Source organism: Metabacillus rhizolycopersici, assembly GCF_020075705.1.
In genome coordinates this window covers 1-115,343 of the sequence record NZ_JAIQUM010000005.1, presented here as the reverse complement: position 1 = coordinate 115,343, position 115,343 = coordinate 1, and the positions used below count along the sequence as shown (strand labels likewise).

The window sequence follows — 115,343 nt, the reverse complement described above, 5'->3', positions numbered from 1 at the left end:
ATATACAGGCAGAGACAATGGAAAGTATCGAACGGAAAATGCCTAATCTAACTGATCGTGAAAGAAAAGTGCTTAGTAAGCATACAAAAAGCATTGTTAATCAATTACTTAAAGATCCAATTATGAAAGTGAAGGAACTTTCATCGGAAGCAAATGCTGATGAAGCATTGGAGCTATTTATGAAAATCTTTAATATTGAAGAAGAAGTTGATGTTCAGGTGCAAAATGAAAGAGCGGAAATACGTTCATTCCGAACAAAGGGGCACCTTTCAAATCATCGAGTAACGCTTCAATCGTAAATGAGATGTTCTTTCCTACAAAAGAAACGGGAAAGAACTCGCTTAACCTAATCTATTTTTATAAATTAAAATTGATTTGGACGTTTAAAAGTGTAACCTACTTATTTTATCCTAATTTCAGTAGGGATTGCAGTAAAACTTTATTTTTCTTTGATTGTAGATAATGGCGTAAATACGTCATAGGAGTTTTTGTATGGAGATGAGTTTAACTAGAATCAATGAGGTTGCCATTATACTTTACGCATTATGTGTACTTTTATATTTTATAGATTTTCTTCAACATAACCGGAAGGCGAAACGTGCAGCCTTCTGGTTACTTTCTATTGTTTGGTTTTTACAAACAATTTTTTTATTTACTCTTATGTTTGAAACGGGAAGATTTCCTGTTTTAAATGTATTTGAAGGTTTATATTTTTACACGTGGGTCTTAGTTACGTTATCTGTAGTAGTAAATAAATTTATCCGAGCAGAGTTCATCCTGTTTTTCACAAATGTGATTGGCTTTATCATGATGGCCTTACATACATTTGCACCAGCACACTATGTATCAGCGGCGGTCTCAAGTCAGCTTGTTTCTGAATTATTATTGATTCATATTACAATGGCAATACTGTCGTATGGTGCATTTTCACTATCGTTTGTTTTTTCGATTCTTTATACGATTCAATATAATTTATTGAAAAAGAAGAAGTGGGGAAAACGACTTCTACGCTTAGAGGATTTGGCAAAACTTGATCATATGTCATATATATTAAATATCATTGGAGTACCTATGCTCTTATTGAGCCTCATCCTTGGAATGATTTGGGCGTACATAAAAGTTGAAACATTCAATTTATATGATGCGAAGGTAATAGGCTCTTTTATGGTAATCATTACGTATAGCGTTTATTTATATATTCGAATTGTGAGAGATTTGCGAGGTAAATCAGTCGCACTATTGAATATCGCATCATTTCTTGTCTTATTAATCAATTTCTTCTTATTTGGTAGCTTATCAAGATTTCACTTTTGGGGTTCTTAATGACATCTTTAGAATATAGTAGGAGGTTAGCATGCGAAAAATTATTGTAGGCTCAAGACGAAGTAAACTTGCATTAACACAAACTAATTGGGTAATTGATCAACTTAAAGCATTTGGATTACCATTCGAATTTGAGGTCAAGGAAATTGTAACAAAGGGTGACCGAATTTTAGATGTAACGTTATCAAAAGTAGGTGGAAAGGGCCTTTTTGTAAAAGAAATAGAACAAGCGATGATTGATGGCGAAATCGACATGGCTGTACATAGTATGAAAGATATGCCAGGAATCCTCCCAGAAGGGTTAACGATTGGCTGCATTCCAAAACGTGAGGATCATCGTGATGTGTTAATTTCCAAGGATCACAAGAAGTTAGCAGAATTGCCAATAGGTGCAGTGGTCGGAACTAGTAGCTTAAGAAGAAGTGCACAACTGTTAATGGAGCGACCGGACATAGAAATAAAGTGGATTAGAGGAAATATTGACACGCGTCTTGAAAAGCTTAAAACAGAAGAGTATGATGCGATTATTTTAGCTGCAGCTGGATTATCAAGAATGGGGTGGAGTAAGGAAGTTGTCACTGAATTTTTAGAACCTGAGGTATGCTTACCTGCAGTAGGTCAAGGTGCGCTAGCGATTGAATGTCGTGAAAATGATCAGGAGTTATTAGACCTACTAGAGAAATTCACAGATGTGGCAACACAGTTGGCTGTAAAAGCAGAAAGAACCTTTCTTACAAAAATGGAGGGTGGCTGCCAAGTTCCAATTGCAGGTTTTGCGACAGTGAATGAAAAGCAAGAGATTACCTTCACAGGTTTAATTGCTTCCCCAGACGGAAAAGAAGTATATAAACAGCAATATACAGGTAAAGATCCAGTCGAACTAGGTGGGGATGTTTCAACGATATTAACTGAGCAAGGAGCGAAGGCGTTAATAGACCGAGTAAAAGCGGAGCTAAATCAATAATGATGGCCGATCGACCTTTACAGGGGAAGCGGGTATTAATCACTCGGGCAAAAGCTCAAGTCACGGAATTTATTGGAAAAATTGAAGCTGTAGGTGGTGTTGCGATTACAACGCCACTGCTCGAAATAAGGGCAAATCATGCAAATGATCATGCAATAAAGTCCACGATAGTAAACGTTAAAGAATATGATTGTATCGTTTTTACAAGTGCAAATGGTGTATCCTATTTTAAAAAATATTTAGATAAATGGAAGATTCCTTATTCGAACTTAAAGCATTTAATTGCAGCATCCGTAGGCAGTAAAACAAGCAAAAGGATGGAAACGTTAGGTTTGTCGGTTTCGATTATCCCTGAGGAATTCGTTGCAGAAAAGTTAGCAGAAAGTATGAAGGGAAAACTTCCAATTCACTCGAAGATATTGGTGATTCGCGGTAATCTTGCACGTCCTGTGCTCGTAAGTGAGTTGAAAGAATACGGATTTACTGTCACAGATTTAGTTGTATATGAAACATTGCATAACATGGAAGAAGCAAATAAACTAAGAGATTACGTTCAAAAACAAGAAATTGATTACATAACATTTACAAGTTCATCGACAGTTGATAGTTTTATGAAAGTTTTCCAGCAGGATACATTAAGCAAGCACTTAAAAAAAGTGTCTTTTATTTGTATCGGTCCTATCACAAACAAGACGTTAATGGAGTATGGGTACAAAGGTTTTATGCCGGATACTTATACAATCGAAGATATGGTAAAGTTAATGATAGAGCTGGAAGTGAAAGAGAGAGGTTGATTTGATGGATATTCAATTTGCAAGACATCGTCGTTTACGTAGTAGTGCGAATATGAGGGCAATGTTAAGGGAAAATCATCTTCGAACAGAGGATTTTATTTATCCAATCTTTGTTGTTGAAGGAGAAAATAAGAAAAACGAAGTTGTGTCAATGCCTGGTGTTTTTCAATTTTCATTAGATTTATTAAATGAGGAAATAAAAGAGGTTGTTTCTTTAGGAATCAAGTCGATTATCTTGTTTGGTGTACCAGACCAAGATCATAAGGATGAAGTAGGATCACAAGCTTATCATGATCATGGTATCGTTCAACTAGCTACAAGACAAGTGAAAGAATCTTACCCAGATCTTATCGTTGTCGCTGATACATGTTTATGTGAATTTACAGATCATGGGCATTGTGGCATCGTTGAAAATGGTCAAGTACTTAATGACCCTTCACTTGATTTATTAGCGCAGACTGCTGTAAGTCAAGCGCAAGCAGGAGCTGATATTATTGCTCCGTCAAATATGATGGATGGCTTCGTTGCGGCGATTCGCAAAGGCTTGGATGAGGCTGGCTTTGAGCATATTCCAATCATGTCATATGCAGTCAAATATGCGAGTGCGTACTACGGCCCCTTCCGTGATGCAGCCCAAAGTGCGCCACAATTCGGTGACCGTAAAACATATCAAATGGACCCTGCGAATCGTGAGGAAGCATTACGTGAAGCGCAATCTGATCTTGAAGAAGGAGCAGACTTCTTAATCGTCAAGCCTGCATTAGCTTATTTAGACATTATCCGTGACGTGAAAAATAACTTTAATGTGCCGATTGTTGCTTATAATGTTAGTGGAGAATATTCGATGATTAAAGCTGCTGCTTTGAACGGTTGGGTAGATGAACGAGCGATTGTAATGGAATCGTTAGTTGGTATGAAGCGAGCAGGTGTAGATTTAATTATCACTTACTTTGCTAAGGATGTTGCTGGCTGGTTAAAAGAATAAGAAAAGCGGAAGCGCCTGTTCAGCCTCAGGCATAGCATAAGACGCACATGAATAGAAGGTGTTCCTTACCTTCAATGCATGTGTGGCTGTAGACCCAAGAGGCAGTCAAAAACGCGACGTTAATCGCCTTGCCTGTACTTGCACGTCCTGTGCTTCGGGGCTGGACACGAAAACTAAGTTCAAATAATCCTTTTACAAGATGATGAAGTTGAGAAAGGGGAAAGCAAATGAAAAGCTTTGCAAGAAGCAAAAAAGCATTTCAAGAAGCGCAAACGTTAATGCCAGGTGGTGTAAATAGTCCTGTTCGTGCTTTTAAATCTGTTGGGATGAACCCAATTGTTATGGACCATGGGAAAGGTTCTAAAATTGTTGATATTGATGGAAATGAATATATCGATTATGTCTTATCATGGGGTCCGTTAATTCACGGTCATTCTCATGGTACGGTTGTCGAAGCTCTTAAACAGGTTGTAGAATCTGGGACAAGCTTTGGTGCCCCGACTTTGATCGAGAACGAATTGGCAAAGCTTGTTATCGAGCGAGTGCCATCAATTGAAATTATACGTATGGTAAACTCCGGTACAGAAGCTACAATGAGTGCATTGCGTTTGGCGCGTGGTTATACTGGTCGCAATAAAATTATTAAGTTTGAGGGCTGCTACCATGGGCATGGTGACTCCTTATTAATTAAAGCGGGATCTGGAGTCGCGACATTAGGACTGCCTGATAGTCCAGGTGTTCCAGAAGGTGTTGCAAAAAATACAATTACGGTTCCTTATAATGATCTTGAAAGCATTCGCTATGCGTTTGAACAATTCGGAGAAGATATCGCAGGTGTAATCGTTGAGCCAGTTGCAGGAAATATGGGTGTTGTACCACCTCAAGCAGGCTTTTTAGAAGGACTGCGTGAGGTAACAGAGCAATATGGTGCACTTCTCATTTTTGATGAAGTTATGACAGGCTTCCGTGTTGATTATGAGTGTGCCCAAGGCTACTTTGGTGTCACTCCAGATTTAACATGTTTAGGAAAAGTAATCGGTGGAGGATTACCTGTTGGTGCTTTCGGTGGTAAGCGAGAAATTATGCAACAAATCGCACCAAACGGGCCAATTTACCAAGCTGGTACATTGTCAGGTAACCCACTTGCAATGACGGCGGGATACGAAACATTAAAGCTTTTGACAAGAGAATCTTATATAGAATTTAACCGAAAAGCAGATCGCCTTGAGGAAGGTTTGTCAAAGGCTGCAATTGATTATGAAATTCCTCATACGATTAATCGTGCGGGCTCAATGATTGGTTTCTTCTTTACAAATGAACCTGTCATAAACTACGAAGCTGCAAAAACATCAAATCTTGAGTATTTTGCTAGCTATTATCGAAGTATGGCAAACGAAGGAGTATTCCTACCCCCTTCACAATTTGAAGGTTTGTTCCTGTCAACAGCCCATACTGATGAGGATATTGAATTTACAATTGAAGCAGCTAGAAAGGCATTTGCTACATTGAAATAAAAGATAAAAGCGGAGTGACCTCTCAAACTTTAGGGATGACATAAGTCGATGCAGGTAGATGCAGCATCTCAAGTTATGTCTCATTCTTACTATTTTCCAACATACACGAAAAAGGTCTAACATAGATACATGTTAGATCTTTTTTGCATTTATAGGGTACTTAGATAGAGTGAATTTAAAGAGAAACAATCATATTTTCAACCTTTTCAACATACATCTGTAGTGTCATAGTAATTTGTTAGGCTATTTGAAAGGAGGAATTCATTTGTCACAGAAACAACATTTACGTTTTTCTGTTGAAGAATCGGTATGGTTTCAAAAGGGACAGGAAGTATCTGAACTGTTATCTATCTCATTAGAACCTGATATTGCAATTCATGAGCATGAGCAGTACATTTCAATTCGAGGTGCACTCCAACTTACGGGTGAATACAAAATAGATAATGAAGCAGAAGAGCATGATCAATTTAATTTTGCAAATGTAAGGTATGTAAATGAAGTTCAAACACGTGAAGATGGTATCAGCATTATCAATCATCGCTTTCCAGTTGATATCACAATTCCAAGTAATCGAATCGAGAATTTAGATGAAGTGTATGTGTCAATTGAATCATTTGATTATGAAATGCCAGAATTAAAATGCCTAAAATTAGTAGCGGACTTATCGATAAGTGGTATCTTAAATGATCAACCCCAGTCAACTGAGGCTGAAGATGAAGAAGGTGAGAGACAGGAAGAAGCGGTTTTTGAAGCGCTTTTCAGAGGTCCACAGTCACAAACATGGGATGCGCACGAGGGATCTTCACCTATCCAAACAAATACTACACATCCTTTCTCATCATTTTATCAGGAGGAAGAGACAACTGGGGAAGACGTGGACAAATTATCACCTTTGAATATCAAGCCGGAGGAAGTTCGCGAGGAAGAGGAAGAAGTAGAATTACTATCTACAACTAGTCATGACGATTTAGAAGTAGCTGCTATTGGAAGTGAGATTGTAGAAGAAAGTCAGGAAGATGAGCAGGAAGAAGACTGGCAGGACGAAGAGCAAGAAGGCCAGCAGGATGAACAGGAAGACCTTTACAATCCATTTGTTGTTGAGGTTAGGAAAGAGGAACAAGAGACGGTTGAACCGAAAGAAGTGCAATATTCCTTTTTCTCCAAATCGGAAGATCCCGCTAGCGGCGAAAATCAAGCGGAATCAGTTGAAGTTACGACACGTGAAGAAGAGGAACCAAAAGATTCACATTATTTAACAAGTCTTTTCGCTCGTGAAGGAGAAGATGATTTCTCAAGATTGAAAATGTGTATTGTCCAACAGGGAGATACGCTCGAGCTTATTTGTGAACGATATGAATTATCGGTTCAACAAATCCTTCGTGTAAATGATTTACAAGCAAATCAAGATGTATATGAAGGACAAATTCTTTATATCCCCTCACTTTCAACAAGCAAGTAATCTTAACGATTTAGAAAATCTTGATGAAACAGCATGAGGCTATCTTTCCTCAGCTGTTTTTTTGAAACGAAAAGATAATCAATGCTTTTTTACTTAGTTCTCATTTGAGGAGTTGAGGTGTCATTTGCGTTGGCGATAAGAATTGATGAAATTAAGCCATTATTAAACAATTATGAGATTGAACCAGAATACACGGAAGAAATTAGTCGAAAAGCGATTAAAGTTTACACGGATTCTGGTGCGTATGTATTAAAAAAGCTTTCAAAAAAATTCAATCCTGCTTTTGCAGATTCCTTAACGAATTTAGACGAACAACGATTTTCAAGTTACGTACCAATCTTGAAAAATAGACATCAGCAATTCGTTTCACAATATAATGGTGAGTTCTTTTATTTAATGCCCTGGTTGCCAAATGAAACAGATGAAGAGCTCGATGCTCGCCATCAATATTTATTCAAAGAAGTTGCAAACATTCATAGTCGTACTAAGAAGGAGATAAAACTTAACGGTCAAGAAGCAACGAGTCATTTTGAAACATTAACGAAGCGCTGGGAAGAATCTAAGGCTGTTTATGAAGCATTTGTTGAGCAATGTGAACAAAGACTCTATCTTTCTCCTTTTGAATTACAAGCTGTCACTTATTTTATAGAAGTTAGTCGTGCAATTGATTTCTCAACCAAGAAATTGGGAGAATGGTCTGAAAAGATGAAAGAAAAGGAACAGACAAGAGTTGTCTTAAATCATGGGAAAATTTCTGCCCACCATTTTTTATATGATGAAAATGGAACGGGATATTTAACTAATTTTGAGCAAGCGAGATATGGAGCCCCAATTGATGACATTCTTTTATTTATGGATCGGACTGCACAGACGTATCCTACTCAATGTGCGGACTGTGTAAACTGGTTTTATACGTATCAAAAAGGCTTTCCTTTTACAGAAGAAGAAATGCTCCTATTTTTAAGTTATCTTGCATATCCAGAGAGGATTTGCCGAAATATTAAAAGGTATATTCAAAGTACTAAACCACAATCTGAGCTAGAAAGTAATAAACAATTACTTAAATCATATTGGCATTTTAAAAATATGGAATACATTGTCATGAAAGTATTTGAAATTGAAGAGAAAAAGAAATTGAAGGATGAGTCATCGGGGGAATAATATGTTCTTCAAAAGCTAAATGTCAGACCATGTAATCTTTTTAGAGGATTGGTCTGACATTTTATTTTTTGAAGTAAAAGGAACTTGAAACTCCAGGTAAACTATAACCAATCGTAGCGAAATGCAATCGCAAGTAAAATTAATATTGCTAGCAAAAGTACATCAAAAGACGTTGGAAAGAAAATTGTACGAATGCCTTGAAAAATTGTTAATGGAATAATAATTTGGATTCCGACCTCGCGAATTTGTTTCAGCCATGGCGGGAGTGTGTAAGGATTAAACCGCCGTTTCATATCACAACTCCTCCTCGTTATTTGCCTTTTCTAAGTCTAACTGACATTAGATAGTAGAGCTTTTCTCTTTAGAAAATGAATCGTTATATAACAATGTAAATCAGTAATATATTTAAGGATTTATATATGATAAAATATGCAGTATACTTGTGATGGGTGTCTGTATGAAAATAGAGAAAAATGGCGAAGATATTGACGAAAAAAAGATTTATTTAGTAATATAGAGTAATGAATGTTTAGAGGGGACGTAAAGCTACGATGGAATCCTTCTTTTCCTAAGCTGGAAATATAGAAGCTGATTTTCGACTGCAAGTTTCCACTGATTTTATGAAAACCACTAATCGATAAATTAGATAAAATAAGAAACGTTGAATGGGAAGAGTACAATCGTTATCTCTTTACAGAGAGAGAAATCATTTGCTGGAAGATTTCTTAAGTAGATACATTGGAAGGTCGCCCAGGAGTTGCTTCTTTGAATGCTAGTAGGAGAAGCCGGTGTAGACCGTTATTATGTTGAGTGCATAGACTAAGAGTTAGCGCTAAAAATATATTTTTTGAACGGAGTTTCATGTCTAGCTCCAGCGCCTAGCCATTCATGAATAGAAGATAAAAACACCTTCTATTTACGAGCATCTTATTTACCCGAAGCTGAACAAGGTGCTTTGGCATTTCTTAATTGTCTATGAAAAAAGGTGGTACCGCGAAAAATATTCTCCTTTCGTCCTTTTAGTGGATGGAAGGAGTTTTTATATTTGTACATATAAGCTTTCATTCAATAAGCAATAAAAGCTGTATTTATATTAAGGAGGAAATAAAATGGGCAATAATGAACAACAGCATGAATTACCAACAAAGTATGATCCAAATACAATTGAAAAAAACCGTTATTCTTTTTGGTTAGAAGGAAAATATTTTGAAGCAACAGGAGACGAAACAAAAAAACCTTATTCAATTGTGATTCCACCACCAAATGTAACAGGTAAGCTTCATTTGGGACATGCATGGGATACAACGTTACAAGATATTGTTACGCGTATGAAAAGAATGCAAGGTTATGATGTATTATGGCTGCCAGGAATGGACCATGCGGGAATTGCAACACAAGCGAAAGTTGAGGCAAAGCTTCGCGAAGAGGGAGTATCTCGTTATGACCTTGGCCGTGAAAAATTTGTTGAAGAAACGTGGAAATGGAAAGAGGAATATGCAGGACATATTCGTGAACAATGGGCAAAGGTTGGTCTTGGCCTAGATTATTCACGCGAGCGTTTTACTCTCGATGAAGGCTTGTCTAAAGCAGTACGCGAAGTATTCGTCACTCTTTATAACAAAGGTCTAATTTACCGTGGAGAATATATTATTAACTGGGATCCACAAACAAAAACAGCACTATCTGACATTGAGGTTATTTATAAAGATGTCCAAGGTGCCTTCTATCACATGCACTATCCTTTAGCAGATGGTTCTGGGTCAATTGATGTCGCAACAACACGTCCTGAAACAATGCTAGGTGATACTGCTGTAGCGGTGCATCCTGAGGATGAGCGCTATAAACATCTTATTGGTAAAAAGGTTGTTTTACCAATTGTTGGCCGTGAAATCCCAATTGTTGGTGATGATTATGTTGATATGGAATTTGGTTCTGGTGCTGTAAAAATTACGCCTGCACATGATCCTAATGACTTTGAAATTGGTAATCGCCATAATTTAGAGCGTATTCTAGTAATGAATGAAGATGGCACAATGAATGCAAACGCAGGTGCTTATAATGGGCTAGATCGTTTTGAATGTAGAAAGAAAATTGTAAAAGACCTACAAGATCAAGGTGTCCTGTTCAACATTGAAGAGCATATGCACTCTGTTGGTCATAGTGAACGAAGCGGTGCTGTTGTTGAGCCATACCTTTCTACACAATGGTTTGTTAAAATGCAGCCACTAGCAGATGAGGCAATCAACTTACAGAACGCTGAAGATAAAGTAAATTTTGTCCCAGATCGTTTTGAAAAGACCTATTTACGTTGGATGGAAAATATCCGTGATTGGTGTATTTCACGTCAATTATGGTGGGGACATCGCATCCCAGCTTGGTATCATAAAGAAACAGGAGAAGTGTACGTTAATCAAGAGCCACCAGCAGATACTGAAAACTGGGAACAAGATAAGGATGTACTTGATACATGGTTTAGTTCAGCGCTTTGGCCGTTCTCAACAATGGGTTGGCCTGATACAGAGTCAGCTGACTTCAAACGTTACTATCCAACAGATGTACTCGTAACGGGTTATGATATTATTTTCTTCTGGGTTTCTCGTATGATCTTCCAAGGTCTTGAGTTCACTGGCAAACGTCCATTTAAGGATGTGCTAATTCATGGTCTTGTTCGAGATGAGCAAGGACGTAAGATGAGTAAATCATTAGGTAATGGTGTCGATCCAATGGATGTGATTGAGAAGTATGGTGCTGATTCACTCCGTTTCTTCTTATCAACAGGAAGCTCACCAGGTCAGGATCTTCGTTTTAGCTATGAAAAGGTTGAATCAACTTGGAACTTTGCCAATAAAATCTGGAATGCTTCACGCTTTGCTTTAATGAACATGGATGGCTTAACATATGAAGAAATTGATTTATCAGGCGAAAAATCTGTAGCAGATAAATGGATTTTAACTCGCTTAAATGAAACAATTGAACATGTCACAAAGCTTGCTGATAAATATGAATTCGGTGAGGTTGGAAGACATCTTTACAACTTTATTTGGGATGATTTCTGTGATTGGTATATTGAAATGGCGAAGCTTCCGTTATACGGTGACGATGAGGCGGCGAAAAAGACAACACGCTCAATTCTCGCTTATGTACTAGATAACACGATGAGGTTATTACATCCGCTTATGCCGTTTATTACCGAGGAAATTTGGCAATCACTACCACATGAGGGTGAGTCAATTACAATCGCGGCTTGGCCCACTGTCAACAGTGAATTGACAGATACGAAAGCTGCTGCTGAAATGAAGCTTCTTGTTGAAGTGATTCGTGCTGTACGTAATATTCGTGCGGAAGTAAACACGCCAATGAGCAAACAAATTCAAATGCAGATAAAAGCAAAAGACGAAAATGTGCAAGCACAGCTTGAAACTAATCGGGCGTACATTGAGCGTTTCTGTAACACAAGCTCATTAATAATTGCAACTGACATGACAACTTCTGAAAAATCAATGACAGCTGTTGTCACTGGTGCAGAGATTATTCTACCAATCGAAGGCTTAATTAACATCGAAGAAGAAATTAAACGTCTTGAAAAAGAACGTGAAAAGCTTGATAAAGAAGTTGAACGCGTTCAGAAGAAACTAGGGAATGAAGGCTTCTTAAAGAAAGCTCCTGAAAATGTCATTGCAGAAGAAAAAGCAAAAGAACAAGATTATGTTGAAAAACGTGAAATTGTGATTGCAAGAATTAATGAATTAAAAGGATAAGATTATCCAATCGGGTGGTGCTGGCTAAGCCCACTCGATTTTTTCATACACCAGAATTTATAAGTTTTGGCTTCGAGAATTGTCCAGCGCAAGCGTCCGACCCTCTTGGGTCTAAGCCTGAGGCTGATCAAGGCGCTTGCGCTTTTCTTAGAGGGGGATCAAGATGTTTAAGGATGCTAAAGATGCAATTGACTGGATTCATAGTCGCTTAAAATTCGGCGTAAAGCCAGGATTAAAAAGAATGGAGTGGCTGTTAGAAGCACTCGATAATCCACACAAAAACATTCCAACCATTCATGTAGCAGGAACAAATGGAAAGGGATCAACAGTGTCATATATGTTACATATGCTGACAGAGGCTGGTTATAAAGTTGGCACCTTTACTTCGCCATACATTGAAACATTTAACGAACGAATAAGTGTGAACGGACAACCAATCTCTGATCAAGACATGCTTGAGCTTGTAAATGAACTGAAGCCATATGTTGAGGAACTTGAAAAAACAGAGCTTGATGGACCTACAGAGTTTGAAATCATCACGACAATGATGTTTCTTTATTTTGGAACATATAATAAACCAGACTTTCTGTTGCTTGAGACAGGCTTAGGTGGAAGACTAGATTCAACGAATATTGTTGAGCCGATATTATCGATTATTACGAATGTAGGGTATGATCATATGAATATACTTGGTGAGACAATTGAGGAAATTGCTAGTGAAAAGGCAGGGATAATGAAAGAGAATGTTCCTGTAATTACTGGGGTACAAGATCAAGATGCATTAGCCGTGATTCGTAAAGTGGCAAATGAAAGAAGAGCACCATTATATCGATTAGGTGAGGAAATAACGATTATTGAAAGTGCTTTAAAAGATGGGAAGGAAGTATTCTCATTGGATACGCCTTTTAAACAGCACAATTACTTGATGTTAACGATGAAGGGCGAACATCAAATTAAAAATGCAGCTTTGGCAATCACTGCACTTGATTTTTTAAAGAGTAAAAATGCCATCGAACTAAATGAGGACGATATGATAGCTGGTCTCGAAAAAACGATATGGAAAGGCCGTTTTGAGACGATTAGCAAAGACCCATTAATTATTCTAGATGGAGCACATAATCTAGAAGGTGTTGAAAGCTTAATTCAGACAGTTAAAAGACACTATGAAGGGAAAAGAATTCATATTCTCTTTAGTGCATTAGCGGATAAAGAGTTTACACCAATGATCAATCAACTTCAGGCAATCGCTACTAGTATGACATTTACATCATTTGATTTTCCGCGAGCTGCCAAAGCGGTTGAGCTTTATCATGAATGTACACTAACAAATAAAAAATATAATGACTCATGGGTAAATGCGATAGAGGAAATTGTTCAACTAGAATATAAACAAGACGATGTATTTTTGGTTACGGGGTCTCTTTATTTTATTTCGGAGGTTAGGAATTATCTTATAAATGATAAAACCGTGTATTAATGGTCAAATAAAAGCTGTTGACAAGATGGCAACAGCTTTTGTTTTTTAGTAATAATCATGAGTAACATCAAGTTCTTCTTTATAAAGAAAGTTTGATCAAATAAGTAAACTGCTTTTTGCTCCTTCACTAGTTGTACCGCCACAATATTTTTCAAAATCAATATTATTTATTTTCTTCGAATGTATTCTCACATTATTTGGTGGGAAGGCGACGCTACCATCGACACAAATTTTTGAAGTAGAGTCAACATGTTCGAAATCAACATTATATAAGTTCACTGAACCCTTAATATATATAGATGTTTCACTTAGTCCTTTTATTTTTACTTTTCCACTACCATTATCACTTTTAAAATCTAAAGCTCCAATAAAAACAAGTATTGATCTCCTTATGCCTTGGTAATGTCACCAATAGTAGTACTACCATTGATATAAATTTTTGAGTCAGCGATTCCATTAATGTGCGATTTAAAATCAGTAGCACCGGTTATATAGAGTGTTGTATTGTCTTTAATTCCTTTGTTTAGTGTTTATTAAAAATTAAGTTAGAATTTGATGCGCGAGTGCTAAGAGATTCGCGGGCATCATTAGAGCAAGGAAGTTCACTTACAAAACTCATGAAGGAGCATTGGGTTTTCCCACCACTCATCGTTCAAATGATTGCAATCGGTGAAGAAACAGGAGCACTTGATGAAATGCTAGCAAAAGTAGCTGATTTTTACGAGGGTGATGTCGAACAAGGAACAGATAGATATAAAGTCCTTAATTGAACCACTGATGATTATCTTATTAGCGGGAGCAGTTAGGATTATAGTCACTTAAGATATGATTCCAATGTTTGATTTTTTAACAAAACAGGATTGGTAATTGTCAAAAAACAGATGTTTATAGTTAAAAAGTCTTGATATAATTAATTGGGTTAAAAAACCATAGTTATATTAAACTACGAAAAAAATGGGGATGGAGATTAATGATGAAAACAATGTTGAAAAATCAACGTGGTTTAACGTTGATAGAGTTACTTGCTGTTATCGTTGCTTTGTGGATTATTGCTGCGATTGCGGTACCTAGTATTGGGAATGTGATTGATAAAACGGATAAAAAGGCTACTGTTTCAGAGGCGATTCAAATTATTAATACGGCAAAAATTGCTAGAACTGAAAATCCAGCTTCTGCGTCATTTGACCAAGGTATATTATCTTCGTATTTAGATAATGTAGATGACGATTCTTTTACCGTTAAATATAAAGATGGTGAATATTCAATTGCAGGATACAATGCTGCACCTATAATTGACAGTACCGCAACTAAAACGACTGAAACTTCAGAAAATGATTTAATTTCTTATGGAAAAATAGGTACTAAAAAATGATACTTCCATTATTATTGTTTATCTACGGTCTTCTCCTAGGCTCCTTCTACAACGTAGTCGGTCTTCGTGTCCCAATAAATCAATCAATTGTCGCACCTCGGTCAGCTTGTCCAAGGTGTCATCACACATTGACGGCAGTGGAATTAATTCCTGTTGTTTCTTTTCTCAACCAGAGGGGGAAATGTCGAAAGTGTGGCACAAGAATTTCTCCTTTGTATCCGTTTGTTGAGTTGATGACAGCGGTTTTATTTCTGGTTTCACTACTACTTGTCGGCTGGAATTTTGAATTACTAATTGCCTTGACATTAGTATCGTTATTTATGATTATTTTTGTTTCTGATATTACATATATGCTCATACCTGATCGAATCTTACTGTTCTTTCTTGGACTCTTTCTAATTGAACGAATCATCTATCCATTAGATCCTTGGTATAATTCGATCATTGGTGGAATTGTCGCTCTTGTTCTCCTATTATCGATTGCGGTTGTTAGCAAAGGAGGTATGGGGGGCGGTGATATAAAGCTATTTGGCGTACTTGGCTTTGTTTTAGGGTTGAAAATCGTTCTTCTTGCTTTCTTTTTATCAACTTTAGTCGGAACCATATTTGGAATGATTCGAATTCTACAAGGAAAGCATAAGAAACGAGAACCAATTCCATTTGGACCATCCATTATGGTCGGAACTTTAATTGCCTATTACTTTGGGGATCAGCTCATTCATCTTTATCTTTCTTTTATTGGATATACTGCTGGAGGTTAATTTGATTTATTATGAAATGAAGCTTTCTGCATACTATTATCCGACACTAACCGACGTAGAGGATGAAATGCCAACTCTTGAAGTCCCACTACCAGGCTTAAAAAACAGCCCATTACTTCCATATATAAGTGAGGATAAAGAAGAACAATCTTAGAAATTTGACGAAAACTATTAAGGATAAGACGACAAATGTCTTGTTCTTTTTTTTAACCTTTCTGTTAGCATTATAGGCAAAATGATCGCACGTGTTTTTAGCAGGGAAGGGTGGTAGACAAATGGACAAGCAAACGTCAAACACGATAAAGATAAAAATAAATGGCACGGAAAGCGCTAGGGCACAGGCTAAAGAAACGACAGAGGAAATTCCTTTTACATCTGGGGATGAAAAGCTTGAGGCTGAAAAAGAGGTGGCTTCAGCAAAACAACCGCTAGACAAAGAAGATGAATTCCCATGGTTGTTACCAGATGTAGGTGAGGATGAAGTATTTATGGATGATCCTAAGGTTGTGACACCTGCAAAGGAAAAGAAAATCCTTGCGAAGCAAACCGTCACACCATATTTTTATCCAAACAAGAATAAAAGTAATTTTAGAAAGAAAATTGTCCAGCTGCCGTTAAAGCGAGTTTTGATGATTCTTTTAATGGCGGTAGGATTAGGCTTGCTGTTTGGTTATGTGGCATTAAATTTCCTCTCAAATGAAGACATGCCAGCAGCAGGAACACCTGCTAATAATGAAACAAACGATAGTACTCAAGCTCCAGAAAACGCTGATAAAGATGATAAAGATGATAAAGGCGCAGAACCGACATCAGCAACAGGAACAACATCAACAGCAACACTTCAATTATATGCTGTCCAAGGTGGGATTTTCTCAGCGAAAGAAAGTGCGGAAATAGTTGCTTCTGAAATAAAAAATCAAGGATTTGCATCGACTGTCCTTGAGAAAGATGGTACTTATACTGTATTTGCGGGTTTAGGAAAGGAAAAAGCTGAGACAGATGGATTAAATGAACTTTATAAACAAGGGAGTTTTAGTGAATTTTGGGGTGGAAAACAATTATCCCTAACGATTGCTACTAGTAGTTCCTCCGAACAGTGGGCAAGTTCTATTGAGGAATTATCTTCGTTTGCCTCTCAAGTAGCAAACGGTAATAGTGTCACCAAAGAAGATGTGAGTAAAATCGAATCAATTGTTAACGAAATTAATGCAAGTAATGGTGAAAAGGAGTTAGTTGAAAAGCTTCTGCAAAGTTCAGAGTATATAAAAAATAATAATGGCTGGGAAGCACAACAATTGCTGTTAGACGTGATGAGTAAATTAAGTATGTAATAAGAGGCGAGAACTAGGTAAGAATTAATTCAAACTCGTTTTCAATTACGGAGTTTGAAATATGACAAACCTGTGTCAAGTCTCTTTCTTTTTACTTTTAGAAGGGAAAAATGAAATTTAGCAAATTGTCCAATTGACATTCGTTTGGTACGATGTAATCGTATCTTCTAATCCGAAACAAAGGAAGGATGAAAACACCATGAATTCAAACCTCATCTTAGCTTCAGCATCCCCCCGCAGAAAGGAACTTCTTGAACTTCTTCGCATACCATTTGAGGTGATCAAAAGTGATATTGAGGAAATTGTTGACGAAAAGCTTCATCCTGGAGAAGTGGTCCAGTCATTAGCGCAGCAAAAAGCAGCAAGTGTTGCAAGCACAAATCAGGACTCATTTGTCATTGGATCAGATACCCTCGTTGTATATGGGGACCGTATGCTAGGGAAACCATTTAATGAAGACGAGGCCATGAAGATGCTCCAAATGTTGTCAGGCAAAACACATGAAGTATACACAGGAGTATCGATCATTCGAGGCGACGATGTCCATTCCTTTTATGAAAAAACAAGTGTTACATTTTTTTCGCTTTCAAATAAGGAAATTGCGGATTATGTCTCTACAGGTGAACCAATGGATAAAGCAGGAGCCTATGGAATTCAAGGATTTGGTGCTTTATTAGTAAAAAAAATTGACGGAGATTATTATTCTGTTGTCGGTCTTCCTGTTGCTCGAATAAAACGCGAGTTGCTGAAAATGGGGTTTAAACTCTGAGAGTAACTAGCAACACCCAAAAATAATATGATGAAAGTAATATTGGAAAGCAGGCCTGTTTTTAGGAATAAAGCGGTAAAGTAGGTTTATCATATAAATACATTTAAATCAGTCGATCGTAATACTTTATGAGCAGAAAGGGAAGCGAAGGAGGAAAAATGGAAGTTTCATCTTTTAAAATTCGCGATTACCCTGAAGAAGAACGTCCGAGAGAACGATTATTAAATGAAGGGCCCGACAAACTATCGAATCAGGAGTTATTTGCAATATTACTTCGAACTGGTACAAAAAAAGAATCAGTTCTTGAGCTTTCTCAAAAGCTGCTTAAACATTTTGAAGGAATCAGAATGTTAAAGGATGCATCTGTTGAAGAGATTACAACGATTTCAGGAATTGGAAAGGCAAAGGCGGTACAAATATTGGCTGCGCTTGAACTAGGGAAAAGGATGAATCGTCTTACGTATGATGACCGTTATGTGATTCGCTCTCCACAAGATGGCGCAAACTATGTGATGGAGGAAATGCGTTTTTTAAGTCAGGAGCACTTTGTTTGTTTATATTTAAATACAAAAAATCAAGTTCTTCATAAACAAACGGTGTTCATTGGGAGCTTAAATGCATCAATCGTCCATCCACGCGAAGTAGTGCGCCCATAAGGGCATTTAGAAAATCTGCATTGGCAACGCAGTAGGGAAATATCACAATCGTTACCCTATCATCAGCCAACTTATCCGTAAGGGAAACCAAGCGGGGAGTGTAGCATGTTGGCAAAGCCATAAGTTGTCTAGTTACCAAGGCACGACGGAATGGCGAGATGAAACTCATAGACAAGGATGAAAGCTGGATTGCTTAAATGATAGCTCAAGGGGGACTACGGGGACCTTCAGCGGGAGGTAACGATAAACGCTGAACAGAATATGCATGTTCTTTAAACACTTCGAGGAACATGAAATGATACTATTCTGACCAACTTCTTTATGGAAGAAACGAGCGAAAGTCACATCCGAAACTATGAATGGCTAAGTTTCTAAATGACTAAATGGGGATTGCCTAAGTTGGAACGCCACAAAGGCTATGACAATCGTGTCTAAATATCCAATAAGGCAACGGAACTCTCGTAGTAGTCCGAGATAGGGAAAGCCTATTACATGGCGAAGGAGAGTAGTTTATCTGGTTTAATGCAAAATTGGGAAGGAGCGTGAGGCTCTATGAGAAATCCAAAAGTAGTATTAAGCAGTCTAACTTCCAAGGCGATTGAAGAAAATTACACCTTTAAGCGATTGTATCGGAATCTATATAACATTGAATTTTTCTTAGACGCATATGCCAAAATCTATCCTAATAAAGGAAGTAACACCAAAGGTATAAATGAAGATACCATAGACGGCATGAGTGTAAAAAGAATAGATGCTCTTATTGAAAAGCTTAGAAATCAAACATATCAACCTAATCCTGCAAGAAGAACCTATATTCCAAAAAAGAATGGAAAACTAAGACCTTTAGGATTACCAACTTTTGAGGATAAATTAGTTCAAGCAGTAACCAGAAGAATTCTTGAAAGTATCTATGAACCTGCATTCTCTGAAAACTCACATGCTTTCAGACCGAATAGAAGTTGTCATACGGCTCTTAAGCAAATTAAACATACCTTTACTGGCACTCGTTGGTTTATTGAAGGTGACATAAAAGGATTCTTTGATAATATTGACCATCATACTCTTATCAACATCTTGAGAAGAAGAATCAAGGATGAAAAATTTATCAACTTGATTTGGAAATTTCTACGTGCTGGTTATGTGGAAGATTGGGTATTTCATAAAACATTCAGTGGAACTCCACAAGGTGGTATTATTAGCCCAACTCTCTCTAATATCTACCTTAATGAATTGGATAAGTATGTTGAAGAATATACATCAATATTCAATAAAGGTGATAAACGCAGGCATAATCTAACCTACCATAATCTAGCGTCGAAAATAAACTATCGTAAATATAAGAATAAACGTGAGTGGTCAAATTTAAATAAAGAAACTAGAGCTGTAAGGGCCAATGAATTGAAGGCACTTTACAAAGAGCTAATCAAACATGACAGTAAGGATCTGTTTGACCCGAACTATCGTAGAATGAAATATGTGAGATATGCAGATGATTTTCTTATTGGTGTAATAGCAAGCAAAGAAGAAGTAGAGAAAATCAAGAAGGATTTAACTGTTTTTCTAGCTGATAAACTAAAACTTGAACTAAGTGCGGAAAAGACGTTGATTACGCATAGCAAAAAGAATGCAAGATTTCTTGGGTATGATATTAGAGTAGCTAGAGATTGGCAAACAATGAAAATGCCTAATGGCACGAAAAAAAGAAAGTTTAATTTCCAAGCCAAACTCTTTGTACCTCACGAAAAATACATCAAAAAACTCATTGACCTTGGTGCATTAAGCCTCGGGAAAGATAATCAATGGAAACCGACTCATAGACCGTATTTACTCCGTAATGATGACATAGAAATCATAAGACAATACAATGCCGAAATAAGAGGACTGTACAATTACTATCGACTAGCTAGTAATGTGCATGTCTTGCAATCTTTCCGCCAAACCATGAAATACAGCATGATAAAAACCTATGCTAATAAATATAAGAGTACCGTTAGCAAAATAATTAACAAATTTTCTATAAACGGAAACTTTGGTATTCGCTACAAGACGAAAGATGGGCAACGTATTGCATACTTCATAGAACAAAGAATGGAAAAGAATACAAAGATTAATAATGAAGTGGTTGATATAGAACCGATTACAGTTCAATTTGGTGGCAGAACAAGTCTCATTGAACGCCTTTTAGCTGAAAATTGCGAATGGTGTGGTATAGATAATGTTTCATTAGAAATGCACCATGTCAACAAGCTTAAGAATCTAAAAGGAAAAAAGCGATGGGAACAAATCATGATTGCAAGAAATCGAAAAACGATTGCAATGTGTGTGAAATGCCACCATGACCTACACAATGGGAAGTTAGATTGATAAATGGAAAGCCGTATACTCTGAGAGGAGTACGTACGGTTTGGAGGGGAGTTCTTGGAAACCTGCTTAGGAAACTAAACAAGGCGCCGGGTTCTTACCCTACTTCAAGGAAGCGTTTAAACGCTCAGCGGCATCATTGATTTGCTTCCATAATCATCCTAGTGGAGATCCCTCACCGAGTAGGGAAGATATAGAAGTAACAAAGCGTCTCAGTGAATGTGGTAAGATATTAGGCATAGAACTTTTGGACCATCTTATTATTGGTGAACAAAAATTTGTCAGTTTGAAAGAAAAAGGCTACGTGTAATACTTTTTTTTTTGTGTAATTAAGATATAATAAGGTTTATGAGTCTTTTTTAGTTTGGAAAAACTCAAGTGAAATCAAGGAAATAGTAATGTAGTCAGATTCGTTAAACTAACCTCATTTGATGCAAAAACATAAACAGTTCAGAACTGAAAGTAGTCAAACCCTCAAAATGAAGAAAGTTGTATTCTGTCAATTTTCCTAAAAATATTAAAAAATATATATTCGTTTCGGAAAGGAAGATACACCCTATGTTTGGTATTGGTACAAGAGACCTTGGGATAGATTTAGGGACTGCAAACACACTCGTATTTATTAAAGGAAAAGGAATTGCCGTACGTGAGCCATCTGTCGTTGCCCTGCGAACAGATACAAAACAAATTGTCGCTGTCGGTAATGATGCGCGAAACATGATTGGTCGAACACCTGGAAATATCGTTGCTTTACGTCCCATGAGGGATGGAGTTATTGCCGATTATGAAACAACTGCTACAATGATGAAGTATTTTATTAAAAATGCAATCAAAACGAAAGGTACTCTCTCAAGAAAGCCGTATGTGATGGTTTGTGTTCCGTCTGGAATAACAGCTGTTGAAGAACGCGCTGTTATTGATGCTACTAGACAAGCTGGAGCAAGAGATGCCTATACAATTGAAGAGCCATTTGCAGCAGCGATTGGTGCGAATTTACCAGTTTGGGAACCAACAGGAAGCATGGTTGTTGATATTGGCGGTGGTACAACAGAGGTTGCGATTATTTCGCTTGGTGGAATTGTAACTAGTCAATCGATTCGCGTTGCGGGTGATGAGATGGATGAGGCGATTGTTACATATATTCGAAAAACGTATAACCTAATGATTGGTGATCGTACATCTGAAGCCATTAAAGTTGAGATAGGCTCAGCAGATTCTCCTGAAGGCGTAGAGAACATGGAGATCAGAGGGCGAGACCTTTTAACAGGCTTACCAAAAACGATTGAGATTACAGCAGCAGAAATTGCCGAAGCGTTAAAGGATACAGTGTACACAATTGTAGATACCGTAAAAAATACATTAGAAAAGACTCCTCCAGAGCTTGCAGCAGATATAATGGATCGCGGTATTGTGTTAACTGGTGGTGGTGCGTTGCTTCGTAACCTTGATAAGGTAATTGGAGAAGAAACAAATATGCCGGTACTAATAGCTGAAGATCCGTTGGACTGTGTAGCAATTGGAACTGGAAAAGCACTAGAGCATATTGATTTATTTAAAAATAGAGCTAGAGAAAGCCGATAATTTAGATTTAGCCTTTGCTGTCAGGCGATGTCCGTCATATTTCTACTGTTAGTAGAGGCAAGTTTTGAAACGGAAATATGAGTTAAGAGGGTGTTCATCATGCCACAGTTTTTCCTGAATAAACGCCTTATCTTGTTGCTAGTAAGTATTATTGTTTTAGTGGCATTGATTGGTTTTTCCATAAAGAAGGATCGAGAATTGTCTTGGCCTGAGCAATTTTTACAGGATACAGTAAGTGTTTTTCAGTCTATTTTTCATAAACCGGCACTTTATGTTTCGGATTTCTTTGAAAATGTAAATGATTTAAAAAATACCTATGAAGAAAATGAGTTGCTGAAAAGTAGACTTGACGAATATATGCAGCTAGAGACAGATCTTCAAGTGTATAAATTAGAAAATGAAAAATTAATGGCTGAGTTAGGTAATGTAGCTGACTTAAGAAAATATAATCCAATCTTTTCAACTGTTATAGGTCGAAATCCTGATAGATGGTATGATTATGTAGCGATTGATAAAGGTGCACAGGATGGAGTAGAGCCGAATATGGCAGTTGTCACGGCACAAGGGCTCATTGGAAAGGTGAAATCCATTTCACAGTTTACCTCTACTGTACAATTATTAAGTGCAACAGACCTTGAAAACAGAATTTCAGCAGAAGTACTTCCCCTAGAAAATAAGGAGAACGAAACTGATACCAAAAATAATGGTGAAATGGTGATGGGATTAATCGAAGGATACGACGAAGAAAAAGGTGCGCTTTTGCTTCGTCGCATTAAATCTGATGTGAAGCTTGTGGAAGGACAAAAAGTGATAACATCAGGTAAAGGTGAAGTTTTTCCTGAAGGAATTCCTATTGGTGAAATTATTGAGATTGAGCCGGATTCATACGGATTAGAACAAATGGCTTACGTTAAACCATCGGCAAATTTTTATGATATTGACCGAGTTTGGGTTGCAGTGCGAGAAGCGGCATCAACAGATCCTGTAGGGGAGCTTGGCAAGGAGGGGGAATCGTGAGACGTTTCATTCTTCCTTTCCTTGTTTTTTTTACTTTTATCAGTGAGAGTATTTTTGCTCATCTCATACATATTCCATTTGCAACTGAAGAGCAGTTTTACATTCCCCGATTTATATTAATCGTTGTCATTTTCGTAACAGTTTACTTAAATCGGACACAAGGAATGCTTTTTGGAATTGTGTTCGGTCTATTGCATGATGTCGTTTACATAGAAGTAATTGGGATTTATCTCTTTGCCTATGGATTTCTAGCTTATCTCATTTCAAAGGCGTTGATCGTTCTTCATAGAAATGCATTTATTGTTCTCTTTCTGACGATTCTATCGATTGCTTTACTAGAGTTTTATGTATATGGAATGAATTATTTAATTGGCACGACAAAGATGTCTTTATACAATTTTACGACATTGAGATTATTACCTACGCTTGCATTAAATGCTGTTGTTGCCATTCTGATAATCTATCCGTTTAAAAAATTCTTGTCAAAAATTAAGAGCGAAGAGTCTGAAGATATACGATAGATAAAAATGAGCATTTGCACGAAATGGGAAAATAAGCTGTTCCCTAATAGAAGGTGTTTGTCACCTTTAATTAGGGAGTAGCTTATGACTAGAGTGAATAGTTGATAGAAGAAAACGATGTCAAATGGTAAAACTTTATGATCTTTTTCTTCGTTTAGGAAATTATAAAATTCTTGTAATGTCGATAAGTGCACGACATCCAGCGCAAGCGTCCGGCCTCTCTTGGGTCTAAGCCGATCATGAATTGAAGGTAAAAAACACCTTCTATTCATGATCGTCTTATGCTTGCCTTAAGCTGATCAAGGCGCTTGCACTTTTTGATCTTAGAAAAAATGTGGTTTGGAGTCTTGTCCTTAAGGCAAAAGCCTTAGTATTACTTATACTATCGATCATTCGTAGGATAGAAATTCTAAGTGTATAAAAAAAGGATTTAAAGCTTTTCTGTCGAATAGTAAAATCGTTGAGGTGAACGTCATGAAGGTCCAAAAACAACAATATGTCACGATTAAAGGCACAAAAGATGGCTTAACGTTACATCTCGATGATTCATGTTCTTTTGACCAGTTACTTCATGCACTCGAGGAAATGCTATCTTTGAAACATTATATAAAAGAAGCAGGGCCAGTTATTGGTGTGAAGGTCAAAGTAGGAGACCGTTTCGTTAATAGAGAACAACAAGAAAAGCTAGCATCAGTCATTATGAAAAATCGTAATCTTATTGTTGAGATAATTGAAAGCAATGTAATGACAAAAGATGAAGCTGTTAGACTTAAGGAAGAAACAGAAGTCGTATCTGTTGCAAAGGTCATTCGTTCCGGTCAGGTTTTAAAGGTTAAAGGTGATTTACTGTTAATAGGTGATGTAAATCCAGGTGGGACAATTATTGCTGCAGGCAATATTTTTGTACTAGGTGCGTTAAAAGGTATTGCTCATGCCGGTGCGGATGGTAATCAGAAGGCTGTAATTGCTGCTTCATTAATGAAACCAACTCAGCTTCGTATTAGTGAAATCATTAATCGTGCACCCGATCGTTTACCAATTGAAGGTAACGAGATGGAATGTGCCTATATAAATGAAAACGATGAAATGATTATTGATCGATTACAGCAACTTACTCATTTACGACCTAATCTAACGAGGTTTGAAGGAGGAATCTAACTATGGGTGAAGCGATTGTCGTTACCTCAGGTAAAGGTGGAGTTGGTAAAACAACAACATCTGCAAATTTAGGGACAGCTTTAGCTATATTAGGCAAACGTGTTTGCCTAATAGATACAGACATCGGTCTTCGAAACCTAGATGTAGTAATGGGCTTAGAAAACCGGATTATCTATGATTTGGTGGATGTTGTTGAAGGGCGTTGTAAAATACACCAAGCACTTGTAAAGGATAAACGGTTTGAGGACTTGTTGTATTTATTGCCAGCTGCTCAAACTAGTGATAAGACAGCAGTAAAGCCAGAGCAAATGAAAAAGCTCGTAGATGAATTAAAACAAGATTATGATTATATCATCATTGATTGCCCAGCTGGGATTGAACAAGGCTACAAAAATGCAGTTGCTGGGGCAGATAAAGCGGTTGTCGTGACGACACCTGAAATTTCAGCGGTTCGTGATGCGGATCGAATTATTGGACTACTTGAAAAAGAACCTATTGAACCACCAAAGTTAGTTATTAATCGTATTCGAAATCATTTAATGAAAAGTGGGGACATGCTAGATGTAGATGAAATAGTATCACATCTTTCTATTGATTTAATAGGAATTGTTGCTGATGATGACGAGGTAATAAAAGCAGCGAATAATGGTGCGCCTATTGTAATGGACCCAAATAATCGCGCATCAATTGCTTATCGAAACATTGCACGCCGTATCCTAGGCGAATCCGTTCCACTACAATCACTAGATGAGCAAAATAATGGAGTTTTCAAAAAAATAAAAAAATTCTTTGGTGTTCGCGTTTAATTTTTAATGAAATTAAAAGATTAATAGAATTGACATTTGCTGTGCGGAACAGATGTCTTTTCTTTAAGACTAGTGTTTGAAATTCGATGTTTCTTTAAGAAATACCGAATTTCTTTCATTAGTCTTTTTGTGTTATAGGAAACTGGAGAATTCTTGAATTCCGGCTAAGCGCACGACATCTAGCGCAAGCATCCAGTCCCTCTAGCGTCTAAGCCAATCAGGAATTGAAGGTAAAAAACATCTTCTATTCCTGATCGTCTTATTTGCTCGAGGCTGATTATGGCGCTTGCGCTTTTGTTCTAGTTCTTGTTCGTTAGAAAAGTATCTTGGCTTAAAGTAATTTCTAGAAGCAAATGAATGGAATGTCATAACACTATTATGCCATTTTTACCGGCGAGTAAACCTCTAATTTTAAGATTGAAGAGAGGGAAAATGAAGATAGGTGGAGAACTGCCGGCGAAGAATAAAGTAAGCTTTTCTTTATCAACTCGTAAATAAAAATTTGATCATATCCCCAGGGGACAAGGCATAAACTTGTACAAACTAGCAAAGGGATTGATGGAGATGAGTCATCGAGCGGATGAAATAAGAAAACGAATCGCAAAAAGAAAGCGCGAAAAAGGTTTGTCAAATGACAATGAAATGTCAAACCGGACATCGTTATTTTTAAGCGATGAAGAGAAATATGGCGTTTATTCTCCACCAACATTTGAAGGGGGGCCTGATAATGGAAAAGGAGAGCATCCGCTTTTTCGTACAGAAGTATTTATGTTTAAACTATTATTGTCAGCAGTAGTAGTTTTGGTCACTGCGATTATGTTTAAAAACGGTGCACCTATGTTTGATCAAGCTAAATCTGCGATCACTTATTCACTTGAAGAGGAATTTCAGTTTGCTGCCGTTTCCGATTGGTATCGAGACCAGTTTGGTGAGCCGTTAGCTCTTTTTAATCCGAAAATGAATAAAAATATTGAAGATGGAAATGGAACGCAAACCGCCCAGCTAGCTGTACCTGCTACTGGGAGAGTGCTAGAAACATTTGAGGATAATGGCCAAGGAATTATGGTAGAAACAGATCTGCCTTCTGTTGAAGCGATGAACGAAGGAATTATTATTGATGTAGGTGAAAAAAGTGAAACAGGACTAACGATTGTTCTCCAGCATGGGGATGGAACTGAATCGTGGTATGGGAATTTAGAGAAGGTTGAAGTTGCTCTCTATGATTTTGTTGAAAAAGGAAAGGAGTTAGGGAAAACAAAATTAAATGAGAAACAAAAAGGAACCTATTATTTCGCCATTAAAAAGGGTGATGATTTTATCGACCCGAATCAGGTGATACAATTTGAATAATTATTTAACACTGTTGCAGAAAATCCACATTCATCCATTATTATGGGTAATAATTGGCATTAGTGTCATTACGGCAAATTTCAAAACGGTATTATTGTTATTGTTGATTGTATTTGTACATGAAATGGGCCATGCAATGAGTGCTCATTTTTTTTCTTGGAGAATTAAATCGATCATGCTTCTTCCTTTTGGCGGGGTAGCTGAGGTTGATGAATATGGAAATCGTTCTTTAAAGCAAGAGCTAATTGTAATGGTATCTGGTCCTGTACAGCACCTTTGGCTTCAAGGTGGAGCGTATGTACTGCTCATTACAAATGTCATTGGTAGTGCTGATTATCAATTGTTCACTTTTTATAATGTATCCATTCTCCTTTTTAATTTATTACCTGTTTGGCCATTAGATGGAGGGAAGCTCTTGTTTATTCTTTTCTCGAAATATTTTCCGTATAAGAAAGCGCATTATTATATGATTGCTACATCAATCATTTTCTTATTGCTTTATGCAGTGATTTCCCTGTTTTTTTCACCGAATCTCATGAATCTGTTGATCATTATCATGTTTCTTATTTACAGTTTATATCATGAATATAAAAATCGAATGTATGGTTGTTTGCGATTTTTAATGGAGCGTTATTATGGGAAGCGAGAAATGATTTATCAATTAAAGCCTATTGTCGTTGATGAATCTGAGTTGGTATACAATGTTTTGCTGCAATTTCAAAGAGGGTGTAAGCATTTAATCATCGTGGAACGAAACGGTGCAAAGGTATCTGAGATGGATGAAAATGAATTACTTCATGCTTATTTTGCTAATAAGTTAACTGATTCAAAAGTAGGAGACTTACTATACGCATATTGACAACTGCGCCATTTCGAGCTAATGATATTTTTGTGTTATAGTAAACAAAAATATCGCAATTAAAACTAAATGTTAAGTGAACATGCAAGTCGTCTGAAGCTTGTTTCTTTGCTAGAGAAAAAGGAGAAAGAAAGTGCGTAAACTAATAATAAATGAAAAAACAAAGGAAGTGCGATGTGCTGTTCTTGAGCATGACCAACTTTGTGAAATACATCAAACGTATTCATTTGAAGATGAAGTGATTGGGAATATATATATTGGTAGGGTAGAAAAGGTGCTGCCAGGGATGCAAGCTGCTTTTGTTGATATCGGATTAAGGCAAAATGGATATATTCACAGAAATGATTTAATTTCATATCAGCTGGGTGAAAATTCTGATACATTATCATCGATATCACATTATGTCAGAGAAGGGGAGCAACTGCTCGTTCAGGTGGTGAAGGAGGGGACAGATCAAAAGGGACCCAAGCTTACGACAAATATCGAATTCGGCGGTAATCACTTAGTCTATATGCCATATGGTGATTATGTGGCTGTATCGAAAAAACTGTCAGATGAGGATGAGAGAAATAGATTATTGCAAATAGCTCATGAGCTCCGAGAAGACAAAGAGGGGCTTCTTTTTCGTACAGCGAGCAGGAATCAATCGAAGGATGAGTTGAGTAAGGAATACAGAAGACTAAAGCAGCAGTTTCAAACCTTGCCAACCATTAGTCGTAAAAAGCCTGTATGTGTATTTGAAGCAAAGAGTTTTGTTGATCGGATCGTGAATGAGCTTGCGATCCATGCTGAAGATACGATCATTTGTGATCAATTTGTGCGCGTTCAGAAGCTAAAACAGCAATTTCCAAGCTCAACGATTATTTATCATGATAAAAAGGAAGCGATTTTCTCTACCTATAAGATTGAAACAGAAATTGACAAGTTATTAAAACAAATTGTTTGGTTAAAGAATGGCTCCTATATTGTGATTGAACAAACGGAAGCGCTGACGATTATTGATATAAATACAGGGAAATTTTCTGGTAAATTATCGATGCGTGATACAGTCCTTAAAACAAACAAGCTCGCAGCAATCGAAATCGCAAAACAAATCCGCTTAAGAAATATAAGTGGCATCGTTTTAATTGATTTTATCGATATGAAGCATAAAGAAGATCAGAAAACTGTCGTTGATACGATTATGACTGAGATGAAGAAAGACCGGGTTCAACATAAGGTTATTGGTTTTACAGAGTTAAATATTTTACAAATTACGAGAAAAAAAGTTCGCCAATCACTTGAAGCAAGCATAACAGATCGTTGTCCAACTTGTCAGGGTACTGGGCGAATTCCAACACCTGAGGCGATTGCATATAAGCTAGAACGAGAGCTATGGGAGCATCAATACATGGATGAAGAAGCGATTTGGGTTGAAGCGACAGCAGATGTTATTGAACTATTGAAAGGCATAAATGAAGATCATTTGAAGCAGCTTGAAGCTGCATTAAAATTTAAAGTAATCTGTTCAGAGTTAGATAGTACTTTACCTAGTTATCGTATCAGACATATTGGAGATGTGGATCTTATTATGAAGAGATTGAAATGAGCTTGATTTTCGTATATCTCATTCTTAATGGGCAGTAAAATCACAACCTAAAATATTCAGGTGATAACAAAGAATAGGTTGCGAATAACTGACCTTAAAATCTAAGGGATACCGCGTTGTATACTAATAAAATTATAGTTGCATAATTGATTGTTTTTTGTTATTATGTTTAATGTTATGATTTGTAGCGCACCCGTGCTACAACCGCTCAAAATAAGGTTTAAAAGTAATGATTTTCATTCACCTAGTTTTGGCGAGTCTGAGTTTATAGGAGGTGCAAGGAATGTACGCAATTATTGAAACTGGTGGAAAACAAATTAAAGTTGAAGAAGGTCAAGTGATCTATATCGAGAAGCTTGGTACTGAGCAAGGTGAAACTGTTACGTTTGACAAAGTTTTATTTGTAGGTGGAGACAACGTTAAAGTTGGTAGCCCAACTGTTGACGGTGCGACTGTTACTGGTAAAGTTGAAAAACACGGTCGTCAAAAGAAAATCACTGTCTTCAAATATAAAGCTAAGAAAAACTACCGTAAAAAACAAGGTCACCGTCAGCCATACACTAAAGTTGTAATCGACAAAATCAACGCGTAAGGCGATTTGAAATGATAAATGCGAAAATTTATCGTTCAAATGAGGGGCTTATAACATCGTTCGTATTATCTGGACATGCCGAGTTCGCAGAACATGGCAAGGATCTTGTTTGCGCTGGAGCATCTGCTGTTACCTTTGGTGCTGTTAATGCAGTACTATCTCTTACAAACATTGAACCACAAATTGATCAAGGCGGAGATGGTGGTTATTTACATGTTAAATTGCCAGACAATCTCGACCGATCAACTAGTGATAAAGTTCAACTATTGTTAGAGGGTATGCTTGTTTCACTTCAAACAATTGAAAGAGATTATGGACAATATATTTCAATATCGATAATGAAATAAACAGGAGGTGAACTTCATGTTAAGATTAGATCTTCAGTTCTTCGCATCTAAGAAAGGGGTAGGATCGACTAAAAACGGTCGTGACTCTCAGTCGAAACGTCTTGGTGCAAAGCGTGCAGATGGACAATTAGTATCTGGTGGTTCAATTCTTTACCGTCAACGTGGTACAAAAATTTACCCAGGTGAAAACGTTGGCCGTGGCGGTGATGATACGCTATACGCAAAAGTTGATGGTGTCGTAAAATTCGAACGTTTCGGACGCGACCGCAAAAAAGTTAGCGTATATCCAGTAGCACAAGAAGCATAAGTTCATGTGGAAAACTCTAGCCTATCTTAGGTTAGAGTTTTTTTATGTCTAGGGCAAATGAAAAATTTGTATTGTAAATAAGCACTTTGGCATCTAACAATAAATTAGGATAGGAAATGTGCATGGAAGGTTATAAGTTGACCACTTTGTAAATGGATAGTGCGGTAACGACACAATCTAGCTCTATTTGCAAAATGGTCAATCAATTGATGTTTTCTGTGAAAATCAGCTAATTCCGGACTATAAATGTGATTTTTGAACTATAAGACATATTTAGCTTATGACAAACTACAGCGCGTACTCCTATTTTCGTTATTTTAAGAATTGCCCTTATGTTCTAACCTAATGTTTGTTATAATTCATATTACAGCTTAATTTTGTATAACTCCTTATGAAAATAATTTTTATCGAAAATAGGAGAATAAATCAGAATGAAAAATAAAATGAACGAATGGAATATTATCGATATATTAAGTCATTCACGTCACGACTGGATGAACAAACTACAATTAGTTAAGGGAAATCTTTCTTTACAAAAATATGATCGTGTGAACGAAATTATAGAAGAAATCATAATTGAGGCACAACAAGAATCAAAACTTAGTAATTTGAAAATGCCATCCTTTGCTAGTTATCTTATGACATTTAATTGGAGTAACCACCATTTTGGATTAGAGTACGAAGTTTTAGGGAATGTTCAGTCTTTAGAAGCGTATGACACTACAGTGACAAACTGGAGTAAAAGCTTTTTGGATATACTAGATAGTGCAGTTGAATTTGGTAGTGAAAACCATTTAAATATTACGATTAATGTAGGTACAGAAGGAGAAGTCCGTTTCTTTTTTGACTTTAATGGCATAATAAAAGATAAAGATCAACTAATAGATTGGTTAAAAGCTGTTAATCATTCTCAATTGGTTGTACATGAATTTCATGTAGATACATATGAATTAACGTCAGTTATTTCACTTGGCATTTAGAACGGAGGAAGACAGATGTTTGTCGATCAGGTCAAAGTTTATGTAAAAGGTGGCGATGGCGGGAACGGTATGGTTGCGTTCCGTCGCGAAAAATATGTACCGAAGGGAGGTCCAGCTGGGGGTGATGGTGGAAATGGTGCGAATGTCATTTTCGAAGTTGAGGAAGGCTTAAGGACCTTAATGGATTTCCGGTACAAACGACATTTTAAAGCTCCCCGCGGGGAACACGGTATGTCTAAAAACCAACACGGTAAAAATGCTCAGCCGATGATTGTAAAGGTTCCACCTGGGACAGTTGTATCAGATGAAGAAACAGGTCAAATTATTGCTGATTTAACTGAGCATGGACAACAAGCTGTGATTGCACAAGGCGGACGTGGTGGTCGAGGTAACTCAAGATTTGCGACACCAGCAAATCCAGCTCCGGAGCTTTCTGAGAACGGTGAACCGGGTATCGAGCGTAATGTTGTTTTAGAGTTAAAGGTATTAGCTGACGTCGGATTAGTTGGATTTCCGAGTGTTGGAAAATCAACGCTATTATCTGTGGTCTCTTCTGCAAAACCCAAAATTGCTGAATACCACTTTACAACTCTTGTACCAAATTTAGGTATGGTTGAAACAGATGACGGAAGAAGCTTTGTCATGGCCGACCTTCCAGGACTAATTGAAGGCGCACACCAAGGTGTTGGATTGGGTCATCAATTTCTTAGACACATTGAAAGAACACGTGTCATCGTTCATGTGATTGATATGTCAGGTCTAGAAGGTAGAGACCCATATGAGGACTACAAAACGATCAATGCAGAATTAAAGGAATATAATTTGCGTTTAACGGAAAGACCGCAAATTATTGTTGCAAGTAAAATGGACATGCCGGATTCGGAAGGTAACTTAGCAGAATTTAAGGAAAAACTTGAAGATGATGTGAAAATTTTTCCGATTTCCGCTATAACTCGTACTGGAGTTCGTGAGTTGTTATTTGAAATTGCGGATGTAATGGAGCACACGCCAGAGTTTCCATTATTTGAAGAAGAACCTGCAGAACATCGAGTTATGTATGAATTTAAGAAGGAAGAGCCGAACTTCTCTATTACTCGTGATGATGAAGGATCTTATATTCTTACAGGAGAAAAAATCGAGAAGCTCTTTAAGATGACAGACTTCTCACGTGAGGAATCGATTAGACGTTTTGCGAGACAACTTCGCGGCTTAGGTGTAGACGAGGCGCTACGTGAAAGAGGAGCAAAAGACGGGGATATCGTTAAATTACTCGAGTATGAATTTGAATTTGTTGAATAATGTGAAGCCTCCAGCCGTGAGCGTTTTGCTAGCCTAATTTGTGAGAGCTATTAATGAGCTCTCTTTTTTTTATAAGAAAAGCGAAATTTAATTTTGTAACTATTGAAGTTTTTCGATTGATTAGTTTCCATTTTATTTTAAAAAATCAATATTCGACATAATTTTGTCTGAAAACTCTTTTTTCTCAAGAAAAGAGAAGAAATTCAGCCAATATTATGATAAATTATCTACAATGAGTTAAAAGATGGGAGGGAGAAGATATGAAGGATGAAACGTTTTTTTTAGTTCGCGAGGATATTTTACCAGAAGTGATGAAGAAAACACTTGAAGTGAAGATGCTCATTGAGAGAGGTAAGGTTGATTCTGTTGCGGAGGCAGTTCAACGTGTTGATATGAGTCGAAGTGCTTTTTATAAATATCGTGATGCAGTATTTCCTTTTCACACAATCGTAAAAGAAAAGCTAATTACATTATTTTTTCATCTCGAAGATCGTAGCGGAACTTTATCTGACTTGTTAGCAGTAGTAGCGAATGCTGGTTGTAACATCTTAACAATACACCAAACAATTCCAATCCAAGGTCGTGCAAATGTCACACTCTCTCTTAATACGAACGGTATGACCGAGGATATTAATCTGTTGATGGCCGAGTTAAGAAGGTTGGAATTTGTTGATAAGGTAGAAATATTAGGTCAAGGAGCATAAGGAGCTGGAAGTAGTTGACAAAAAGAATAGGTTTTTTAGGACCAAGAGCAACATTTACACATTTAGCTGTACAATCCTTTTTTGGGAACGAAGTGGAAGAGGTATCCTATTCGACGATTCCGCAATGCATTGATGCAGTCGCTGAAGGAAAGATAGATTTTGCTGTCGTACCTACGGAGAATGCGCTAGAGGGTTCGGTTAATTTAACGTTTGATTATTTAATACACGAACAACCATTATACATAGTCGGAGAAATTGTGGCACCAATCGAACAGCATTTTATGGTGCACCCTTCAAGAAAGAACGATTGGGAAAAAATCACTCGCGTTTATTCTCATCCGCATGCTATCGCACAATGTCATAAATTTTTGCATCAAAATTTTAAAGGAATCCCATATGATACAGCCACTTCAACTGGTGCTGCCGCAAGACACGTTAGTCAGCATCCAGATGAGGCAGTAGCAGCGATTGCGAATGAACTTGCTGCTAAAGAGTATGGATTGGAAATTGTCAAAGAAAATATCCATGATTATCACTATAATCATACACGTTTTGCGATTTTACATCCATCAAGAAAGCTTGAATATACAAGTCCGCACTTAACACCAGAAAAAGAAAAAACAACATTGATGATTACGTTACCAGCTGATGATCAATCAGGGGCTCTTCATCAAGTATTATCTGCATTTACTTGGCGTAAACTTAATTTATCTAAAATCGAGTCAAGACCAATGAAAACAGGTTTAGGTAATTATTTTTTCATTATTGATATTGATATGCAACTTGACGATGTCCTCATCCCAGGAGCTAAGGCTGAGCTTGAAGCCTTAGGCTGTAGTGTTAAGCTATTGGGTTCTTATGAGGCTTATTCAATAAAGAAGAATATTGGGAATGGAGTATAAAATAATTTCATATTAAATGAAAACAAGTGACAATTTTTATATGTCACTTGTTTTCATTTTTATATTTTAATTAGTCTTGAACTAACATCCCTAATTTATCAAGCTCTTCACAAACACGATCTAACTTTTCCTGAGAATCCGCTTGTAATGTATGCAAATGGAGTCCTCCTGTAAGCTGTAACAAATAGGAGGCATTATTACGATCTATTTTTTTTATAAATTCATTGACATCATTTCTATTACCCACCATGATCGAAGCAGTTAAATCACCGTATACTGGGTGCTCCACAATGACGTCTTTTACAAAAACCCCATGATCAACGATGATCGATAGTTCTTCTTTCGTCAGTTCTGGGGCATGCTTGCAGGCGATGATCCGTTCGATAACTTGCGTTTGGTCATTTTGCTTGTTTAAATACACATACCCTTGGCTTGTTGCCATAATTGGGTAGTTTTTAGCCTTTAGAAGAGAAATATCTTGTACAATGACCTGTCTACTAACATTTGTTGTGCTTGCCAGCTCTCCACCAGTAATCGGTTTGTCTGCTTTAGATAGTAATTCTAACAAGTGATTCCTTCGCTCTTCACCTAATAATTTTTCAGCCTTCACTGATATCCTCCCTTTCAACTTGAATGTTTATTATACTATAATCTACCTCTAAATCTTGAGTCCATTTCTAAAAATCCCCTACGATTTTTAGAAGGGTTTTCGAAAATGATTCAATTTGCTCCATTGTTGTTTCTTCACCTAAAGATATTCTAATATATTGTTTTGCTTGTTGTTCATCCAATCCCATTGCAAGAAGGGAGCGAGAAGGTGCTTGCATTCCTACTTGGCAGGCACTCCCTGTTGAAATAGCGAAACCAAATCGATTGCATTCTAGCATTACATATTGACCCTCAATCCCATCGATAAGCAATGGAAGAATGTTTGGAAGTAGAGATGGTGTATCTTCATTTAATAGCGTTATTTTCTCCTTATAAGGTTTTAGAAGGTCAATGAATTTACGTCTTAGTTCTAGAAAATATTCAGTATTTTTATTCATTTTTGCCGAGATATCTTTTGCTGCAGTAGCGAACGCAGCGGCTCCCGGGACATCGACTGTACCAGGGCGAAACCCTGATTCATGAGTTGTCCCAGGTATAACGGGCTGCCAATAGATTGCTGGATTAATATAAGCAGCTCCAAGTCCTTTAGGTCCATAAATTTTATGGCTAGAAATTGAGATGGCATCAATTTGAGCCTTTTCTACATCAATTGGCAGCTTTCCAAATGTTTGGACACAATCACTGTGGAATAATACACCATGTTCTTTTAAAAATGGCCCAATTTCCTCAATCGGTTGAACAGTTCCAATTTCAGAATTTCCATGCTGGATAGATACCAATCCAGTATCTTCACGAAGTTCTTTATTTAATTGATCAATTGTAATCAACCCTTGTTTATCTGGGGGTATAAAGCTAATCTCATATCCCTCGTTTGAAAGCTTTTTAAAAAATGTATGAAGGGATGAATGCTCCATTTGTGTCGTAATAATATGATTTTTCTTACGATCCATACCGTTTAATAGTGACTGTATGGCGAGAATATTGCCCTCACTTCCACTACCTGTAAAGTAAAGTCCTTTCTCATTTCCATTAATGCTATCTGCTAGTATCTTTCTAGAAGCTTGTAAAGTTCGCGTGGCCATGCCGCCAATATCATGTAAACTACTGCTATTTCCGAAAGCGTTTTTGGAGGCTTTTATATATATGTTTAGTGCGTTTTCGCTTATTGGTGTCGTTGCAGCGTAATCTAAATAAATCATTGTATTCTCCTCTATGTTTTTCATATTTGAGATTGCTAAATTAGAAAAATGGCTTATCGGAATGATCTGTAGTGAAAGCGTTAGACATTCTTCTACATTGTTATAAAAAAGAAAAATCCTGATAGTGAAAAAACTCTTGTCATTATTTTAATTCTATGTAAAGATAGGTGTCAAGACAAGTGTAAATTACAGGGGGTGCTAATGCCATGCCTCAAACAGATGTGATTATTATCGGTAGTGGAATTGCGGCGCTATCTGCTGCATACCACCTGCGACATAAACAGGTCACGGTGATTACGAAATCTTCGTGGTCAAAGAGCAATTCAATGCTTGCTCAAGGAGGAATTGCAGTAGCTATTGAAAAAAGAGATTCTTGGAAAAATCATTTTGAGGATACATTAGTTGCAGGTTGTTTTCATAATCATGCAGAAAATGTGGAGCATCTCGTTCAAGCTGGACCAAGTGAAATCAGCGAATGGTGCCAAAGAGGAATGACCTTTGATTGTGATAAGGATGGGCAATTTCTTCTTGGGAAAGAAGGGGCACATCGTAGGAACCGTATTATTCATGCTGGTGGTGATGCCACTGGAAAAGCAGTTACGCATTTTTTATATCAAGCAACGAAATCTTCGGTAACGATGATTGAAAATGAAATGGTGACAGATTTAATTGTTGAAGATGGGGATTGCTTTGGAGTATATACAAAGAATGAAGAAGGAAAGATTAGGCGTTATCTAGCTAGTAAAACGATTATTGCAAGTGGTGGATGTGGAGCAGTATATGGTCATACATCTAATGCAGATGTAATAACTGGCGATGGTATTGCAATGGCTTACAGAGCAGGTGCAGAAATTACTGATATGGAATTTATTCAATTTCATCCAACGATGCTTCATATCCAAGGTAGAAGTGTTGGACTCATTTCGGAGGCTGTTAGGGGAGAAGGCGCAAGATTAATTAATCAAAAGAATGAGCCTTTCATGAAAAATCGTCATCATCAAGGTGACTTAGCTCCTAGAGATGTAGTTTCCCGAGGTATTTTTGACGAAATGAAAAAAGGAAACAAAGTGTTTCTTGATATATCGATGATCGCTAATTTTTCAACAAGATTCCCGACCATTTCTAACATGTGTAAGCAGTATGGAATTGATCTAAAGGCAGGACTGATTCCTGTTGCTCCTGGTATGCATTTTTTAATGGGTGGAATTCGGACCGATGATAAAGGTGAGACAAATATAACAAATCTTTTTGCTATAGGAGAAGCAGCGTGTACAGGTGTTCATGGTGCAAACAGACTTGCGAGTAATTCATTATTAGAAGGACTTGTATTCGGTAAAAGGGTAGCGAATCATCTTTTATCTTTACGGTTTGAACAACCCGTCATGTTTGTTGATTATCCGGAAGCTACAAAAGAAGTAGCGGAAATGACTAACTGGCCAACCAAAAATCAAATTCAAGAAATAATGACAAATTATGTTGGAATTGAAAGAACGGAAGCTGAGCTCGTTTATGCAGTAAATTGGTTTGGATCATTTCAAAAACAGAACTCTTTTTGGGACATTAATGTGAATAAATTCACAATTGAACAAATTGAAATCATTAATATATTTACGAATGGCTGGATCATCGCTTCATCGGCATTAAAAAGAACAGAGAGCAGAGGCGGGCATTTTCGCTTAGATTTTCCTGAAAGTGATGATCAAAACTGGAGACAGAAACAGTTAATTCGCACAAAAGAAGAAATGTTTGTGGGGGTGTAATGGATGAATGTAATCAAATTAAAAAAGAAATTAGAAGAATTCTTTCTTGAAGACTTAGGTGAACTAGATATTTCAAGTCAAACGATTTTTGGAACTGAGGCAAGAGGAGAGGCAATCATTCTTGCGAAAGAGGATGGGATTCTCGCTGGGGTTGATGTCATTGCAGCAGGTTATTCTTTATTTCAAGAAAAGGTTGATGTGAACTTAAAAAAGCAAGATGGAGACGAGCTTAAAAAGGGGGATATCATCGCAGAAATTGTTGGACCTGTAGCAGTGATCCTTAGCGGTGAACGGGTCATATTGAACTTGCTTCAACGCATGAGTGGGATTGCAACATTAACAAATAAAGCGGTAAAACTTCTCGATTCAGATCATACGAGAATTTGTGATACGAGAAAAACATCACCGGGATTACGTATGTTTGAAAAATACGGAGTCCGATGTGGAGGCGGCTTTAACCATCGTTTCGGCTTATATGACGGTGTGATGATAAAGGATAATCACATTGCCTTTGCAGGTTCAATTTTAAATGCTGTTAATAAGGTAAAAGCCAACACAGGTCATATGGTTAAAGTCGAAGTGGAGATTGAAACAGAAAACCAGCTTTTAGAGGCGATCGAGGCTGGTGTAGATGTGATTATGTTTGATAACCGGTCTCCAGAAGAGGTTGCGAAATTTGCTGAACTTACACCGAAGCATATTATAACAGAAGCTTCTGGTGGAATCGGTCTTCATAATTTAGCAGACTATAGTCATACGAATGTTGATTATATTTCATTAGGTATGTTAACACACTCGTACAAATCTTTAGATATAAGCTTAAATGTGAAATAGGGGGTTTATAACATGGAATTATTAGATATTCTTGACCACGAGAAAAAAGAGATGATGCCTGAATCATATAAAACACGTACAACAGAAGAAATGGAGCAACGTGTACGAGAAATTAAAGAGAAATTTGGCTCGAAGCTTTATATCCCAGGGCATCACTACCAAAAGGATGAAGTGATAAAATTTTCAGATGTTACAGGTGACTCATTACAATTAGCACAGGCTGCAGCAGCCAATAAAGAGGCTGAATTTATCGTATTTTGTGGTGTTCATTTTATGGCAGAAACTGCTGATATGTTAACGTCTGAAAGTCAGAAGGTAGTGCTACCAGATATGAGAGCTGGCTGTTCGATGGCTGATATGGCTGATATTGACCAGACTGATCGTGCTTGGGAGAAGCTACAGCAAGTATTTGGTGATACGATTCTACCTTTGACGTATGTCAACTCTACAGCAGCGATTAAAGCATTCGTTGGAAAAAATGGCGGGGCAACAGTAACTTCATCAAATGCGGAAAAAATGCTCAAGTGGGCGTTTACCCAAAAGGAAAGAATCTTATTTTTGCCTGACCAGCATTTAGGTCGAAATACAGCGTATGATTTAGGTGTTCCATTAGAAAAAATGGCTATATGGAATCCAATCACAAATGAGTTAGAGTATGATGGGAATGTTGAAGATATTATCGTTATCCTCTGGAAGGGGCATTGCTCGGTGCATGAAAACTTCACAGTGGCAAATATAGACCATTTACGAAAAACAGAGCCTGATATGAACATCATTGTTCATCCAGAATGTAGTCGAGAAGTAGTAGCCTTATCAGACTATTCTGGTTCAACAAAATACATTATTGAAACGATTGAAGCGGCCAAACCAGGAACAAAGTGGGCGATTGGAACAGAAATGAACCTTGTGAACCGTCTAATTGAGCAAAACAAAGATAAAAAAATCGTTTCATTAAATCCATACATGTGTCCATGTTTAACAATGAATCGAATTGACTTGCCACATCTTCTCTGGGCTTTAGAAGGGTTAGAACGTGGTGAAATAACAAATCAAATCATTGTACCTGAACACATTACAAAGGATGCAGTATTAGCACTGGATCGCATGCTTGAAAATGTTTGAACAGATTGACATTCAAATTGTAATATGACAACTATTCGTTCCTATCTCCGTTTTTCGGACTAACAGAAGAAATAGCGTCAACAATAAGAGACCGAATCGCATATGATTTGGTCTCTTATTGTTGATTGTAATGATTTTTATGTTGCTTCATGATTGGGTTCCATTAGATTCCCTTTATAGTAATAGGTTTCCCCCACAAAATCGGAACTACTTACAAATGATAGGTAGTTCCTTTTTCTTTTGATAAGAAAGTATAATTTTTTTGACTTAGTTTTCGTGTCCAGAGCAAGCGTCAAGCCCCTCTTGGGTCTACAGCCACTCAGGAATTGAGTAAAGAACATTCTTCTCTATTCCTGAGTGGCTTATGCTATGCCTGAGGCTACACAAGGCGCTTGCGCTTTTCTTATTTGTTTAATATTCTCTCAATTCGAAACATAAGTATGAAAGGTAAGCTAGTTTGTTAATGGGAAATTAGGTTTATCCAATTTTTAATACAAGTATTAATCATAATATCGAATTCTTCTTCATAAATTGTGATGAAGAATCATGATATTATGCTTATCGTTTATAACATCGAAAACATAATCGTTTCGGCTCGAGAATGATGAATTGATTATGGATTGTAGCCATCTAGACTCGAGGTTTTTTCTTACAGAAGATTTATTTTTATGCTTAGGAGGGAAAGCATTGAAAATTCATATTGTTCAAAAAGGCGACACGCTATGGAATATCGCAAAAAAATATGGGGTTAATTTTGAAGAATTAAAAAGTATGAATACTCAATTAAGCAATCCAGATTTAATTATGCCCGGAATGAAAATTAAAGTACCTTCAGGAAATGTGGCAGTAAAAAAAGAAGCACCAATGCAAGCCCCAAAAAAAGAAATGCCTATTGCTGAACATCCATTTGCAAAAGAAAAACCAAAAGCAGTAATTAGTGAAGAGAACAATGTTCCCAAGGCACCAGTTACTGAAAAACAATCAAAACCTTATATACCGCCTGTACCTAATGCTCAACATCCGGTATATACAGGAGTCGATCTGAATAACTATTATACGGTGAATATGGAAATGATGTCCAATCCACCACTGCCACCTAAGCCAGAAAATATTCTGCCAGAGATGAAAAAAGTTGATGAGTTAAAAAAAGGACCTGCGAAAGAGCAGCCACATTATTTACCGTTGGATCAACATGAGGAGGGGTCAGAAAATATGGCAAATATGCCGAACATGTCGAATGTACCCAATATGCAAAATGTAGCAAACATGCCAAATATGCCAATGCCGGCATATACAGCACCAGCAATGCATTATCCGCAGTATTGTGCACCACAATATATGGTGCCAGTTTCACCAATTTTACCTGGTAGCGGATTGTGTCCACCAGGACCATTTCACGCTATGCCATATGGTCATGGTCCAATGATGCCATATCCACAGGCTGTTGCACCAGCGCAATTTAATCCAGGGTTTCCAGTAAATCCATATGCTGGTGTACCTGAGTCACCGATTTTACCGGGATCTGGATTACACTACCCGCATCATGCATTAGGCTCATTTGGAGAAGATCATGATGATGACTTTGAGTACGAAAACCCAGCATATGCACCCAATATGCCAAATCAACAAGCGATGGCACCAGCTTATTTTCCACCTCAAAATGATTGTGGTTGTGGAGGACCAGCACCATATGCATATCCTTATCAGGACTATCGCTTTAACTACGGCTATCCAGTACAACAGCCTTATCCAGCATATCAAGGCTATAACCCTTATGGCTACTATCCAGGACAGGTGGCACCAGATGGCCAAATGTTTGGAATGCCTGAATATGACGATCGAGATGAAGACGAGGATTAAAAAGGTAAAACGAAACAGAGGTGAATTTTCACCTCTGTTTTATTTTTTCGCTTTTTCTCGTTGTATATGTATTCGATATCCTTTTAATAAAAAATGTCAAATATTGATTAGTGCTACCGTTAACTAACAGATTGAATTCCCTACCTATGGTGCAAGCTATTTACGAGCAAAAATAATTGCTCTTTGAAAGTACCTACAGGGGGGTTTTGTTATTGAATAGAGCTAAAAAAGCTTCAGTATTGACAGCGATTGCGCTATTAACAACAACAGGATTAGCAGCTTGTAATACGGATCAAGGTGCATTAGATACACGGTATAATGATAATGCGCGACCTATAGGCTACTATTCAAATGAAAACAGTAATGTAGATAACGAAGGTCCTATTACGGAAATGATGGACGGGATGAATAACAATAGAAACAACGATAACTTCCTAAGAGTGAATGACCGTAATTATAATCGGAACGTTAATAATCCAATAGGTCCGCTTGGTGAGGGGAATAATGCTTCTGTAGGCGATACGCTTTATAACAGAAATGATGCAAATTATCACGGACAATTAAAGAACGTAGGTTATTATAACCGTGATGATAACGAAATTCATCGAAAAGTTAAAACAGCAGTTGAAAAAATAGACAATGTCGAGGAAGCTAATGTTTTAGTTACTGAAAACAATATTTTGGTCGCGGTTGATACAAATGATCGAAATGATGCTGCGATGAAAAAGAAAATCACGAATCAGGTAGAAAAAATGGCTGGTGGAAGAAATGTTGATGTTGTTACTGACGAAGGTACTTTCACGCGCGTTCGTAACATCGACAATGATATCCAAAATGGAGTCGGTCGCAAAACGATTGATGCAGATGTCAACAATTTGATGGATGATATTGGAGATGTGATTCAACGTCCATTTACAAGAAATCGCGACTAAAAAAGCAAGGGGATTTCCCCTTGCTTCTTTTTCTTTCTTTTAAATAAAGAAGTAATAATTGACAATACTTTCACCTACCTTTTTCATTTGATAGGAAATTTCTATATAGCATTCTGACTTAGTCTAATCAAAAGAAGTGAACTAGTTGTACTTCATGATATCGATTTTATCCAATAGCAAAGTACAACTAATTCTTAAAAAGGCCTTTTTTCTAATAAATCGGCAATGCCCCGGTTAATATATAAACAGCTAGGTATATAAATACAATTGGCCAAGCATAAAATATATACTTTTTTTGAAAGTCTATAAAGTTTGTCTCCGTAGAAGCAACTAACATATATAGAGCTGGAATAACTGGTGAAATTAGACGGAATGCCTGTCCCACCATGGAAGCTACAGCCGCTTCGTTAGCGGAAATTCCGTATTGTCCCATAACATCTGACATAACGCCGGCAATCCCAAAGTAGAAAGCATCTTGCGGTAAAAATGTAATTGCAGGTACTGCAATTAACGCGTAGATTGGTGCCATATGTGAGCCTAATGAGTCTGGGATAATAGCTGTAATAGATGTTGCTAAAGCAGTTGCCATCCCACTGCCTGCTAAAACGCCAGAGAAAACCCCAGCAGCCAAAGTTGCCAAAGCTGGTGCTAAAGAATCTGCCGCTAAGTCATCAAGTCGTTCATTAATAAGACTTGATGACTTATAGTTTACTGTAAGGGCAATCGCTGCACCTATACCAAATAAAACACCGCCATGTGCAACATCCATCACAAGCATAACTAAAATAACAAGTGTTAAAATCAAATTAAAAGCATATAGTTTAGGTCTCTTTAATTCAGGATCTTTTAGACGAATTGCGTTTAACATGCTTTCCATTTGCTCTGGAGAAATATCTTTAGCAGTCTTAGGATCAAAGTTTAGGCGTTTTCTTTCTTTTATTCCGATAAAATAAGCCATAGAAATTGCAAATACTTCAGCAACTAGCATTCCTGGCAATAAATTTGCAAACAATTCGCTAATACTTACACCCATTGCTGTGCTTGCAGCAATTGTTGGGCCTCCCCATGGTAACTGATTGAAAATTCCAATAGGGGTAACAATAATTATTGCTAAATAAATTAGCTTAATGTTCATTTGTTTATAAAGATGAAGGAAAGCAGCAACACAAATAATAATAGTTGTAGTAGTATCACCATTCATAGTGACTACTGTCGCAGTTAAAACTGTTGCCATTGTAACTTTCAATGGGTCCCCTTTTGCTTTTTTGATAAAGAATTCGCATAAAGGGTCAAACAAACCGACATTAAGCATTACACCAAAATACAATACCGCAAATAAGATAACAATAGCAGGTGAAATAACCCCAGTAGAAACCGTCCCTGTTTCTTCATCTACACTAAATAAAATACCTTCTTTAATCCATTCAAAGAGATCCAAAAAGGAAGCACCCGTTACAAAGGTTGCAATTGCTCCAAAAACAAACGGAACAATTGTTAATGCCCCGAATACAGATAATTTATTTTTTGAGAGAAGTACAATGAATACAATGATCATTAATAATGCTAGGAATGTTAACATACAAACCATCTCCCGTAAAAAATTATGAAATCAAATTAGTTGTCATTTTAAATAGTTAAGTGTATTACTACATTGTTAAGCTATGGATATAGTAATCTTTTATCCAGAACCTCATCAGAAGGACCAACTTTTAATGAGGTTCTTCTTTATTTTCTTAATGAAACGAACTTGTTTGCTGATTTCTTCATAAACTTTTTCTTTTCATTCATTAGGGAGGTAAAAAAGGCTGAATGAGCTTTGTATGGTGAATACGGGCGTTATCCAAAATCATAGCAATCTTGCCATGATTTTGGATAGCGTTCCAGCACCTTTTGAAGAAAACGGAGGAATGCCTTTGCATTGTAACGTTCTTCTTCTACACAAAATAACTCACCTGTTTCATAATTGAGTGTCCCAATGAGTTTGACACCTTGGTGCTTTCCATTGAACGAATTGATTTCTAAGCTACTACTCTATTTAGAAACTATAGTCTGCATAAAAAAAGTATAAATGGTAGCGCATACAAAAACGTTCATCCTTATAATAATACGAAAATACAAAAAAATAAATCGTTTTATATAGGGGAATAAATTGGTAGGGCAATGTTGCTCAAATGATTTCTTTTGAATCTACACCTCCATTTCCTTCATTTTTGTGTGAGAAGCCTTTTTTCTACTATCCAAGTTATCCAGCTTAAGAATGATCACAGGTGAAAATATAATTTTTTGGAAGTGTATCCAATAATATCACTCCTTTATTTCTAGATTAATGGTGCAAGGGAATAAACAAGTAGAATACCATTGCCCAAATTGTACATTAACGTATGCGTTAGTGTCAATATAACTTTTAGGATATTTAGTTTATTTTTTCACATAACAATTATAAAAAAGTATGTATATATAGGTAGTTTAAATGTGGTAAAGCAATCAATCATAATTATTCAGAACTTTATTTTTAATGAAATGAATAAAAAGTATTGACTTTAATGTATACGTTATTTAATAATTAACCTATAAGATATTCACATTAAGCTGATTCACACGAAAGAGATGTGGATAGTGATAGGAGGTCAATCGATGAGTGAAAAACGTGTTTTTCATCTAGCTGTTATCCCTTATGAAGAAATTTGAAAAGAGATAAACAATATGGTTACATGTGTCAGCTCATTTAGCTTAAGCATCAGGCGGGAAACCTTCTTTTGAAAACGATTTCTTCCTTTGAGAATGTAAGTATTAATTAGAAAATGGACGCTAAAAGATTAGAAAAACTTAAACATGATTCTGTTATTTATGGGTTCACTCGCGTTAGCTAAAGCAATCGATATAGCTGGAACCGGGGCGTTAATAGCAGATTCTATCATTGGAGCTTTAGGTAGTTACCAATTTACTTCCCATTCTACACAAAAAAATTAAAGATAAAAAAGGAGAGTTATTATGAGCGTTATTATGGATAAGGTGCAGCAAAAAGAGAAAATGACTGATTTGATGTCAAAGTTTGTTTCATTGGTTAGCTACAAACTTCCTGATGATGTGGAAAATAAACTGAAAGAGCTAAGTGAAGATGAAAATAATAAGCTTGCAAAAATTATCTACAAAACTATGTTTGAAAACCAGAAGCTAGCTTATGAGTTAAAGAGACCGTCATGTCAGGATACAGGTGTTCTCCAGTTCTTTGTTAAGTGCGGACAGAACTTCCCTTTGATTGGGCAGTTAGATAGTATTCTGAAGGATTGTGTGTATAAGTCAACTCAAGAAACTCCATTGCGACATAATTCTGTAGAAACATTTGATGAATACAACACAGGAAAGAACATCGGTGACGGTTCACCAAGCATCTTCTGGGAAATTGAAGAAGACAGTGACAAAGTGGAAATCTATACTTATATGGCAGGAGGCGGTTGTACCCTTCCCGGAGTGGCGACGGTTCTAATGCCAGGTGAAGGCTATGAAGGTGTGGTAAAGTTTGTACTCGATCGGATGACTAGTTATGGAATTAACGCCTGTCCTCCACTTCTTGTAGGTGTAGGTGTCGGTACTTCTGTTGAAACAGCAGCTATGAACTCTAAAAAAGCTCTTATGAGATCTGTTGGAAGTCATAATGAAAATGAAAATGCTGCTAAGATGGAAAAGCTTCTTGAAGATGGAATTAACGCTATTGGCCTTGGACCTCAGGGACTTAAGGGATCTAAATCTGTCATGGGTGTAAATGTTGTGAATACGGCAAGACATCCTTCTACTATTGGAGTTGCAGTTAATACAGGTTGCTGGTCCCATAGACGAGGAAAGATCACCTTTGATAGTAATTTAAACTATGAAATTAGTACTCACGAGGGGGTAACACTATGAGTAAAAAAGTATTAACCACACCTATAAAAGATGAGGATCTTAAGGACATAAGAATTGGAGACATTATCTACCTAACAGGTACACTGGTTACTTGTAGGGATGTTGCTCACAGAAGACTCATTGAAGAAAAAATCCCTTTACCTGTTGATTTGAAAGGGAAAGCTATTTTCCACGCTGGTCCCATTGTGAAAGATCATGGAAATGAAAAGTATGAGATTATTTCTATTGGTCCAACAACGAGTATGAGAATGGAAAAGTTTGAAAAGGAATTTATCGAAGAAACAGGTGTTAAACTTATTGTTGGAAAAGGTGGAATGGGGAAGAACACCGAAGAAGGCTGCAAGACTCATAAAGCACTGCATCTCGTTTTTCCAGCTGGAAATGCTGTTTATGCAGCGACAAAGGTTGAACAAATCAGAGAAGTACACTGGAAAGACCTTGGAATGCCTGAATCTCTTTGGGTATGTGAAGTGAATGAGTTCGGTCCTCTTATTGTTTCCATTGATGCAGAAGGGAATAACATTTTTGAAGAAAATAAGGTGGAGTTCAATAAAAAGAAGGAAGAACAATATGAGTTAATCAGTAAGCAGGTAAGATTCATCAAATAAGTTATGGAGTTGGTGTGGTCATGCAGGTACTACAAAAAACACAAACGATAGTTCGCTATCAGCAACATAACGGAAAAGTATATTATGGAATTGTTGAAGATGATGAAATTGTACAATTGTCTAGTAATTTTACTGAAATTGTAAACGATGAACTAAAATATGATGGATCAAGAGTTAAATATAGTGATGTGAAGATTTTGGAGCCAGTAGTACCCTCGAAAATCGTTAATTTTGGCTGGACATATGTTGAACACGCAAAAGAGACTGGGGGGAAGGCCAATCTGAAAGAACCGTTTTTGTTTTTAAAACCGATGTCTTCTGTGATTCCAGATCAGGGAGAAATCATTCTCCCCTCAAGTGATTTAACCAAGCAGGTGGAAATGGAGGGGGAGGTAGCACTCGTTATTGGGAAACGTGGCAAAAATATAAGAAAAGAAGAAGCATTGGATTATGTTTTTGGCTGTACGATATTTAATGATGTAACTGCAAGAGACCTTACAAAAACTGATCCCCAGTTTACACGTGGCAAAGGTTTTGATACGTTCGGCCCTTTGGGTCCTTGTATTGTAAAAGGTGTAGATCCAACTAATTTAAGAATCGTTACAACATTAAACGGCAAAGTCGTACAAGAAGGTAATACTAATCAGATGTCACTTTCAATTCCTTTCCTTATCAGTTGGATTTCACAGGTTATGACACTGGAGCCGGGTGATGTTTTGGCTACTGGTTCTCCTTCGGGAAGTTGTCCAATGAAGTCGGGAGATGCTGTGGTTGTTGAGGTAGAGCAGATTGGTAAGCTTTGTAACTATGTCAAATAGAAAATACTATACCGAAAACTAAGGGGTACTAATTCAACACTGGGTTAGTTTATGATAATAAATATTATAATCATAACTGATTTATCAAAATTAAGAATGATTGTCTAACAAAAAAGGGCTGTAGTTGATTTCTGTGAAATCTCTACAGCCTTTCTTTTTTAAAAGGTAAGAAAGCATAAATTTTTTGACTTAATTTTTGTGTCCAGCGCAAGCGTCTAGCCCCTCGAGGTCATAAGCCGCTTGCGCTATTCTTGATTAAGATCGATTCTTATATCATGGAATAGTCGCCTTATTTACCGTTTCTCTTCCGGTAATGGAGGCATAGAACGAAGAGCCTTTAGAATTTCCTTGCGCGCTCTATAGCGATGAGACTGCAACATAGTTCGTACAGCTTCAGGTTCGCCTGCTCGCATGACTGCTAAAATTGCCTTATGTTCAATCACTGACAATGTTGGCTTTGGTCGAAGCCCAATTGTGTATAAGCGTGCGCGATAGAGTTGGTCAGACTGACTGTCTACAATCCCTCTAAGGCGTTGGTTTTGGGCTAAATCAACAATGTAATTATGAAATTGATCATCAAGGTCTGTCCATGTAAGTAGATCGTTTAGTTCTAGTGCCTTTTCTTGTTCTTCAATCAGATGCTCAAGTTGGTTTAACTCTTCGTGAGTAGCACGACTGGTAGCGAGTCTGCCTGCAACACCATCCAGCGCTTCTACTACTTCATAAATTTGTTGAAGATCATTTGCTACAAGTGGTGCAACAATAAAACCACGACGCGGTATGAGTCGTACCCATCCTTCCGTTTCCAAACGGACAAGTGATTCACGTACAGGTGTCCTGCTCATGCCTAGGATTTCTGCCATCTCCCTCTCTAGCACAGTTTGTCCAGGCGGCAATTGAAGGTGGCGAATCGCGTGTCGAACAGCTAGATAAGCACGTTGTGGCAATCGTGACTCTCCATTTACATCTAAAGTGGACAAAAATGAACGAACAGCTAGAGCAAGATCAGACTGATCTAGTCTTTTAACATTAGAATCAGGTGTTTGAGGTGTTTTTTGATTATTCATTTCATTATCACTCATCCCGAAAAGTCTCAAATTTTATGTAACAATATAACCCAAAGCTGTTGATTAGGTTATGATTAAAAAGTTATATTATGACTTTATAAGTAAAATCATAACAGAAAAACGATCACTTCCTCAATCGATAAAATTGAAAAACAGAAAATCTATGTAAAGGTCAAAAGTGATAATGAAAGAAAAATTCCATATTAGCCATTCATTCGCCCAAATGATTGTAGATGAAGCAAAAGAAGTGATTGGAAAAGACATCAACTTTATACAATTAGACGGAGAAATTATTACGAGGTCTGACCCAAATCGAATTCATTCTTTCCATTGTTGCGAACGAGTGAAATGGGGTGAAGGAAGAAAATGTTTGGGAGTATGTAGCAGGGGTAACCTTGTTTTTTTTGGCAGTATAATAATATGGGTTCTAACATAGTTTTGGTGCTGGCACAGCAGCAAGTTCTTTCCGCTCATAAAATTTTCTTTATAAGTGCTTAAGATATGCAAAAAGCTGACAAGAGGTATGCTCTTTGTCATAAAACGATGAGAGTTCTCATTTTGCTTTCATTTAAAAGAAAGCAAAATATGATATGATAGATAGAAATAAAATACGCAGGTGATCGTTATGGAAGAAAACAAACAGATAAAAGAGACAAAAGGTATTGATACTTCAATTATTTATGATTTTAAACAATACCCTGACGAAATAAGCGGCCGCTGTGATAATTGTGGTAATACGTTATTTAAAAGCTCTGTTAAGGATTTCATCTTTCTTCGAGAATGCAGAGAATGTGGAATGAAGAAGAGTATATAATCTTTAATATGGAGAAATCATTAGATCGGATATTGAAAAAAGTCGCTCAAATTTACAAATGAGCGACTTTGGTTTCATTACTTTATTTAGTAGTAAATAAATATCTTACGCCTTTATAAATTAGAATTAATGAGAAGATTAAAACAGTTAATATTCCAACTACTGTTGTAAATGGAGATAAACTTGCTAAGAAAGTATCAGTTAAAGGAACTTCAATTAAAGCAAAGCCTGATAAGATGCAAGCTAAGAATAAGAAAATCCAACTATTCATGGCAATCCCTCCTTTACAAACAATATATGTCCTAGAAGGAAAAGTAGAATGATGAAATGGTCTAGTAAGAATAATTATTTTAGACATGACTTGTCTTAGTAGCAAACTCTAAACTTATTTGAAGGTGGACATGAAAAAAGGTAAATAAAAAAGGACTTCTAATGAAGTCCCTTTTTACTACTTAAATTATTAATTAAGCTTTGTTAACGTTAACTGCTTGAAGTCCACGTTGACCTTGCTCAGTTTCGAAAGTTACTTTTTGACCTTCGTCTAAAGATTTAAAGCCTTCGCCTTGGATAGCTGAGAAATGTACGAATACGTCGTCTCCACCTTCAACTTCGATGAATCCGAAACCTTTTTCTGCGTTAAACCATTTTACTGTACCTTGTTGCATGTTTGTTGCCTCCTACGTGGATAATCCACAATTTATTACTATCCTTGCTCAATTAGATATCAAAGGCGAAAAGTTTAAACACTTATTCTTTCCTTACAGACCGAACAAAAATAATTCTTCTTTATAATAACAGAGTATCTCCGGAATAGCAAATAAGTAATAAAAATTGATAGGTAAAGAGTAAGTTAAAGAATATTATTGGTTAATACTGCTATTATTGGTCACAATATAAAGGTACATCGTCCATTCGTTCATTACATTAATAAATGAGGTGAGATAGATGAGGAAACTTCATCAAAGTCGCATCCTTACCGTTTGTAGTACAATTGCAATAATTTTAAGCTTAATGTTAACAGACGGTAATCAAGAACGTGTTAAGGCAGAGGATCAGGTTATTCAAGAACCTTTAACTTTAGAAGTTGTTTTACAGCGTATATATCTTGATGGGGAGTTAGGTGAGGAAGTTACGTATGAAACCATTTTCTCATTGGAAGATTTAAAGGCTTCTTATGAGAACTGGCAGCTAATTGATCAAAATGAAGAAAAAATTGTTTTTCAAAGAAAGGTAGATGATATCTCACCTCTTTTAAAAACAAACGGTTATTTCGGTATTACTGGTGATGGGACGTTATCGATTTTCAATGGAAAGCCTGAAACAAACGAAGTAATTCAATCTTTTTTTCAAATAGATATAAAAAAGCTTGAAAGTCGAAAACAAGATGAATTAATGCATGGAATTAAAATTCAAACGAAAGATCAATACTTGCAGGTTATTAAAACATTTGAAACATATTCGAAAGCAGAGAAAAAGTAATGGATGCTAGCTTGAAAGATGAAAATCTTTTTGGTTAGCTTTTTTAATTATATCGGAAACTATAAAATTCTTGAACTGTGGATAAGCGCACGACATCCAGCTCCAGCGCCTAGCCCCTCGAGGTCAAAAGAGTCTTATGCTATGCCTGAGGCTGATCAAGGCGCTTCCGCTTTTGTTCTTGGTAAGTTTTTTTACAATACCTAGTAGTTATTTTTAGTGATATGATAGTGAGTAGGAACAATTGTACGTTTTTATCAGACATTGTGATAAAATCCCTTCTGATTAGAAGCTTTTTTTGATACAATGGGGTACAGTCACAAAGAGGTGAAAATAAATGATTGAATTTATCAAAGGATATGTGGACGATGTAACGCCAGAGTACATAGTGATTGATCATCATGGTTTAGGTTATCAAATACATACGCCTAATCCGTTTAGTTATAGTAAAAGTAAACAAGAAGAAATCATGATCTATACATATCAGCATGTCCGTGAAGATCTAATCGCTTTATATGGCTTTCAAACAAGAGAAGAAAAAGCGTTGTTTCTGAAGCTATTAAATGTAACAGGAATTGGTCCAAAGGGTGCGTTAGCGATCTTAGCTTCAGGTAATCCATCACAGGTTATTGAAGCGATTGAAAATGAAAATGAGACATTCCTTGTGAAATTTCCTGGTGTAGGGAAAAAGACTGCACGTCAAATCATTTTAGATTTAAAGGGTAAGCTTGGCGATGTTGCTGCTTTATATGCACCAGATTTATTTACACATGAAGATATCGAAGAAAGACAGACAGCAAACCAAGCGTTGAATGAAGCAATTGAGGCTTTGAAAGTGTTAGGATATGCTGAGCGTGAAATTAAAAAAGTAGTCCCGGCTTTGCGGGAAGAGAGTTTAACAACAGATCAATATATAAAAAAAGCGTTGCAAATGCTATTGAAGTAAGGTGATAAAAATGGATGAACGCCTTGTATCAAGTGAAGTAGATTCACAGGAATCATACATTGAGCAAAGCTTGAGACCCCAGAACTTAGCACAGTACATTGGCCAAGATAAAGCAAAAGAAAATTTAAAAGTGTTTATTGAAGCGGCAAAAATGCGTGGAGAAACATTGGATCACGTGCTTTTATATGGTCCCCCAGGACTTGGAAAAACAACTCTAGCAACCATTATTGCAAATGAAATGGGTGTAAATATTAGAACAACCTCTGGTCCTGCAATTGAAAGACCAGGTGATTTAGCAGCAGTTTTAACAGCTCTTGAACCTGGAGATGTATTGTTTATTGATGAAATACATCGATTACATCGTTCGATTGAGGAAGTACTATATCCTGCGATGGAGGATTTTTGTTTGGATATTGTCATCGGAAAAGGATCTACAGCCAGATCTGTACGTTTAGATCTCCCCCCGTTTACACTTATCGGAGCAACGACCAGGGTCGGTTTGTTAACGGCTCCTCTACGTGACCGTTTCGGTGTCTTAATCAGGCTAGAATATTATAATGAAAAACAGCTTGCACACATTATTGAACGTACAGCAGATATTCTTGAAATGGGCATTGAAAATGACGGAGCAATCGAAATGGCAAGAAGATCACGAGGAACTCCTCGAATTGCAAATCGATTGCTTAGAAGGGTGAGAGATTTTGCCCAAGTCATGGGTGTTGAAACGATTAGTAATGAATTAGCAATAGACGCATTAGAAAGACTTCAGGTTGATAAATTAGGATTGGATCATATTGATCACAAACTTCTATTAGGTATAATTGAAAAATTCCGTGGAGGACCGGTTGGGATTGATACAATTTCGGCAACAATAGGTGAAGAGGCGCACACAATTGAAGATGTCTACGAGCCATATTTGTTGCAAATCGGATTTCTGCAACGAACTCCTAGAGGGAGAATTGTAACGGATCTCGTTTACCGTCATTTCCAAATGGAGGTTCCTGATATTGATAGATTTTCCTAAAGTTTTAATGATTATTGGTGGTTTACTCTTAATCGTTGGATTTTTTATGCAATTTATTGGGAAACTACCTGGTGATATTGTAGTTAAAAAAGGAAATACAACTGTCTTTTTTCCAATTGTAACCTGCATTGTCATTAGTATAGTTCTCTCAATTGTCTTATCTTTTTTTGGACGATTTAAGTAATGGTAGTATATTAAGAAACTAGGTGAACATTTTGAAGGTAGAATTATTTGATTTTCACCTTCCAGAAGAACTCATTGCACAAGTTCCGTTAAAGGAAAGAGATGCATCTCGATTAATGGTTCTTCATAAGGATACAGGTGAAATACAGCATGAGTCTTTTAAGTCAGTTATTGACTTTTTTCAACAAGGAGATTGTCTTGTATTGAATAATACAAGAGTAATGCCAGCTAGGCTTTTTGGAGTGAAAGAAGGAACTGGGGCAAGTATTGAAATTTTACTCTTAAAACAACAAGAGGCAGATATTTGGGAAACGTTAGTTAAACCGGCTAAGCGAATAAAGGAAGGTTCTGTGATCACATTTGGTTCTGGAGTATTAAAAGCAACATGTGTTGGAACAAGTGACCATGGTGGCAGATTAATGAAATTTGATTATGATGGCATTTTTTATGAGGTCCTCGATGCACTTGGAGAAATGCCACTTCCACCATATATTAAAGAACAGTTAGATGATCGTGAACGATACCAAACTGTCTTTTCACGTGAGATTGGATCAGCAGCGGCTCCAACTGCTGGATTACACTTTACGGAAGAAATTCTAGAGCACCTTAAAGAAAAAGGAGTTCATCTTGCGTTCATCACTCTTCATGTTGGTTTAGGTACATTTCGTCCAGTAAGTGCCGAAACGATAGAGGAACATGAAATGCATGCCGAGTTCTATCAAGTAACTGAAGAGACGGCTACACTTTTAAATGATGTACGTTCCAAAGGTGGTCGAATTATTTCGGTTGGGACAACGTCAACTAGAACACTTGAAACAATCGCAACAAAGTATGATGGCAAATTTGCTGCAGAAAGCGGCTGGACTGATATTTTTATTTATCCAGGCTATGAATTTAAAGGGATTGACGGAATGATTACAAACTTCCATCTTCCTAAATCTTCTTTAATAATGCTTGTTAGTGCGCTCGCGTCAAGGGAATATGTGATGGGTGCTTATGAAACAGCAGTTAAGGAAAACTATCGGTTTTTTAGCTTTGGAGATGCGATGCTTATTATCTAAATATAGTTTTATACTTAGTTTTAGTGTCTAGCGCAAGCGTCCGGCTCCTCGAGTCATAAGCCACTCAGGAATTGAAGGTAAAGAACACCTTCTATTCCTGAGCGTCTTACGCTTGTCGGAACTGATCGAGGCGCTTCCGCATTTCGAATAAGGAGGAAAAAAGGTGTCAACATCACCAATTCGTTACGAACTAATTAAAACATGTAAACAAACAGGAGCGAGGCTTGGAAGGGTTCATACACCTCATGGTAGCTTTGAAACACCTGTTTTTATGCCAGTAGGCACGCTTGCAACAGTAAAAACAATGTCGCCGGAAGATTTAAAGCAAATGGGGGCAGGCATTATTTTAAGTAACACATATCATTTATGGCTTCGTCCTGGTAATGAGATCGTAAAAGAGGCCGGGGGATTACATAAGTTTATGAACTGGGACCGTGCGATATTAACAGATTCAGGTGGATTCCAAGTCTTTAGTTTAAGCGATATGCGCAGAATTGAAGAAGAGGGAGTACATTTCCGCAACCATTTAAACGGAGATAAGCTTTTCCTTTCTCCAGAAAAAGCAATGCAGATTCAGAACGATTTAGGATCTGATATTATGATGGCCTTCGATGAATGTCCACCATATCCAGCTGAATATGAGTACATGAAAAAATCAGTTGAACGAACAAGCCGTTGGGCTGAACGTTGTCTACAAGCTCACGCAAGACCGGAGACTCAAGGATTATTTGGTATCATTCAAGGTGGAGAATTTGAGGAATTACGTAAGCAAAGTGCAAGGGATTTAGTTTCGTTAGATTTCCCTGGCTATGCGGTTGGAGGTTTATCAGTAGGAGAACCAAAAGACGTAATGAATCGTGTTCTTGATTATACGGCACCGCTTATGCCAGCAAACAAACCTCGCTATTTAATGGGAGTTGGATCACCGGATTCATTAATTGATGGAGCAATCCGTGGAATTGATATGTTTGACTGTGTACTGCCAACTCGTATAGCTCGAAATGGTACGTTAATGACAAGTGAAGGTCGATTGGTTGTGAAAAATGCTAAATACGCAAAAGATTTCGGTCCACTTGATGAAAATTGCGATTGCTACACATGTCGAAATTATTCACGTGCGTACATTCGTCATTTAATTAAATGTGATGAAACGTTCGGATTAAGATTAACATCTTATCATAATCTATATTTTCTGGTAAACTTAATGGAGAATGTAAGGCAAGCTATCCGGGAAGATCGTTTAGGTGATTTCCGTGAAGAATTTTTTGAAAAATACGGTTTTAATAAACCGAATGCGAAAAACTTCTAAGGCCTGCTTGAAAGGAGGGGAAATAAATGGATATGTTAACAACTGTTTTACCGTTAGTGCTTATGTTTGCAATTTTTTACTTCTTGCTAATTCGCCCGCAACAAAAGCAACAAAAAGCGGTACGTGAAATGCAAAACAGCTTAGAAAAAGGCAGCAAAATTGTAACTATCGGTGGACTACACGGTATTTTAGATTCTATCGACGAAGACAAGATTGTCGTTAAGGTTGGTGACGGTACTCGTATGACGTTTGATCGTCGCTCTATTCGTGAAGTCGTTAAAGACTGATAAATACATACAATTGTGCAAGAGATTTGAATAGCTTTAGGCAAATAAGACGCTCCAAAATAGAAGGTGTATTTCACCTTCAATTTTGGGGCGTTTTATTGATTTGACTTTAATTAACCTTTGTTAATAAAAAAAATTACACCAACTATGTTTCAGAAAGGAGGAATGAAAAAGTGACCTTGCAACAGCTGAAATATGTAATAGAAATCGTTCTTTGTGGCTCGATTAATGAGGCGGCACGGCGTCTATATATGTCGCAGCCTAGCTTATCAAAAGCGGTGAAAGAATTAGAGAAAGAACTGGGTATTGATATTTTTCTCCGTACCTCTAGAGGCATTACACTATCAACGGACGGGGCTGAATTTCTTGGATATGCCAGGCAGGTGGTGGAGCAGGCGGAGTTGTTGGAGCGCCGCTATTTTAACGCTGCACCTTCCCAGCAACTGTTCTCGGTTTCGACACAGCATTACGCATTCGTGGTTAATGCATTTGTGGAAATGATTAAAAAGCATGGTGCACTTGAATATCAATTCACTCTTCGTGAAACGAAAACCTATGAAATTATCGAAGATGTGAAAAATTTGCGTAGTGAAATCGGGATTTTATACCTCAGCTCGTTTAATGAAAAAGTCATGATGCAAATGATGAGGGAAGAGGGCTTGGAATTCCATCCGCTTTTTGAAGCAAAGCCGCATATTTTTGTTAGTGCTCAAAATCCACTCGCGACTAAATCTGTTGTGACGCTCGTAGATTTAGAAGAGTACCCACGTCTTTCCTTTGAGCAAGGTGAATATAATTCCTTTTATTACTCAGAAGAAATGTTCAGTACGATCCCCCATAAAAAGAGCATTCATGTTAGTGACCGGGCTACTTTGTTCAACCTGTTAATTGGTTTAAATGGTTATACGATTTCAACCGGTATATTAAGTACTGATCTAAACGGATCTGACATTGTCTCCGTGCCGCTTGATGAAGACGAAACCATTTCTGTAGGCTGGATTGTCCATAAAAAAACAAGGTTGAGTAGAATGGCCAAAATTTATTTGGAGGAATTAAAGCAAATTATTAATTATTAATTATTAATTATTATGCCGCAACATGATATAGCTTTTAGCTATATCTGACTATCGATTTTATCAGTTACGCCATATGAGATCCCTCATGCTATGATGCAAGCATATTCTACATGATGAGATTGAGAAAGCCATACCACTTATAGTCACACTGTATTCCACTATAACAGGGACAAGTAATCCCTATAGAAGAGTACTAGTTTCGATGTTTTTACTCGGTGCGATTTGTTTTATAGTACTTAGCATGACGTCCAACTTATTGCTACTGTATGTACTAATTGCCATTGGTGGCGCGTGCGCAGTTGGAACACAAAACCTGACGAATCCATATATATCTGAGTTTTATCCGAAAGAGATACGGTCAACAGGTGTTGAGGTAACCGTCGGAATTAGGCGGATTGGTTCAATTCTTGCTCCAATTTTTATTGGGCTGCTTTAGCAACTAACATAGCGCCACAAAGCTCATTTATGGCGTTTGCCATACCAAGTATTCTTGGGGCAATTGGACTTTTATTTGTTCAAGAAAAATACGGTAGTTATGATCAATTAGATGTTTCTCATAATGGAGAAAAGGAATTTGAACAAGGATTTGGTAAAAAAGCACTCTAGTCATATTGGGGTTTATTTCTAATAACAAGAATTTGTAAGTTTGAACTTCGAGAATTTTCCAGCGCCTTATGCTATGCCTGAGGCTGATCAAGGCGCTTGCGCTTTTCTGAAGAGTGGATGGAAATTCAAATTTAATAAAAACGTTAGAAAATGTTAGAGAGCTTGGTGGAAATGATCTAATCCAAGCTCTTTAATCTATTCATTGTCTACGCGCCATAATAACGAGCAGCCGAAAACATAAAAGTTGGAAGTTTCACTTTATTTATTCCTCGATGCTGCTGCATTAACTCCAAATACTCCACCGACCATTGCGACAAGTAAAAAGCCAGCGTGATACAATGTTTGTTCCATTGAAAAAATTTTACCGTGGCCTAAAAATTGAAATAGAAAAATAATCAAGGTATAGATTAGTGCTGTCATACCACCAACTAACCAGCCTTTTTCCTTTCCGTTTCCCCCTGCTACAAAACCTCCAATTAACATTGCTAATACTGATATGCCGAATAGTAACCAGGTAATGGATGATTCTGTTATACTTGTTAATTTTAACAGCAAAGTAAATACTAAGCTTGTAGCTAATGCGATGACAAAAATAGTGATAAGTCCAAAAAGGATGGCTTTTCCCCATTTTTTCGATTCCACTTAGATTACCCCCTTTCATTCGATACAAGTTCAGCTTGTTGCTGCTCGTCTAATTACAAGATATTCATAGAAGAAAAAAATAGAATGAAAATATATTTCGCAGATTAGCAGGTAGTAGCCCTCTTGTTGTTGGATTTTCCACTAAGATTGACATGGATATTGTGATGATAATGTTAAATAGCGGAACTTATGCATATACCTGTAAGAATTTGTGATGAAAGCACTACCTTCTTTTATTTGTCGTTTAGGAAATTATAAAATTCTTGTACTTGTGGATAAGCGCACGACATCCAGCGCAAGCGTCCGGCCCTCTTGGGTCTATGCCTGAGGGCTGATCAAGGCGCTTGCGCTTTTGTTCTGATTATTACTTACATAAAAGCGGGGCAAATGCCTAAACTAATGATAAGTAACTGTAGTCTGGAAGGGAGACCATTAAATGGGATTATATCTAACTATGGCGGCTCGAACGATCGTACTTTACTTCCTAATCGTGTTAATCTTTCGACTGATGGGGAAGAGAGAAATTGGCGAATTAAGTATTTTTGATTTAGTCGTTTCCCTAATGATTGCTGAAATGGCTGTAACAGCTATAGAGGAACATAATGACCCATTATTACATACCATTTTTCCGATGATCCTCCTTATGGTTATTCAAATTACATTGGCATATCTATCGATGAAAAATCAAAAAATTCGTCAATTACTTGATGGGAAACCAACAATTCTCATTAATCGTGGTAAGGTTGATGAGCACGCGATGAGAAAACAACGCTACAACTTTGATGATTTAATGGTCCAACTCCGTGAAAAAGATATTACTAGTGTCGCCGATGTCGAGTTTGCCATTTTGGAGTCTTCAGGTAGTTTGTCAATCATTCAAAAGAAAAAAGATCAAAAAGAGCAGCCAGAGCTTCAAGTTCCACTAATTATTGATGGTCGTATTCAAGAAGAAAATTTAGAAGTCATTCATAAAACTAATTTATGGCTAAGACAGCAACTTCGGAAACTTGGATATCATGATATTAAACAAATCTCCTTATGTACCTTTGGTAAGGGAATATTTTTTATTGATTTAAAGGATGAAAGAAAATAATTGGTACAGAAGTAAAAGATTCATATCTAGTTCTTGTTTATCCCCACCCTTAAGATGAAAGAAGCACCAAAGAAGATAGGTGGGGGATAACTGTCGGGCATTACAAGTCAATTTAAAATGAAAGAATATTATTTTACAGGAATAAATTTCGCAAGATGTCCTCCAATAAATGGAATGCGCTTGATTTCATCTCTTTCAACCAAATTCAACAACAAAAGAAGGAAACAGTACAGAATCGTTGTCACACTAAGTGCAGCCAATAATCGAATGACGTTTGGACTAGTAACTAGAACATATTCATAAAAGAAATACCCAGCAAAGCCGGTGATAACCATCATGAAGCCACTTTTAATATAGTCCTTTACATAGATGGTAAATGGGATGGCCTTCATGACCGTGGCAAAATGCATTGAAGTGACAAGCATCATGCCAATCACGATGGCTAAACTTGCGCCCATGATACCGAGAGAAGGTCTAGTTGCTAAAATGAAAATGAGTGCTGTTTTTACAGCAGACCCTATTAAACTATTGATCATCGCTGCTTTGGCTAAGTCTAAAGCTTGTAAAACAGCTTGTAATGGCCCTTGGATATAATGAAAAATAAAGAAGGGAGCCATCACTTGAACAAAGATTGCAGCTTGGCTGCTTCCATACATCACAACCATTAATGGTTCGGAAAACACATATAATACAACACATGCCAAGCCACCACTAACCAGTGAGAGGCGCAGCGCTTGCTGAACCCGATGTTCTACAAGGTTTAATTTTTTTTTTGCCATTGCCTCGCTAATGGCGGGTACTAAAGATGTAGATAAGGAAAATGTGATGAAAGAAGGGAGCATTAATAATGGCATGGCATATCCTGTAAGTCCACCATATTGTTTTGTTGCAACAGCGGTTGCCACTCCAGCTATCGCTAAACTATTTGCAACAACGATAGGCTCAAAAAACCAGGAGAGCGATCCGATGAATCGACTTCCTGTCGTCGGAAGCGCGATACTCATTAATTGATTAAAAGTTTCTTTCCCATTCTTAACAGACTTGAAAAATTTCCTTCGTATTTTTATTTTCTTTTTTACTTTAAACATTGCTGCTAAATAAATGAGGGAAATCAGCTCGCCAATCACAGCTGAAATCATCGCACCAGCGGCAGCATACTCTATACCATATGGTAAAAACGCAAGTGTAAAGAGAGCGACTAAAGATATTCGTACAACTTGTTCTAATACTTGAGACACCGCAGCAGGCCTCATGTTTTGCTTTCCTTGGAAATAACCCCGGATAACAGATGAGATTGCGATAATTGGGACGACAGGTGCAATCGCTAAAAGTGGGAGTAATGTTCGATCATCTGTAAAAACATTTTCAGCTAGAAACGGCGCTAGTAAAATCATGGTTGGGGTGAAAATGAGGCTTAAAGTTCCAGTAATAGATAATGAAACGACGAGAATTTTTTTAATCTTTCGATGGTCACCCTGGGCCTCTGCTTCTGCAATTAGTTTTGAAATGGCAACTGGCAAACCTAGCTGTGTAATTGTAATAACTAAACCAAGAGTAGGGACAGCCATCATATATAAGCCAACACCTTCTGTGCCAATTAATCGAGCTAAAACGATACGATTAATAAAACCTAGAACACGAGTAGTAAACCCTGCTAAAATTAAAATAAGCGTTCCTTTTAGAAACGTTTGTTTTGACATTCTTCCCCCTGCCTTCTCAAATAACGTGTAATCATTTACAATTACTATATGCACTTCGATAGGCCAAGCATGACAAGTTCTACATAGTTTGTGGATAAAGCATTTTCTTTACTTTATCCTTCATCGATTAAGAGAACCACTTTAAAAGAAATATGACTTTTCACGACCACATTTCAACCAATTAAGAAGGAGTGGATTACTATGGACAAGCAGCCTTTAGATGAATTCAAAGATCAGGTAAGACCGGCAATCGTAAGCAAGTTGGAGGAATTTGCTATATTAGGTTATGAAGAAGTATCAGCAGAAAATCTATGGGAATTCTTAAAAAATAAGAAGTGGAAAAAAACCTCAGAGCTTTCCGTACATGAAGTTGTCCAAGATGTGTTAGCACTCAAAATTGGTGATTTTATGAATTATGCAACGGTGAAATCATATAAAACAGCGAGTTGGTATGATAGTGATGAAGCGAAGAATCTTTTAAAAGGTCTTATGTAGCATCGGTTTTACACTTATTTTTCCAAAGTCATTCAAGGTGATTACATGATATGAAACAAGCAATCATTTTTTATAAATCTTCTTATAAATTTCAGCTCAAAGTAGGGAGAGGAAACCTTCTCCTATTTGACTGGTATATTCCTGAAATTGAATCCCCTCGACTACTCGAGTATAATGGATTAGTTGAGGGGTGAAGTTATGTTAAAGGCAAAAACTCGTTGGATGGTTCAGTCATCTGATGATTCGTTGATTAAAACATTTATAGATCATTTATCAATTACGCCAATTGTTGCGTCTTTACTCATAAATCGTGGGATACGTTCAATTGAAAAAGCACGTGAATTTTTACAGATTGAGGAGCAGGACTTTCACGATCCTTTCCTTTTAAAAGATATGGACAAGGCTGTCCGTCGGATAAAAACAGCGATTGAAAATGACGAAAAAATAATCATTTATGGAGATTACGACGCCGATGGGGTCAGTAGTACAACCGTTTTGTTAACTACTTTACGAAAACTGGGAGCACAGGCAGACTTTTATATACCGAATCGATTTTCCGAAGGATACGGTCCTAATGAATTAGCCTTTAGAGAAGTTTATAAAAATGGATTTTCGTTGATTATTACTGTCGATACAGGAATTGCAGCTGTCCATGAAGCAAATGTTGCAAAGGAGCTTGGTGTTGATCTGATTATTACAGATCACCATGAACCAGGACCTATTTTACCTGATGCATTCGCCATTATCCATCCAAAGCAACCGGAATGTCCTTATCCATTTAAGGAATTGGCTGGTGTAGGTGTTGCATTTAAGTTAAGCCATGCATTACTTGGTGAATTGCCATCCGACTTGTTAGAGATTGCTGCAATTGGAACAATCGCTGATCTTGTGGCTTTGCATGGTGAAAACAGACTGATTGCAAAAAATGGTATTGACCAATTAAAAACAACGAATCGTACAGGATTAAAAGCTCTGCTGAATGTTGCAAAAGTGAATAGCAATGAGATTAACGAGGATACGATCGGGTTTGCGTTAGCACCTCGAATTAACGCTGTTGGCCGTTTGCAGTCGGCAGATCCAGCTGTAGATCTACTGTTAACAGAAGATGCTGAGGAAGCATTTGACATCGCGCAGGAAATCGATTTGTTAAATAAAGAACGACAAAAGCTTGTAAGTTCCATGACTGAGGAAGCAATTGAGGAAGTAGAAACAAGATTCCCAATTGAAGATAATCCCGTTATAGTTATCGCAAAAGAGGGCTGGAATCCAGGAGTTGTCGGTATCGTTGCTTCACGGCTTGTTGAACGTTTCTATCGTCCTACCATTGTTCTATGTATTGATAAAGAAAAAGGAATTGCAAAAGGATCAGCGAGAAGTATAGTTGGATTCGATTTATTTGCAAACCTTTCTACTTGCCGTGATATTTTGCCCCATTTCGGTGGGCATCCAATGGCTGCAGGAATGACTCTTGCGCTCGAAAATGTGGATTCTTTAAGAAATCGATTGGTTGAAAATGCGAAGAGTATTTTAACTGAAGATGATTTTACACCAATTACGAAAGTGGATGTAAGCTGTAAATTAGAAGATATTACGGTTAAATCAATTGAAGAAATGCAGCGACTTGCTCCGTTTGGAATGGGCAACCCAAAGCCAATCGTGCAGATAGAGGAAGTGACGCTAGCAAACATTCGCAAAATTGGTGCAGAACAAAATCATTTAAAGCTTGTTTTTGAGCAGGAGGAACATCAATTAGATAGTGTAGGGTTTGGCTTTGGTCATATTCATGATGAATTGTCTCCCTCTGTCACATTATCGGCAATTGGGGAATTATCTATAAACGAATGGAATAATTTTAGAAAACCTCAATTAATGCTACAGGACGTTAAAGTTGATCGTTGGCAGTTATTTGATTTCCGCGGAACTCGCAATGTTGATAAGTTGTTAAAAACGTTAACTTCTACAAAGGATACAGTGATCATAACTTTTCGATCATCGTTATTTGAAAGCTTAAAAAATAAAGGTTTCGAACAAAATTCAATTTTAATTGAATCGCAAGCAGTTGCTCAGGAACTAAATATAAAAAATAAAAACCTTGTTTTATTTGATATTCCTTCGTCACTTATGCTAATTGATGCATTATTTAGCAATGGAATACCGGATAGAATTTATCCGATTTTTCTACAAGAAGCAGACCACTTTTTTGCTACGATTCCGACGAGAGAGCACTTTAAATGGTATTACGGTTTTCTTCTGAAAAAAGGTCCGTTTAAACTAAAAGAACAAGGGAAACAATTAGCTTTGTACAAAGGCTGGTCAGAAGAAACAGTTGAGTTTATGTCACAGGTGTTTTTTGAGCTGAAATTTGTTACAATAGAAAATGGTGTTGTTTCGACAAATTTCTCATCGCAAAAAAGAGACCTAACCGAATCGAAAACATATGCGCAAAAACAAATGCAAATTGAGTTAGAAAAAACGTTATTATATACATCTTACATGCAGCTTAAAGAGTGGTTTGAAGACCATTTTAGTCAGCAGATACGCATGTGAATGTATAAGGAGGACAAAAGAAAAATGGATTTAAAACAATTCATAACAGTCGTACCGGATTATCCAAAACCAGGAATCCAGTTTAAGGATATTACAACATTGATGGATAACGGTGCTGCGTATAAATATGCGACAGATCAAATCGTCGATTATGCTCGTGAAAAACAAATTGACCTAGTCGTTGGTCCTGAAGCACGCGGTTTTATCATTGGCTGCCCAGTTGCATACTCGCTTGAAGTTGGTTTTGCTCCTGTTCGTAAGGAAGGGAAATTGCCACGTGAGGTTGCACGAGTTGAATATGGACTTGAATATGGGAAAGATGTATTAACAATTCACAAAGATGCGATTAAACCAGGTCAACGCGTATTAATTACTGATGATTTGCTTGCAACTGGAGGCACAATCGAAGCAACGATTAAACTTGTTGAGGAACTAGGTGGCGTTGTTGCGGGGATTGCCTTCTTAATCGAATTATCATATTTAGATGGACGAAAATTGCTTGATGGCTACGATGTATTGACATTAATGCAATATTAAAAGAAAAGCACTCTAATTGGGTGCTTTTTTTAAAAAATTTTTTAGATAAAGGAAACCAGGCAGATCTTCGCCAATTTATCCTACTCTTAACAGGCAGTAAACCCATTAACTTAAATTTCGTGGGCTACAAAGAGGCTAGGTGGAGGATAAGCTTTAACATTGGGTTCATCGTCCATTGTAGCTACAAAACACGTACAAATTTCAACATGATTCTTCACTTCTAGAAATACTTTCATATCCAATTTTAATTTGAGATAATTCTCAATTTTTATCAAGTCAAGGTAGTAAAACTTTCATAAAATAGAATAATAAAAAGAAATCAGTAACGAGACTAGCTAAAAAGTAGGATTTTTCTTTACATCTGATCCATTTTTACTGATAATAGTTACAATATAGTATAAATTCTAACGGACTTATTAGTTACTTTTAGCAAATATTTAATTGAGTTATTAAACGAATGATTTGTTTTCTAATTAACAGTTCCTCTGCTTGGCATTATAACAATTGTTTAAAATCAGAGGTCTTATCAAAGTTTTCATTATAAAAAGGTGATTCCATGGCAAATGAACAAGTATTATCTTCAGAGCAAGTGATTGAAAAGGCCCGGCGTTATTTGTCAGCTGACGATACCGCTTTTATTCAACGTGCCTTTAACTTTGCAGAAGAAGCGCATCGAGAACAATTCCGAAAATCAGGTGAACCATATATTATCCATCCAATTCAAGTTGCGGGAATATTGGTAGAATTAGAGATGGACCCCTCTACAATAGCGGGCGGATTCTTACATGATGTTGTGGAAGATACCGATGTTACTCTCGACGATTTGCGTTCGAAGTTTAATGACGAAGTAGCAATGCTTGTTGATGGAGTAACGAAGCTAGGGAAAATTAAATATAAATCGAAAGAAGAACAGCAAGCAGAAAATCATCGAAAAATGTTTGTTGCAATGGCGCAAGATATTCGTGTGATTTTAATTAAGCTTGCTGACCGCCTTCATAACATGAGAACCTTAAAACATTTACCGCAGGAAAAACAACGACGTATTTCAAACGAAACGTTGGAAATCTTTGCACCTTTGGCACATCGTTTGGGGATTTCAAAAATAAAGTGGGAGTTAGAGGATACATCTTTACGCTATTTAAATCCACAACAATATTACAGAATTGTTAATCTCATGAAAAAGAAGCGACAGGAACGTTTGGAATATTTAGATCAAGTCATCGACGAGGTCCGCATTCAAGTGAATGAGGTAAATATTGAAGCAGAGTTTTCTGGTAGACCGAAACATATTTATAGCATTTATCGTAAAATGGCCTTGCAAAATAAACAATTTAATGAAATATATGATCTGTTAGCGGTCCGAATCGTCGTCAATAGTATAAAAGATTGTTATGCAGTGTTAGGGATCATTCATACTTGTTGGAAGCCGATGCCTGGCCGCTTCAAAGATTATATCGCGATGCCAAAGCCTAATATGTACCAATCGCTTCATACAACTGTTATCGGTCCAAAAGGTGATCCACTTGAGGTCCAAATCCGTACGTTTGAAATGCATGAGATTGCTGAATACGGAGTTGCGGCTCACTGGGCATATAAAGAAGGAAAAGAAATTGAAGAAAAGACAACATTAGAGAAGAAACTTTCCTGGTTCAGGGAAATATTAGAGTTCGAAAATGATGTAACAAATGCGGAAGAATTTATGGAATCGTTAAAAATTGACCTATTTTCAGACATGGTCTTTATTTTCACACCTAAAGGTGATGTCATTGAATTACCTGCGGGTTCCGTTCCGATTGATTTTGCTTACCGTATTCATTCAGAGATTGGGAACAAAACCATCGGCGCTAAAATAAATGGGAAAATGGTAACATTAGATTATAAGCTAAAAACGGGAGACATTATTGAAATCTTAACATCGAAGCATTCTTATGGCCCGAGTCAGGATTGGTTAAAGCTTGCTCAAACTTCACAGGCTAAAAATAAAATCCGCCAATTCTTTAAAAAGCAACGACGCGAGGAAAACGTTGAAAAAGGCAGAGAAATGGTTGAAAAGGAAATTAAAAACCTTGAATTTGATGTAAAGGAAATAATGACAATCGAAAATTTACAACGAGTAGCGGAAAAATTTAATTTTTCTAATGAAGAGGATATGTATGCTGCTGTTGGCTATAATGGTGTTACCGCTTTACAAGTTGCAAATCGATTAACCGAAAAGTGGCGGAAACTGCGTGACCAAGAGGAACAGGAAAAAAATGTCGCAGAAGTCCTTACAGAGGCAAAAAAATTCCCTTCCACATCATCTAGAAAACGTGATGCAGGTGTTCAAGTAAAAGGGATTGACAATTTACTCATTCGATTATCTAAATGCTGTAATCCTGTACCAGGGGATGATATTGTTGGCTTTATTACGAAAGGACGCGGTGTTTCCGTCCATCGTGAGGATTGTACGAATGTTCATAACGAGGATGCTAAAGAGCGTCTAATTGATGTTGAATGGGAAAACCAACCTTCGACAAGCCGTAAAGAGTACAATGTTGAAATTGAAATTTTGGCATACGATCGTCGACTTTTATTGAATGAAGTTTTACAAGTTGTAAATGAAACAAAAACAAATATTTCCTCTGTTTCTGGCAAATCAGACCGTAATAAAGTTGCGACGATTAATATGGCTATTTCAATATCGAATATAAACCATTTACAAAAAGTGGTTGAACGAATCAAGCAGATTCCAGATATTTACTCTGTTCGAAGAGTGATGAATTAAGGTAGGGTTTTTACGATGAAGATAGTTATTCAACGGGCTAAAGAAGCCAAAGTAACTGTAGAAGAAAAGGTCGTTGGAGAAATTAACGAAGGTGTGATGGTCCTAGTCGGAATCACACATGATGATACAGAAGCTGATGCTGAATATATTGCAGATAAGGTAGCCAATTTAAGAATCTTTGAAGATGATGCAGGTAAAATGAATCATTCTTTATTAGATATAAATGGACAAGTTCTCTCCGTTTCACAATTCACCTTGTACGGTGATTGCCGAAAAGGAAGACGTCCAAATTTTATGAATGCGGCAAAACCAGATTATGCAAATGATTTATATGAGTATTTTAATACGAAATTAAGGGAAAAAGGTCTACAAGTTGAAACAGGAACGTTTGGAGCAATGATGGATGTTCGATTTACAAATGTAGGACCTGTAACGTTAATCTTAGAGAGTAAATAAATAGTGAAAAGCTAGCCTCACCTATGTTTATCGGTGAGGCTAGCTTTTTTACTGACTTGTTCTTATGCCATGCCTGAGGCTGATCAAGGCGCTTCCGCTTTTGTTTTAATATTAGACTTGATAAGTTTTGGCTTCGAGAATTGTCCAGCTGCAGCGCCTAGCCCCTCGGGGTCATAAGCCACGCATGAATTGAAGGCAAAGTACGCCTTCTATTCATGCGCGTCTTATGCCATGCCTTAGGCTAATCAAGGCGCTTCCGCTTTTCTAATTCATTTAAAGTATTGTGCTAACCCATTAAAAATTCCTTGTGCCGCACGTTCTTGATAGCTTGTTGTCTGCACTGTTAATTCTTCTGCTCTATTACTTAAAAAGCCTAATTCTAAAAGAGCAGCGGGTGCATGATTTTCACGAAGTACGTGGAAGTTTCCGTATCTCGTACCTCGGTCTCTTAATTTTGTTTGTTTCACTACTTCTGAATTTAGTTTTGCCGCCAGCCTGGCATCTTTTTGTGAATTGAAGTAGTAAATCGTTGTTCCAGATGCACTTCTATCGCTCATACTATCAAAATGAAGGCTGATAAAAGCTTGAGCATTACGATAATTTGAGGTGGCAACTCTTGAGCTTAGGCTAACGTAAGAGTCGTTAGAACGGGTTAGATAAACATTTGCACCGGCTGATTTTAATTTGTTGTACAGAAGTTTAGAAGTTGCCAATGTAAGCTTTTTTTCTAAAGTGCCTCTGCTACCAACTGCCCCGCTATCCTGTCCGCCATGTCCTGGGTCAATGACAATTGTTTTGTTTTTTACATATTGCGCAGATCCGGATTTTGTCACTGGAGAAGAAACACCACTTGTTCCTGCAACCCAACCAGCAATATAGCCAATTTGCTTGCCTTTAAGTTTAATTTTATACCAGTCACCAATCGTATCAATTATTTCATAGGTCTCACCAACATTGGCTCTTTTTAAAATGGAGTGGCTTGTGGATGAGCCTGAACGTATGTTTGTTCCATCATAAAGAATGTTGACTTGCTTATTGTTATTTGAGCTTTGCGCTGTTGCGTTTTTAGTATCACTTTTTGAAATATACCAACCAGCTACCCAGCCAGTTTTGTTTGAATGATTGCTTATTTTATACCAATCATTTTTTTCCTCAACAATTGAAACCTTTGTTCCTTTGCTTATAGATCCAATGATCTTTCCATTTAAAGATCCGTTGTCCCTAATAGATAATGTAGTAGCTGTGACAGTTCCACTAGCATTTGCTACTCGGCTATTTCCAGTCGAATGATTAGAGGTTGTAAATGTTAAATAATCATTATGTACCCAGCCTTTTAGGCCTGTAGTTTCGATTTGCACCCAGTCACCTTGCACTTGATTAACTGCTACAATCGTATTCTTTTTTAAGCTTCCTACACGTGCTCCACTTGTAGTAGGCGTTTTTCTTACATTTAGAGAAGTTGCGGTTACACTCGCTTTATTGGTGACTACCTCAGATTGCTGCGAGTTGGAATTACTCGTGTTTCCCTTAACATAACTTGCAGATACCCATCCTTGTTTACCTAAGTATGATATTTTGATCCAATCGCCGCTTTTAGTTAAATATGTAGCCTTTTTGCCCTTTTCAAAGACACCGACAACAGCAAACGATGTACCTGGTCCGGAGCGAAATCTTAAGCCAGATGCAGCCGATTCAACGGTACCACCGTCACTAGTAATAGATTGCGTGGTAGAGGTGTGATTGGCTCCCTTTCTCTGAGTTACAAGCCACTCTGCAACCCATCCAGTTGAATTACTCGATAGTTTAATTTTAATCCAATCATTTTTCTTTTCCACGACATCATATGCTTGCCCTTTTTTTACTTTGGCAATAACAGCAGATGATAAAGCTGCTCCACTTCGAACATTTAAAACATCAACATTTATGATGATCTGTTCGTTAGCTGCATTCGATGTCGGAATGGCGCATACAAACGAAGCAGCGAAGAAAAGCGCGAAACATATGAATATGGTCAAACCTTTGCGAATCAACAAAAAATCCTCCTTTTTTAAATTGCTTAGCGTACTATAAAATTCTTGAACTGTGGATAAGCGCACGACATCCAGCGCAAGCGTCCGATCCCTCTTGGGTCTAAGACAATCAGGAATTGAAGGTGAAAAACACACCTTCTATTCCTGATTGTCTTATGCTTGCCTTAGGCTGAGCAAGGCGCTTGCGCTTTTGTTTTTGCTAAATGCACCAATTCACTAATTATATCGTCAATCCTGTTAAAATTTGAAATAAAATCTCCCAAAAAAGGAAAAGATATTAATAATGATTCTTTTTTCGAAGGGAAGTGAGAAGATGAGAAATAGTGAAAAGGGAGAGTTATCGCACTCTCGTCGAGATGTATTTGGTGTAGATTTTCATGATTTTATAAAAAATGAACAAAATAATACGTCAGTAGAATTAGCATCAGAATTTGGACTTTCTCTGCAAGAAGTAAGGAATTTAAAAAAACATTTAAATCGTTCTTGACATTATACGTCAAAAATTCGTATGATAAGATAAAATTCGATAAAAACGATTCGAATCAAGTTCTTTACATATCCTTTGAACCAGTGAGGGAGAAAAGTAAATAAGAATACACATGAGTAGAGAGGAAATGCCTTAGGCTGAAAGCATTTCTACATGATGACTTATTGAAAAACACTCCTTAGGTTTCTCTCTGAAAAACAAATTGTTTAGTAGGAGAAGAACGTTACAGGCGTTAACTGATTGAGTGGGAATAGATGTAAGGTCTATTTCAACTAGGGTGGAACCACGGGTATAACTCTCGTCCCTACATTATGTAGAGACGGGAGTTTTTTATGTTCAAAGGTAAGAAGGGAATAATAACCTAATCTGCGGATAGCTAAGTTTTTAATGACATCAACAAATGTGAGTTGAGCTAGCTCCTTCCACAGCTAATTGAAGCCTTAGTCTGAAGTCATTTTTAGTTTTCTTTTCAATTAAGATCGTTACGTTACTACGTTAGTACCTTTTAGTCAAGCAAGTACAGTAATGGAGGAGAAAGTAATGTCATTCCAAATACCTAGAGGAACACAGGATATTTTACCGGGAGAAGTTGAGAAGTGGCAGTTTGTTGAAAATACTGCGCGTGATTTATGTAACAGATATCAGTATAAAGAAATCCGTACGCCGATCTTTGAGCATACTGAATTATTTGCTCGGGGTGTTGGTGAAAGTACCGATATCGTTCAAAAGGAAATGTACACCTTCCAAGATCGTAAAGGGAGAAGCATGACGTTAAGACCTGAAGGAACAGCGTCAACTGTACGTTCCTTTGTGGAAAAAAAGCTTTATGCTAACCCATCGCAACCAACAAAGCTCTATTACATTGGGCCAATGTTCCGTTATGAACGTCCGCAAACAGGTCGTTTTCGTCAATTTGTTCAGTTCGGTATCGAGGCACTTGGAAGTAATGACCCGAGCATTGATGCAGAAGTCATCTCACTTGCTATGTCATTATACCAAACACTCGGTTTAAAAAGCTTAAAGCTTGTGATCAACAGCTTAGGTGATGCGCAAAGTCGTAAAGCACATCGCGAAGCGTTAATCGCACACTTTGAACCGAGAATCGGAGAGTTTTGTTCGGATTGTCAAAATCGTTTAAAACAAAATCCTTTACGAATTTTAGATTGTAAAAAGGATCGCGAGCATGAATTGATGAAAACAGCTCCATCGATTCTTGAATTTTTAAATGATGAGTCAAAAAACTATTTCAATAAAGTGCAACAATACTTAACTTCAAATGGTATCCCTTTTGAAGTAGATCCGGGGCTAGTTAGAGGCTTGGATTATTATAATCATACAGCGTTTGAAATCATGAGTAATGCAGAAGGCTTTGGTGCGATCACAACACTTTGTGGAGGTGGTCGTTATAATGGTTTAGCACAAGAGATTGGTGGTCCTGAAACACCGGGGATTGGATTTGCGTTAAGTATTGAGCGTCTTTTAGCAGCACTTGAAGCTGAAGGGGTGGACTTACCAATTTCTTCTGATATCGATTGCTATATCGTGACAATGGGTGATCAAGCGAAGGATCGCGCAGTATCATTGCTTTATGAAATAAGAAATGCTGGACTAAAAGCTGAGAAGGACTATGAAGATAAAAAAATGAAAGCTCAATTTAAAGCTGCAGATCGTCATCAAGCAAAATTTGTTGCTGTTTTAGGTGAGGATGAGCTTGAAAAGAATGTGATTTCTGTTAAAAATATGGAAACGGGCTCACAGGAAGAAATTGCAATTGATCAACTTATTTCATATTTAAAATAAAACTAGTTTGTATATAAAAGGAGAGAGTTTCATGTTTGGTCGTACCTATTATTGTGGAGAAGTACCAGAGTCAGCGATTGGAGAAACAGTTGTTTTAAAAGGTTGGGTTCAAAAACGTCGTGACCTTGGAGGCGTTATTTTTATAGATTTTCGTGATCGTACAGGTGTTGTTCAAATCGTTTTTAACTCAGAAACATCTGAAGAAGCATTAGCAATTGCAGAAAAAGTACGAAATGAGTATGTGTTAGATATTAAGGGTAAAGTTGTTTTACGTGATGAAGAAACAGTAAACCCTAATATCGCTACTGGGAAAATCGAGGTTTTAGTTGAGAACGTAACGATTATAAATGCAGCCAAAAATCCTCCGTTTATGATCGAGGATAAATCAGAAGAAGTTTCAGAGGATGTTCGTTTAAAATATCGCTATTTAGATTTAAGAAGACCTGCATTATTTAACACAATCAAAATGCGTCACAACGTAACAAAATCGATGCGTAATTTCTTAGATGAGAATGGCTTTTTAGATATTGAAACACCAATTTTAACGAAGAGTACACCAGAAGGAGCACGAGATTATTTAGTACCTAGCCGTGTGCACGAAGGTGAGTTTTATGCATTACCACAATCACCACAAATCTTTAAACAACTTCTTATGGTATCAGGCTTTGATAAATACTATCAAATTGCTCGTTGTTTCCGTGATGAAGATTTACGTGCTGACCGTCAACCTGAATTTACACAAATCGATATTGAAGCTTCATTTATGAGTCAAGATGACATCATGTCAATGGCAGAAGAAATGATGGCTCGAATTATGAGAGAAACAAAAGGAATTGAAATTGAACGTCCAATTCAAAGAATGTCATATGATGAAGCAATGGGGCGCTTCGGTTCAGATAAGCCGGATACTCGCTTTGGATTAGAGCTTGTCGATGTAGGTGAAATCGTTAAAGACAGTGGCTTAAAAGTATTTGCAAGCGTAGTGGCAAATGGTGGGCAAGTAAAATCAATCAATGTAAAAGGTGCTGCTGCTAACTATTCTAGAAAAGACATGGATGCTTTAGCTGAATTCGTTGCACCATACGGAGCAAAAGGTCTAGCTTGGTTAAAAGTTGAAGAAGATGGTTTAAAAGGTCCAATCATTAAGTTCTTTACCGAAGAAGAGCAAAATGGCTTACTGAAAACATTAGATGCAACTGTTGGAGATTTACTTGTGTTCGTAGCTGATAAAAAGTCAGTTGTAGCAGATGCATTAGGAGCACTTCGTGTAAAATTAGGTAAAGAGTTACAGCTTATTGATGAAAGTAAATTTAACTTCCTATGGGTCGTTGACTGGCCATTATTAGAGTATGATGAAGTGACGAAGCGCTATAAGGCTGCACACCATCCATTTACAATGCCTGCTCGCGAGGATCTTGATTTATTTGAAACAGATCCAGCTAGCATGAAAGCTCAAGCTTACGACATTGTTCTTAATGGGTATGAGCTAGGTGGAGGATCAATTCGTATTTTCGAAAAGGACATTCAAGAAAAAATGTTCAAACTATTAGGTTTCTCGGAAGAAGAGGCAAAAGAGCAATTTGGTTTCTTACTCGATGCATTTGAATATGGCACACCACCACATGGCGGTATCGCTCTTGGTTTAGACAGACTTGTTATGTTATTGGCTGGTCGTACAAACTTAAGAGATACCATTGCTTTCCCTAAAACAGCAAGTGCAAGTGATTTATTAACAAATGCACCAAGTACTGTTAGTGAAGCACAGTTAGAAGAATTAAGTTTAGAATTGCGTGATTAAGTAACAAACAGACCCTTTCCGATATTTGGAAAGGGTTTTGATTTTGAAAAAAGCGAAAAGTAAATACGGGATACAAAAGAGATCATTCAAATGTGTTAGTATTATTAGGCTATTCGGAACTAATAATTCGGATTATTCTAGTTGTCAAGGGCTTGAAATGAATTTTTCTATATGATATTCTAAATTCACAGACATTGAAAGCGCTTTAAAACAAATGAAAGTCCTGATGTGTTCGTTGTACACCTAGTTTTGACCAACACTTTTTCTACGGGAGCTTGTGTTTCTGGATAGAGTAAAAGCCTCTAACTCGACTTTGAGGACTTACAAACATCTTGAGTAAAGCACCCACCTGCTAAGGGCGGGATCAAAACAAGGGAATCGACTACGGCACGATTGGGATCACTTTATTTAACGAAAAAGGGTCTGTCCTCTCTATGGGGACAGACCCTTTTTCGTCGTCTAGCATAAAGGATATAATTCTTGTACTGTGGATAAGCGCACGGCATCCAGCTACAGCGCCTAGCTCCTTGAGGTCAAAAGTGGTTTATTTGCCCGAGGCTGATCAGGGCTCTTTTGCTTTTGTTCTTAAAAACACTTGCTTTTCTACCCATGTATGTTATATTCTTTTTCAGGTAAAAATAACTGTCATTATTATGATGGTAAGGAAATTATACGGATTGTAAATGGAGTGAGTCAGTTGCTACATCAATTTTCACGTAATGAATTAGCAGTAGGTAAAGAAGGCATAGATATTCTTAAAAATAGTACTGTAGCAGTTCTAGGTGTTGGCGGGGTTGGTTCTTTTTCAGCAGAGGCGCTTGCAAGGTCTGGGGTAGGAAGAATCGTTTTAGTTGATAAAGATGATGTTGATATTACAAATGTTAATCGGCAAATCCATGCGCTAATCTCAACAGTCGGACAACCGAAAGTTGATTTAATGGAAGCACGTATAAAGGATATTAATCCGGATTGTGATGTTATTTCTCTTAAAATGTTTTATACGGAAGAAACGTATGAGCAGTTTTTTGATCAAAAGCTTGACTATGTCATTGATGCTTCTGATACAATTGCTTATAAAATTCATTTAATGAAGGAATGTTTGGATCGAAATATACCAATCATTTCTAGTATGGGTGCAGCAAATAAAATGGATCCAACAAGATTCCAAATTGCAGACATTTCGAAAACTCATACAGATCCGATAGCGAAGGTCATTCGTACACGTTTACGTAAAGAAGGGATTCGCAAAGGAATCAAAGTAGTTTTCTCAGATGAGAGTCCAATCGTTATTCGTGAAGACGTTCGTAAAGAGGTTGGAAATGATACTGCACAAATCAGGAAGGCAAAAATGCCGCCATCATCAAATGCATTCGTTCCTTCTGTAGCGGGTTTAATAATGGGAGGACATGTTATCACAGAATTATTAAAGGACATAAAAATTGTTCGAGTTAAGGATGAAGTGAAAAGAGGCTAATTAGTAGCCTCTTTTTTAATTAATTTACATATTTCTTTTCTTCAATCGTGCTTGCTTGATCAAACACACTCATTAATAAGGTATATTCATCTATGACCTTTTTTCTATTCTCAATTAGCTGATGATATTTTAATGTAAGCTCTTCATTTTCCCTCTTGAGTCGGCCGTTTTCCATTACTAGTTCGTTATTTTCTGATCTTAATTCTGGGCTGTCTTTTGTACTGTAGGTACTTAAAAATGTAATACAATCTTCAAAGTTAAGTGTTAGATGTGACATAGAGCGCACAGGTGCATCTTGCTCGATTTCATGAATAAGTTTTTTCGTATCAATTGTTTGAGACTCGGGCTTTTGTCGTTGTTTTTGATCTGACGTCCGTTTTCTTTCTTTCCGTTGTTTTTTTGCAATCTCGACGGCATCCACATAGCGGGTGCGCACTTCTGCGTTCCAGCGGTAGCCACATGCTGCAGAGGTGCGATTTAATTCATCTCCAGCTTCATCAAACGCGGCAACCTGTGTGCTATCATCACGTATATGCCTTAGGATTGTTTCTGCAAGCAGTAAATCGTCTTCATGAGACCAAGCATCTCGTCTAACCTTCATGATGCCCTCCTTAAGTGTGCTTTTAGCATATCGTGTCCGAAATGTGGCTTATTATTCAAATGAATAGCTTAAAAGGTGAAACTGCCTTTGAATGAAGTTGCACTATATAAAGTTAATGTGGTATTTAGAGAGATTTCTAGTTACTTAACTTCTTTGTTGATTTAACAGCTTTTCATATACCTGACTTAGTGTTAATTCAAATTTACCTGTCTTTTTCGGTTCGTAATACACTTTCGATTTTAAGCGATTTGGCAAGTACTGCTGTTTTACCCAGCCATTTGGATAGTCGTGAGGATATAAGTAATCAATTCCTCTTCCTAACGTTTTGGCACCCTGATAATGAGCGTCCTTTAAATGGTTTGGCACATCTCCTGTTTTTCCAGCTCTTATATCAGCAATTGCATAATCTAATGCTTTGTATGCACTATTTGATTTTGGGGATAGACATAATTCAATAACTGCATTAGCTAGTGGAATTCTTGCTTCAGGAAAACCTAATCGTTCAGAAGATTCAATAGCTGCTAATGTGCGTGCGCCTGCTTGTGGATTTGCAAGACCAATGTCCTCATATGCAATTACTAATAGCCTTCGGTTGATACTAACGAGATCACCTGCTTCAATAAGTCGACCTAAATAATGTAAGGCTGCATTTACATCAGATCCCCTAATTGATTTTTGGAAAGCGGATATGACATCATAGTGGGCATCGCCATCTTTATCATGAACAAAGCTTTTCTTTTGGAGGCATTCCTCAGCAATGTCTACATTAATATCGATGATTCCGGCTTCATTTACTTCAGTAGATAGTACCGCAAGCTCAAGAGCATTAAGCGCAGAACGCACATCACCACCACAGCTACCTGCTAAATGGTGAAGGGCATCATCTGTTAAATTAATTTCATGTTTACCTAATCCGTTCGCTTGATCAAGAATAGCTCGACGTAAAGCTTGTTGAATTTCTTGTTCTTCGAGTGGGTGAAGTTCAAAAATCTGACATCGACTGCGAATCGCAGGGTTGATCGCATGGTATGGATTACTTGTTGTTGCCCCTATTAAAATAATCATTCCGTTTTCGAGATATGGTAGCAAAAAATCTTGTTTTGCTTTATCAAGTCGATGTACCTCGTCTAAAATTAAAATGACTTTTCCCGACATTTTAGCTTCCTCTACGACAATCTCCATATCCTTTTTATTATTTACAACAGCATTCAGTTTCCGAAATGCTGTACCTGTACTACCGGCAATTGCAGTTGCAATCGAGGTTTTTCCAGTACCGGGTGGACCATATAAAATCATCGAAGACAAATGCTTTGCCTTTACCATTCGATGAATAATTTTTCCTTCAGCAACTAAATGTGATTGACCGATAATGTCTTCCAATTTTTTCGGTCTCATTCGATAAGCTAATGGTTGTTTCAATTTAAAACACTCCAAACCTTTAATGAACTAGTAGTTTTATCTAGAGATTAACGCGCTGGTAGTATAACCGGCTTTCAAAACATAGTGGAATCTGAAAAATCTAAGGACGTAATGAAGAAGGTCCTAACTACTGGATGTCTTGCTTTATCAAGCTGTATAGCAAATGTAAACGTTTTGTCCAAGCGGTGAAGTTGGTTTTAGTGCCTAATAAGTTAATAATATGCTATAATGGCTAATGTTCAAAGTAAGAAACAATATTAACTGAGTGAGTTTTGCGCATTTGACACCTTTTGAAGGTATCTTCACAAAAATCGGGGGATCTTGTATGGAGAAAAAGAATAATATCATTCAATCCATTGCAAAATGGGTTGTTTATTTTACAGGGTTACTCATTATGTCATTAGGGGTCGTTTTAACGATTAAAGCTGACCTAGGTGTTTCTTCTTGGGAAGTTCTCCATATTGGCCTTTATTATCAACTTGGTTTGACGATTGGGACTTGGACAATTATTACAGGTGCAATCGTTCTATTGGTATCAACACTTTTAACAAAGAAGCGGCCGATGCTTGGTGCCTTTTTAAATATGCTATTTATTGGGATATTTATTGATTTATATTTAATGATACCTTTTCTTCAAACACCCGAATCAATTATCGGACAATTGATTATGCTGTTGATAGGAATTGTTGTGTTAGGCTACGGTATGGGCTTATATATATCTGCAAAATGTGGTGCTGGACCTAGGGACGGTTTAATGATGGCACTTGTAGAGAAGACAGGAAAATCGATTTCTGTTATTAGGGGAAGTATTGAAGTTATCATTTTAGTTATCGGATGGATTTTAGGTGGACCGGTATTTATTGGTACAATCATTACAACAGTAATGATTGGTTATATCGCAGGAATGACAATCCCGTTTTGTCAAAAAACAACAGATCGATTATTAACAAAACTATCTAGCCATTACGGAAATTACGAAGAGATGAATTTGCTAGATCGTAAAATATAGGGGGCGTTAGTAGATGAAAATATCGACAAAAGGACGTTATGGTTTAACAATTATGATTGAATTGGCACGAAAGCATGGAGAAGGACCAACCTCTTTAAAAAGTATTGCCCAGACGCATAATTTATCAGAGCATTACTTAGAGCAATTAATCGCTCCTTTAAGAAATGCAAGACTTGTAAAAAGCATTAGAGGTGCTTACGGTGGATATGTATTAGGAAAGGAACCAACGGAAATTACCGCTGGGGATATTATTCGTGTTCTTGAGGGACCAATTAGCCCTGTTGAAGTATTAGAGGATGAAGAACCTGCTAAAAGGGAGCTTTGGATTCGAATTCGCGACGCAGTTGTTGATGTAATTGATAATACAACTCTTGAAGATCTTGCTAACTATACAGAAGATGGTGAACAAGAGCCATATATGTTTTATATTTGATTGTTTAATTTTAACGAAAGGAGGGGATGTTGGTGAGACAGATTTATTTAGATCATGCTGCAACTTCCCCAATACATCCGGAAGTGCTTGAAAAAATGCAGCCGATTATGTTAGAAAGCTTCGGAAATCCTTCAAGCATTCATACATTCGGTAGAGAAGCTCGCCGTATTCTGGACGAGTCAAGAAGATATCTTGCAGGGACGATCGGGGCAACACCAGCTGAAATTATTTTTACAAGTGGCGGCACAGAGGCTGACAATCTTGCTGTTATTGGAACTGCATTAGCAAATCAGCACGCAGGAAAACATATCATCACGACGCAAATCGAGCATCATGCTGTTTTGCATGCTTGTAGGTTCCTAGAAGGAATCGGTTACGAAGTTACGTACCTGCCCGTTGATGAGCAAGGGGTAATTTCTATCAATCAATTGAAAGAACATCTCACGGATCAAACAATACTGGTCTCTGTTATGTATGGGAATAACGAGGTTGGCTCTATTCAGCCGATTAATGAGATTGCTCATTTACTAAAAGACCATCAAGCTTTCTTTCATACTGATGCTGTCCAAGCATATGGAATGGCAGAAATAAATGTGAAAGAAATGGCGATAGACTTATTATCTGTTTCAGCACATAAAATAAATGGACCTAAAGGTGTAGGGTTTCTATATGCAAGGTCAGGTATCAAGCTCCAACCGTCCTTATTTGGTGGAGAACAGGAGCTTAAGCGCAGAGCGGGGACAGAAAATGTGGCAGGTATTTATGGGTTTAGTCACGCGTCCAAGCTTGCATTAACAACTCGTGAACAAAAAACCGAGCAATACAAAGCATTTAAGAATGAGATGATGTCAATCTTTGAAGACTACAATCTACCATATCAAATAAATGGGGTAGTAGATGGATTACCACATGTATTCAATGTGTATTTCCCGAAAACACATATTGAATCATTATTAATAAATTTAGATTTAGCTGGAATCGCCGCTTCAAGTGGGTCAGCATGTACAGCAGGTTCAGTCGATCCTTCACATGTATTAGTTGCCATGTTTGGTAAAGAATCAGACCGGATACTATCTTCAATTCGGTTTAGTTTTGGTTATGGAACGACCGTTGAAGATATTCACTATGCAGCACATGAAATCGCAAAGATTGTTAAAAGAGTAACAGCTAAGGGTAATAATGGAGGTAATTAGGGTGAAAAAAGATCCTAAAGATATAAGAGTTGTTGTTGGGATGTCAGGTGGAGTTGATTCCTCTGTAGCGGCGCTTCGTTTAAAAGAGCAAGGCTATGATGTCATCGGTATATTTATGAAAAATTGGGATGACACAGATCAAAATGGAGTATGTACGGCGACTGAGGATTATAATGATGTTATAGAAGTATGTAACCAAATTGGTATTCCATACTATGCAGTAAATTTTGAAAAGCAATATTGGGACAAAGTTTTTACGTATTTCTTGGATGAATACAAAGCAGGTAGAACACCAAACCCTGATGTCATGTGTAATAAAGAAATCAAATTCAAGGCATTTTTAGATCATGCGATGTCATTAGGTGCAGATTATTTAGCGACCGGTCATTACGCACGTGTTGAATACCGTGATGGTGAATACAAAATGCTGCGTGGTATTGATGAAAACAAGGATCAAACGTATTTTCTTAATCAATTAGGTCAAGAACAGCTTTCAAAGGTTCTTTTCCCATTAGGTGATATTGAAAAACCTAAGGTTCGGGAAATGGCGAAAAAAGCGAATCTAGCTACTGCGACGAAGAAAGACAGTACGGGCATTTGCTTTATCGGTGAAAGAAACTTCAAAGAATTTTTAAGTGGATATTTACCGGCACAACCAGGTGTCATGCAAACCCTTGATGGCGAAGTCAAAGGAAAGCATGACGGTCTTATGTACTACACAATTGGTCAACGTCATGGCCTTGGAATCGGTGGTAGTGGTGAACCGTGGTTTGCTGTTGGTAAGGACTTAGAAAAAAATATTTTATACGTTGACCAAGGTTTCCATAATGAGCTTTTATATTCTGAGTCTATCATTGCAACCAATGTAAGTTGGGTTTCAGATCAACCTGTTAAGGATTTGTCTTGTACCGCTAAATTCCGTTATCGTCAGGAAGATAATGAGGTTACGGTAACGATGATTGATGCAACAACAGCAAAAGTTACGTTTAAGAAGCCAATTCGTGCAATTACACCAGGACAAGCGGTCGTATTTTATGATGGTGAAGTATGTTTAGGTGGCGGAACGATTGACGATGTGTTTAAAAATGGTGAAAAAATATGGTATGTTGGTTAATCGTACGATAATATAGAAAGGGGTTGACACATTGGAATGAGTCAGCCCCTTTTATCTGTGTTATCGATTTAACCTGTAAATCAAAGAAGCGGAGTTAAGTCTCGCTTTCTTTACATAATAATTAACTTTTGAAAGTAGGTATAAAATGGATTTAAATCAACGTGGAATAGAAGCAATGCAGAACGGCAATTTCGAGGAAGCAGCAACGTTTTTTTCTGAAGCAATCGAAGCAAATCCGAATGATGCAGTTGGATATATCAACTTTGGTAATCTCTTATCGGCAGTAAATGAACCTGAAAAGGCCTTAAAGTTTTATGAAAAAGCACTAGAATATGATGCTGAAGCAGCAACTGCCTATTATGGGGCAGGAAATATTTATTATAATCAAGAAAACTTTAATGAAGCGAAAAATATGTATGAAAAAGCTTTGAAAAAGGGACTGGATCAAGGGGACTTGCATTATATGCTAGCGATGAGTCTAGTAGCAATTGATCAAAGTCGTTTAGCTTTGCCCTATTTCGGGCGTGCTGTTGAATTAAATGAAGAAGATTGTGATGCAAGATTCCAACTTGGCCTTTGTCTTGCTCAACTTGATTTTGTCGATGAAGCAATGGTGCAATTTCAAACTGTTGTGGAATTGGACGAGGATCATGCTGATGGATATTATAACCTTGGCGTAGCGTATGCATTTAAAGAGGATGCAACGAAAGCAAAAGAAATGCTTGAGCGAGCTTTAACGATACAACCGGATCATTTACTTGCAGGCCATGCATTAACAATCATCAATGAAAATAACATCCAATAATAATGTAGATCGTGAGGTAGAAGGGAGAACAGTTTCATGCAGGAAAGTGCTGATTTATTTGGGGAAAATGAACGTTATGTGAAAGGGCTAGTAAAGGTTGTCATTTTTCACAATGAGCAAAACTTATACTCAGTTTTAAAAGTAAGAGTTCATGAAACAAGTGAAAATATTGAAGATAAAGAGATAACTGTTACAGGTTACTTTCCACTCCTACATGAAGATGATACCTATACCTTTTATGGAACACTAACGAATCATCCAAAGTTTGGCCTGCAATTTCAAACAGAGCGCTTTCGAAAAGAGATCCCCCAAACGAAAGAAGGAATCATCCAATATTTATCAAGTGATCTATTTAAAGGGATTGGGAAAAAGACTGCAGAAGTCATTGTTGAAAAATTAGGCGAATCTGCGATTTCAAAAATCCTGCAGAATCCTGCTATATTAGATGATATTCCGAAACTGAATAAAGATAAAGCGAAGCAATTAGTTGAGGCACTTGTTTCACACCAAGGGCTTGAGCAAATTATGATTGCACTAAATCAATTCGGTTTTGGCCCACAGCTTGCGATGAAAATTTATCAGTCCTATCAAGATCAAACATTAAAGGTGATTCAGGAAAATCCATACCAATTGGTTCATGATGTTGAAGGTATTGGATTTGTACGAGCTGATCAGTTAGGGCAACAGCTTGGTATTTCTGGGAAAAGCTCGGAACGAATAAAAGCAGCATGCCTTTATAACATTGAGCAATTGAGCTTGCAGGAAGGACATGTTTACCTTACTCAAGAGCAACTGATTGTAAAAACGAGAGAATTACTTAATCATTCGACTCAGGAGCTAATACATGAGACCGACATTGCAGCTGTAATCATTACTTTAGGAACCGAAAAGCAAATAATTATCGAAGAGGAAAGGGCCTATCTTCCATCTCTTTACTATGCTGAACAAGGTTTAGTGAAAAAGATTAATAAGGTTCTTGAGCAAACGGAATATAATGATCTTTTTCCAGAGTCCGAATTTTTGCTATCACTTGGCAATCTTGAAGAGAGAATGAGTGTGCAATATGCACCGACCCAAAAGGATGCAATCCAAAAGGCTTTAATGTCCCCAATGCTATTATTAACTGGTGGACCCGGAACTGGAAAAACGACTGTTATTAAGGGCATCGTCGAGTTATATGCTGATTTACACGGGTGCTCACTTGATCCAAAAGATTATAAAAAGGAAGAACCATTTCCAATATTGCTTGTTGCACCAACAGGACGTGCAGCAAAACGTATGAGTGAAGCAACAGGTATGCCAGCTGTTACGATCCACCGTTTATTAAAGTGGAACGGTGCTGATGGCTTTGAACATGATGAAGACAATCCAATAGCTGGAAAGCTTCTTATTGTTGATGAAGGATCAATGGTTGATATATGGATAGCTCATCAATTGTTTAAAGCATTGCCAGATCAAATCCAAGTTATTATGGTTGGGGATGAGGATCAGCTTCCATCTGTTGGTCCTGGACAGGTACTTCGGGATTTATTAGCTTCAAATAAAATCCCAACCGTTCGATTAATGGATATTTACCGCCAAGCAGAAGGGTCGTCGATTATTGAGCTTGCACATGAAATCAAACAAGGGAAATTACCACAAAATATTACCGTACCGACATCTGATCGATCATTTATTCAATGTTCGCAAAGTCAAATGAAAGAGGTCATTGAAAAAGTGATTAAGAGCGCAATAAATAAAGGATATACTGCAAAGGATATTCAAGTATTAGCGCCCATGTACAGAGGACCAGCAGGAATTGACCAGTTAAATAAATTGCTGCAGGAGTTGTTTAATCCGAAAACACCTGGTAAGAGAGAAATGAAGTTTGGGGAAGTAATTTATCGAAATGGAGATAAAATTCTCCAACTTGTGAACCAGCCAGAAAGCAATGTTTATAATGGTGATATTGGTGAGATCGTTTCAATCTTCTATGCAAAGGAAAATACGGAAAAAGAGGATATGATTATTGTTTCCTTCGAAGGAATCGAGGTTACATATACAAAACAAGATTTCAACCAATTTACCCATGCATTTTGCTGTTCGATTCATAAATCTCAGGGGAGTGAATTTCCCATCGTTGTCTTGCCAATTGTTAAAGGCTATTTTCGCATGCTACGTCGAAATTTGATCTATACAGCTATTACGAGAAGCAAACGATCATTAGTTTTATGTGGTGAAAAAGATGCCTTACAGATGGGGATTTCTAATAGTGACAGTTCTGACCGACAAACGAGCCTTATGCTAAAGCTTAGCGGATCAGTTGAGATTGATGAATTACAAAAAGAACTTCCTTTTCCGGTTCAAGATGCAAATATTGGCATGGAAAACGTTACACCGTATGACTTTATGGTCGAAAGCTAAAGATAGTAATGTTCGGAAAGGTGGAGATTACTTTGCGGACATTTTCAAAATTAAAGGGCCTTCCAGTATATAATAATAGTAATGCAGACCTGCTTGGTCATATTTGTGATTTATGCATCTCCCCTCAAGGCTTTGTTATCGGGCTGATGATGGACAGTAAAGGGTTGTTTCATCGTGATCGAATTGTTCCGATTGAATCAATTCATGCACTAGGTGAAAATGGGGTAATGGTCGACGACCGGGACAAGCTTCTTTCAAGACAGGACATGAAGGCGAAATTTACGTATAGCACCTATGATGATATTCGTTTTAAATCGGTTCTCACAAAAGAAGGCGAGAAACTCGGTTTATTGGAAGACGTATATTTTTCCGAGCAATTGGGAATAATTGAGGCATACGAATTGACGGACGGATTTTTTGCTGACATCGCTGAGGGTAAAAAAGTGGTCAAGGCATCGGGTGAACCACTAACGATAAGCAAGGATGCGATCGTCATCGATTTTTGATTCTTAAAAGAGGTGTGCCGGTTTGTTTTCATGTCCGAATTGTAAAAGCAAAGACCTAGGGAAGATTGGCGTAAATCAATTTTATTGCTGGAGCTGCTTTATTGAACTTTCTGTAGCAAAAGGAAAGATATTAACACATCAAGTTGAAGAAGATGGATCTTTAAGCTCACTTGATGATTTATTTTCTGATGATGAACGATCAATAAGCATGTAAAGGGGAGATTGTTTTGAATCGTACCTTAACTTCATTAGTATCTTTAGGGATTGGCGCTGCAGCTTATCATTTAGCACGAAATACTAACATGACTTCGAATCGTTCAATGAAAAAAATGCGCAAGCGTGTTATGAAAATGTTTTAGTAAATAAAGAGCCGACAAATAAATGTTGGCTCTTTATTTTTTCTATTCTTATCAGGAAGAAAAATCCCAGCTCAAGATTTAAGGGCAACAAAGAAAATAGATGGCAGATAATTCTCAGAAAAGTCTAGCATAATTTCTGTTTGCAAGAAAAAATTTTAAGCAATGTATAAATGACCATTTACCCTCCACACTAAAAGGAAAGAGGAGGGGATGTTATGAGAGATCAACAAATAAAATGGTTGCTAAGAATTACTATGTTGTTGCTAGGTCTGCTAACAATCTATGTGTTTTTTAAGCTTCATAACATCTGGGATCCCTTTTTTCTTATGTTTAAAGCTATATTTATCCCATTTTTAATAAGTGCTTTTATTACCTATTTATTACATCCTATTATTGATAAACTGCATCATACCGGAGTGCCGAGATCGATTTCAATCCTGATAATTTACTTTTTATTTTTTGGTATCATCGGATATGGATTTTATAAAGGAATTCCTGTACTTGTCAATCAGCTACGTGACTTGTCTGAAAATTTCCCGCAATTTACATCTACATATAAACATTGGGTGGATTCAATTCATAATCAAACAAATCAATGGCCTGATGGTATTCATGAGCGGGTCGAGGCCATGCCACAACAAGTAGAGGAATGGCTTGCGCTAACCGTTGAGAAAGTGATAAATAGTTTAAAAGGTATTTTTGATTATGTCCTTTTACTTGCGATTATTCCATTTTTAGTTTTCTATATGTTAAAGGACCATGATCAGCTTAAAAAAGCTGCCTGGTACATGACTCCTAGAAAATGGAGGAAAATTGCAATACACTTTTTAAAGGATATTGACCATTCTCTAGGAAATTACATTAGAGGGCAGTTTTTCATCTGTATTATTATCGGTGGGATTGCTTTTTTATCGCTATGGATTTTCAAAGTGAAATATCCGTTAATTTTAGGACTGTTAATTGGTCTTACAAACATTATTCCATACTTTGGACCAATTATTGGTGCTGTTCCAGCCTTCATCATTGCAGCTACGATGTCAACGAAAACCGTTATAATTGTCATCGTCCTTATTCTTGCTCTCCAATTTATCGAGGGAAACATTTTGGGACCATTGGTTGTTGGGAAAAGCCTTCATATGCATCCAATTATTATCATGCTTGCACTACTTGCAGGTGGTGAAATTGGCGGAGTTGTGGGCTTGATGATTGCCGTACCTATTGTAGTGATTTTAAGAGTAATCGTGGTTCACCTTATGGGATTAAGAAGGCATTATTGACATTTATTATTTGCTTGTCTATAATTCACGATAGAATATTGTTAAATCAATGATGGAACAAAGTATGTTGTGACCGCTCCTTTAGAGAGGAATTTCCTTGGCTGTGAGAAATTCTAGAGTAAGGACAACAGAAAGCTATTCCTAAGAGCAGAAAAAGCTGCCGTCTTTCCACGTTACGGATCATAAAGGTGATGGACTTATTTGTAAGAACAGAAAGCAACGTTTTTTTGTATTTAGCTTTCTTTTCCTGCGAAATTCAGTTCATAATCAGGGTGGTACCGCGAGCTAACTCTCGTCCCTGTGGAAAGAGGAGATTCTTTACACAGCGATGAGAGTTTTTGTGTTTTTATCCCACCTTAACGGGCAGTAAAACTCTCACTTCAAGATTCGAGAGAAGCAAAGAAGATAAGTGGAAGATAACTGCCCGTAAAGATCCGATAAGTCTCGCTAACCATCAGTGGGAGATGAGGAAAACCCCCGCTGATGGAAGTCTCGCTTTATGATAGGAAACAACGGAAAGGCCTGAAATTTTAAGGAGGATACATATGAGAAATTTACAATCAGCAGAAGTACGTCAAATGTTTTTAGACTTTTTTAAACAAAAAGGACATGCTATTGAACCAAGTGCATCACTCGTTCCACATGAAGATCCAACTTTACTTTGGATTAATAGTGGTGTTGCGACACTGAAAAAGTATTTTGATGGTCGAGTTATTCCTACAAATCCTAGAATTTGTAATGCGCAAAAGTCTATTCGGACAAATGATATTGAGAATGTTGGTAAAACAGCGAGACATCATACGTTTTTTGAAATGCTAGGTAACTTTTCAATTGGTGATTACTTTAAAGTCGAAGCGATCGAGTGGGCTTGGGAGTTTTTAACGAGTGAAAAATGGATTGGTTTTGATCCAGCAAAATTATCAGTAACAATTCATCCAGAAGATAATGAAGCATTTGACATCTGGAAGGATAAAATTGGTCTACCTGAAGAACGCATTATCCGTTTAGAAGGAAACTTCTGGGATATCGGTGAAGGTCCAAGTGGGCCAAACACAGAGATTTTCTATGATCGTGGTGAAGAATATGGCAACAATCTACAAGACCCTGAATTATACCCTGGCGGAGAAAACGATCGTTATTTAGAAATATGGAATCTTGTCTTTTCACAATTCAACCATAACCCAGACGGTACTTATACGCCACTTCCTAAGAAAAACATTGATACAGGCATGGGACTTGAGCGTATGGTCTCAGTTATTCAAGACGTTCCAACAAATTTTGATACAGATCTTTTTATGCCGATTATTCGTGCAACAGAACAAATTTCGAATAAGGTATATCGCCAAGATAAAGAACTGGACGTAGCATTTAAGGTCATTGCTGATCATGTCCGTACAGTTAGCTTTGCAATTAGTGACGGTGCACTTCCGTCAAATGAAGGGCGCGGTTATGTACTACGTAGACTATTAAGAAGAGCAGTTCGTTTTGCGAAACAAATTAACATTCATCGCCCATTTATGTACGAATTAGTTCCTGTTGTTGCAGAAATCATGGTTGATTTTTATCCAGAAGTCAAAACAAAAATAGAATTTATTCAAAGGGTTATTAAAAATGAAGAGGAACGCTTCCATGAAACATTGAATGAAGGTTTGGCTATACTGAGTGATGTGATAACCGTTCAAAAAGATAAAGGTAGTGATATCATTCCGGGTGAAGATGTATTCCGCCTTTACGATACATATGGTTTTCCTGTTGAATTAACGGAGGAATATGCGGAAGAAGAAGCTATGAAGGTTGACCATGACGGATTTGAACAAGCAATGGGAAGACAGCGGGAACGTGCACGTGCGGCGATCCAAAAGGTCGATTCCATGCAAGTGCAGGGTGGCGTACTTGGTGATATAAAGGATAAAAGTGAATTTGTCGGTTATAATCAATTAACAGTTAACGACGCTACCGTGGTAGTATTGGTACAAGGCGGGGAAGTCGTTAAGGAAGCAAACGAAGGTGAAGAAGTACAGCTAATTTTAGATAAAACGCCTTTCTATGCTGAGAGTGGTGGTCAGATTGCGGACGAAGGTGTACTAACTAGTGATAAAGTCCAAGTTAGAATTAAAGATGTACAAAAGGCACCGAACGGACAGAATCTTCATAATGTTGTCATTGAAAGTGGTACGCTTCAACCTGGTGACATCGTAACGGCAAAAGTGGTTCAAGAAAACCGCAGAGCAATTGTAAAAAATCATACAGCTACGCATTTGTTACACCAAGCATTAAAAGACGTTCTTGGAACACATGTAAATCAAGCGGGATCTTTAGTGAACATGGATCGTCTTCGCTTTGACTTCTCTCATTTTGGTCAGGTTACTCAAGACGAATTAGCTCGGATCGAACAAATTGTGAATGAGCAAATTTGGAAGAGTATTTCGGTTACGATTGAAAATAAATCATTAAAAGAAGCGAAGGAAATGGGTGCTATGGCGCTCTTTGGTGAAAAATACGGAGATGTTGTTCGTGTCGTTCAAGTTGGTGACTACAGCTTAGAACTTTGTGGAGGATGTCATGTTGATAACACAGCTTCAATTGGTATGTTTAAAATTATGACCGAAACTGGAATCGGCGCTGGTACAAGACGTATCGAAGCAGTAACAGGAAGAGCAGCATATCAATTAATTAATGATCAGCTTGAAAAACTTCAAGAAGCTGCTACCCTTTTAAAAGCTAATCCTAAAGACCTTGTTGCGCGGGTAGAGGGGTTATTAAATGAACACCGTGCACTTCAACGTGAGAATGAATCATTAACATCTAAACTCGGAAACCTTGAAGCAAGTAGCATTGTTGATAAGGCGGTAACAATCAATGGTGTGACAGTCCTTGCGGCAAAAGTAAATGCCAAAGATATGAATAGCTTACGTGGGATGATGGATGATTTGAAAAATAAACTTCAATCAGCTATTGTTGTTCTTGGAGCAGCTGAAGATGGGAAAGTTAACTTGGTAGCTGGAGTTACAAAGGATTTAGTCGATAAAGGTTACCATGCAGGTAAATTAATCAAAGAAGTTGCTGAACTGTGCGGAGGAAAAGGTGGCGGTCGACCTGAAATGGCTCAAGCTGGAGCTAAAAACCCAGAAAAACTGTCAGAAGCACTTTTATTTGTCGAAAAATGGGTAGAATCCGTTTTACAATAAGGAAAAGTAGTGTAAACTGTAGGTAGATTATCGGTCTAGCAGATTTCTTTTTTTGAATCTGAGAAAGAGGTGCGAATAGTGAGTTCATTTGATAAAACGATGAAATTTAATTTCTCTGATGAATCGGTCGAAACGAATGTAAATGAAGTGCTTTATACCGTTTACGATGCATTGCAAGAAAAAGGCTATAATCCAATTAACCAAATCGTTGGCTATTTGCTTTCGGGAGATCCTGCCTATATTCCTCGTCATCGTGATGCACGGAATTTAATTCGTAAGCATGAGCGTGATGAATTAATTGAGGAGCTAGTGAAATCTTACTTACAAAAACGGTCATGATTTATTTACGTTACATTAGTTATAAAGGAAAGTCAGAGTATTGTTACGAATCCACTCCAAAATGAAGAGAAATTAAGGAGTGGAACAAGCTAGCTCGACACTATTGATCATTTCCCTCCCTTAGTCTTTTCATAAGGTGATTTGGAAAGGGGAAATAATATTAGTGGGTTCCGTCCTTTTTCTTTATATAAAAAAATTGTGAGGCATAGTATGCGAATATTAGGATTAGACTTAGGTTCTAAAACACTTGGTGTGGCGGTAAGCGATGAGCTAGGCTGGACAGCACAAGGAATTGAAACGATTAAAATAAATGAGGAAGGCCGAGACTATAATTTAGCGAGGCTTTCCGAAATCATGAATGAACATAGTGTTGAAAAGATTGTTCTCGGCATGCCGAAGAACATGAATGGGACTATTGGCCCGAGAGCGGAAGCAAGCCAGAAATTCGCTGAGATCTTAACAAAGAAATATAATGTTCCTGTTATTCTCTGGGACGAGCGCTTAACAACAATGGCTGCAGAAAAAATGCTCATTTCGGCTGATGTAAGTCGAAAAAAAAGAAAGAAAGTAATCGATAAAATGGCTGCAGTAATGATTTTACAAGGCTATCTAGATAGCCTAAATTAAGATTTAACTATTATGATGAGGTGAACTATTTTGGAACATGGTGAAAAACAAATTACAGTTATAGATGAGAATGGAAACGAACAACTTTGCGAGGTATTATTTACATTCGAATCAGAAGAATTCAATAAGTCATATGTTCTTTATTATCCACTAGGTGCGGATGAAGATGATAGCGAAGAGGTTGAAATTCACGCTTCAAGCTTCAATCCAAACGCTGATGGTGAAGACGGTGAGCTTGAGCCAATCGAAACAGAAGAAGAGTGGGATTTAATTGAGGAAATGTTAAATACTTTCCTTGATGAAGAAGAAGAAGGAAAATAAGGATTAAGTGGTGCAAAAAGAGTTTTTTCTTTTTGCACCTTTTTGTTTTAAAGATAAGAAAGAATATAAATTTTTTGACTTAGTTTTCGTGTCTAGCGCAAGCGTCCATCCCCCTCTTGGGCCTACAGCCACGCAGGAATAGAAGGTAAAGAACACCTTCTATTCCTGAGCGTCTTATTTGCCCGAGGATGAACAAGGCCCTTGCGCTTTTCTTATTGTTTAGAAAACTATAAAATTCTTGAACTGTGGCTAAGCGCATGACATCCAGCTCCAGCGCCTAGCCCCTCGGGGTCATAAGCCACTTTTGAATTGAAGGTAAAAAACACCTTCTATTCAAAAGCGTCTTATGCCTGTCGGGTCTGACCAAGGCGCTTACGCTTTTGTTCTAAAGAAATGATAACACGCTCAAATCTGCCATCAATTATGTGTGATGAACTAGAACTAAAAAGACAATAATAAAAGCGTCATTATACGCCATTCTTTCATCAAAATATATTAATAAATTTCCACTACTTTCATACTTAATTCTCCTTTTGTGAAAAAATTGCCGAAACATAAACAACATTGTAGTATAATACTTGGGGTGGGAGGAGGAAATACATGTCTGAGATAGATTCAAACAAGAATACATTCAAAAAAAAGCTTCTAGAAAAACAAAAAGAGGCTAAAATTGTTAGGAAAATTGTGTTAACAGTTTTCATCATAGTAATAATAGCCAGTTCTGGACTAATCGGAGGTGGTTATTTATATATTAAATCTTCTTTAGAACCGGTTGACCCAACGAATCAAACTGAAGTTGCTGTGACAATCCCTATTGGCTCATCTGTTTCGCTAATCGCAAACATTTTAGAAGAGAATGAGATCATTAAAGACGCTCGTGTATTTAAATATTACATTAAATTTAAGAACGAATCAGGTTTTCAAGCTGGTAATTATAAACTAAACAGATCAATGACATTTCAAGAGATTATCGAAACAATCAAACAAGGGAAGCTTACAAGTGAGGTCGCCTTTCAAATCACAATACCTGAAGGCAGACAATTAAAAGAAATTGCTTCAATTGTGTCCAAAAAGACGTCATTTAGTGATGAAGTTATTTTAGACAAACTAACTGATAAAGCTTTTATTAACTCCATGAAGGCGAAATATCCAGATTTACTTACCGATGATATTTTTGGGAAAGATGTAAGATACGCACTTGAAGGATATTTATATCCAGCGACTTACCCATACTATAAAGAGGATCCGACAATCGAGGAAGTTATAGAGCCTATGATTAAGAAAATGGACGAAGTTGTGGCGACATACATTCCGCGCCTACAGGAGAAAAAGATAAGCGTTCATCGTTTTGTTACTTTGGCTTCGCTGATTGAAGAAGAAGCCACTGAACAAACAGATCGTGCAAAGATATCAAGTGTTTTTTATAATCGAATCGAACAAAATATGCCACTACAAACAGATCCTACCGTTTTATATGCTCTAAATGAACACAAGGATCGTGTATTATACGAAGATTTAGAGGTTGATTCACCTTATAATACGTATCAAAACAAAGGACTTCCTCCTGGTCCAATTGCAAATGCTGGTGATGTATCATTTGAAGCGGTATTATCACCTGAGGAAACAGATTTCTTATATTTCTTAGCAACTAAAGAAGGTGAAGTAATCTTCACAAAAACACTAGAAGAGCACAATAAGGAAAAAAATAAACATATAATAAATAATTAAGATGGACAAGAAGAGGGAAGTGAATTTAGTATTCGCATTCCCTTTCTTAATGTGATAGAATATATCAAGTTGTTTAGGGATTAAGTTATTATATAGTCATTTCCATGTAAAGAGTACTCATCGTTGAGGCTCTTATTTTTTGGTGTTTAGGAAATTATAAAATTCTTGAACTGTGGATAAGCGCACGACATCCAGCTCCAGCGCCTAGCCCCTCGATGTCATAAGCCACTCTTGAATTGAAGGTAAAAAACACCTTCTATTCAAGAGCGTCTTATGCTTGTCGGGGCTGATCAAGGCACTTGCGCTTTTGTTCGTGGATTAGAAAAATAATGACCTTAAAAAGCAAGATTTCCCTTTATTTAAAGATAAGAAAGTATAAATTTTTTGACTTAGTTTTCGTGTCCAGCTCCAGCGCCTAGCCCCTCGAGGTCATAAGTCACTCTTGAATTGAAGGTAAAAAACACCTTCTATTCAAGAGCGTCTTATGCTTGTCGGGGCTGAACAAGGCGCTTGCGCTTTTCTTATTATGGGCATTTCTCCCTTAATCCTAAGGTAGTGGTTTTACTGCTCGTTAAGAATGGGATAGAAATAGATGATGTACTTAATTTTCAGGAGGACAATCATGTTAAACGAAGATGTGCTAACATATATAGAAAAACTTATACCTGACAGGCCACAATATGTAAAAGAAATAGAAGAATATGCCGAGCAGCATGATGTGCCAATAATGGAGAAATCCAGTATAGAAGTGTTACTGCTGCTTCTCTCTATGCAACAACCTAAAAAAATTGTTGAGATTGGTACAGCAATAGGGTACTCAGCGATTCGGATGGCATTAAAATTACCGAATACAGAAATTTATACCGTTGAACTTGATGAAGAACGTTATCATCAAGCGAATCTGAATATAAAGGAAATGGGCCTTGAAAAACAAGTTCATACGTTTCATGGTGATGCCCTATCATTATCTGATCAACTAAATGATTATGGTCCATTCGATGCATTATTTATTGATGCGACGAAAGCGAAATATACGAAGTTTTTTGGGTTATATGAGCCCATGCTCTCAGAAAATGGCATTGTTTATACAGATAATGTGTTGTTTAAAGGAACGGTTGCGCGTGATCGTGCAGAGCTAAAAACAAGAAGACAACGAACACTTGTAAGAAAACTTAATGAGTACAATCATTGGTTATTTACGTTAGATAACTATGAAACAACAATTATTCCTGTTGGAGATGGAATAGCTATTACAAAACGGAAGTAATCTAACAACAACAGAAAGTGGAAAGGGGTTCTGATTAAATGGGGAAGAAGCCCGTTGTAATTGGAGTGGCTGGTGGCTCTGGTTCCGGAAAAACAAGTGTGACGAAATCAATCTATGAGCAATTTAAAGGTCATTCAATATTAATGCTTGAACAAGATTATTATTATAAAGATCAAAGCCATCTACCATTTGAACAAAGGTTAAATACAAACTATGATCATCCATTAGCGTTTGATAATGATTTATTAATCGATCATTTAAAAACATTACTCAATCATGAATCAATTGAAAAACCGATATACGATTACAAATTGCATACAAGATCTGAAGATGTTATAGTTGTTGAACCGAAGGATGTTATTATTCTGGAAGGGATTTTAATACTAGAGGACGAACGTTTACGTGATTTAATGGATATTAAGCTTTTTGTTGATACAGATGCTGATCTTCGAATCATCCGCCGAATACTTCGCGACATGAAAGAACGTGGTCGTTCACTTGATTCTGTTATTGAACAATATATTTCAATTGTGAGACCAATGCATAATCAATTTATTGAACCAACGAAACGATACGCAGACATAATCATCCCAGAAGGCGGTCAAAATCATGTTGCGATTGATTTAATGGTAACAAAAATACAAACAATTCTTGAACTAAATGCGATTTTGTAATAACATAGCATAGATAAAGAATACAGTGTTCATATTATGTATAGAAATAGATATTATTTATCCTATTCTTTATGGGCAGTAAAAACTCTTTCCGAAAATGAAAGAGCTGCAAAGAAACTGCTCGTAAAGAATCGATATGTCTTGCTTAATTTAACACAATGTTTTAACAAAGAAGTAAAGGGTGAACTGTTGCCCTTGCTTTTTTGATATCTACATCAGTCTTATGTATTCTCTTATCAGTCGATTTAATGAAAGATGCTTACCATCTTACTTAACCTGAGGCTGTAAATGGCCTAAAAAGATACATACTTATTAAGAAAAAACACAAACGATGGGGAATAGTCTACTAGAAGGAGTGGAACAAACATGGCACAAGAAAAAGTTTTTCCAATGACGAGAGAAGGTAAAGAAAAGCTTGAACAAGAGCTTGAATACCTAAAAACGGTTAAACGTAAAGAAGTAGTAGAAAGAATTAAAATTGCACGAAGCTTTGGTGACTTATCAGAGAACTCTGAGTATGATTCTGCTAAAGAAGAACAAGCCTTTGTTGAAGGGCGAGTGACAACGCTAGAAAATATGATTCGTAATGCGAAAATTATCGAGGGTGAAGCTGATACAAGCCAAGTATCACTTGGTAGAACCGTTACGTTTACAGAACTTCCAGATGGTGATGAAGAAACATATACAATCGTTGGTAGTGCTGAAGCAGATCCATTTGAAGGGAAAATTTCAAATGATTCTCCAATAGCAAAAAGTCTACTTGGACATAAAGTTGACGACGAAGTTACAGTACAAACTCCTGGTGGAGAAATGCTTGTGAAAATTGTGAAAATTAGCTAATAGCACGTTTATATAAGAGACACCTCGTCGAAAATGAAGACGAGGTGTTTTTTATTATGAACGTAAAAAGAAGATTAATCTTCGTAGGGATTTTTTTTATCTTGACATTCTCAATCATTCTTTATCGACTGGCAGCAATCCAATTAATTCAGACTGAATCATTTTCGGCAAAAGGGGTTAATCTCGTCCAAGAAAGTGTAAATCAACGCACACAAGAGGTTGTTATTGATGATGGTCGTGGTCGATTCATTGATCGAAATGGTGATTCATTACGAAATCAAGTAGAGCCGTCGCTCGTGCTCTTCCCCTTTTTAAAGGAGGTATCATGGCCTGTAGAAAAACTTTCAGAAGCTATAAATGTTTCAAGTAATGAGCTTAAAAGACGACTTCAAAATATAAAAGAACCACTTGTTCTTTCAAGTAAGGATGGAGTGAATCTATCTAGCGAAGATTTAGCGAAAATTAATAAATTAGAAATACCAGGGGTTTTTGGGATTTATAGACAATCTCCAATTGATGAGACAGTTGGGGAGCATATTATCGGCATTACGGGAGAAAATGCAAAACTTCTTCGGAAGAAATATCCGGATAGACAGGATTTATCCTATAAAACGCAAATAGGCATCACTGGCCTTGAAAAAACATTTGATGAATTTCTGTTACCAGATGCCCAAACCAAGCTGTTATATCATGTTGACGGGGATGGGAATCCCCTATTTGGTGTGAACGTGAAATATATAGCAGACTCTAACCCCTTTTATCCTATATCAGTAAAGACAACGATAGACAAAAATTTGCAATCCATTGCTGAAGACGTATTACACAAACAAAAGGTAGATAAAGGCGGCGTCGTATTACTTGATATTGAGTCAAATGAAGTGCTGGCAATGGTAAGTAAGCCTGAATTGAATCGTTCCGATGACCGAACCTTAATGAACTATATGCTTCAACCCCTTTTTCCTGGTTCGATATTTAAAACGGTTATTTCTGCAGCAGCAATTGAATATGGTTTAAATGATGCAGCTAGGGAATTTAACTGCAGTCTAAATTTATATGGAGAAAATGATGGAGGACAAGACGATGGAATGCTATCACTAGCAAAAAGCTTTGCGAAGAGTTGTAATTATACCTTTACGACTCTTGCGGGGGAACTAATGGAAAAGGATATAAATGCACTTGAGGATACGGCAGATAAACTTGGATTACTTGGACCTGTCGGCTGGCAGGGTGAAGTTTTCCATTATCAACATTTCAAACAACTACCTGAAGAAAAAGCAGGAAGGATTTGGGGAGATGAAAAGGATAAAAATGTTCCAAAAGCAATTGATCAAACAGCAATTGGCCAAAAAAATGTAAAGGTTACTCCACTTGGGGTTGCTAATATGATGGCTACAATTGCTCGAGGCGGACATAAACAGCAGGTGAAAATCGTAGAAAATATATTATACAAAAATGGAACAAATATGTTTTCTTTTACGTCTAATTCATTAAAAGGAGAAAAAATATCACCTTATACAGCATCAAAGCTTCAAGAGCTTCTCCGATTGGTTGTAGCGGATTCTGAAGGAACGGGTAGACGGTTTCAAACCTTACCTATTGACGTAGCAGGGAAGTCAGGGACAGCACAAACAGGTAAAAAAAATGCTAAAGGGCAGGATTTATATAATAAATGGTTCGCAGGCTATTTCCCCTCAAGTCAACCAAAATATGCTCTTGTCGTTGTAGAGATGGATACAACAAGTGACGAAGCTGGGACTAATGCTTCGTTTTATGATATAGTAAATGAAATATCAAAAACGGTTAGGTAATAAGAACTATTCAATTTTAGAGAAGTAACGGTTATAGTAAATGTGGGTAAATACAATAATAGTAAAAATGAAATCAAATGATATGACTAGATAGAAATAAGGTCAAATGCTAGAATGAAACAGAAGGTAAGAGGGACAAAGGAGTGTAGGACATTGAGTAATTTACATGTAAACTCTCGTTATGAAAAAAGGGATAAGCGTAGAAAAACAAACATCGTTTTAAACACATTGATCACCATTGTTACACTGCTTATACTTGTTATTGGATATCAACTAATGTTTGGTGGCAGCGATGCGGGGAAAACAGCAAAATACAATGAACAACCTGATATTAAACTAGCGAATGAGCAAAACAGCAATGAGAAGGCTATTGCTGATAATGAGGAAGAAATCGATAAAACAGATAAAGAGTTAGATGAAAATAGTGTTAAAGAAGCAGATTCGGAAGAAATTGTAGATGAAGAGACAATAACAGAAGATCCATTTGAACAAGCTACGATTACTGAGGGGGAACCAGGATCAGGAATCGTAGAAACAATTGAAAATCCGGGTTGGTCACCGGTTGGAACGACTCAAACAGAGCATAATTCTACTAATTACACTAAGGGTTCAAAAGACTGGAATGAAATGACAAAAGCGCTTAGCTATGCAACTGGTATTCCTGAATCAGACATGATCATTTGGTTCCTTGGAAATAATGGTGGACCGAACGACGCAGTGGGAACCATCTCACCGAAGGATCAATCTGTAAAATATAAAGTCTATATAACATGGGTGGAAAACCAAGGTTGGAAACCAACGAAAATTGAAAAAGTAAATTAACCACAAAAGCAGGGGCGATTATGCCCCTGCTTTTTTTGTAATATCAGAATTTATAAGTTTTGGCTTCGAGAATTGTCCAGCGCAAGCTTCCTAGCCCCTCTTGGGTCTAATCCACTTTTGAATAGAAGGTGAAAAACACCTTCTATTCAAAAGCGTCTTATTTGCCCGAGGCTAATCAAGGCGCTTGCGCTTTGATAGTTCTAGAAATCTTCTACAAAGTAGCTTTAAAATGTACGACTGCACTGTAAAATCTTTTTCCATCATCTGTTACGTGCATTTGATGAGTAACAGAGTGTACTGCTAATAAAATCGCCTGATTATGGACAATTTGCTCATTTATCTTTTTTTCTAGCTCGTTAATTGTTGTGGCCTCAAACAATTCGATTTTATCCTTTATCATATCAAGTTGAAAACTCATTTTTTGCACCTCGATCTTAAATCTACTATCCATTCATTTATTTTATCGCAGAAGTACGGGCAATAAAAGCCCTCTCTAATTCTCCATCATGCAAATGGAGAATTAGAGAGGGGTAAAAGTCTTGTGAAAGATATGTTTTGTCTCTCTCATCATCCGTTGTGATAAGAAAATTATCTGAATCGAAGTTTCACTTTATAAAAAACAATGTTAAAATAATCACGATTGGCATCATAGGTTATGTGAACATTGATTCGAGCTGGTTAAGTAGGTACTCTATATGCAGGAGATAAGATCCTAACTATCTAGTCGAAAATACGAGCAGATTACGACGGTTAAGTCGAATTGTTGATAGAAAAAGAAAGGGTTTGAAGTAAATGAAAATCGCAATAATTGGCGCAATGGAAGAAGAAGTACTAATATTAAGAGACAAACTAGAAAATCGTGAACAAGAGGTTATTGCTGGAAGTGAGTTTACAAAGGGTACGTACAATGGTGTGGAAGTTGTTTTATTAAAGTCTGGTATCGGAAAGGTAAATGCTGCCCTTAGTACGACATTGCTTTTAGACCGTTTTAAACCTGATTATGTGATTAATACTGGATCTGCAGGGGGATTTCATCCATCATTAAATGTTGGTGATGTTGTGATTTCATCAGAAGTACGACATAACGATGTAGATGTGACTGTTTTTGGTTATGAATATGGACAAGTGCCTGGATTGCCAGCGGCTTACATACCTAATGAAATGCTTGTAGACATGGCAGTAAAAAAAGCGGAAGAAATTAGTGCAATACAAGTTGTAAAAGGGTTAATAGTTACTGGAGATTCATTCTTAAATGATCCAGAGAAAGTAGAATTTATCCGCAGTAAATTTAAGGATCTTTACGCAGGTGAAATGGAAGCGGCAGCGATTGCTCAAGTTTGTCACCAATTTAATGTGCCATTTGTAGTCATTAGGGCATTATCTGATATTGCTGGAAAAGAATCTAACGTGTCATTTGAACAATTTTTAGATCAAGCTGCAAAGCATTCTGCAGACCTAGTTTTGAAAATAGTTGAGGCAATCTAAAAAGAGTTAATAAGGTTGGTATTTTTTTAGCGTGAACGAATTAGCATTCCCTCCCTTCCTCTTCCATTTATAGTGAGTAAGAGGAAGGGAGGGAATAATTGCTCTGAAAATCTAAAGTGAGTCTCTCTTTTCGATTCTTTTTTGGATGTATAGGGAATATTTAACAAACGCTTAAAAACCTCTGTTGGTGAAATTTACATGGTTATGAGGCTACTAATCTGTGTTACTGTTTCTATAATGACACATTCAGTAGGTGAGATTTATAAATGAATAAAAAGAGGTTGCATACGCTCATCATAGATTTTAAGCAGTATGCATTTATTCTATTAGCTGTAAGTGTGTTCTTTTACATCGGGGTCGTATTACCTGATCAGGGAAAAGAAGATATTTACGATATTATCCTGATGATTACAACTGTAATCTTTTTAATCGGCTCATTTCTTTGTTTTAAACAATCATTGAACTATAAAAAGCAGCTAGAAAAGCAGTCAGAACATAACTAGATTACTATTTAAAAAAACGAGCCAATTTAAGTGGCTCGTTTTCTGTTATGGTTTTATTTTTTAAAGATTAAAAAATGGTTTGGTGGGGACTTGGCTTATGATTGTTAAAGATTCTTTGCGAATGAAAATGAAAAGAGAAGAGAAGAGAAGAGTGTTGTCCCTTCTCTTAAAAAACGATTAGTCCTTTTGACGATTTCTTTTTTCCTTTTCTGCTCGATAAAATTCATGAAACATTTTCATAAGTGCGCGCTTTTCAATTCTGGACACGTAGCTTCTTGAAATGCCCAACTCTTTGGCGATTTCTCGCTGTGTTTTTTCCTTTTTTAAATCGAGCCCAAATCGTCCGACAATCACTTCTTTTTCTCTTCCATCTAAAATATCAATATATTCCTTAACCTTTTCAAGCTCCATATTTAACTGGATTGTATCAATAACATCTTCATTTTCAGATTTCAATACATCGATTAGACTAATTTCATTCCCTTCTTTATCTTGACCGATTGGATCATGTAAGGAAACATCTTTCTTGGTTTTCTTTAAAGCGCGTAAATGCATGAGGATTTCATTTTCTATACACCTTGCCGCATATGTTGCAAGTTTAGTCCCTTTTCCTTGCGAATAGCTTTCAATTGCTTTGATCAATCCAATTGTACCAATTGAAATGAGATCTTCGGAGTCTTCCCCAGTGTTTTCAAATTTTTTCACGATATGAGCAACGAGTCGCAAGTTGTGTTCAATTAGAAGATTTCTCGCATACTCATCACCCTCTGACATCAGTTTCAAATATCTTTTCTCGTCTGTCGCAGACAAAGGCTGTGGGAAGGCATTATTTTTTACGTAAGATACTAAGAACACTAATTCTTTTAAGAAAAAACCTACTGCTGCTATGAGCCCTGACATATCTCCACCTCCACTAAAACATTCTCTAGGCTAATGCCTATAAGTAATGTTTATGTAAGAAGTAGCAAGTTCGTGCCTGTACATTGAAAGAAGAAAAAAATCTTACAGGAATAATTCTCTTGTGAATAGGTTCTTAAAGATTAAACAGTCTGAAAAAACGAAGGTAAGTCTCGCTCTACCTCAGTGACGATAAAAAAATCTACAGCTGGGGGATCGAATTATGAACCGTAGCTCATTAAAAAGTTGAATAGTTGAATAACGTTATGACAAGAGCCTAAGCGTCTTTAGGGGAATGTACATACAAATATAGTAGTTAATATTCGTAGGGGGTGAGGTATATTGTCTGGATATTCACCGTATGGTCCAGGTCCATATCCATATTATCCAACATATGGAGGACTTGGATATGGCTATTGGTATGCGTTCATTGTTGTATTGTTAATATTATTACTAGTAATTGGAGGAGGTTATTTTTATTGGAATCACTTTTGCTAAAATGAGGGAGGTTGACTATTAGTGTCACCTCTCTTTTTACATTGCTGTTATTTCACAAAATAATATAGTGGTGTGTGTAAACAAATGATATAATAACATTCATTAATTAGATGATACATATAAGCTTTAACGGAAAGACTACAATTGATATGTGTGAAGATTAAATTGGATATAATAAAAAGCAAAAAAAAAGAGCCGTTTGCCGGCGTGTTACTTTAAGATGAAGCCTTTAGAACATGTCCTAAAGAACGACGCTTAATTTCCATCTTGATTAGTTCTATAAAATCATCATGTAGTTTCATTTCAGTTGCTTTAAAATATGATTCAATTAATAATTCGTTTGAAAGTTTTCGCATACTTAATGGCCAACTGATTGGCTCTACACCTCCTAACACGTATTCATGCACTTATTAAGAGATAAGTAAGTCTAGGTTTTCGTCATTGGATAGCTGTCTAGCACAAGGTGCCTTGCTTGTATCTTAATAAGGCAGTTCCTAATATGTTATTTTTTGTATTAATCTAAATCTAACATGAATAGATGTAGAGAACAATCGTTCTGTTATCCACAGTTGATAGTGGATAAACTGTGGGTAGATTGTTTATAAGTTGTAATAATTGAGTTGTTATAAGGGTGGATAATGTGCATAATATTATCCACACCTGTTGAAGAGAATCGGAATTTGTCGAAAGGTTTTCATCATTCATCATCCTTTTTAAGCATAGATTATATGTTTCTTTTGAATGTATTCTTTAAATTGGTTATGATGTAAGATGGCAAAAAAATGAATAATGAGGTGCTAAAACTCATGCTACGATTATTTTTACCAGGAGAATATGTTAAAAGTGTTTTTGATATTTCTCCAAAAGCATTAAAAGAAAGCGGAATAAAAGGAATCATTACTGATTTAGATAATACGCTTGTGGAATGGGATCGCCCAAATGCAACACCTCAACTTTTAGAGTGGTTTAAAGAGGTTAAAGAGCAGGGAATGAAGATTACAATTGTTTCCAATAATAATGAGAGACGGGTAAAGGCATTTTCGGATCCGCATCAAATTCCATTTATATACAGGGCTAAAAAGCCAATGGGAAATGCATTTTTAAAAGCAGTAAAAAATATGAACTTAAAAAAAGAAGAAGTTGTTGTGATTGGTGATCAGTTACTAACAGATGTGTTAGGCGGTAACAGAAGTGGTTTTCATACGATATTGGTTGTTCCAGTTGCCTCTACAGACGGCGTGTTTACAAAGATAAACAGAAAAATTGAACGGAAGATAATGGAGAACCTAAAACGTAAAGGAATGATTCAGTGGGAGGAATAGAAACGTGTTAGAAGAACAATTTTCATGTATAGGGTGCGGTGTTACGATTCAAACCGCAGATCAAGAAAAATTAGGTTATGCACCTGAAAGTGCGTTGACGAAAGAGGAAATCATTTGCCAACGATGCTTTCGATTAAAGAATTATAACGAAATTCAAGATGTTTCATTAACTGATGATGACTTTTTAAAAATCTTACATGGTATCGGTGAAACGAAAGGATTAATTGTTAAAATTGTCGATATTTTCGACTTTAATGGCAGTTGGTTACAGGGTATCCAACGATTTGTCGGTGGAAATCCAATTCTTTTAGTAGGAAATAAAAGTGACATTCTACCAAAATCAGTAAAAAAACAAAAGCTCATCAACTGGATGAAAAGAGAAGCAAAAGAATTAGGTCTTAAGCCAATCGATGTTTGCTTAGTAAGTTCAGCTAGAGGACATGGGATCAAAGAGGTTGCTGAGTTAATTGACACTTATCGAAATGGCCAAGACGTTTATGTCGTAGGATGTACGAATGTTGGAAAATCAACATTTATTAATCGTATGATCAAAGAAGTAGCAGGGGTAAATGATGTGATAACGACTTCACATTATCCAGGAACTACATTAGACTTAATTGAAATTCCTCTTGATAATGGCGCTGCACTTTATGATACGCCTGGTATTATTAACCACCATCAAATGGCTCATTTCGTTGATAAACGTGATTTGAAGCTTTTAAGTCCTAAAAAAGAGTTAAAACCGAAAGTATTTCAATTGAATGAAAATCAAACATTATACTTTGGTGGACTTGCTCGCTTTGATTATGTTGCGGGTGGAAGAGATGCATTTGTTTGCTATATACCAAATGAATTGTTAATCCACCGTACAAAGCTAGAAAATGCTGATTCATTGTATGAAAAGCATGCAGGAGAATTATTAACACCACCGAGAAGAGAAGATGTCGAGACTTTTCCGAAGCTAATACCTCATGAATTTACGATTAAAGAAGGAAAAACAGATATTGTTTTTTCAGGATTAGGTTGGGTAACAATTAATAATCCAGGAAAAACAATAGTGGCACATGCTCCTCAAGGGGTGAATGTAACAGTAAGAAAATCGTTAATTTAAGAGGGGAAGGTAACGATAATGGGGAACTTATATGGAGTAATTGGCTGTCCAATCAAACATTCTATGTCACCTGACATTCACAATGACGCATTTCAGGATTTAGGTATAGAAGGGTATTACCATGCTTTTCATGTAGAACCAACTCAGCTAGCTGAAACGGTTGATGCGCTTAAGGTATTGGGGGTAAAGGGCTTTAACGTTACAATTCCACATAAAGTCGCAATCATCCCATTTTTAGATGAGCTAGATGAAACAGCAAGGATTGTTGGGGCAGTTAATACGGTTGTAAATGTAAATGGACGGTTGGTAGGTCATAATACAGATGGCAATGGTTATATTGAATCCTTAACAAAGGTACTAAAAAAGCCAATACAAGAGCATAAAATGTTAATTATTGGAGCTGGCGGTGCAGCGAGAGGGATCTATTATACGTTAGCCTATCGAGGATGCCAGGAAATTGATATTTGTAATCGAACAATTTCAAAAGCGGAGGAGCTTATTGAGCAATGCCAGTTTGCAAATAACAGCCAGGCATTATCAATCGAAGCCGCACAGCAACAATTAGGAGACTACGACATCATCATCCAAACAACAGCAGTTGGACTACATCCAAATATTGAAGATAAGCCACTACTGTTAAAAAATGCAAAGCATACAGCCGTTGTTAGTGATATTGTTTACAATCCTATTAAAACTGCTTTATTGAAAGAAGCGGAAGAATTAGGCTTAACAACGCACGATGGTGTTGGAATGTTTGTCTATCAAGGGGCACTTGCCTTTGAATTATGGACAAAGCAAAAACCATCTGCAGAAAGAATGACAGCTATTGTATACAACAAACTAGGAGGAACATCATGTTAACAGGAAAGCAAAAACGTTTTTTACGATCTAAAGCACATCATTTGAATCCAATTTTTCAAGTTGGAAAAGGTGGAGTGAATGAAAATATGATTAAGCAAATCGCTGAAGCTTTAGAAGCTCGTGAGCTATTTAAAGTTTCTATTTTGCAAAATTGTGAAGATGACAAAGATACCGTTGCGAATGAATTAGTCAATGGGACAGGTGCAGAACTTGTACAAATTATTGGTAATACAATTGTATTATACAAAGAGTCTAAGGAAAATAAACAGTTACGTTTGCCTAATTAATGAATAAGGTGAGGGATAGAATGTCAAAAAAAATCGGGATATTAGGTGGCACATTTGATCCTCCTCATTTTGGACATCTGTTAATTGCGAGTGAGGTTTTAGCTGAGCTTCAATTATCTGAAATTTGGTTTATGCCTAATCAAATTCCACCTCACAAGCAAAATGAACATTTTACTGATAGTAAGCATCGCCTGAATATGTTAAAGCTGGCTTTAGATGATCATCAACAATTTAAAATTGAATCGATTGAATTGGAACGAGAAGGACCTTCATTTACATATGATACACTTTGTCTTTTACGTGAACAATATCCTACTTATTCCTTTTATTTTATTATCGGTGCAGACATGATTGAATATTTACCTAAATGGCATAGGGTTGATGAAGTCATTGGGCTTGCTACGTTTGTAGGAGTAAAGCGTCAGGGCTATAAAACAAATACCAAATACCCTGTTACTGAGGTTGAAATTCCACAGTTTGACGTTTCTTCCACTATGCTTAGAAATCGATTAAAGGCGAAAAAAAATACGGCTTATCTTCTTCCAAAAGATGTGAAAAGATATATAGAGGAGAATCACTTATATGGAACGTGAAGTTGCATTAAAGTTAGTCGCTGAGCAAATCACTGAGCATCGCTACGTTCATACATTAGGTGTGATGGAAACAGCTATCCAATTGGCGAAACGTTTTGGGGATGATCCAAAAAAGGCAGAATTAGCAGCAATTTTTCATGATTATGCAAAATTTCGACCAAAGGAAGAGATGAAGAAAATCATTAAAGAGCAAAAGATGCCAGAACAATTATTAGTACATAATAGCGAACTATGGCATGCACCAGTTGGCGCATTCTTAGTTGAAAAAGAAGTCGGGATTACTGACCGAGATGTATTAAGTGCAATTAAATACCATACATCAGGGCGCCCGAATATGACGTTATTAGAAAAGATAATTTATGTGGCGGATTATATCGAACCAGGTCGACATTTTCCCGGAGTTGATGAGGTTCGAGTACTTGCAGAAAATGATTTAGATCGAGCGTTAATAAAATCAATCCAAAATACAATCATGTTTTTACTGAAAAAGAATCAAGCAGTTTATCCAGAAACAATTCAAACATATAACTTTTTTATATTAAAAGGAGGAAGATTTACTTAATGAATGAACGAGATATTTTAACAACAGTAGCGAAAGCAGCAGATAGCAAACGTGCAGAAGATGTTATAGCACTAAATATGAAAGGGATCTCTCTAATTGCAGATTATTTTCTTATTTGTCATGGGAATTCAGACAAACAAGTTCAAGCAATTGCAAGAGAAATCAAAGAAAAAGCAGCGGAAATGGATGTATATGTAGAACGCATTGAAGGTTTTGATGAAGCTCGTTGGGTATTAATTGATCTTGGGGATGTTGTTGCACATGTATTCCATAAAGATGAAAGAGGGTATTACAACCTCGAGCGTTTATGGGGAGACGCACCAATTGAGGATTTAACAAGTGAGCTAAATCAATGATCTACCAAGGCTTTGCCTATATTTACGATCAACTAATGAAGGATGCACCTTATGACCAGTGGGTTTCATTCATTCAACAGGCGATTGCAACGTACAGTCCGGGGGCAAAGAATATATTAGATGTTGGCTGTGGAACAGGAGAAATTGCGATTCGTTTAGCAAACCAACAATTTCATGTAACAGGCGTGGATCTAAGTGAGGATATGCTTGCAGTTGCCGAGTCTAAGCTTGAGGAAAATAAGGTACAAGTCCTTTTCCTTAAGCAGGATATGAGAGACCTTACTGGCTTTTCTGAGCCCTTCGATGTTATTACGATCTGTTGTGATTCTTTAAATTATTTAGAGAGCAAAGAAGATATCTTAACTACGTTTCGTGCTGCTTATCATCAGCTCAAAAATCAAGGGTTATTAATCTTTGATGTTCATTCACTCTATAAAATTCATCATATTTTTGCTGGGGCAACATTTGCTGATCAAGATGAAGATGTGAGTTTTATATGGAATTCTTACCTTGCTGATGAACCAAATAGCGTTGAGCATGATATGTCCTTTTTTGTAAAGCAGAATGAATTGTATAAGCGCTATGATGAGCTACATTATCAACGAACATTTGCAATCGATGAATACAAAATATGGCTTGAAGAAGCTTCATTTGAAGTCGTAAACATATGCAGTGATTTTGATTTTGATGAAAATCCAACATCAACATCTGAACGACTTTTTTTCATTGCGAGGAAAATAGTGTAAGAATAGAGGAGGTGAACCCATTTTGGGTTCACCTTTTTTATCATATCAGAATTTATAAGTTTTGGCTTCGAGAACTGTCCAGCTCCAGCGCCTAGCCCCTCTTGGGTCTAAGACGCTTTTGAATTGAAGGTAAAAAACACCTTCTATTCAAAAGCGTCTTATGCTTGTCGGGGCTGATCAAGGCGCTTGCGCTTTTCTTATAGAATGTATACAGTTGATACAAATATATTACCAACATGTAAATGGATGGTAGAAAACTTTTGAACATTTTTTAGTTCATTTGCAGGAGAAGCTATTACTTTCATCGAATCATTTATTTAAGATTTTTATTAAATTGCAATGAAACCTCTTCAATATCTTCATCATATTTTTGATGGGTTACATGAAATACCTTTTTAAACATATCTCCAACGACTTCTTCTAACACTTCAATTCCTTTGCCTGTCACACCACCAGTCACACAAACCTTTTCTTGTAGAGTTGGAAGTGTATATATTTCGCTTTCGAGTAATTTCCCCATTCCAATGATCATTTCACTTGCTAAAAGAACTGCTTGGTCTTGGCTAATCGTTGTTTCAGAAACAGCACCATTGACAAACTTCTGTAGTAAGTAGCTAAAGAAGGCAGGGCCACAGCTTACTAAATCAGATGATACCCTTGTAATATCATCTTCGATTTGAATGGGTATTGAAATTTGTTCAAGAAGTTCAACAATTGTTCGTTTCATTTTTTCATCGCACGAGCTTCCAAAAGTGAGTAACGATACACCAGAAAATGCACGATTTGTAATACTTGGTATTGTTCTTGCTACTTGGCATTGTACAAGTGATTCAAGTTGATCGACACGAATGGGACTGGTAATGGAAAGTAAACATTTATTTGGTGTTAGAAGGTGTCCGATCTTTTTTAAAAGGGGGTGAATATCTAATGGCTTCACACAAATAAATAGTAAATCTGATCGTTTGACTACATCATCTACAGTTTCCATCATATTTGTTTCAGGATAAATGTCTTTAATTGCTTCTGCTTTAGCTTTTGTGCGATTCGTCATATAAATATGTGAGGGTCTGATTGCACCTGACTCAATAAATGATTCAATTAATATTCTTCCCATATTTCCCGTTCCAACAAAACCGACATTCAAAGTAGATCCCCTCCTCAGAATGCATACCTCTTTTACACAATATGTCACAAACAAATTATTTATGATTAGTTAAAAAAGGAGTGCCGTATATGAGTTTGTTTCAAAAGTATAAAAAATGGATCATGATTCTATCCATATTAGCAGCATTGTTTGGTCTTTATCATTATTTTATAAAGGATTCACCAACGTCAGAGCTCGTTACGACAAATGAAGAGGAAAATCCTTTTCATATAACAGAAACAGAAGAAACAGCTGGTGTGACAACAAATGATGAAATAGAAGAGGAGAGACTAGTTGTTGATTTAAAAGGGGCTATTGTACAACCAGGAGTTTATGAATTGGAAGGAGGAGCAAGAGTTCACGAATTGCTTAAAATGGCAGGTGGGCTTACTAGTGAAGCAGACGAGCTTGCGATCAATCTAGCAGCCCCTTTAGAGGATGGAATGGTTATTTATATCCCCAAAAAAGGTGAAGTTACGGATTATTCACTAACTTCACAAACTTCCCACCAAGAGCAGGATGATGGGAAAGTAAACATTAATGTAGCTTCAAGTGAAGAGCTTCAAACACTCACAGGTATTGGTCCATCTAAGGCTGAAGCGATTATTGCATATCGTGACGAAAATGGATCATTTAAAGAATTGGAAGGATTATTGGAAGTATCAGGAATTGGTCAGAAGTCATTTGAAAAATTAAAAGACGAGATTACGATAAAATAAATTATTATGGGGAAATAAGAAAAAGTTTATACCGCATTAACTGGCAGTAATACCGACTCATGGAAGTCTCACTTTATGGAATAAGTAATGTCGGTAAGAGAACAAGTAACGATATTTACTATTTTTTGGGAGGTCAATTTTAGAAATTGGAATTATTTTTTACTAAAATGCAAAAATAATAATTTGACGACCATTCTATATTCCCGATAAACTATTGAATATCATTGTTGAGTGGGGGAGTTCTGGTGAATCGTATATCTTGGAACCAATATTTTATGTCACAAAGTCATTTGTTGTCTAGGAGGAGCACTTGTACGAGATTAGCAGTAGGCGCTACGATTGTTCGAGAAAAAAGAATGATTGCAGGCGGATATAATGGATCAATTGCGGGCGGAGCACATTGCTCTGATGAAGGCTGCTATGTAATCGATAATCATTGTGTAAGGACAATTCATGCGGAAATGAATGCACTGCTTCAATGTGCGAAATTTGGTGTGCCAACTGAAGGTGCAGAAATATATGTTACACATTTCCCGTGCCTCCAATGCTGTAAGGCACTTATACAGAGTGGAATTAAAACAGTTTATTACGCGGTCGACTACAAAAACCATCCATATGCAGTAGAATTATTCAATCAGGCAAAGGTTAAAGTTGTGCAAGTGCAGCTTGAAAAGTCGCAAGATGATGAAACAAAACAAGAATTTATGTCAAATTTACTAGACAAGCTTGCAGAAACGAATATGAATAAAGAAGAGATTCAAGCTCTCTATAAAAAAGCTGAATTACTGTTTTCATAACCAATATTGTAAGGCTGACTTGAAATCTTCGGCTCAGGTCAGCCTAACATATAGTAAGAGGTGTTTGATTCCTTGAAAGGAAAGCTACTATTTCTAGCTGTTTCAGCCTGTTTTTCGATTATGCTGTGCCGTTTTCATTTTCAACCACTCATCATAATCGCTACGATTGCCTTTCTTATATTTCTCCTCATCAAAAACGAACGTTCCCTTTTTCTTCTTTCTATTGCTACCATTCTTTTATTTATCGGTATATTTTCATTAACAGAACGACATAATCAATCTTCATTAAACGAAGGAAGTTATACGACAATTGGTCTTATTTCATCGATTCCCTCTATTGATGGAAATCAATTCAAGGGCTATCTTGAAAATGGTTCTGGTGAAAAGTTAATTTTTTACTATAAAATCAAATCATTAGCGGAAAAGGAAGCTCTTAAAAAGATAAATCCAGGTACATATTGTCGTTTTAAAGGCGAATTAGTCGTGCCGAAATCTCCGACGATGCCTAATGCTTTTGATTATAAGCAGTACCTCTATGACCATCACATTCATTGGCAATATTTTGTGGAGGAAATCGGAAATTGTAAATCTGAAAAAATGGATTTGCTCTTGATTCTTATCGAAATTAGAAAAAATGGTTTAAACTTTATTGAAGAGCACTTTCCATCGTCATCTGTCGGAATCGTTCAAGCTTTACTTTTTGGAGAAATTGATTTGCTTGAACAAGATGTAGAAACCGCGTATCAAGAGCTGGGGATTGTTCATTTGCTAGCAATATCAGGTTCACATGTTACCTTGTTGGTAAGTGGCATTTACTTTCTGTTTATTTATTTTGGAGTGACACATGAAAAGACAAGAATAGTCTTCATTGTATTATTACCTGTTTATATGATTCTTACTGGAGCATCTCCATCTGTTATTAGAGCCTGTTTTATGGCAATTGTCTATTTTTTATTAAAGCTTTTCAAAATAAGGAACTCTACATTAGATGTCATTAGCTTTACATTTTTAGTTCTACTTGCAATGAATCCCTATTACTTATTCCAGGTTGGGTTTCAGTTGTCTTATGCAGTGACCTTCGGATTACTTCTTTCTTATAGAATCATTGAACACTTTGCTAGCTGGCTTACGAAATTAACAGTCGTTTCGGGTATTGCACAACTATGTTCACTCCCATTATTGCTTTTTCATTTTTACGAAGTTTCTCTCGTTAGCTTACCGATGAATATGGTGTTTGTTCCGCTCTATTCTTTTATTGTTTTACCGGGAGCGATCATAACAACGGTAATCACTGCTGTTTCATCCTCGATTGGAGCTTATCTGATAACCGTGTTTAGTGACCTCCTTTTACAAACTCATAAATTTGTCCTTTTTGCTTCAGCAATCCCTCATACAATGTTAACAACTGGAAAATTACCCATTTTTACATTAATTGCATTAATTATTTCTATTATCTATTTATTTGTAAGATTTGAGCAGCGGCAAAGTATAAACTACCTTTATCGACCAGCTGTTTATTTAATCGTCGTTTTTCTAATTCAAGTGATGACTCCATTCTTTCAGCCATCCGGAAAGGTATTAGTCATTGATGTAGGACAAGGAGACTCTATATTTATTCAACGTCCATTTAACAAGGGGAATTACCTAATTGATACGGGAGGAAGAATTAGTTTTCCACAAGAAGAATGGGAGGAGAGGAGGAGCACTTTTTCAATCGCAAAGAATGTGACTGTTCCGTATTTTAAATCAATTGGCGTTACAAAGCTTGATGCGTTATTTTTAACGCATGGTGATCTGGACCATGTAGGGGAAGTCCTCTCATTATTGGAGGAGGTTGAGGTGAAAGAATTAATCATACCAAAGGGTTTTGTTAGGGGAGAGCTAGAGCGAAAAATCATGCAAGTTGCAGAGCGTAAAAAGGTAAAAATCACAACAGTTCAGGCTGGAGATCAACTAACTTTTCAAAACCATTCTTTTTTTGTTGTTTCACCCGTGGATCTTACGGAAAGTAAGAATGATGATTCATTAGTATTATGGACAGAGATAGGTGGATTACAATGGTTACTTACAGGAGATGCAGAGATGGACGCTGAAAAGAGGATAGTAAAAAACTATCCATCACTAAAAGCAGATGTAGTAAAGGTGGGACATCATGGCAGTAAGGGGTCAACCTCAGAAGAACTTCTTGATCATGTTAAGCCGAAAATCGCACTCGTTTCTGCGGGTTTAAATAATCGCTATCAGCATCCACATCCAGATGTTCTTGATAAACTAGTAGCTCGTAACATCTCTTTGTTTAGAACTGACCTCGATGGTGCAATTTTGTATCATTTTAAAGGGGAGGCTGGAACGTTTTCCACCTATCCCCCATACGATAAAGTAAATAAAGAAAGAAAACAAAAGCGGAAGCGCCTTGATCAGCCTCAGGCTTAGACCAAATAGGCAATCAAGAACGCGACGTCCTGTTGCATTGACTGCACTTGCACGTCCTCTGTGCTTCGGGGCTAGGCGCTGGAGTTGGATGTCGTGCGCTTATCCACAGTACAAGAATTTTATAATTTCTAAGCAATGAAAAAGAGGTTAACGCCGACGTATTAAAATAAACACATTGGAGTCAACCTCTATGTAAGGATACCTCAATTAATTATGAGCCAATTAATTGAATAACAGTTGCAATAATAAAAATCGTCGCGAAAAATCCGAATGAAGCAACAAACCCAATTCCTGAATCTATAGCGTCATTCCGTTTGCTTTGGACACTCTTTTCAAATTCGTTCACTGTTACCCCCCCTTATTTCATATTTAGTATAAGCGATTACATTTGAAAAATCTACATTTTGATGAGATGTTCAAAACATTCAAGGTTCGAATTACCAATATTGACAGAATTAGCGACAAATATTCAGTGCGACATTGGCTAAACTAAAAATCAAATCGCTGTATCGTTTTGAATCAGGTAACCTAGGCCCTGAAACGAGACGTTCACATAGATAAAAGGGAATTGAATAAAAGATTTTCAATTCCCTTTTTTACATAAAATTTTTATAGTAAGCTTCATTTCATTATTTGGGCTATGTTGGCATCGCTAGTTAGAGTGCCTAGTCCTCTTTAAGGACAAGCTTACTCAAGAATGTAAGATAAGAGAATCCCCTTCTAATCTTTGAGTGTTTCATTTGAGACCGCCAAAGGCGCTTTCGTATTTCAGACTTGCCAAACCTTGTTTTTCATTTTAGGATTAATTGAAAGTGAAATGAACGATTGGAGAACAACAAAGATGATTTTTGATGTATGGAAGGATTTAAAAAAGAATAAATTACAATCCAACTATTTATTAATCGGAAAAGAAGCATTTCTGATGCAAGAAACCGTTCAATTAATTGAAGACGCTGCTTTACTGGATGAAGAAAGGGACTTTAATTTGTCAATTTATGACATGGAGGAAACGGAAGTAGAAATTGCTATAGAAGATGCAGAAACCCTTCCATTCATGGGCGAAAGACGGGTTGTCATTATTAAAAACCCAATTTTTTTAACAAGTGAAAAGAAAAAGGGAAAAATTGAACATCGAGTCGACAAGCTTGAGCAGTATATGAATTCACCGGCACCATATACAATCTTAATTTTACTTGCTCCATATGAGAAATTAGATGAGCGAAAAAAAATAACAAAGCTAATTAAAAAGCAATCTGTCGTTATTGAGATGAATGCATTATCAGATCAGGAGACAATTAAGTGGATTACTAGTATAGCCGAGAAAGAGGCTGTTTATTTTTCACAAGAAGCAGTGGAAGAGTTAATGCTCTTAACATCGAGTGATTTAATGAACATGTTCCAGGAAATCAAGAAGCTGAGTACATATGTCGGTGAAGGTGGTTCGATTACTCCCGATACTGTAAAACTTCTTGTTGCACGTTCATTGGAACAAAATATTTTTGATTTAATTGATCATGTTATTCATCGTAGAAGTAAAGAAGCATTACAAATTTTTTATGATTTATTAAAAAATAATGAAGAACCAATAAAAATTCTGTCTTTATTAGTGAATCAATTTCGCTTGCTTTTACATGTGAAGGAGCTATCAAATACTGGTTACGGTCAGCAACAAATTGCTGCTACTGTAAAGGTTCATCCTTTTCGAGTTAAATTAGCTTTGCAGCAAGCAAAATTATTTAAAGCGGAGGAATTGGCGCAAATTTTGATAAACCTTGCCGAGGCAGATTACGAGATGAAAACGGGGAAAAAGGATAAGCAGCTATTATTAGAACTATTTTTACTTAAGTTATTTGAGAAATAGAGGAGAATAAGAAAAGCGTAAGCGCCTTATTCAGCCTCGGGCAAATAAGCCACTCAGGAATAGAAGGTGTTCTTTGCCATCAATTCCTGAGTGGCTTAGACCCAAGAGGGGCTGGACGCGAAAACTAAGTCAAAAAATTTATACTTCCTTTAAATAAAAAACGATCCTTAATAGGATCGTTTTTTATCAGATTGTCGAGAAACCCTTTTAATTCTCGGCAACTTGAACGGTTTTTATATAAACTAGTGAAAAATAGTTGAAATAAGAGAAAAAACGATCCAAAATAGTCCTCCAACCCATCTTTTTGGTGAGATGGAGGGCTATTTTTTTCATATTTTGACAGGCGGCTGTCATAAAAGCCTGCTCTTGGACAGACTTCACCCCTCGAAATCGAGCGTATCGATAGCCATGAAGTTCTTTCG

The 115,343-nt window shown here is 37.0% G+C and carries 114 protein-coding genes, 1 other RNA gene, 4 pseudogenes and 4 other annotated features (1 of these 123 running past the window's edge); of the genes and pseudogenes, 100 read left to right on the top strand and 19 right to left on the bottom strand.

The genetic code is table 11. The features are described 5' to 3' along the window. The 8 genes from hemA to ysxE form a co-directional block, all read left to right on the top strand. Positions 1–299, top strand: the 3' portion of a protein-coding gene (gene hemA / locus K9V48_RS03985) for a glutamyl-tRNA reductase (protein WP_224137127.1). Its footprint begins 1,060 nt before the window's first position; 299 of the gene's 1,359 nt are visible here — the last part of the coding sequence; its start codon lies off the left edge, out of view; its stop codon occupies positions 297–299. A gap of 193 nt (positions 300–492) precedes the next feature. Further along, positions 493–1,323: a cytochrome C assembly family protein gene (locus K9V48_RS03980; protein ID WP_224137125.1), complete on the top strand. Its 831-nt coding sequence runs from the start codon at positions 493–495 to the stop codon at positions 1,321–1,323. A 31-nt stretch (positions 1,324–1,354) separates the two neighbouring features. Further along, positions 1,355–2,287 (top strand): hydroxymethylbilane synthase, encoded by a 933-nt coding sequence (hemC, locus tag K9V48_RS03975; RefSeq protein WP_224137124.1) that lies wholly within the window; start codon positions 1,355–1,357, stop codon positions 2,285–2,287. Then, complete coding sequence (locus tag K9V48_RS03970) at positions 2,287–3,081, top strand: uroporphyrinogen-III synthase (protein WP_224137123.1); 795 nt, start codon at positions 2,287–2,289, stop codon at positions 3,079–3,081. The genes hemC and K9V48_RS03970 overlap by 1 nt, the downstream gene beginning before the upstream one ends. Before the next feature lie 4 nt (positions 3,082–3,085). Further along, positions 3,086–4,066: a porphobilinogen synthase gene (hemB, locus tag K9V48_RS03965; protein WP_438803862.1), complete on the top strand. Its 981-nt coding sequence runs from the start codon at positions 3,086–3,088 to the stop codon at positions 4,064–4,066. Positions 4,067–4,293: 227 nt separating this feature from the next. After that, complete coding sequence (gene hemL, locus K9V48_RS03960; protein WP_224137121.1) at positions 4,294–5,580, top strand: glutamate-1-semialdehyde 2,1-aminomutase; 1,287 nt, start codon at positions 4,294–4,296, stop codon at positions 5,578–5,580. Between the two features lie 265 nt (positions 5,581–5,845). Further along, entirely contained in the window at positions 5,846–7,039 is a 1,194-nt protein-coding gene (spoVID, locus tag K9V48_RS03955) for a stage VI sporulation protein D (protein ID WP_224137120.1), read from the top strand. 117 nt (positions 7,040–7,156) lie between these two features. Continuing rightward, positions 7,157–8,200 (top strand): spore coat protein YsxE, encoded by a 1,044-nt coding sequence (gene ysxE / locus K9V48_RS03950; protein WP_224137119.1) that lies wholly within the window; start codon positions 7,157–7,159, stop codon positions 8,198–8,200. Positions 8,201–8,301: 101 nt separating this feature from the next. Here the strand turns inward: ysxE and K9V48_RS03945 are convergent, their stop codons facing one another. Next, positions 8,302–8,493 carry a YszA family small membrane protein gene (locus K9V48_RS03945; protein ID WP_224137118.1) on the bottom strand — a complete coding sequence of 64 codons (192 nt, stop codon included), beginning with the start codon at positions 8,491–8,493 and terminating at the stop codon, positions 8,302–8,304. Positions 8,494–8,852: 359 nt separating this feature from the next. After that, positions 8,853–9,222: a binding site (T-box leader), on the top strand. Positions 9,223–9,309: 87 nt separating this feature from the next. Between K9V48_RS03945 and K9V48_RS03940 the strand changes: the two genes are divergently transcribed. From K9V48_RS03940 to pheA, 26 genes and pseudogenes are all read left to right on the top strand, one after another. Further along, positions 9,310–11,958 carry a valine--tRNA ligase gene (locus tag K9V48_RS03940; RefSeq protein WP_224137117.1) on the top strand — a complete coding sequence of 883 codons (2,649 nt, stop codon included), beginning with the start codon at positions 9,310–9,312 and terminating at the stop codon, positions 11,956–11,958. 163 nt (positions 11,959–12,121) lie between these two features. Beyond that, entirely contained in the window at positions 12,122–13,435 is a 1,314-nt protein-coding gene (locus K9V48_RS03935; RefSeq protein WP_224137115.1) for a bifunctional folylpolyglutamate synthase/dihydrofolate synthase, read from the top strand. Between the two features lie 548 nt (positions 13,436–13,983). Further along, positions 13,984–14,257 (top strand): annotated as a pseudogene (locus tag K9V48_RS03930) (type II secretion system F family protein); the annotation flags it as partial. A gap of 148 nt (positions 14,258–14,405) precedes the next feature. Continuing rightward, complete coding sequence (locus tag K9V48_RS03925) at positions 14,406–14,807, top strand: pilus assembly FimT family protein (protein WP_224137114.1); 402 nt, start codon at positions 14,406–14,408, stop codon at positions 14,805–14,807. Then, positions 14,804–15,568 carry a prepilin peptidase gene (locus tag K9V48_RS03920; protein ID WP_224137112.1) on the top strand — a complete coding sequence of 255 codons (765 nt, stop codon included), beginning with the start codon at positions 14,804–14,806 and terminating at the stop codon, positions 15,566–15,568. Before K9V48_RS03925 ends, K9V48_RS03920 begins: the two co-directional genes overlap by 4 nt. A 1-nt stretch (position 15,569) precedes the next feature. Further along, positions 15,570–15,722, top strand: coding sequence for a hypothetical protein (locus K9V48_RS03915; protein ID WP_224137110.1), 153 nt, complete (start codon positions 15,570–15,572; stop codon positions 15,720–15,722). Positions 15,723–15,843: 121 nt separating this feature from the next. Further along, positions 15,844–16,899 carry an SPOR domain-containing protein gene (locus tag K9V48_RS03910; protein ID WP_224137109.1) on the top strand — a complete coding sequence of 352 codons (1,056 nt, stop codon included), beginning with the start codon at positions 15,844–15,846 and terminating at the stop codon, positions 16,897–16,899. 199 nt (positions 16,900–17,098) lie between these two features. After that, on the top strand, positions 17,099–17,668 hold the full coding sequence (locus K9V48_RS03905) for a Maf family protein (RefSeq protein ID WP_224137107.1): 570 nt from the start codon (positions 17,099–17,101) through the stop codon (positions 17,666–17,668). A 158-nt stretch (positions 17,669–17,826) separates the two neighbouring features. After that, positions 17,827–18,318 (top strand): annotated as a pseudogene (locus K9V48_RS03900) (JAB domain-containing protein); the annotation flags it as partial. Positions 18,319–18,876: 558 nt separating this feature from the next. After that, the gene (locus K9V48_RS03895; protein WP_224137105.1) at positions 18,877–20,688 is read left to right on the top strand and encodes a reverse transcriptase domain-containing protein; all 1,812 of its coding nucleotides are present in this window, start codon (positions 18,877–18,879) and stop codon (positions 20,686–20,688) included. Positions 20,689–20,791: 103 nt separating this feature from the next. Next, positions 20,792–20,995: pseudogene (locus K9V48_RS03890) on the top strand (JAB domain-containing protein); the annotation flags it as partial. 248 nt (positions 20,996–21,243) lie between these two features. After that, positions 21,244–22,266, top strand: coding sequence for a rod shape-determining protein (locus tag K9V48_RS03885; protein WP_224137103.1), 1,023 nt, complete (start codon positions 21,244–21,246; stop codon positions 22,264–22,266). A 99-nt stretch (positions 22,267–22,365) separates the two neighbouring features. Next, positions 22,366–23,283 carry a rod shape-determining protein MreC gene (gene mreC, locus K9V48_RS03880; RefSeq protein ID WP_224137101.1) on the top strand — a complete coding sequence of 306 codons (918 nt, stop codon included), beginning with the start codon at positions 22,366–22,368 and terminating at the stop codon, positions 23,281–23,283. Next, positions 23,280–23,804: a rod shape-determining protein MreD gene (gene mreD / locus K9V48_RS03875; protein WP_224137099.1), complete on the top strand. Its 525-nt coding sequence runs from the start codon at positions 23,280–23,282 to the stop codon at positions 23,802–23,804. The genes mreC and mreD overlap by 4 nt, the downstream gene beginning before the upstream one ends. A 474-nt stretch (positions 23,805–24,278) precedes the next feature. Next, positions 24,279–24,962, top strand: a complete 684-nt coding sequence (gene minC, locus K9V48_RS03870) for a septum site-determining protein MinC (protein ID WP_224137097.1) — start codon at positions 24,279–24,281, stop codon at positions 24,960–24,962. Between the two features lie 2 nt (positions 24,963–24,964). Then, positions 24,965–25,768 (top strand): septum site-determining protein MinD, encoded by an 804-nt coding sequence (minD, locus tag K9V48_RS03865; RefSeq protein ID WP_224137095.1) that lies wholly within the window; start codon positions 24,965–24,967, stop codon positions 25,766–25,768. Positions 25,769–26,332: 564 nt separating this feature from the next. Then, positions 26,333–27,118: a M23 family metallopeptidase gene (locus tag K9V48_RS03860; RefSeq protein ID WP_224137093.1), complete on the top strand. Its 786-nt coding sequence runs from the start codon at positions 26,333–26,335 to the stop codon at positions 27,116–27,118. Continuing rightward, complete coding sequence (locus tag K9V48_RS03855) at positions 27,111–27,977, top strand: M50 family metallopeptidase (protein WP_224137091.1); 867 nt, start codon at positions 27,111–27,113, stop codon at positions 27,975–27,977. The genes K9V48_RS03860 and K9V48_RS03855 overlap by 8 nt, the downstream gene beginning before the upstream one ends. 133 nt (positions 27,978–28,110) lie before the next feature. Continuing rightward, positions 28,111–29,565, top strand: coding sequence for an Rne/Rng family ribonuclease (locus K9V48_RS03850; protein ID WP_224137089.1), 1,455 nt, complete (start codon positions 28,111–28,113; stop codon positions 29,563–29,565). Positions 29,566–29,757: 192 nt separating this feature from the next. Then, positions 29,758–29,836 (top strand) — a sequence feature (ribosomal protein L21 leader region). Between the two features lie 12 nt (positions 29,837–29,848). Beyond that, positions 29,849–30,157, top strand: a complete 309-nt coding sequence (gene rplU / locus K9V48_RS03845; RefSeq protein ID WP_111613806.1) for a 50S ribosomal protein L21 — start codon at positions 29,849–29,851, stop codon at positions 30,155–30,157. Between the two features lie 11 nt (positions 30,158–30,168). Further along, positions 30,169–30,504, top strand: coding sequence for a ribosomal-processing cysteine protease Prp (locus K9V48_RS03840; RefSeq protein ID WP_224137087.1), 336 nt, complete (start codon positions 30,169–30,171; stop codon positions 30,502–30,504). Positions 30,505–30,520: 16 nt separating this feature from the next. Continuing rightward, complete coding sequence (gene rpmA, locus K9V48_RS03835; RefSeq protein WP_111613808.1) at positions 30,521–30,811, top strand: 50S ribosomal protein L27; 291 nt, start codon at positions 30,521–30,523, stop codon at positions 30,809–30,811. A 443-nt stretch (positions 30,812–31,254) separates the two neighbouring features. Continuing rightward, entirely contained in the window at positions 31,255–31,791 is a 537-nt protein-coding gene (locus K9V48_RS03830) for a sporulation initiation phosphotransferase B (RefSeq protein ID WP_224137084.1), read from the top strand. A 15-nt stretch (positions 31,792–31,806) separates the two neighbouring features. Beyond that, positions 31,807–33,090 (top strand): GTPase ObgE, encoded by a 1,284-nt coding sequence (gene obgE, locus K9V48_RS03825; protein WP_224137082.1) that lies wholly within the window; start codon positions 31,807–31,809, stop codon positions 33,088–33,090. A gap of 260 nt (positions 33,091–33,350) precedes the next feature. Next, positions 33,351–33,794 (top strand): transcriptional regulator ThrR, encoded by a 444-nt coding sequence (locus K9V48_RS03820; RefSeq protein WP_224137080.1) that lies wholly within the window; start codon positions 33,351–33,353, stop codon positions 33,792–33,794. Between the two features lie 14 nt (positions 33,795–33,808). Then, entirely contained in the window at positions 33,809–34,696 is an 888-nt protein-coding gene (gene pheA, locus K9V48_RS03815; protein WP_224137078.1) for a prephenate dehydratase, read from the top strand. A 70-nt stretch (positions 34,697–34,766) separates the two neighbouring features. Here pheA and K9V48_RS03810 read toward each other — a convergent pair whose 3' ends face one another. Both K9V48_RS03810 and K9V48_RS03805 read right to left on the bottom strand, forming a co-directional pair. After that, complete coding sequence (locus tag K9V48_RS03810) at positions 34,767–35,306, bottom strand: transcription repressor NadR (protein ID WP_224137077.1); 540 nt, start codon at positions 35,304–35,306, stop codon at positions 34,767–34,769. Between the two features lie 67 nt (positions 35,307–35,373). Further along, complete coding sequence (locus K9V48_RS03805; RefSeq protein WP_224137075.1) at positions 35,374–36,504, bottom strand: IscS subfamily cysteine desulfurase; 1,131 nt, start codon at positions 36,502–36,504, stop codon at positions 35,374–35,376. 206 nt (positions 36,505–36,710) lie between these two features. Between K9V48_RS03805 and nadB the strand changes: the two genes are divergently transcribed. From nadB to K9V48_RS03780, 5 genes are all read left to right on the top strand, one after another. Beyond that, positions 36,711–38,264: an L-aspartate oxidase gene (nadB, locus tag K9V48_RS03800; protein ID WP_224137073.1), complete on the top strand. Its 1,554-nt coding sequence runs from the start codon at positions 36,711–36,713 to the stop codon at positions 38,262–38,264. A 3-nt stretch (positions 38,265–38,267) separates the two neighbouring features. Continuing rightward, on the top strand, positions 38,268–39,098 hold the full coding sequence (nadC, locus tag K9V48_RS03795) for a carboxylating nicotinate-nucleotide diphosphorylase (protein ID WP_224137071.1): 831 nt from the start codon (positions 38,268–38,270) through the stop codon (positions 39,096–39,098). A gap of 12 nt (positions 39,099–39,110) precedes the next feature. Beyond that, a complete protein-coding gene (gene nadA / locus K9V48_RS03790; RefSeq protein WP_224137070.1) occupies positions 39,111–40,220 on the top strand; it encodes a quinolinate synthase NadA in 1,110 nt (369 codons plus the stop codon). A gap of 687 nt (positions 40,221–40,907) precedes the next feature. Beyond that, complete coding sequence (gene safA, locus K9V48_RS03785; RefSeq protein WP_224137069.1) at positions 40,908–42,080, top strand: SafA/ExsA family spore coat assembly protein; 1,173 nt, start codon at positions 40,908–40,910, stop codon at positions 42,078–42,080. Positions 42,081–42,292: 212 nt separating this feature from the next. Continuing rightward, positions 42,293–43,012, top strand: coding sequence for a YhcN/YlaJ family sporulation lipoprotein (locus K9V48_RS03780; protein WP_224137068.1), 720 nt, complete (start codon positions 42,293–42,295; stop codon positions 43,010–43,012). Between the two features lie 211 nt (positions 43,013–43,223). On the opposite strand, the gene K9V48_RS03775 is transcribed toward K9V48_RS03780, so the two are convergent. After that, a complete protein-coding gene (locus tag K9V48_RS03775) occupies positions 43,224–44,591 on the bottom strand; it encodes a citrate:proton symporter (protein ID WP_224137067.1) in 1,368 nt (455 codons plus the stop codon). Positions 44,592–44,808: 217 nt separating this feature from the next. Further along, a pseudogene (locus K9V48_RS03770) lies at positions 44,809–45,013 on the bottom strand (transposase); the annotation flags it as partial. Between the two features lie 990 nt (positions 45,014–46,003). Between K9V48_RS03770 and ttdA the strand changes: the two are divergent. The 3 genes from ttdA to K9V48_RS03755 are packed head-to-tail and all read left to right on the top strand — an operon-like array spanning position 46,004 to position 48,341. Further along, the gene (ttdA, locus tag K9V48_RS03765; RefSeq protein ID WP_224137066.1) at positions 46,004–46,915 is read left to right on the top strand and encodes a L(+)-tartrate dehydratase subunit alpha; all 912 of its coding nucleotides are present in this window, start codon (positions 46,004–46,006) and stop codon (positions 46,913–46,915) included. After that, positions 46,912–47,523: a L(+)-tartrate dehydratase subunit beta gene (ttdB, locus tag K9V48_RS03760; protein WP_224137065.1), complete on the top strand. Its 612-nt coding sequence runs from the start codon at positions 46,912–46,914 to the stop codon at positions 47,521–47,523. The genes ttdA and ttdB overlap by 4 nt, the downstream gene beginning before the upstream one ends. Before the next feature lie 20 nt (positions 47,524–47,543). Next, positions 47,544–48,341: a fumarylacetoacetate hydrolase family protein gene (locus tag K9V48_RS03755; RefSeq protein ID WP_224137064.1), complete on the top strand. Its 798-nt coding sequence runs from the start codon at positions 47,544–47,546 to the stop codon at positions 48,339–48,341. Between the two features lie 293 nt (positions 48,342–48,634). Here the strand turns inward: K9V48_RS03755 and K9V48_RS03750 are convergent, their stop codons facing one another. Then, a complete protein-coding gene (locus K9V48_RS03750) occupies positions 48,635–49,408 on the bottom strand; it encodes a GntR family transcriptional regulator (RefSeq protein ID WP_224137063.1) in 774 nt (257 codons plus the stop codon). A 184-nt stretch (positions 49,409–49,592) separates the two neighbouring features. Between K9V48_RS03750 and K9V48_RS29650 the strand changes: the two genes are divergently transcribed. Continuing rightward, positions 49,593–49,844 (top strand): sugar diacid recognition domain-containing protein, encoded by a 252-nt coding sequence (locus K9V48_RS29650; protein ID WP_224137062.1) that lies wholly within the window; start codon positions 49,593–49,595, stop codon positions 49,842–49,844. A 189-nt stretch (positions 49,845–50,033) separates the two neighbouring features. Then, entirely contained in the window at positions 50,034–50,222 is a 189-nt protein-coding gene (locus K9V48_RS03740) for a DUF8096 family protein (RefSeq protein ID WP_224137061.1), read from the top strand. Positions 50,223–50,304: 82 nt separating this feature from the next. Here K9V48_RS03740 and K9V48_RS03735 read toward each other — a convergent pair whose 3' ends face one another. Together K9V48_RS03735 and K9V48_RS03730 are read right to left on the bottom strand one after the other, a co-directional pair. Beyond that, positions 50,305–50,493 carry a hypothetical protein gene (locus tag K9V48_RS03735; protein WP_224137060.1) on the bottom strand — a complete coding sequence of 63 codons (189 nt, stop codon included), beginning with the start codon at positions 50,491–50,493 and terminating at the stop codon, positions 50,305–50,307. Positions 50,494–50,686: 193 nt separating this feature from the next. Then, positions 50,687–50,887, bottom strand: coding sequence for a cold-shock protein (locus K9V48_RS03730; RefSeq protein ID WP_111613822.1), 201 nt, complete (start codon positions 50,885–50,887; stop codon positions 50,687–50,689). Between the two features lie 280 nt (positions 50,888–51,167). On the opposite strand from K9V48_RS03730, the gene K9V48_RS03725 reads away from it, so the two are divergent. The 10 genes from K9V48_RS03725 to K9V48_RS03680 all read left to right on the top strand — a co-directional run bounded on the left by K9V48_RS03725 (position 51,168) and on the right by K9V48_RS03680 (position 58,190). After that, positions 51,168–51,701: a BofC C-terminal domain-containing protein gene (locus K9V48_RS03725; RefSeq protein ID WP_224137058.1), complete on the top strand. Its 534-nt coding sequence runs from the start codon at positions 51,168–51,170 to the stop codon at positions 51,699–51,701. 334 nt (positions 51,702–52,035) lie between these two features. Further along, positions 52,036–52,644, top strand: a complete 609-nt coding sequence (gene ruvA / locus K9V48_RS03720; protein WP_224137056.1) for a Holliday junction branch migration protein RuvA — start codon at positions 52,036–52,038, stop codon at positions 52,642–52,644. A gap of 10 nt (positions 52,645–52,654) precedes the next feature. Next, positions 52,655–53,668 (top strand): Holliday junction branch migration DNA helicase RuvB, encoded by a 1,014-nt coding sequence (gene ruvB / locus K9V48_RS03715; protein ID WP_224137054.1) that lies wholly within the window; start codon positions 52,655–52,657, stop codon positions 53,666–53,668. After that, positions 53,652–53,852 carry a DUF2905 domain-containing protein gene (locus tag K9V48_RS03710; RefSeq protein ID WP_224137052.1) on the top strand — a complete coding sequence of 67 codons (201 nt, stop codon included), beginning with the start codon at positions 53,652–53,654 and terminating at the stop codon, positions 53,850–53,852. Before ruvB ends, K9V48_RS03710 begins: the two co-directional genes overlap by 17 nt. A gap of 31 nt (positions 53,853–53,883) precedes the next feature. Then, positions 53,884–54,912 (top strand): tRNA preQ1(34) S-adenosylmethionine ribosyltransferase-isomerase QueA, encoded by a 1,029-nt coding sequence (gene queA, locus K9V48_RS03705; protein WP_224137050.1) that lies wholly within the window; start codon positions 53,884–53,886, stop codon positions 54,910–54,912. Positions 54,913–55,075: 163 nt separating this feature from the next. Then, a complete protein-coding gene (gene tgt, locus K9V48_RS03700) occupies positions 55,076–56,221 on the top strand; it encodes a tRNA guanosine(34) transglycosylase Tgt (protein WP_224137049.1) in 1,146 nt (381 codons plus the stop codon). Between the two features lie 26 nt (positions 56,222–56,247). Then, a complete protein-coding gene (gene yajC, locus K9V48_RS03695) occupies positions 56,248–56,508 on the top strand; it encodes a preprotein translocase subunit YajC (protein ID WP_224137047.1) in 261 nt (86 codons plus the stop codon). A 173-nt stretch (positions 56,509–56,681) separates the two neighbouring features. Further along, positions 56,682–57,584, top strand: a complete 903-nt coding sequence (locus K9V48_RS03690; protein ID WP_224137045.1) for a LysR family transcriptional regulator — start codon at positions 56,682–56,684, stop codon at positions 57,582–57,584. Between the two features lie 202 nt (positions 57,585–57,786). Further along, positions 57,787–58,020 carry an MFS transporter gene (locus K9V48_RS03685; protein WP_224137043.1) on the top strand — a complete coding sequence of 78 codons (234 nt, stop codon included), beginning with the start codon at positions 57,787–57,789 and terminating at the stop codon, positions 58,018–58,020. Positions 58,021–58,049: 29 nt separating this feature from the next. After that, positions 58,050–58,190 carry a hypothetical protein gene (locus K9V48_RS03680; RefSeq protein ID WP_224137041.1) on the top strand — a complete coding sequence of 47 codons (141 nt, stop codon included), beginning with the start codon at positions 58,050–58,052 and terminating at the stop codon, positions 58,188–58,190. A 258-nt stretch (positions 58,191–58,448) separates the two neighbouring features. Here K9V48_RS03680 and K9V48_RS03675 read toward each other — a convergent pair whose 3' ends face one another. Continuing rightward, the gene (locus K9V48_RS03675) at positions 58,449–58,832 is read right to left on the bottom strand and encodes a TIGR04086 family membrane protein (protein ID WP_224137038.1); all 384 of its coding nucleotides are present in this window, start codon (positions 58,830–58,832) and stop codon (positions 58,449–58,451) included. 436 nt (positions 58,833–59,268) lie between these two features. On the opposite strand from K9V48_RS03675, the gene K9V48_RS03670 reads away from it, so the two are divergent. Then, positions 59,269–59,925: a DUF421 domain-containing protein gene (locus tag K9V48_RS03670; RefSeq protein WP_224137036.1), complete on the top strand. Its 657-nt coding sequence runs from the start codon at positions 59,269–59,271 to the stop codon at positions 59,923–59,925. Positions 59,926–60,053: 128 nt separating this feature from the next. Here K9V48_RS03670 and spoVB read toward each other — a convergent pair whose 3' ends face one another. Next, positions 60,054–61,625, bottom strand: coding sequence for a stage V sporulation protein B (spoVB, locus tag K9V48_RS03665; protein WP_224137034.1), 1,572 nt, complete (start codon positions 61,623–61,625; stop codon positions 60,054–60,056). Between the two features lie 201 nt (positions 61,626–61,826). Here spoVB and K9V48_RS03660 point away from each other — a divergent pair, with 201 nt between their 5' ends. The 5 genes from K9V48_RS03660 (at position 61,827) to dtd (ending at position 68,424) form a co-directional block, all read left to right on the top strand. Next, positions 61,827–62,120, top strand: a complete 294-nt coding sequence (locus K9V48_RS03660) for a post-transcriptional regulator (protein ID WP_224137032.1) — start codon at positions 61,827–61,829, stop codon at positions 62,118–62,120. Positions 62,121–62,318: 198 nt separating this feature from the next. Beyond that, positions 62,319–64,667, top strand: coding sequence for a single-stranded-DNA-specific exonuclease RecJ (gene recJ, locus K9V48_RS03655; RefSeq protein WP_224137030.1), 2,349 nt, complete (start codon positions 62,319–62,321; stop codon positions 64,665–64,667). A 24-nt stretch (positions 64,668–64,691) separates the two neighbouring features. Beyond that, positions 64,692–65,204, top strand: a complete 513-nt coding sequence (locus tag K9V48_RS03650) for an adenine phosphoribosyltransferase (protein WP_224137028.1) — start codon at positions 64,692–64,694, stop codon at positions 65,202–65,204. Between the two features lie 556 nt (positions 65,205–65,760). Beyond that, complete coding sequence (locus tag K9V48_RS03645) at positions 65,761–67,968, top strand: RelA/SpoT family protein (RefSeq protein ID WP_224137026.1); 2,208 nt, start codon at positions 65,761–65,763, stop codon at positions 67,966–67,968. A gap of 15 nt (positions 67,969–67,983) precedes the next feature. After that, entirely contained in the window at positions 67,984–68,424 is a 441-nt protein-coding gene (gene dtd / locus K9V48_RS03640; protein ID WP_224137024.1) for a D-aminoacyl-tRNA deacylase, read from the top strand. 269 nt (positions 68,425–68,693) lie between these two features. Here the strand turns inward: dtd and K9V48_RS03635 are convergent, their stop codons facing one another. Beyond that, positions 68,694–70,454: an N-acetylmuramoyl-L-alanine amidase family protein gene (locus tag K9V48_RS03635; RefSeq protein ID WP_224137022.1), complete on the bottom strand. Its 1,761-nt coding sequence runs from the start codon at positions 70,452–70,454 to the stop codon at positions 68,694–68,696. 313 nt (positions 70,455–70,767) lie between these two features. Here K9V48_RS03635 and K9V48_RS03630 point away from each other — a divergent pair, with 313 nt between their 5' ends. The 5 genes from K9V48_RS03630 to K9V48_RS03610 all read left to right on the top strand — a co-directional run bounded on the left by K9V48_RS03630 (position 70,768) and on the right by K9V48_RS03610 (position 76,013). Beyond that, positions 70,768–70,941 (top strand): hypothetical protein, encoded by a 174-nt coding sequence (locus K9V48_RS03630; protein WP_224137020.1) that lies wholly within the window; start codon positions 70,768–70,770, stop codon positions 70,939–70,941. Positions 70,942–71,015: 74 nt separating this feature from the next. Beyond that, positions 71,016–71,250: a binding site (T-box leader), on the top strand. Between the two features lie 231 nt (positions 71,251–71,481). Further along, positions 71,482–72,741 (top strand): histidine--tRNA ligase, encoded by a 1,260-nt coding sequence (gene hisS, locus K9V48_RS03625; protein WP_224137018.1) that lies wholly within the window; start codon positions 71,482–71,484, stop codon positions 72,739–72,741. 31 nt (positions 72,742–72,772) lie between these two features. Then, positions 72,773–74,539 (top strand): aspartate--tRNA ligase, encoded by a 1,767-nt coding sequence (gene aspS / locus K9V48_RS03620; protein ID WP_224137016.1) that lies wholly within the window; start codon positions 72,773–72,775, stop codon positions 74,537–74,539. A gap of 217 nt (positions 74,540–74,756) precedes the next feature. After that, positions 74,757–74,943, top strand: a non-coding RNA gene (gene ssrS, locus K9V48_RS03615) — 6S RNA. Between the two features lie 293 nt (positions 74,944–75,236). Then, positions 75,237–76,013: a tRNA threonylcarbamoyladenosine dehydratase gene (locus K9V48_RS03610; protein WP_224137014.1), complete on the top strand. Its 777-nt coding sequence runs from the start codon at positions 75,237–75,239 to the stop codon at positions 76,011–76,013. A gap of 19 nt (positions 76,014–76,032) precedes the next feature. Here K9V48_RS03610 and K9V48_RS29375 read toward each other — a convergent pair whose 3' ends face one another. Continuing rightward, the gene (locus K9V48_RS29375; RefSeq protein WP_308012495.1) at positions 76,033–76,614 is read right to left on the bottom strand and encodes an RsfA family transcriptional regulator; all 582 of its coding nucleotides are present in this window, start codon (positions 76,612–76,614) and stop codon (positions 76,033–76,035) included. 144 nt (positions 76,615–76,758) lie between these two features. Beyond that, the gene (locus K9V48_RS03600; protein ID WP_224137169.1) at positions 76,759–78,009 is read right to left on the bottom strand and encodes a replication-associated recombination protein A; all 1,251 of its coding nucleotides are present in this window, start codon (positions 78,007–78,009) and stop codon (positions 76,759–76,761) included. Positions 78,010–78,358: 349 nt separating this feature from the next. Here K9V48_RS03600 and K9V48_RS03595 point away from each other — a divergent pair, with 349 nt between their 5' ends. The 20 genes from K9V48_RS03595 to K9V48_RS03500 all read left to right on the top strand — a co-directional run bounded on the left by K9V48_RS03595 (position 78,359) and on the right by K9V48_RS03500 (position 98,746). Continuing rightward, positions 78,359–79,042: a YczE/YyaS/YitT family protein gene (locus K9V48_RS03595; protein WP_224137012.1), complete on the top strand. Its 684-nt coding sequence runs from the start codon at positions 78,359–78,361 to the stop codon at positions 79,040–79,042. 13 nt (positions 79,043–79,055) lie between these two features. Continuing rightward, positions 79,056–79,475: a cysteine metabolism transcriptional regulator CymR gene (cymR, locus tag K9V48_RS03590; RefSeq protein WP_224137010.1), complete on the top strand. Its 420-nt coding sequence runs from the start codon at positions 79,056–79,058 to the stop codon at positions 79,473–79,475. A 32-nt stretch (positions 79,476–79,507) separates the two neighbouring features. Then, on the top strand, positions 79,508–80,668 hold the full coding sequence (locus K9V48_RS03585; RefSeq protein WP_224137007.1) for a cysteine desulfurase family protein: 1,161 nt from the start codon (positions 79,508–79,510) through the stop codon (positions 80,666–80,668). A gap of 1 nt (position 80,669) precedes the next feature. Beyond that, positions 80,670–81,782: a tRNA 2-thiouridine(34) synthase MnmA gene (mnmA, locus tag K9V48_RS03580; RefSeq protein WP_224137005.1), complete on the top strand. Its 1,113-nt coding sequence runs from the start codon at positions 80,670–80,672 to the stop codon at positions 81,780–81,782. A gap of 145 nt (positions 81,783–81,927) precedes the next feature. Further along, entirely contained in the window at positions 81,928–82,587 is a 660-nt protein-coding gene (locus tag K9V48_RS03575; protein ID WP_224137003.1) for a tetratricopeptide repeat protein, read from the top strand. A gap of 36 nt (positions 82,588–82,623) precedes the next feature. After that, positions 82,624–84,990, top strand: a complete 2,367-nt coding sequence (gene recD2 / locus K9V48_RS03570; RefSeq protein WP_224137002.1) for an SF1B family DNA helicase RecD2 — start codon at positions 82,624–82,626, stop codon at positions 84,988–84,990. Between the two features lie 32 nt (positions 84,991–85,022). Further along, the gene (locus K9V48_RS03565; RefSeq protein WP_224137000.1) at positions 85,023–85,496 is read left to right on the top strand and encodes a PRC-barrel domain-containing protein; all 474 of its coding nucleotides are present in this window, start codon (positions 85,023–85,025) and stop codon (positions 85,494–85,496) included. A 22-nt stretch (positions 85,497–85,518) separates the two neighbouring features. Beyond that, the gene (locus K9V48_RS03560; RefSeq protein WP_111613852.1) at positions 85,519–85,710 is read left to right on the top strand and encodes a YrzR-like zinc ribbon domain; all 192 of its coding nucleotides are present in this window, start codon (positions 85,519–85,521) and stop codon (positions 85,708–85,710) included. A 13-nt stretch (positions 85,711–85,723) separates the two neighbouring features. Beyond that, the gene (locus K9V48_RS03555) at positions 85,724–85,855 is read left to right on the top strand and encodes a YrzQ family protein (RefSeq protein WP_111613853.1); all 132 of its coding nucleotides are present in this window, start codon (positions 85,724–85,726) and stop codon (positions 85,853–85,855) included. 215 nt (positions 85,856–86,070) lie between these two features. Continuing rightward, positions 86,071–87,132 (top strand): AI-2E family transporter, encoded by a 1,062-nt coding sequence (locus tag K9V48_RS03550; RefSeq protein ID WP_224136998.1) that lies wholly within the window; start codon positions 86,071–86,073, stop codon positions 87,130–87,132. A gap of 40 nt (positions 87,133–87,172) precedes the next feature. Then, positions 87,173–87,435: a binding site (T-box leader), on the top strand. Positions 87,436–87,677: 242 nt separating this feature from the next. After that, the gene (gene alaS, locus K9V48_RS03545; RefSeq protein ID WP_224136996.1) at positions 87,678–90,320 is read left to right on the top strand and encodes an alanine--tRNA ligase; all 2,643 of its coding nucleotides are present in this window, start codon (positions 87,678–87,680) and stop codon (positions 90,318–90,320) included. Between the two features lie 78 nt (positions 90,321–90,398). Then, positions 90,399–90,659 (top strand): IreB family regulatory phosphoprotein, encoded by a 261-nt coding sequence (locus K9V48_RS03540; RefSeq protein ID WP_224136993.1) that lies wholly within the window; start codon positions 90,399–90,401, stop codon positions 90,657–90,659. A gap of 210 nt (positions 90,660–90,869) precedes the next feature. Beyond that, on the top strand, positions 90,870–91,286 hold the full coding sequence (gene ruvX, locus K9V48_RS03535; RefSeq protein WP_224136992.1) for a Holliday junction resolvase RuvX: 417 nt from the start codon (positions 90,870–90,872) through the stop codon (positions 91,284–91,286). A gap of 30 nt (positions 91,287–91,316) precedes the next feature. Further along, positions 91,317–91,607 (top strand): DUF1292 domain-containing protein, encoded by a 291-nt coding sequence (locus K9V48_RS03530; RefSeq protein WP_224136990.1) that lies wholly within the window; start codon positions 91,317–91,319, stop codon positions 91,605–91,607. Between the two features lie 600 nt (positions 91,608–92,207). Continuing rightward, on the top strand, positions 92,208–93,335 hold the full coding sequence (gene mltG / locus K9V48_RS03525) for an endolytic transglycosylase MltG (RefSeq protein WP_224136988.1): 1,128 nt from the start codon (positions 92,208–92,210) through the stop codon (positions 93,333–93,335). Between the two features lie 622 nt (positions 93,336–93,957). After that, on the top strand, positions 93,958–94,602 hold the full coding sequence (locus K9V48_RS03520) for an O-methyltransferase (protein ID WP_224136979.1): 645 nt from the start codon (positions 93,958–93,960) through the stop codon (positions 94,600–94,602). 38 nt (positions 94,603–94,640) lie between these two features. Further along, entirely contained in the window at positions 94,641–95,276 is a 636-nt protein-coding gene (udk, locus tag K9V48_RS03515) for a uridine kinase (RefSeq protein WP_224136977.1), read from the top strand. A gap of 366 nt (positions 95,277–95,642) precedes the next feature. Continuing rightward, complete coding sequence (gene greA, locus K9V48_RS03510; protein WP_111613862.1) at positions 95,643–96,116, top strand: transcription elongation factor GreA; 474 nt, start codon at positions 95,643–95,645, stop codon at positions 96,114–96,116. A gap of 56 nt (positions 96,117–96,172) precedes the next feature. Then, on the top strand, positions 96,173–97,924 hold the full coding sequence (locus K9V48_RS03505; RefSeq protein ID WP_224136975.1) for a peptidoglycan D,D-transpeptidase FtsI family protein: 1,752 nt from the start codon (positions 96,173–96,175) through the stop codon (positions 97,922–97,924). Between the two features lie 153 nt (positions 97,925–98,077). Continuing rightward, positions 98,078–98,746 carry a YrrS family protein gene (locus K9V48_RS03500; protein WP_224136966.1) on the top strand — a complete coding sequence of 223 codons (669 nt, stop codon included), beginning with the start codon at positions 98,078–98,080 and terminating at the stop codon, positions 98,744–98,746. A 211-nt stretch (positions 98,747–98,957) separates the two neighbouring features. Here the strand turns inward: K9V48_RS03500 and K9V48_RS03495 are convergent, their stop codons facing one another. Then, the gene (locus K9V48_RS03495; protein WP_224136964.1) at positions 98,958–99,164 is read right to left on the bottom strand and encodes a DUF2536 family protein; all 207 of its coding nucleotides are present in this window, start codon (positions 99,162–99,164) and stop codon (positions 98,958–98,960) included. A 374-nt stretch (positions 99,165–99,538) separates the two neighbouring features. Here K9V48_RS03495 and mtnN point away from each other — a divergent pair, with 374 nt between their 5' ends. Together mtnN and K9V48_RS03485 are read left to right on the top strand one after the other, a co-directional pair. Beyond that, positions 99,539–100,231 carry a 5'-methylthioadenosine/S-adenosylhomocysteine nucleosidase gene (gene mtnN, locus K9V48_RS03490; RefSeq protein ID WP_224136963.1) on the top strand — a complete coding sequence of 231 codons (693 nt, stop codon included), beginning with the start codon at positions 99,539–99,541 and terminating at the stop codon, positions 100,229–100,231. A 266-nt stretch (positions 100,232–100,497) separates the two neighbouring features. Continuing rightward, positions 100,498–100,734 (top strand): YrhC family protein, encoded by a 237-nt coding sequence (locus tag K9V48_RS03485; RefSeq protein ID WP_224136962.1) that lies wholly within the window; start codon positions 100,498–100,500, stop codon positions 100,732–100,734. Between the two features lie 177 nt (positions 100,735–100,911). Here the strand turns inward: K9V48_RS03485 and sigK are convergent, their stop codons facing one another. Continuing rightward, positions 100,912–101,634, bottom strand: coding sequence for an RNA polymerase sporulation sigma factor SigK (sigK, locus tag K9V48_RS03480; protein WP_111613868.1), 723 nt, complete (start codon positions 101,632–101,634; stop codon positions 100,912–100,914). Between the two features lie 339 nt (positions 101,635–101,973). On the opposite strand from sigK, the gene K9V48_RS03475 reads away from it, so the two are divergent. After that, positions 101,974–102,129 carry a hypothetical protein gene (locus K9V48_RS03475; RefSeq protein ID WP_181455687.1) on the top strand — a complete coding sequence of 52 codons (156 nt, stop codon included), beginning with the start codon at positions 101,974–101,976 and terminating at the stop codon, positions 102,127–102,129. Between the two features lie 215 nt (positions 102,130–102,344). Here K9V48_RS03475 and K9V48_RS03470 read toward each other — a convergent pair whose 3' ends face one another. Beyond that, positions 102,345–102,485, bottom strand: a complete 141-nt coding sequence (locus tag K9V48_RS03470) for a sporulation histidine kinase inhibitor Sda (RefSeq protein WP_111613869.1) — start codon at positions 102,483–102,485, stop codon at positions 102,345–102,347. A 450-nt stretch (positions 102,486–102,935) separates the two neighbouring features. On the opposite strand from K9V48_RS03470, the gene K9V48_RS03465 reads away from it, so the two are divergent. Genes K9V48_RS03465 through K9V48_RS03430 form a run of 8 tightly spaced genes read left to right on the top strand, consistent with a single transcriptional unit; the run spans position 102,936 to position 107,967 of the window. Next, entirely contained in the window at positions 102,936–103,451 is a 516-nt protein-coding gene (locus K9V48_RS03465; protein WP_410429583.1) for a YqeG family HAD IIIA-type phosphatase, read from the top strand. 4 nt (positions 103,452–103,455) lie between these two features. Next, positions 103,456–104,562 (top strand): ribosome biogenesis GTPase YqeH, encoded by a 1,107-nt coding sequence (yqeH, locus tag K9V48_RS03460; RefSeq protein WP_224136960.1) that lies wholly within the window; start codon positions 103,456–103,458, stop codon positions 104,560–104,562. An 18-nt stretch (positions 104,563–104,580) separates the two neighbouring features. Next, the gene (gene aroE / locus K9V48_RS03455; RefSeq protein WP_224136959.1) at positions 104,581–105,423 is read left to right on the top strand and encodes a shikimate dehydrogenase; all 843 of its coding nucleotides are present in this window, start codon (positions 104,581–104,583) and stop codon (positions 105,421–105,423) included. After that, a complete protein-coding gene (yhbY, locus tag K9V48_RS03450) occupies positions 105,417–105,710 on the top strand; it encodes a ribosome assembly RNA-binding protein YhbY (RefSeq protein WP_224136958.1) in 294 nt (97 codons plus the stop codon). The genes aroE and yhbY overlap by 7 nt, the downstream gene beginning before the upstream one ends. Before the next feature lie 20 nt (positions 105,711–105,730). Further along, a complete protein-coding gene (locus K9V48_RS03445) occupies positions 105,731–106,303 on the top strand; it encodes a nicotinate-nucleotide adenylyltransferase (protein WP_224136957.1) in 573 nt (190 codons plus the stop codon). After that, positions 106,293–106,865 carry a bis(5'-nucleosyl)-tetraphosphatase (symmetrical) YqeK gene (yqeK, locus tag K9V48_RS03440; protein ID WP_224136956.1) on the top strand — a complete coding sequence of 191 codons (573 nt, stop codon included), beginning with the start codon at positions 106,293–106,295 and terminating at the stop codon, positions 106,863–106,865. Before K9V48_RS03445 ends, yqeK begins: the two co-directional genes overlap by 11 nt. Beyond that, positions 106,865–107,221 carry a ribosome silencing factor gene (gene rsfS, locus K9V48_RS03435; RefSeq protein ID WP_224136955.1) on the top strand — a complete coding sequence of 119 codons (357 nt, stop codon included), beginning with the start codon at positions 106,865–106,867 and terminating at the stop codon, positions 107,219–107,221. The genes yqeK and rsfS overlap by 1 nt, the downstream gene beginning before the upstream one ends. Continuing rightward, a complete protein-coding gene (locus tag K9V48_RS03430; protein WP_224136952.1) occupies positions 107,218–107,967 on the top strand; it encodes a class I SAM-dependent DNA methyltransferase in 750 nt (249 codons plus the stop codon). The genes rsfS and K9V48_RS03430 overlap by 4 nt, the downstream gene beginning before the upstream one ends. Positions 107,968–108,280: 313 nt before the next feature. Here K9V48_RS03430 and comER read toward each other — a convergent pair whose 3' ends face one another. Further along, positions 108,281–109,111 (bottom strand): late competence protein ComER, encoded by an 831-nt coding sequence (comER, locus tag K9V48_RS03425; RefSeq protein ID WP_224136950.1) that lies wholly within the window; start codon positions 109,109–109,111, stop codon positions 108,281–108,283. 89 nt (positions 109,112–109,200) lie between these two features. On the opposite strand from comER, the gene K9V48_RS03420 reads away from it, so the two are divergent. The 3 genes from K9V48_RS03420 to K9V48_RS03410 all read left to right on the top strand — a co-directional run bounded on the left by K9V48_RS03420 (position 109,201) and on the right by K9V48_RS03410 (position 113,060). After that, entirely contained in the window at positions 109,201–109,830 is a 630-nt protein-coding gene (locus K9V48_RS03420) for a helix-hairpin-helix domain-containing protein (protein WP_224136948.1), read from the top strand. 245 nt (positions 109,831–110,075) lie between these two features. Beyond that, complete coding sequence (locus K9V48_RS03415) at positions 110,076–110,627, top strand: ComE operon protein 2 (protein ID WP_224136946.1); 552 nt, start codon at positions 110,076–110,078, stop codon at positions 110,625–110,627. Positions 110,628–110,699: 72 nt separating this feature from the next. Beyond that, positions 110,700–113,060, top strand: a complete 2,361-nt coding sequence (locus K9V48_RS03410; protein ID WP_224136944.1) for a DNA internalization-related competence protein ComEC/Rec2 — start codon at positions 110,700–110,702, stop codon at positions 113,058–113,060. 211 nt (positions 113,061–113,271) lie between these two features. Here K9V48_RS03410 and K9V48_RS03405 read toward each other — a convergent pair whose 3' ends face one another. After that, positions 113,272–113,406 (bottom strand): YqzM family protein, encoded by a 135-nt coding sequence (locus K9V48_RS03405; RefSeq protein ID WP_111613883.1) that lies wholly within the window; start codon positions 113,404–113,406, stop codon positions 113,272–113,274. 495 nt (positions 113,407–113,901) lie between these two features. Between K9V48_RS03405 and holA the strand changes: the two genes are divergently transcribed. Then, the gene (holA, locus tag K9V48_RS03400) at positions 113,902–114,921 is read left to right on the top strand and encodes a DNA polymerase III subunit delta (protein WP_224136942.1); all 1,020 of its coding nucleotides are present in this window, start codon (positions 113,902–113,904) and stop codon (positions 114,919–114,921) included. A 207-nt stretch (positions 114,922–115,128) separates the two neighbouring features. Here the strand turns inward: holA and K9V48_RS03395 are convergent. Next, a partial coding sequence (locus tag K9V48_RS03395) for a hypothetical protein (protein WP_224136940.1) occupies positions 115,129–115,343 on the bottom strand: 215 nt, incomplete at its 5' end.

Coding starts and splice junctions, on each gene's coding strand:
- ruvX (WP_224136992.1), top strand. CDS start 90,870: ATGCGAATATTAGGATTAGACTTAGGTTCTAAAACACTTGGTGTGGCG.
- hemC (WP_224137124.1), top strand. CDS start 1,355: ATGCGAAAAATTATTGTAGGCTCAAGACGAAGTAAACTTGCATTAACA.
- K9V48_RS03650 (WP_224137028.1), top strand. CDS start 64,692: ATGGATTTAAAACAATTCATAACAGTCGTACCGGATTATCCAAAACCA.
- yajC (WP_224137047.1), top strand. CDS start 56,248: ATGGATATGTTAACAACTGTTTTACCGTTAGTGCTTATGTTTGCAATT.
- K9V48_RS03595 (WP_224137012.1), top strand. CDS start 78,359: ATGGAGAAAAAGAATAATATCATTCAATCCATTGCAAAATGGGTTGTT.
- K9V48_RS03505 (WP_224136975.1), top strand. CDS start 96,173: ATGAACGTAAAAAGAAGATTAATCTTCGTAGGGATTTTTTTTATCTTG.
- K9V48_RS03980 (WP_224137125.1), top strand. CDS start 493: ATGGAGATGAGTTTAACTAGAATCAATGAGGTTGCCATTATACTTTAC.
- aspS (WP_224137016.1), top strand. CDS start 72,773: ATGTTTGGTCGTACCTATTATTGTGGAGAAGTACCAGAGTCAGCGATT.
- spoVB (WP_224137034.1), bottom strand. CDS start 61,625: ATGTCAAAACAAACGTTTCTAAAAGGAACGCTTATTTTAATTTTAGCA.
- K9V48_RS03740 (WP_224137061.1), top strand. CDS start 50,034: ATGGAAGAAAACAAACAGATAAAAGAGACAAAAGGTATTGATACTTCA.
- K9V48_RS03470 (WP_111613869.1), bottom strand. CDS start 102,485: ATGCGAAAACTTTCAAACGAATTATTAATTGAATCATATTTTAAAGCA.
- K9V48_RS03630 (WP_224137020.1), top strand. CDS start 70,768: ATGAGAAATAGTGAAAAGGGAGAGTTATCGCACTCTCGTCGAGATGTA.
- K9V48_RS03840 (WP_224137087.1), top strand. CDS start 30,169: ATGATAAATGCGAAAATTTATCGTTCAAATGAGGGGCTTATAACATCG.
- mltG (WP_224136988.1), top strand. CDS start 92,208: ATGTCTGAGATAGATTCAAACAAGAATACATTCAAAAAAAAGCTTCTA.
- rplU (WP_111613806.1), top strand. CDS start 29,849: ATGTACGCAATTATTGAAACTGGTGGAAAACAAATTAAAGTTGAAGAA.
- mreC (WP_224137101.1), top strand. CDS start 22,366: ATGCCACAGTTTTTCCTGAATAAACGCCTTATCTTGTTGCTAGTAAGT.
- dtd (WP_224137024.1), top strand. CDS start 67,984: ATGAAGATAGTTATTCAACGGGCTAAAGAAGCCAAAGTAACTGTAGAA.
- K9V48_RS03645 (WP_224137026.1), top strand. CDS start 65,761: ATGGCAAATGAACAAGTATTATCTTCAGAGCAAGTGATTGAAAAGGCC.
- ruvA (WP_224137056.1), top strand. CDS start 52,036: ATGATTGAATTTATCAAAGGATATGTGGACGATGTAACGCCAGAGTAC.
- hemB (WP_438803862.1), top strand. CDS start 3,086: ATGGATATTCAATTTGCAAGACATCGTCGTTTACGTAGTAGTGCGAAT.
- K9V48_RS03970 (WP_224137123.1), top strand. CDS start 2,287: ATGATGGCCGATCGACCTTTACAGGGGAAGCGGGTATTAATCACTCGG.
- K9V48_RS03925 (WP_224137114.1), top strand. CDS start 14,406: ATGATGAAAACAATGTTGAAAAATCAACGTGGTTTAACGTTGATAGAG.
- nadC (WP_224137071.1), top strand. CDS start 38,268: ATGAATGTAATCAAATTAAAAAAGAAATTAGAAGAATTCTTTCTTGAA.
- K9V48_RS03660 (WP_224137032.1), top strand. CDS start 61,827: ATGGACAAGCAGCCTTTAGATGAATTCAAAGATCAGGTAAGACCGGCA.
- K9V48_RS03430 (WP_224136952.1), top strand. CDS start 107,218: ATGATCTACCAAGGCTTTGCCTATATTTACGATCAACTAATGAAGGAT.
- K9V48_RS03910 (WP_224137109.1), top strand. CDS start 15,844: ATGGACAAGCAAACGTCAAACACGATAAAGATAAAAATAAATGGCACG.
- recJ (WP_224137030.1), top strand. CDS start 62,319: ATGTTAAAGGCAAAAACTCGTTGGATGGTTCAGTCATCTGATGATTCG.
- K9V48_RS03945 (WP_224137118.1), bottom strand. CDS start 8,493: ATGAAACGGCGGTTTAATCCTTACACACTCCCGCCATGGCTGAAACAA.
- K9V48_RS03775 (WP_224137067.1), bottom strand. CDS start 44,591: ATGTTAACATTCCTAGCATTATTAATGATCATTGTATTCATTGTACTT.
- aroE (WP_224136959.1), top strand. CDS start 104,581: ATGGGGAACTTATATGGAGTAATTGGCTGTCCAATCAAACATTCTATG.
- K9V48_RS03905 (WP_224137107.1), top strand. CDS start 17,099: ATGAATTCAAACCTCATCTTAGCTTCAGCATCCCCCCGCAGAAAGGAA.
- K9V48_RS03485 (WP_224136962.1), top strand. CDS start 100,498: ATGAATAAAAAGAGGTTGCATACGCTCATCATAGATTTTAAGCAGTAT.
- greA (WP_111613862.1), top strand. CDS start 95,643: ATGGCACAAGAAAAAGTTTTTCCAATGACGAGAGAAGGTAAAGAAAAG.
- rsfS (WP_224136955.1), top strand. CDS start 106,865: ATGAATGAACGAGATATTTTAACAACAGTAGCGAAAGCAGCAGATAGC.
- K9V48_RS29650 (WP_224137062.1), top strand. CDS start 49,593: ATGAAAGAAAAATTCCATATTAGCCATTCATTCGCCCAAATGATTGTA.
- K9V48_RS03685 (WP_224137043.1), top strand. CDS start 57,787: ATGTTTTTACTCGGTGCGATTTGTTTTATAGTACTTAGCATGACGTCC.
- K9V48_RS03755 (WP_224137064.1), top strand. CDS start 47,544: ATGCAGGTACTACAAAAAACACAAACGATAGTTCGCTATCAGCAACAT.
- minC (WP_224137097.1), top strand. CDS start 24,279: ATGAAGGTCCAAAAACAACAATATGTCACGATTAAAGGCACAAAAGAT.
- cymR (WP_224137010.1), top strand. CDS start 79,056: ATGAAAATATCGACAAAAGGACGTTATGGTTTAACAATTATGATTGAA.
- yhbY (WP_224136958.1), top strand. CDS start 105,417: ATGTTAACAGGAAAGCAAAAACGTTTTTTACGATCTAAAGCACATCAT.
- K9V48_RS03680 (WP_224137041.1), top strand. CDS start 58,050: ATGGCGTTTGCCATACCAAGTATTCTTGGGGCAATTGGACTTTTATTT.
- nadB (WP_224137073.1), top strand. CDS start 36,711: ATGCCTCAAACAGATGTGATTATTATCGGTAGTGGAATTGCGGCGCTA.
- K9V48_RS03805 (WP_224137075.1), bottom strand. CDS start 36,504: ATGATTTATTTAGATTACGCTGCAACGACACCAATAAGCGAAAACGCA.
- K9V48_RS03670 (WP_224137036.1), top strand. CDS start 59,269: ATGGGATTATATCTAACTATGGCGGCTCGAACGATCGTACTTTACTTC.
- K9V48_RS03465 (WP_410429583.1), top strand. CDS start 102,936: ATGCTACGATTATTTTTACCAGGAGAATATGTTAAAAGTGTTTTTGAT.
- hisS (WP_224137018.1), top strand. CDS start 71,482: ATGTCATTCCAAATACCTAGAGGAACACAGGATATTTTACCGGGAGAA.
- K9V48_RS03935 (WP_224137115.1), top strand. CDS start 12,122: ATGTTTAAGGATGCTAAAGATGCAATTGACTGGATTCATAGTCGCTTA.
- K9V48_RS03735 (WP_224137060.1), bottom strand. CDS start 50,493: ATGAATAGTTGGATTTTCTTATTCTTAGCTTGCATCTTATCAGGCTTT.
- K9V48_RS03750 (WP_224137063.1), bottom strand. CDS start 49,408: ATGAATAATCAAAAAACACCTCAAACACCTGATTCTAATGTTAAAAGA.
- K9V48_RS03600 (WP_224137169.1), bottom strand. CDS start 78,009: ATGAGACCGAAAAAATTGGAAGACATTATCGGTCAATCACATTTAGTT.
- ttdB (WP_224137065.1), top strand. CDS start 46,912: ATGAGTAAAAAAGTATTAACCACACCTATAAAAGATGAGGATCTTAAG.
- obgE (WP_224137082.1), top strand. CDS start 31,807: ATGTTTGTCGATCAGGTCAAAGTTTATGTAAAAGGTGGCGATGGCGGG.
- yqeK (WP_224136956.1), top strand. CDS start 106,293: ATGGAACGTGAAGTTGCATTAAAGTTAGTCGCTGAGCAAATCACTGAG.
- K9V48_RS03920 (WP_224137112.1), top strand. CDS start 14,804: ATGATACTTCCATTATTATTGTTTATCTACGGTCTTCTCCTAGGCTCC.
- K9V48_RS03730 (WP_111613822.1), bottom strand. CDS start 50,887: ATGCAACAAGGTACAGTAAAATGGTTTAACGCAGAAAAAGGTTTCGGA.
- K9V48_RS03725 (WP_224137058.1), top strand. CDS start 51,168: ATGAGGAAACTTCATCAAAGTCGCATCCTTACCGTTTGTAGTACAATT.
- recD2 (WP_224137002.1), top strand. CDS start 82,624: ATGCAGGAAAGTGCTGATTTATTTGGGGAAAATGAACGTTATGTGAAA.
- K9V48_RS03420 (WP_224136948.1), top strand. CDS start 109,201: ATGAGTTTGTTTCAAAAGTATAAAAAATGGATCATGATTCTATCCATA.
- K9V48_RS03520 (WP_224136979.1), top strand. CDS start 93,958: ATGTTAAACGAAGATGTGCTAACATATATAGAAAAACTTATACCTGAC.
- K9V48_RS03575 (WP_224137003.1), top strand. CDS start 81,928: ATGGATTTAAATCAACGTGGAATAGAAGCAATGCAGAACGGCAATTTC.
- K9V48_RS03830 (WP_224137084.1), top strand. CDS start 31,255: ATGAACGAATGGAATATTATCGATATATTAAGTCATTCACGTCACGAC.
- mtnN (WP_224136963.1), top strand. CDS start 99,539: ATGAAAATCGCAATAATTGGCGCAATGGAAGAAGAAGTACTAATATTA.
- K9V48_RS03820 (WP_224137080.1), top strand. CDS start 33,351: ATGAAGGATGAAACGTTTTTTTTAGTTCGCGAGGATATTTTACCAGAA.
- K9V48_RS29375 (WP_308012495.1), bottom strand. CDS start 76,614: ATGAAGGTTAGACGAGATGCTTGGTCTCATGAAGACGATTTACTGCTT.
- nadA (WP_224137070.1), top strand. CDS start 39,111: ATGGAATTATTAGATATTCTTGACCACGAGAAAAAAGAGATGATGCCT.
- ruvB (WP_224137054.1), top strand. CDS start 52,655: ATGGATGAACGCCTTGTATCAAGTGAAGTAGATTCACAGGAATCATAC.
- sigK (WP_111613868.1), bottom strand. CDS start 101,634: ATGTCAGGGCTCATAGCAGCAGTAGGTTTTTTCTTAAAAGAATTAGTG.
- alaS (WP_224136996.1), top strand. CDS start 87,678: ATGAGAAATTTACAATCAGCAGAAGTACGTCAAATGTTTTTAGACTTT.
- K9V48_RS03445 (WP_224136957.1), top strand. CDS start 105,731: ATGTCAAAAAAAATCGGGATATTAGGTGGCACATTTGATCCTCCTCAT.
- holA (WP_224136942.1), top strand. CDS start 113,902: ATGATTTTTGATGTATGGAAGGATTTAAAAAAGAATAAATTACAATCC.
- K9V48_RS03495 (WP_224136964.1), bottom strand. CDS start 99,164: ATGAGTTTTCAACTTGATATGATAAAGGATAAAATCGAATTGTTTGAG.
- minD (WP_224137095.1), top strand. CDS start 24,965: ATGGGTGAAGCGATTGTCGTTACCTCAGGTAAAGGTGGAGTTGGTAAA.
- K9V48_RS03885 (WP_224137103.1), top strand. CDS start 21,244: ATGTTTGGTATTGGTACAAGAGACCTTGGGATAGATTTAGGGACTGCA.
- K9V48_RS03550 (WP_224136998.1), top strand. CDS start 86,071: ATGAGAGATCAACAAATAAAATGGTTGCTAAGAATTACTATGTTGTTG.
- K9V48_RS03895 (WP_224137105.1), top strand. CDS start 18,877: ATGAGAAATCCAAAAGTAGTATTAAGCAGTCTAACTTCCAAGGCGATT.
- rpmA (WP_111613808.1), top strand. CDS start 30,521: ATGTTAAGATTAGATCTTCAGTTCTTCGCATCTAAGAAAGGGGTAGGA.
- ttdA (WP_224137066.1), top strand. CDS start 46,004: ATGAGCGTTATTATGGATAAGGTGCAGCAAAAAGAGAAAATGACTGAT.
- K9V48_RS03940 (WP_224137117.1), top strand. CDS start 9,310: ATGGGCAATAATGAACAACAGCATGAATTACCAACAAAGTATGATCCA.
- hemL (WP_224137121.1), top strand. CDS start 4,294: ATGAAAAGCTTTGCAAGAAGCAAAAAAGCATTTCAAGAAGCGCAAACG.
- K9V48_RS03860 (WP_224137093.1), top strand. CDS start 26,333: ATGAGTCATCGAGCGGATGAAATAAGAAAACGAATCGCAAAAAGAAAG.
- udk (WP_224136977.1), top strand. CDS start 94,641: ATGGGGAAGAAGCCCGTTGTAATTGGAGTGGCTGGTGGCTCTGGTTCC.